Raw genomic sequence first — 115,343 nt, forward strand, 5'->3', positions numbered from 1 at the left:
CGCTGCCAGAGCACCCGACATTGCCTTGACGCGTGCGGTGCGGGCGGCAACAATCACGCGGCGGGGAAGGAGGGAGAACCCACCCCCACCCCGCCCAACCACCCCAAGACTCCCGACCCGAGGCACCCCACCACCCACCCCCACCCCCGGCGCAACTCAGCGACGTGGGGTGTTGACGATGCGGGCGCCCTCGCCATCCCTGGGATTGGACTGACCCCACAACACGAACCCCAGACTCACCACCAGCAACGCCACCACCCCGAGGCCGTACCCGGTGCCGATGAGCCCTTGGCCCATGATCACCCCGGTGTAGCCGACGGTGACCAGCAGGCCCAGTATGCCGAGGAGGATGCCGGTCCAGGCGCGGTCGGTGAACCGGCGCTGATGGCCACGGACCACCTCCACCATCGCGGCGACCGCCTCCTTGGCGACGGCGTCGGGTTCGCTCACCCGCACACGGGAATCGTGGCCCAGGATCACGGTGACGTGGGTCCGCCCTCGTCGCCCGGTGATGAAGAGTTCACGCAGCTTGCTCTTCTCGGAACGCCCGGCGAACTCAGCGCGCTCGGCGAACTCGGCGAAGGCCTCCGGGGTGTGCCCGACCTCGCCTCCGCCGTCGGTGAGGCCGATCGTCAGGTCGCCCGCGCAGGCGTCGCGAACGAGCTCGGCCAGCGCCACGAGTTCGTCCCGGCGCAGGGCTGGATGCCCGAGGTCGGTGGATTCGACCCGCTCGGCCCGAGGCTGTGGTTCAGGGGACATTCCCCCATTATCGGCCGCCTCAGGGGGTGCGTAGGGCGGTGCGGGTCAGGGCCTCGGCGACGACGGAGTCGGGGTTGGTCAGCGTGATGGGCCTGCCGGTGTAGATGTCGGCGAGGTAGGCGCCGCCGACCGGGGATCCGGTGATCTGGTCGATCTCACCGAGCTGTCGACGGTGGTCGAAGGCGTCGCCCTCGTGGTCCAGGTGCAGCATGGAGGTCATCCACCAGGAGAAGTGTTGGGCCTGCCACACGCGGTCGGAGACCGTGTCGCCGTAGGCGTCCAGCAGTTCCGCCGAACCCTGGTGGAAGTAGCGTTCGAGGGCCTGGCAGAGGACCACGACGTCGGCGACGGCGAGGTTCATGCCCTTCGCCCCGGTCGGCGGGACCGTGTGCGCGGCGTCACCGGCGAGGAACAGCCGCCCGTGGCGCATCGGGTCGATGACGTAGCTGCGCATGGGGATGACCCCGCGCTGGGTGATGGGCCCCTCTTGGAGCTCGAAGCCGTTGCCGTTGACGCGGGCGCGTAGCTCGTCCCAGATGCGTTCGTCGCTCCAGGTGGCGGCGTCCTCCTCCGGGGCGCACTGGAAGTACATGCGTTGCAGGGTGGGCGTACGCGAGCTGATGAGCGCGAACCCGTGCTCGGAATGGGCGTAGATCAGTTCGTCGGAGCTGGGCGGGGCCTCGGTGAGGATCCCGAACCAGCCGTGCGGGTAGGCGTGGAAGTAATCGGTGCGCGCGTCCTTGGGGATGACGCTCCGGCACACGCCCTGGGATCCGTCGCAGCCGGCGATGACGGCGCAGGAGAGTTCCACGCGGGTGCCGTCGGCCTCGGTGAAGCGCACCTTGGGGTCGTCGGTGGTGACGCCGTCGACCTCGACGTCGCGCACCCCGAAGCGCAGGTCTCCCCCGGCGGCCAGGCGCGCCCCGATGAGGTCCTTGAGTACCTCGTGCTGGGGGTAGAGGTAGACGGATCGGCCGGTGAGCGCGGCGAAGTCGATGCGTCGGGACTCCTTGCGGCTGCGCAGGTAGGTGCCGTCGTGGCGTTTGCCCTCGCCGAGGAGGCGGTCGCCCACCCCCGTGGCGGTCATGAGGTCGGCGGTCCCCTGTTCCAGGATCCCGGCCCGGATGGTCGCCTCGATGGTGTCGCGTTCGCGCACGTCGACGACGACGGAGTCGACGCCGGAGAGGGAGAGCAGGTGGGACAGCATGAGCCCGGCGGGGCCGGCCCCGATGATGGCGACCTGGGTCCGTCGGCTCTGGTTCGTCGCGTTCATGGGTGCGCTCGGCTCTCCGTGGCGTAGGGGGCGTGCTCCGGGACGGGAACGCGCACATGTTCGCATTAAGCACGCATGTGCGTTATGCGTACGATACGGCCGGATCTGCCCGTTGTCCATGGCCCCCGCACACGAAACGCCCGGGAGGATCGTTCCCCCCGGGCGCTCGATGAGAGTCGGTCAGCTGTGCTGCTTGCGGCCACCGGCGACGTGGTCCTCGGCCCCCTGGCCGGGACCGTCGGGGTTGGCCCGATAGAAGGCCTCCTGGGCCTGCTGCTCGCGCTCCCACACCACGAAGCGTTCGCTCTCGCCCAGGGCCATGGTGGTCAGCCACACCGCGACGGCGACGTCGTCGACCAGGCCCAGCACGGAGAACAGCAGTTCGGGGATGAAGTCGATCGGCGAGATCACGTACACGACCAGCGCCAGCATGGTGAACAGCTTGCCGCCGCCGAGCTCGGGGTAACGGCCGCGCAGCTTGGCGGTGATCATGCGCGGGAGCGCGCGGACGCGCTGCCACACGGAGACCTTGCCGTCGGTGTTCTGGATGACCTGCCAGGCGGCCGCCCCGGCCGCGGCCCGGTTTGTGTTGCGCATCGTTCGCTCTCCTCAGGGGGCAAGTGACTACTCAAGATATGACGCGATCTCGCCCCTGATCGTTCCCGCGGAGTGGCCGTGCAACCAGGATGGAGACGTAGATGACACCACGGAGGGTGGCCAGAGGGTGGCCGAAGGGGCACGTGGGGCCACTGTGACTGCTTTTACGCAGTTGGGAGGACTTTCGAGGGGAGTTGTCCACAGCATTGACGGGGACACTGGTGGTCCTGATCCGGAAAAGGCATCCTTGGGGAGTCGGCACACCCTTTGTCACGCGGGCCGGCACATCGGGAACATCGAAAACCAAAAAACGGACCAAACACCACAAATCACCCAGCATGGGGTGGCCGCATACGGCCAACGGCCCCCGTTCCCCGTTCTGAGAGGCCACAGCATGCCCCCACAGCAGGTCGCCCCCACCAGCAAGGCACCGGAAAGGCGTCTAGCGGAACGCACCCCGCCGCACCGTAACGAATACCGCCCCTCCCACCCCGAGCCACCCATTCGTTACGATGCGTCCGAGTGGTACCCCGTCACATGGGCCGCCGCTCCACATCTCGAATTCGCCGAACGCGCAGAACCGATGGAGCTTTCCCAGTGTCCAACGCCCAACCCAGGTCGGCGACGACCGTAGCCCTGTTGGCGGATATCCCCAGCACGGGGCACGTGGGTGAGGCCGGGGCCCACCGGTTCCCGCTCAACGGGGACACCGTGGGCGCGCGCAGTTCCGCCTTCGTCGCCTTCGCCATCGAACAGGTCCGGGCCGGCCGTAAGGTCGTCGCCCTCTACCCGGCCTGGCAGGCAACGGACGCCGAACGCGCGGTGAACTTCGCCCGCGGCGCCCTGCGCACCGACCGGATCGCCGGTATCGGCGTCGACCTGTCCCCACTGGCCCTGTCCCTGGTGGCCGACCAGCTCGCCTACCTGGCCCCCTACCTTCCACCGGGCATGGTCGCCGCGCTCAGTGGTGAACTGCCCAAACACCTGCTCGCCGGCGCCTGGCTCCGTACCGTCTCCGGCCTTTCCACCCTGCCCACCAGCATGCGCCAGCACATGGGCTCCTACGCGCCGTCGGTGTCCTTCCTGGCGTTCTGCGCGCCCACCGCGCGGGTGGGTCGGCTACGCCCGGCCGAACTCGCCGTCGGGCTGCCGTTCCGGCCCGTCCAACCCGTGCAGCTGCTGAGTTCCACCCCGGACCCGGCCATCACCAAGGTGTTCGACGACCACCTGCCACAGGCCATCCAACCCGTGGCCACCCGCAACCTGCCCGCACAGCCCCTGGGCAGCGCCTACTGGGGCACCTCCAAGTACGTCGAGTTCGTGGCGCTGAGCGCCCACCCACAGGCGTTGGCCTACGCGGCCGGCTCCATCCGGGCCTCCGCCTGCGCCTGGTGCGGCGAACCCATGGCCGCACGCCCCTGCCCGTTCTGCTCGGCCAACTCCGCCGGGCACCCCATCTACACGTCCGCCACCTCGCCGGTGCGTCCCCCGACCCCGGGGCCGCGATCGACCCCACCCGCGGGCCCACCGACGGGCCCACCGACGAACCCACCCCCACCAGGGGCCGGCGCTCCGGTACCGGGGCCGCCACCCAACGGAGAGGCCCGCGTGCGCCCCCCACAGCTCTCTCGACCCCCACAGTCCCCGCCCGCCCCCGCGGAGGAACCACCGCACCGCCGACTGGACCCACGGTCCTACTCACGGTGACAGCCCCTCCCGGCCGGGTCCCATCGCCATGTCCGCGACGGGATCCACGACGACACTGGAAACGGATAGAGCCCCCTTATGAACCCCCGTCAGCGACGAGGCGTCCTGCTCATGGTCGTGGCCGCGGTCGGCGCAGTGGCAGTATTCGCGTCCGTGTTCACCTACCTCGACAGCCAGCAGGAACGCCTGGGCCAGTTCGCCACGGTCCTGCGTTTGGTCGACGACGTGGAGGCCTACCAACCGATCACCCAGGAACAGGTCGAGTCGGTCGAGGTCCCCAGCATGTACTTCGACCCGGAGGTGTTCATCTCCGACCTCTCCGACGTGGACACTCCCGCCGATCAGCAGTTGGTCGCCGCCTCCCATCTGGAGAGCGGTGTTCTCCTGCAGCAGGGCATGGTGCAGCCGCAGCCGACCCTGACCGAGGGCGAACGCGAGATCGCCATCATGGTCAACGCCGAGACCGGCGTGGCCGGCAAGGTGCGACGCGGCTCGGTCGTGGACATCTACGGCACCTTCCAGCCGCGCGACCACGGCGAGGCCTGCGCCACCCGTGTCATCACCGAGGTCGAGGTCCTCGACATCGGTGAGCTGCGCAGTCAGGAGACCGATTCGGGGGTGACCGGTGTGGTTCCGGTGACGTTCCGGCTCGATCCGGACAGCGCGCTGCAGCTCGCCTACGCCGAGGAGTTCTCCACAAAACTGCGGCTGGCCCTGGTCAGCGCGGACGGTGGCGGTTCCGTGGGTGACGAACAGTTCTGCAGCGGGGACTTCGACGACCTGATCGATCAGGCCGCCGACCAGACCGACGAGCGGCGCGTGCCGCATGGGGGGTAGACAGCGGTGAACTTCCGCGTTCTGGCGGGGATGCCCACATCCGAGACCGAGATGGTGCTCGCCGCACGGTTCGAGGAACTGGGCACGTGCGACCTGGTGGCCATCCGCAACACCGGCACGGCACTGCACGACGCGGCCGGCGAGTTCCCCGAACTCGACGTCATCCTCATCCACGAGGACATGGGGCCCGCGCCGGTCCTGGAGACCGTGCGCGACCTGTCCCACCGCCATCCCCAACTGGCGATCCTGCTGGTGTCCTCGGCCATGGACCCGAACACCTTCACCGGAGCCATGGAGGCGGGCGCCCGCGGGGTGCTGTCCGCGGACGCCGGGATCGGCGAGCTGGAGACGCGGATCGCCAAGGCCGCCGAATGGTCACGCACCCTGCGCCGCCACCTGGAGTCCGCCTCCCACGAACTACCGGCCTCCGGGGTTCGTGGTCGGATACTGACGATCAGCGGCGCCAAGGGCGGGGTGGGCACCACCACCTGCGCGGTGCACCTGGCGATGGCCGCCGCCAGACGCGACCGGGTCGTGTGCCTGGTCGACCTCGACCTGCAGGCCGGTGACCTGCCCGCCTTCCTCGATCTCCAGCACCGTCGGTCGATCACCGACCTGGTGGAGAGCGCCGACGACATCAGCCCCGGCATGCTCGCCGAGACCCTGTACGTGGACCCGCGCGGCCCGCACGTTCTGCTCGCCCCCGAACACGGGGAACGCGGCGAGGACGTCAACGCCCGCGCCACCCGACGCATCCTCAGCGCCCTGCGCTCACGCTACGAACTGGTGATCGTGGACTGTGGGTCCACCATGAACGAGGCCACCGCGATGGCGGTGGAGCTGGCCGACAACGCCGTGGTGACGGTGACCCCGGACGTACCGGCGATGCGCGGGGCCCAACGCCTGATGGCGATGTGGGAACGGCTACAGATCCGCACCCAGGACAACGTGCACTCCCTGGTCACCCGGCACAGCCGCAAGAACGAGATCCAACCGGACTTCCTCCAGCAACTGCTGGGCACCAAGGTGCTGCGCACCCCGGTCCCGGCCGCCTACCGGGCGCTGGAGCCCGGCGAGAACAACGGCGACCCCACCAAGGTGACCGACGAGGGGCTGCGCAAGGCCTTCGCGCGGTTGGCCGCGGAGCTTGACCTGTTCACCGCGCCCACCGGGCCGGGCGGCAGCGGCAAGGGCGGGTTCACCCCCTCCGGCGGCGCCACCCCGGCGCCGGGGGTCTCCTCTGACGGACCACCCTCCACCCGGGACGTGTCCGGATTCCTCAACGCCAGCGGCCACAACGTGTTCAACGGGCACGCGGTGACCGGGGCGCGGGGCCCCGGCGGGTCGGGTGGCCCCGGGGGAACGGGCGGAACCGGTGGATCGGGCGGCTGGGATCCGGGGTCCACGGGGCGGGGGTTCGGTGGCTGAGCGACGCGGCGGCACCTCCTCGCGTCGCGACGACCGGGGCGCGATCATCGTGGAGTTCGCCGCCATGGTGCCCTTCATGATGCTGGCGTTGGCCCTGGTGTGGCAGGTGCTGCTCATCGGCCTCACCTCCATGTACGCCTCGCACGGCGCGGCCGAGGCCGCCCGGCAGGCCGCGGTCACCCCCGACGACATGGAGCGCATCGACGAGGAGGCCCGCAAGCGCGTGCTCTCGCCGTGGGACGCCCCCGACGTGCTCACCACCTCCGTCGTGGAGCGCGACGGCGCACGCTACGCCCAGGTGACCGTGGCGATGCCGGTGTTCCTGCCAGGTACGAGCGGACCCTGGGACATCACGGGTGAGGCGAGGGTCGTCACCGAGGTCGTCCCGCGTGACGGCGTCGTCGAGCCACCACCTGGCACGGAGCCATCGGAGCCGGGGGAGGACGACACGTGAGACGCGGCCTCTGCCCCCGAGCGCGCCGGGACGCCGACCGCGGCGGCCCCATCCTGGAATTCGCCGCGGTCCTGCCGATCCTGCTGCTCACCGTGGTGGTCGCCTTCGAGGCCTTCATCTCGTTCGTGGCGATCGAACGGCTGGAGTCCGCGGCGCGCGCCGGGGCCCGGGAGGGCACCGAGGAGGCCGCCCATCAGGCCTTGCCGAGCTGGTTGGACGAAGCGACCGTCACCAGCGGCACCAATGACAGTGACGGGTTCTACGTCGAGGTCTCGCACTCGCTGCCGATCGTGTTCTCGGTGGACCTGAACGTGACACTGACCCGTCGGGTGGACATGCCGAACATGTGACGCGTGGCCCGTCCACCAAGGAGGAAACGAGGAACATGGGGCTGAAGGACCGCCTGGAAGAGGACCGTTCCAACGAGGAACGGGCCGACCGGAGCAGTGTGACGCACTGGCGACGGCGACTCCTGGCCGAGATCAACCTGGAGGACCTGTCACGGCTCACCCTGGCCCAGCGCAGGGTCCGCCTGGAGAAGGTCGTCGGGCACATCCTTTCCCGCGAGGGGCCGGTGCTGTCGGACCGGGAACGTTCGATCCTCACCCGACGGGTCGTGGACGAGGCACTGGGCCTCGGTGTACTCGAACCCCTGCTCGCCGACGAGACCATCACCGAGATCATGGTGAACGGCCCCGACAACGTGTTCGTGGAACGCGCGGGCCGGATGGAGCGCATCGACGCGACCTTCAACGGCGAGGAGCAGCTCTACCAGACCATCGACCGGATCGTCTCGCTGGTGAACCGGCGCGTGGACGAGTCATCCCCGATGGTCGACGCCCGTCTGCCCAGCGGCGAGCGCGTCAACGTCATCATCCCGCCGCTGTCGTTGTCGGGTCCGGTGCTGACCATCCGACGCTTCCCCAAGCCCTACCCCATCGAAGACCTGGTGCGCATGGGCAGCCTGGACCAGGCCACGGGCGTGCTGCTGTCGGCGATGGTCCGGGCCCGGTTCAACATCGTGGTCTCGGGCGGTACCGGCACCGGTAAGACCACCTTCCTCAACGCCCTGTCGGCGTTCGTGCCCAGCACCGAACGCATCGTCACCATCGAGGACTCCGCCGAACTCCAGTTGATGCAGGACCACGTGGTGCGGTTGGAGTCGCGGCCCGCCAACATCGAGGGACGCGGCGAGATCGCCATCCGTGACCTGGTGCGCAACGCGCTGCGGATGCGCCCGGACCGCATCATCGTCGGTGAGGTGCGCGGGCCCGAGACCATCGACATGCTCCAGGCCATGAACACCGGCCACGACGGCTCCCTGGTGACGGTGCACGCCAACTCGGCCGAGGACGCCATCCACCGGATCCAGACCCTGGCCACCCTGGGCGACGGACGTGTCCCCTACAACGCGCTGCGCGACCAGATCAACAACGCGGTGGACGCGATCGTGCACCTGGGCCGGTGGCCCGACGGGTCGCGTCGGGTCTCCGAGGTGGCCGTGGTGTCCTCGCGCCGCAGCGAGGAGTTCCGGCTGGACTCGCTGTTGGAGTTCGCGTCGCTGCCCGCCGGAGCGGACCACGACGTGAAGGGCGAGTTCCGGCACCGCCCCCTGCCACGCCACGTCGCCGGTCGGATCTACCACGTCGGTGAGAGCATCCCCTCGGTGTTCGGCGTGGTCCCCGACGGCCCCGGCGGAGGACACCGGTGACCACTTTCCCCCGTACCCCCCGATCCTCGGCGTCACCGCCGGGCCCGACGCGATGGGAGTCAGCGTGACCTGGCAGTTCGCAGCGATCCTCGGTGGGGTCGCTCTGGTTCTGGCCGTGTTGCTGTGGGCGATCTGGGAGTTCGTGGCCAGTTCCGACCAGCGCCGTCTCATCGCGTCCCGCAGCGCCTTGGCCCAGGCCGAGTACGACGCCTCCACCCCGATGGCGCGCCTGGACGTGGCGCTGCACCGCACCCAGTGGGGTGCCCGGCTCAGCCGCCGCCTGGCCCGTTCGGGCACCGATACGCGACTGTCCACCTTCCTGGTCGCGTTGGTGGGCGGAGCACTGCTCGCCGTCATCGTGGTCTGGCAGATCCTCGCGCCGATGTTCGGGTTGCTGGCCGCGGTGGGGGTGGGGTTCCTGTTCTTCTCCTACCTGAGCCGGGCCGAGGCCAAGCGCCGCGAGGAGTTCACCGGTCAACTGCCCGACCTGGCGCGGGTGCTGGGCAACGCCACCTCCGCCGGGCTGGCCCTGCCCACCGCGGTGGCCATCGCCGCCGACGAACTCGACGGGCCCGCCGGCGAGGAGCTCGGACGCATGGCCGAGTCGATGAAGCTGGGCGCGAGCTTCGAGGAGTCCGTCGCCGAACTGCGCGAACGCATGCCCTCCCGAGAGCTCGGCGTGCTGCTCTCCACCCTGATCGTGGCGTCCAGGTCGGGTGGTTCGCTGGTCAGCGCGCTGCGCAACATCTCGGCCACCTTGGAGAACCGCAAGGAGACCCGGCGCGAGGTGCGCACCATCCTGTCCGAGACCACCAGCACCGTGTGGGCGTTGGGGTTCATGTCGGTGGGCGCCCTGTTCCTGCTCAACATGATCCAGCCGGGCATCATGCGCACCATGACCTCCCAACCGGCCGGGATCGGGCTGCTGCTGGTCGTGGCGACCCTGTTCGTCATCGGATTCGTGGCGGTGTCCCGGATCACCAAGTTCAAGATGTAGCCCCGAATCCCCCCGAAGGAACTCGGATGAACCTGCTCCCCCTGCTGGTGGCACTGGCGTCGGCACTGATCGTGGTACTCGCCTGTTATGGCCTGCACCTGAGCATGTCGAAGACGCGCGTGCCGGTGGACGAGCCGACCGCGCGTCCCGTCGTCAAGAGCGACGAGACGTTCTTCCTGCACCGGATCACCGAGGCGATCGGCCGCCCCTTCGCGGGTTCGGTCCTGGCCTCGCTCACCGAAAAGCGCCGCGGATCCATCCACGAACGGATCGAGGCGTCCGGCCGGGTCGACGGACTGACCGTGGAAAGGTACGTCCGGCGCAAGATCGGCGAGGTCGCGCTCTACGGCAGCCTGTCGGTGCTGCTGTTGCTGTCCGACAACGCCATGTTCGGCCTGGTGATGCTGGCCTTCGTGGGCCTGACCGACCTGAGCATGTACGTCAAGGCCCAGGAGCGGGCCGACCAGGTGCAGTCACAACTGCCGGACTTCCTGGACGTACTCGCGGTCACGGTGAGCGCGGGCATGTCGTTCCGCGCCGCCGTGGCCCGGGTCGCCGACTCCATGCCGGGTGTGCTCTCCGGCGAGTTCGTCATCGCGCTGCGCCAGATGGAGTTGGGCACCTCCCGCCGGGAGGCGTTCGACGCCCTGCGCCGCCGCAACCGCAACGAGTCACTCGGCAAGTTCGTGACCGCCATCCAGCAGGCCGAGGAACTGGGCGCCCCGCTCAGCGACACCCTGGTCAACATCAGCCAGGACATGCGTCGCGAGGACGCCCAGTACATGCGCCGCAAGGCTCAGCAGCTCAACCCGCGCGTGACCGTGGTGACCGCCACGACCCTGTTGCCGGGCCTGCTCATCCTCATCGTCGGGTCGATGATCCTGGGCAGCGACATCGACTTCGGCAGCCTCCTCGGCGGCTGACCCCGGCGGGTCACTCCGCGGGGGTGGGCGGCGGGAAGGGGATCTGGGACAGGACCGGGATCAGGCTCTCCTCCTCGAAGTCCAGGTGGGCGTTGAGCTCCCGGGACATCCGGTCGAGTTCGGCGCGGAAACGGTCCGGGTCGGCGGTGGCCAGGTCGGCCAACAGCCGCTCCAGCTCGCCGCGGATCCGGTCCACGACCCGGTGTTCGGCGATCAACCGCTCGATGGGTTCGCGCAGGTGAGGGTAGCCCTGCGCGAGACCCGGGAAGACACCGTCCTCTCCACTGTGGTGGAAATGCAGTGATTCGCAGAACGCCAGGCAGTGCTGGCGGATCTGCAGGTTGAGCCCCACCGGGGCGCCGCTGCCGGCGTGTTCGGCCAGGTACGCCTCGGCCTCCTCGCGCACCCGGTCGAGCTGGCCGCGCAGCCACCCGTGCACCTCGAACAGCTTCTCGGCGAGGTTGGTGACCTCCCCCGCGCTCTCCAGGGCGGCGGGTTGGAGTTCCACCACCGGCAGCCGGCGCCCGGACCGCGACTCGTAGTCGCCGAACCCCGGTTCGCGACGAACGACCTCCTCGAACAGGCGGTCCCGTTCGGCGCCCTCGGTGGGCACCGCGACCGCTTCGAAGCGTTCGGTGCCCAGCTCCACGACCACCATCGGATGCGCGAGCAGGTTGCGATACCAGTCGGGGTCGCGCGAGGACCCTCCCGCCGAGGCGACGACCAGCAGCCGGTCGTCGACCCTCAGGTACCCGAGCGGGTTGGTGTACTCGCGACCCGACCGCGCCCCGGTGGTGGTGAGCAGCAGCAGGTCACCGCCTTCGAACATGCCGCCGACGTGGCCTCCGTTGGCACGGAACTCCTCCACCACCGGCACGTTGAAGGGGCTCACCACCGGTTCGGGGCGGGCGTGCGGATGCGGCCTGTCGGACTGCGCGGTCTGAGCGGCCTGGTCGGATCGGTCGGACTGAGTGGTCTGGTCGGTCATGGAAGTACCTCCTGAGTGAGTGGAGGCGGCCGACCCCGAGCACACGAGGTATCGCCGTCGAAGGCACTGTCCGGCACAGCGTGGCCGAAACGACGCGGCCGAAGCGACGTGGACAGGCCTGGCGGGGCAAGGCGAAGGGAGCGCACGGAAGCGCCGAGGCGAATGGTGTTCGGGGAGGCCGCCGGTCAAGATGCCGGACGGTGCGGCGGCCCGGAGAGGGCCGCGAGCGGTTCAGCCGCTCAGATTCCGTACGCGAAGTAGTGGCTCACGATTGGCTCCCCGAAGAATTCAGGCGCCTCCATGTCGACCGACCGGCCCACTGCTCTTGGTTCGGGACACGCGACGCCCCACCACCTTAACCGGCCGTGCGGGTAGGGGGAACCCCACCGGAGGTCTCGCCTCAGCCCCATCGGTTCCCCTCGGGCCGATCCGTAGTTTCGAGGTCGTCCCCTCACGCACCTCACCCCTCGGAGAGAACCATGAGGCGTTCCCTCGCCCCGGATCTGGCCCGCGGCTTCATGCTGCTGTTCATCGCGCTGGTCAACGCGCAGTTCTTCCTCACCCACGCCGACACGGTCCGGGGCGTGGGCGACCAGGCGCTCACCTTCGTCCAATCCCTCCTGGTGAACGGCCGGGCGATCCCGCTGTTCTCATTGCTGTTCGGCTACGGCATGGTCTGGATCGCCCGTCGGGTCACCGAGTCGGGGGGCGGATGGGTGCACGTGCGGACGGTGCTGCACCGGCGCGGGCTGTGGATGCTGTTGATCGGCCTGGCGCACGGGGTGCTGCTGTTGCCGGTGGACATCATCGGCGCCTACGGGTTGTCGCTGGTGCTGTTCCTGTTCTTCCTGCGGGTCGGTGACCGGGCGCTGCTGTGGGCGGCCGGCCTGTTCGCGGGGGTCTCGGTGGCCCTGAACTCCCTGCTCACCTTCGTCCTGGGCGGCCAGGGCGAGGAGGAGGGCCCGGCCGCGTACGCCGCGGCGCCCTCCCTGGTGGAGTCGGACCTCGTGGCGGCGATGGGCGAACGCTTCGCCGAGTGGGTGCTGTACACGCCCGTGACCCTGGTGTTGGTGGTGATGCCCCCACTGCTGGTCGGTGTTTGGGCCGGACGCCACCGGATCCTGGAGCACCCCGAACAGCACCGGACCCTGCTGGTGCGCACCGTCGTCGTCGGTCTGGGGCTCGCGGTGGCGGGCGGCCTGCCCGACGCCCTGGTCAGCGCGTCCCTGGTGCCGAACCCGGGCCCGGAGGTCGAGCCGGCCCTGTGGATCCTGCACGATGCGGTCGGCTGGGCGGGTGGGGCCGGTTGGGCCGCCCTCATCGCCCTGGTCGCGCTCGGACTGTCCAACGCGAACGCGACCGAACACCCGTTGGTACTGGCGGTCGCCGCCGTGGGCGAGCGTTCCCTGAGCTGCTATCTGACGCAGGCGGTGGTGTTCACCCTGGTGTTCGCGCCCTACGGACTGGGTTGGGGCGCGACAGCGAGTGCCTCGGCCGCCGCCGGTGTGGCGGTGGCGACGTGGGCGGCGACGTTGGTGTGGGCCGACCTCTCCCGGCGTCGCGGCGGGCGCGGCCCCGCCGAGACGCTGCTGCGCCGACGCGTGTACGCCGGGATCCACCTGCCCGGTCGCACGGGTGAGTAGGGGTCAGCCCTCCTCGACGGGGCAGTCCATCATCGTGTTGGACTCCAGCGAGGTGTCCGGGACCGCGAAGAAGCCCGAGCCCATCGCCTCTTCCTCACGCCACTCCAGGGTGCCGTCCACGTCGTAGCAGTGTCCGCTCATCTCGTGCGTCAGCGGACCCGAGTGCGCGGCCGGCCGGTAGGCCACCCCTCCGCGCTCGGGGGCTCCCGGGATGTACACGGTCAGTGTCTCGGAGGGGTGGTCCGGACCCAACACGGTCAGGGGTGTCAGGGGTGCTTCCAGCTCGCTGCCGGTACCGCCTCGGTGGACCTCCTTGTCGACCCCGGCGTTCTCCGCGGGGTCGAGCGGGACGAGGGTCATGAAGTCCTCGGCGTACACGATGTGGCTGCCCACGTCGGGGTGGTAGCGCAGCTCCACCGAGAACTCGGCCCCGTCCGCGGCCGGAACCACCTGGGTCATGCACACGGACAGAACGGGGAACGCGCTCAGGCCCGGCGTGGCCAACCCGTAGTCGACGGTGTCGTGGTCGACCGGGTAGACGAACGGCCAGATCTCCGGGTCGACGATCGGGGTGCCCTCCGGCCCAGGGGTGAGCAGTTCGAGGTAGGTCTGGGCCGCGGCGGCCCCCGGGTCGAACGGACGCCACTGTGCCCGGGCGTCCTGCGCATCGACCCGTTCGGGGTCGTCACAGGCCATGGGCTCGGGCTCGGCCGGTTCGGGTTCCGATTCCGTTTCCTGGGCGGCACCGCCCGGGGAGCCCTGGTCGGGTTCCTCGGCCACGACGTTCTCGGGCTCGGCGTCGCCGAGCGTCTCGAACAGCAGGTAGCCGATACCCAACGCCAGGGCCATGCCGAGGGCGCCGACCACCAGCCACAGGCCCACGCGTGGCCCGCCGGCGGTCTCCTCGTCCTCTTCGAGCACCAGCTCCTGGGTGTGGTTCGCGGCGCCGGGTTCGCCCCGGGCCCCGAACAGGTAGGCGTTGGCGTCCGGTTCGGGCTCCGGGGCCGGGGACCGGGTCTGGGCCGGGACCGGAGTGCCGGCAGCGGCGGCGGGAGCGGGCTCCGGCTCGGTCGTGGTCTGGGCCAGGGCGGCGTTGGTCCAGGTCACCGGGTCGTGCGGGGGGATGTTCTGGGCGGACCAGTGCTCGGCGATGAGCGCGCGCAGCCGGTCGGGCCAGGTGTCCGCGGTGGCCCGTTCGTCGATACCGAGCAGCAGCAGGCATTCCAGGTACGCCTCGTCCGCGGAGGGACGCCGGGCGGGGTCCGGGGAGAACGCGCGTTCGAGCAGCGGGCGCAGTTCCTCGGGAAGGGCGCTCAGGTCCACGCGCGCCTCGCGGGCGCGGGCCGCCATCTCCCACACGATCTGTCCGGGGACCCGCCCGGGCACGTGGCCGGCGGGGTTGGGGCCGAACGGCGGGACGCCGGTGGCGGCGTACACGACCAGACCGGCCCACCCGTGCACGTCGGTTGCGGTGGACGTGGCGGCCCTCTCGTAGCGCTCGGGGGCCAACCAACCCAGGCTCTGGGCGCTCTGGGTGGGTGCGCTCGGGTCGATACGGCGGACGATGCCGTAGTCGAGGACCTTGGGACCGTCGGCGGCCACGACCACGTTGCCCGGGCGCATATCCCCGTGCACCAGGCCCAGGGAGTGGAAGCCGGCGAGGGCCTCGGCCATTCCGGCGGCGAGGACGAGGAGCTGGTTGCCGCTGAAGGGCCCCTGGCCGCGCATGCGTTGCCACAGCTCGAACCCGGGGATGTATCCGACGGCCGACCAGGGGCGTCCCTCGTGGACACCGCCGTCCCGGACCGGGACGGTGCACACACCACCCACCTGACGCATGAGCGCGTCCTCGTCGGCGGCATCGGCGCCATCGGTCCATTCGGCGTCGGCGATCTTCAGGGCCAACGTCTCGTGGTCCGGCGAGACGGCGGCGTAGAGGGTGCCCAGACCGTCGGCTCCGAGCCGCCCGATCAGGCGGTAAGGGCCGACCTGGAGCGGGTCGCCGTCGGTCAGGGGTGCGACGTTCGGCGGTAGGGCGGGAGAGGAGAAATCCATTGGGGGCAGCTTTCCACACATCAAGGGACGGTTGTGGTGGCCTGTGCCGGGATAGCACATTCGATCCCGTGGTCCTGAGAATCTACCCAATCGTCGGGGTACCCGTCGCCGGGTCTGCGGTATCGAAAAGCCCTACGGGGCCGCCCGGAAAGGGCTTTCGGCCGACCACCCGCCACCACACATGCGACCACCCCTGGACCGGGAAGCCGCTGCTCATCGTGGTTCCAGGTTCCACACGTTCCTTCGCGAATCGGCGAATGAGACCGGCGCCACAGCATCCAAAGGCCCCGTTTCGCGTCCTCGGCCGTTATCAGGTTGTTGGGCGGGAGGAGGGAATTCGTACTCAACCCGGAAAATCAGACAGGTGCCCGCGCAACTTCTTGAGCTGTTCCTCGCTTCCCACATCGCCCTCGTAGCCGTCGTCGTCCTCGACGACGGCGGGTGGTCGGGTGATCGTGCCGGGCCCCTCCTCCAGACGCCGCCGCAGCGCGTCGATCTCCCTGCCCTGGTCCCGTCCCAGGACCATTCCGATCGCGCCGAGGGCGACCCCGGCGAGGACCATCACCACCGCGAGCACGCCCAGGGAGGTCGTGTAGGCGACACCGAAGACCAGCCCCACCGCCGCAGTACCCGCGCCCAGGATCGACATGCCCCGGGGCAGGTGTCGGGAGACACCGCTCTCCAAGGCTTCCAGCCTCTCCTGGGACCGCTCCCGCTCGGCCTCACCGGTGCGCGACTTGGCGGGCAGGCCCTCGTCCCGGCCCTCCCCCACGGCCTTCGCCCGCCGTGCCCGCCGCGCCTCGGCACGGTCGCGCAGCCGCTTCCCCCGCTCCGCCACCGTCGACAGGTCCTCGCGCTGGGCCCGCAGCGCCACGGCCACCGGCCATGGGTCGTCGGCCCCCTCGATGGCGGCGCGCACCCGCTGGAGGACCTGCTGTTCGGGACCCTCCTGGAACCCCTGCGTCACCCACGCCACCAGCACACCCGCGTCCGCGTCGCGCTTGTCGTGGGTGGCGAGCATGTGGACCAGGTCGCCCTTGCGTACCGGCGAGATCTCCCTCGGGGTGAACGCCAGGGACTCGGCGACCCTGTTCATCCACTCCTGTCCCTTGCGCAGCCGATCGAACAGGACCGTGGCCTGGCGGGCGACCCTGCCGTACAGGACGCAAGGGGCGCCCCACACGCACGGCTCATGTTCGTTACGGAAGCAGTGGTGCTTGCCGAACGCCCCCAACAGGTCATAGCGCTCGATGAAGTGCATGAGCGAGTCGTACTCGCCGTCCCGATACGGCCAGGCGCGCCCGTCCCGGGTACTGAACAGGGCGCCCCAGGACATGTCGACGTCGCGGAAGAGCGCGCCCAGGTGAGGGTCGAGTTCGGCGATCAGGTGGGCGGCCTGGACGTCGGCGCCCCCGTAGTCCTCCGGCAGCGCTCCCACCACCCGGTGGGCCCCGCTGTCCTTCTCGGGCAGCCAACGCAGCAACGCGTGGCGTTCGCGCGGCTCACTCAGCATCTCGTGCGCCTCCGCCCACCGTTCCTGCATGCCGGCGGCGAGTTCGGTGGGGTCGGCGTAGTACACGCCGGCGATCTGGAAGGGCGCCCGTCTACTGCCGCTGACGCTGCGCCAGTAGGCCTGCACGCCCTCGTCCAGCAGGAGGGTGCCGCTCGCGTGGCCGGCTTCGAGGCGTTCGTGCTCGAGCGGGACCTCCTTGCCCAGGAGGATGGCCAGGAGTTGGTAGGAGGTGGGGCGCCGCTCCGGTTCCTTGTGCAGACAACTCGCCACGATCCTCGCCAGGTAGTCGGGCACTCCCCGCAGGTCGGGGGTGTCGTGTTTGATCCGTTCGAGGATGCGGTGGTCGTTGGGCGCGTCGAACACGTGCCCACCGGTCGCCGCGAAGGCCATCACCGCTCCCCAGGCGTGCACGTCGATGGCGGCGGTGACCTCGGAGCCGTTGGCCTGTTCGGGTGCCATGTACCGGGGGGTGCCGATGAGGCCGCTGGCCAGGGCGGTGCGGTTGTCCAGGGTGCGGGCGATCCCGAAGTCGATGACCCGGACGCCCTCGCTGGTGATGATGATGTTGGTGGGGGTGAAGTCGCGGTGGACGATGTTGGCGCCGTGCACGGCGCCCAGGGACGTGGCCGTGGCGAGCGCCAGCCGGTAGAGGGGGTCGCCGTACAGGGGGCCTTCCTCACCGACGAGTTCGCGCAGGGTCCGGCCCTCGACGTACTCCGTCACCACCCAGGGCGGGTCCTCCTCGGTCCCGGCGTCGAACACTTCGGCGATGAAGTACCGCTTGACCTGCTTGTTGTGCTCGACCTCCTTGCGGAAACGCTCCCGGTCGCGTTCGCGTTCGACCGGGGAGACGCCCGCCGGCTCGTGCAGGACCTTGATGGCGGCGACGTGGCCGTCGTCATGGCGCCCCAGGTAGACGGTGCCGAAACCGCCCACGCCCAGAACCTCGGTGAGCCGGTATCCACCGAAGGTCTCGCCGATCCGGTTCCCGACGTCGTCGGTCGGTCGATGGCCGTTGGTGGACTCTTCGCCGATGTTCACGAGTGACCCTTCTGCAAGCCGGGGGGAGCGAGGCACACTACCTGAGGGTGGGATGCCGTCAGCGGCCTCTTGGTGCTAGGACCTGCCCGCGCGGACGCGGTTCTCACCTCCATCGCCGGACCCATCGGCTGCAACCCCGTGCAACCATTGCGTTCGCGCGAGCCCGCTTTCCAGTCGAACTCCAGATATCGGGCCCTTCGTCCTGAACCCCGTTGGCCCTACACGATCGACCCGCAGTACCACCAAGCGGTTCCTTCGAGGCATATGAACCAACAAAAGACCGATGGCCGGATCCGGCCGAACCCCAAGATCAACTTCAACGATTAATCGCGAATGGCTGCGGACGACGCGCGCCCTCGGGCATACTCGTTGTCGTCGGACAGCCGACCGTGGTGGTCCTCGCATCGAGGACCGTGGCAGTCGTGGTGTCCACACGATGCACTCGACACTCCACGTCCGAGGGGTCGCGTCGGCCACGGCCCGGCCCCACGGCACGGGTCATGAATGGTCCGGCGAGGCGCTAGAGTACATCACGGGCCCGCTTTTCCACGTTAGTCACACGAGGTCGGGCGGACCGAAGAGAGGAATATCGGAAGTTCGTCATTCCCGGGTAGAACTTTCCGATAGTCCTATTTCCAAAGTGCGGCGGTGAGGTTTATCGGGGGAATCCACGTTCTTCACGCACGTGGATGCCTCACCACCGCCACAGGGCCTCTGGATCTACTGCCCTCCGACCGACGGGCACCGGGAGGGAGATGGGGACCAGAGGGTTCAGGGGCCCTTCCCGTAGGGGGGTGGAGGCCCGGCGATCTCTCGCATCAGGGGGGAAGAGATCGCCGGGTCTTCCGTACGTCCGGGGAACTCGACCGCGGCCACCTTCGTTGGTCCCATCGTGAACAAGCTGAGGATGACACCGGTCGCGGTGGGGTCAGCGGTCCCGGCAGTTGAGCACCGTCTCAAGCAGCCCCGGGAAGCGCCCCTCCAACTCCTGGTCGCGCAACGACACGAAGCACCGCGTGCCCTCGGTCCGATTCAGCAGCAGACCCGCGTTGCGCAGGATCTTCAGGTGATGGCTGAGCGTGGACTGCGCGATCGGCAGATCGATGTCCTTCCAGGCCCGCTCACCCTCCAGTGCCGCGAGCATGCACACGATCCGCAGCCGCGTGGGCTCGGCCAGCGCGGACAGGACCGTGACCAGTTCGACCTCGTCCAGCGCCGGATGCTCCGGCCCCTTGGACACACCCCGGGGCGCCAAGGCCCCACCTCCACTCACCCGTTCGGATTTGGTATGCGTTCAGGCGCGAGTGTACCGTCAATGTTCGATGATCGTCGATCATCGAACATTCGAGGTCAGTGGGGGTAACTGAGATGACCGAAGCCGAGAGCGCCAGAGTGAACCTTCCCGGATCGCCCGTACCCGGGGGTGGGCTCGCGCTGTCCGTCCTGGACCACGCGAGCATCGTCGAGGGTTCCGAGCCCGGTCAGGCCCTCCGTGACGCCCGCGAACTCGCCCAGAACCTGGAGAGCTGGGGCTACACCCGATTCTGGCTGTCCGAGCACCACAACATGCGCGCCATCGCCAGCGCCGCCACCTCCGTCGCCCTGGGCTTCATCGCCGAGGGCACCTCCACCATCCGCGTGGGTTCGGGGGGCGTCATGCTCCCCAACCACTCGCCCCTGGTGATCGCCGAACAGTTCGGCACCCTGGCCTCTCTCTACCCCGGCCGCGTCGACCTGGGGCTGGGCCGCGCGCCCGGCACCGACCCGCGCACCATGCGTGCGCTGCGCCGCGATCACTCCGCCTCCTCCACGTTCCCGCAGGACGTCCAGGAGTTGCAGGCCTTCTTCGAGCCGGCCGCCCCCGGCCAGCCGGTGCGCGCCGTGCCCGGCGAGGGGCTTCGCGTGCCGCTGTGGATCCTCGGGTCGAGCCTGTTCGGCGCCCAGTTGGCCGCCCACCTGGGGCTGCCGTACGCGTTCGCCTCACACTTCGCACCGCAGGCGCTGTACGAGGCCCTGGCCTCCTACCGGGAGAACTTCGCGCCCTCCGAGCAGTCGACGCGGCCCTACGTCATGGCGGGGGTCAACGTGTTCATCGCCCCCACCGACGACGAGGCGCGGAGGCTGTTCACGTCCATGCAGCAGTCGTTCCTGGGCACCCTGCGCAACGCCCGCGGGCTCCTGCCGCCGCCCATCGACCCCACGTCGTTGGACACCATGTGGCGGCCCGGGGAGAAGCAGCAGCTGGAGTCGATGCTGCGCTACTCGTTCGTTGGTTCGCCCGAGACCGTCAAGGCCAAGATCGACCAGTTCGTCGCCGACACCGGTGTGGACGAGCTGATGGTCTCGTCGATGATCTTCGATAAGAAGGCCCGCATGTACTCCTATGAGGCGCTCGCCGACCTGTACGGCCTGGGGGCGGTCAAAGAGGGCTGACGGGACACAAGACCCTGGTCGGGGGAACTGGGTCAAGGGTGGCGGAACCGGGTCAGGCAGGACCCGGACCGTCTCCCCCGGCCACCGGGGCGTGGGGCGAGGTCGCGAGGGCCTCGCCCCACGCTTATGTCCAAGGCTTGGGGCGGGCAGGCTTCCGCACGAACAGAGGTCGATCACGCAGAGGCCGCTCACGTGGGGAACTCGCCGTACCAGGACCTGCGCACGAGATGCTTGGGCAGATACCCGGATTCGACTTCGAGGCTGAAGTCAGGATCCACCTCCGCGGTGTCATAGGCCAGGCACGCGAGGGCGAGGAGACCCAGGTGGAAGACCCCATCGATCTCGTTGACGCGGTCCTCGGTCGTCCAGAACTCGGCATGCGACACCAACCCCTCGGCCAGCGCCTCGTTGAACCCGTCACTGTCCCGCTGCACCAAATAGCGGAAGGCGTTCAACTGGGGGAAGATCAGCTTGTCGAGGCTCTCCGCGGTACCGATCTCGGACTGCTCAGGCGCGGACAGCTCCATCGCCTTGAGCAGGTTCTCACCCAGATCCGGTCTGCCCAGAACAAAGTCTTGAAGAGCGGCGATCCAGTAGTAGACGTAGGGGTTGTAGCGGGTGCCCTCCGACTCCCCGTACTCACGAAGCGTCTCCACCGAGATCTCACAGAGCTCCCGGTAACGCTCCTGCTCACGACAGATCACGGCCAGGAAGAACGCGGTGGTCCAGTTACCCGCGTTGGCCGAGTAATCCGGACCGAAGCCCTTCGTCCTTCGCACCTTATGATGGATCACCAACTCCAAAGGCTCATCTTCAGGAGAGGTCATGATCTTAAAAAGCGCGTGATGCATTTGCATATCGATCACCCACGCTTCCCAGGTGTCCAACTCAGCCACCTCGGGATCCGCCAAAGTTTTATAAATAGTGGCGACGTGAAAAGACCCGACCATGACATCAATCCTGCCAGGGTACTCTTCAAGGACTGGCGGATATTTGTTTCGATTCCCACGCACCCTCTCCACCAGGCCAGGCTCTTCACGGTGCCTAAGGTCATGCGCAGGAATTGAATGCATATACCGTATCTCCTGACAGACATCGAAATATCACCCCAGCCACTGCAGGCTCACCAGCAAGATCAAGGGGGCGAGCACCATTCTCTAATTCCGGGGTCGATCATGAGCGCGGTCGATTAGAAGAACTCTAGCACCGAACTAACGCTGCGTTCCCACGGGACCAGCACAAGACCCCAACCTCTCGGGAAGTTGGAAAACCCCTGCGCATCAAGCCAGAGTGAGATCCCGAGCGATGCTCGAACTTTAAGCTCAGACTATTTCTTTTTCAGCTCTTTCTTCTTCAGTGAAAATTCGCCACACCTGAATTGATCCAGAATTCTTTCGGCAAATAGGGAAAAATGAAACCCGGAAGAAACCTGGGAAATATCGCAAGTCACCCAAAAAGGGACAAATAGTTCCAAAGGAACGAAGTCATTAAGGTTTCCCCTGCCTATCATCTACGGTGCACTAGGCGCGGAAAAAGCGCGTTCCTTGCTCTAGGGAACCGTCAAATTTTTCGGCATCCAGCTCAGCGATCTGAAGAAAGGTGTTGATCGCAGGGAAAACAAGGTATTCGAGGTTGTCCAAACTGCTGATGTCGACGTGTTCGGGTTATGACAGGCGCATGGTCTCATAGAGGCGTTCTCCAAATTCCGAGGGATTGAGGATGTAGTCCTGAATTGCATCGATCCACGGATAGATGCAATCTTCCTACCCTCCACCACGAACCTCTCCGCCTCTTTAAGGAAGGAATAGGAATCTGGCACAGGAAGCGCACTCGGGCTTCGTCTCTACAACGGACAGCCAGAGAGAAGGCAGTGATCTAGTTGCCCACATCGCTCTCCGGCCCGTGGGGACCGCACTGAGTGTCCATGTTCGATGGTCGATGTGCCGCTCGACAGCGGTCTCAGGGTCGGCTGTGCTCATCGCGAAGACGGATTCTGCGGCCTGCATCCAGGTGCTTCAGAATCGCCAGGTACGAACCTCGTGGACATCAGGGTCCACAGACAAGGCAACTTGGGCCTGGGACCTGATGTTGTTGAGATGGATCCCCACAATGAAAGGGGAAGTGACCATATCCTCTACCATCTCCCTCCGCTCCAGTTCGTGTGTATCCAAGTTTTTCTTGGTTCTGGCACTCTCTAATAATCAAGAAGTTGATCTACTCCCCACGATTGGCTTCATCGATTTTCTCCTGCAGCCAACCAGGGGTGAACTCTTCACTCCTAGGAAATATCCTCATCTCCTCAAGGAAATCATCTGGATCCGGGCCGAAAGTAAACGGGGGAAAATCCGTGTAATTGAACTTCGATTTGAATTTTCCCTCACTCCACAGCATAAGCTCCCACGAGAACCATGTCCCACGATTCTGCTTGTACATCCCAGAGCGGATTTCCATTGCTCTCATGATAAAGCTCGTGGGAAGACTGATTCGCGTCACCTCACCATCTTCCTTCTCTACTTCCATCCTTCGGATCGCGTATTCACCCATGAACATGATGAAAAATCTAGCCCATTTCCAATTTTCAGGAAGGTAGCCCGACAGGCTTGACGCCATCCCCGAAATTGCTTCCTGCTCCTCAATTGGAGATAGCTCATCATTACTAGACTCGTACATGGGGTCACCTACTTCAATTTGGGCCGATTCGGGAAGAGAATTTCATCCTGCAGCACTCCATTGATACTGAATTCAATAGAAATTGCTGCCGGCGGCGCGTTTAGCACTTTCGAAAGATTTCCGTTGCTTTTTCTGACTTCGAACGTCGGGAGCATTGGATCATACACCTGCCTCACCCTAGCTCGAATATCAGGCGGTGGCGGAGCCTTCCTATAAGCCTCCTTCCAGAGTTCGACCTCAGCCAGATAATCCGGGTTATTACTGCGCCCTTCAAGGTGCTCAAATTCCCCCTTGTTAACTCTTTCTAGCGCCATCTCAAAATTCCGGTAAGATTTTCCTACCCTCCATTCTGCGGCAGCGTGCTGATTTACACTCTTCCGCATCGCTACCTGATTCAATCGCTCTGGGATTCCCCCAAATTCACCAATCCCTACCACATGTCCACCATTCCATGTGGTTTTTTCGAATTGTGGCGCCTCTGTCAGCCCAGGGTATTTTTCCGGATTCCCAGCGAAGTCTTCCTTCAAAAATCTATTATAGGTATCGTAGTACTCCCTTGCCGCCTTGGTTACTGCGCGCTCTTCCCCACTGAAACGAGGGGACGAGGCCGGAGTGAAGCGGCCTTCAGACTCAAGGTTATCACCGTACGAATTTGTCTGATATGTGTAACGCGAATTTGGAGTTTTTACTCGATATTCTGCATTTGGTCTTGGGTCGACGAACTCGGGATGCTTACGGTCGAAGTTGCTGATATCGAGTTCAATTCTTCTTATTTCCCCACTGGCATCAGTGATATATGTCCCCCTGCGCGAGCCGGAGCGATCAAAAACCTCATAGCTTGTATCTGGGGAGAGTCCGCCTTTATCTCCAAACCGTTCGCCCGGCTCGGGAGAGAGTTCTTTGTTTTCCTTCTTGACCTCTTCTTTCTTTAGTTCATTTTCTGGAAGTACAGGCTTTGCTCCATCATTGACTCCCGATCCAGAGAGACCCACCTCCTCAACGGTTCCTGTTTTCCCCCATGGAATCTTTAGTGGATCTTGGGAATGGAAGGCGGATCCTCCAGAACTAGACCCATAATTGCTTCCGCCATTCACATTCGCACTAGAAGGTGTGAACGTTCCTTGGGACGTCGAGTCACTATTTTGACTATCCGAGTATCTGGTTGCTGAAGAACTGTCTTGGCCAGATGCTCCCCCACCACCTTGGTTGCGGGCGACGGGGTTGTTGTCGAGCAACTCGGCGCCGCGATTCCCAGGGTGATTGGAGATCTCGTTACCGAAGGAACCGCCACCGCCAGGAGTACCGATACCGGTGACGCCGAGCAGGGGACGGAATGGAGCAGGGGGGTCAGGGGTGACGTTCGCCTTCAGAGTGTCCTTGGGGACACTGCCGTCCGGCAAGACCGGTTGTCTGTCCGCTGCGCCCTCGGGACCCTGATCTGAATCGTCGCCGTCGGATCCGTCGTGGTTATTGTCGCCTCTGGGGTCGGCCGAGGACGGTGACGAAGCCCAGGAGGCCGCCCGCACCTCGTTCGAGACAGGAACTTTGGGCTGGGAGATCTTGCGATCCCAGTCGGTTCCGGCCAAGTCCCTTTGGGCTGCCGGGTCGGACTTGGTCTTGTTGTCGATCTCGGCGATGTCGGGATGGTTGAGAATGTCGTCACCGACCAACGCATCGCCCACTGTGGGGTCCTGGTTCGGGCTCTGGTCGACTCCCCCGGCCGTTCGTGCCGAGTGATCAACACCAGAGCGACCACTACCGGCTTCCCCTGTACCGCTCCCAGCGAAGACCCGTGTATCCGCCAGCGCAGACGTATCGGACTCACTCGGGTCGTCCATGGCGGAGTCCTGCGTCGGGCGCTGGATGGGGCGTTGATCGGTCTCCGTAGTCGCCTGCGTCGGGCGAGCACCACTGGGACGTCCACCCTCGGTTTCCCCTGCCGTCTGTGTCGAGGCGGAACCGGCCGGCTCGGCCCCGCTCTGGCCGGACGGCATCAAGCGGTTGACCATGGCCTTGAAATCGGCCAACTGGCTCGGGCCGAACCCGGTGGCGTCCAGCGCCCTGCCGGCCAGGTTGATCAGCGGCGAGCCCGAACCACCGAACTGCGGGAGGTGGGACACATCGGGCAGATCGATATCCACCCCACCGGCACCACCGCCACGACCCGAGCCGCCCATCCCATCCATGATGGACATCCCACGCCAGGCCATCAACGGCACACCCACCACCGCACCCACACCGGTGGCCGTCAGCGCCGCACCGCCCACCAGGCCGATGACGTTCAACGCCGCCGTCCCGATCACATAGCCGGGACGATCCCCCCACTCCTCCCACGGCACCACCGAATGCGCCAGGTCCTTCCACGCCTGGCCCACACCCTCCCCGCCGTTCCACCCAAGCGAGTCGGACTCGGCGTCATACATCCCCACCAACGAGGCCGCCGAGGTCAGGTTGTCCCAGTGGTACTCCTTGAGCGCGTCCCCCCACGAGGCCTGGAACCAGCCCTCGGAAGAGTGCGCGCCCACCATCGCGCCCACACCCTGTACCGCGTCCACACCGAAGTCCCACACCGCATGGCTGACATCGACCCACCACCCGTGGTCGGTCTGGGCATTCTCATGGCCCCAGGCCTCGGCCAACTCCGAGATGTCCTGGTCGAACCCGTGGTAGAACACGTTCGGGTCGAGCTCGGCATCCCCCTCGGGCTGCTTCTCGAAGTTGGTGCGCCCCGAAATCCCGGCGTTGATCGCGTTGGCGCAGGTGTTCTCCACCTCGGTGTAGTCGGTGATGATCTTTCCGCCCCGCTCGATCAGGGCATCGTTCTCCTCCTTCAACGGGCTGTCACCGAACCCGAGGAACCCACCGCCCTTGTCCCAGTCATCACCCTCGGCGGCGATGCGGGAACGCAGGTCATAGGCCTCCACCCGCAGGTTGGACCAGCGGGTCTTGATGTCGGCGACGTCCTCGGCGAAGTTCTCCAAAGCCCGGGCCGCCCGGTCCAACTCCTCACCCACGGTGTCGCCGTCGGTGGCCACCGGGTCCAGGACCGAGAACAGGGTCTCGGCCTCCGGGGCGGAGTAGGGCCCGTTCAACCCGGCCCAAGAGCCGGTGATGTCGTTGCCGGTGTCGGCGATCGAGGTGCCCAGCTCACGCAACCCCGAAGCCATGGCCTCGACATAGCCCACCGACACCGACGGTTCGGGGAAGGTCAACGGGCTGATGACGCCCTCAGCGTCTCTGAGACGGTCTTCCTGTTCCTTGACGCTCAGGGGGTCTGCGGGGGTGGCCGCGCCCGCACCCGGGTCCGCGATCGGCACAACGAACTCCAAAACAAGACAGGGGAAAAGGGGGGAAGGGGAAAACCAGGGATCAGCGGGTCAGACAGGCCGGCCCGCACCGGGACCGCCCACAGGACCGGACGGGGCGTTGGGGTCGGGGACATCGCCGGCCTGGGCCTGGGCTTCGGCGGCCATGTCCTGATCACCCTCGACATAGGCGGTGGTGGCCTCACCCGCGCCCTGGAGGGCCGAAGCGGTCAGCGAGAGCATGTCGCCCAACATGGCGAAGTTGTGCTCGGCGAACTCACCGATCGCGATACCGATGGGGGCGCTGTTGATGTGGGAGTTGACCGCGGTGATCCGCGTTTCCAACTGACTCATGTGCCCCAACAGCCCCGAGCCGCCACCCTCCTCACCCAGATGTTCGGCTGTTTCGGAGAGCACCGAACCGACCTGGACCGGGTCGATGGACCACTCACTCATGCCCATCCTCCCCGGGTCGGAGCACGGAACGCCTGGGGACGGAACATCTCGTCGGAGTCGACCTCATCGCTCGCCCAGTCGATCGCCTGCCCGGAAGCGTTGGGCGATGTGGAGTCGTGGACCGAGATGGTGTGCCACATCCGGTCCAGACAGGCCAGGGTCCGGTGGAAGTCGGTGGCGCCTCGGGTACGCACCCGTTCGGCGGCTACGGCGATGCGCACAGCGGAGTGCGGCGGCCGGTCCGATCGTTGTTCCTGCTGTTCCGGGGGTGGGGGTGTGTCCCCGGTCGGATGTGTGCTCCCCGTTTCGTCATAGACGAACGCGAACCTCACCGGCCTGCCTTCCCAAGAGTCGATATGCGCCTGTTGTCAGATCGGTTGCCTGAATCGTCGGTGTGGTTGCGATTCTGGTGATTTTTCCGCGTCGACGCACGCTTGGGGAGCCCTGGTGTGGCGTGGGGCGGGACCGGGCGGCTCGGGACAAAGGCTGAATCCGCCCCATCACTCCAGGTCACGACACGTGGGCGGCAGAGGAGCCCCGAGGGGACGAGGGGGTGGAGTGACGAAGGCCACTACGAGAGAGCGGCGGAGGCCAGGATGCCACTTCGGAAAGCGGCAGAGAAGGCGACAGGGGTAGAGGAGTCACCCCAGCGCCGCTGTCGGACGGCTCCCGTCGAAACCCTCCCGACGCCCACCATGATGAACCAGATGATCTTGCTCGCAGCGCCGGTTTCGGCGCCCAAAAGGGCGCTACGAGCAAGATCATCCAAGCTCAGGAACAGGGCAAGGGGCAGGGGTCCGGTTTCAGGTATCCGACGTCGGTGCGACGAACGTTCCCCGCTGGGGCAACGTCACCACCAGCCCTTCGTCACGAAGGAGTGCGATTGCGCGGCGGGCGGTCTCCCGAGCGATCCCGTAGTCAGCGACCATCGTCGCTTCCGAGGGCAGCGGGTCTCGTGGTTTCAGCTTGCCCGCTTGAATCTGTTCACGGAGTTGGTGCGCCACCTGCATGTACAGAGGCGTGGGATCGAATCGATCGACATGCATGATTGCGACGTTAGGTACATGGCATACAGCCTGCATATGGCAGACGTGCTAGACGACCTAGACAAGATAGACGTATAGTAAGGCCTTGACCTGCTCATGAAAGTGGCCCGGCGGTGCTGTCAACACCCCGGGCCCGGACAAGCGAACTTGGAGCGCTTGCCATGTCATACGTTACTGCCTTGCTGTCCCTACTCATCCGGCTGGCGCGGCCCACACGAGGGGCGCACACCACCGCCTTCGGATACCTGCGTGAGCTGGGTGGCGAGATGCGCCGTCGTCGCTCTCGCCGGATCCGCCGCTACGTGCTCGCCCCGGCCGACCACGCCGCCACGCACTCCCACAGTCCCGAACCGCTGCCGCCCGCTCCGCCCCCTCCCTCGGTTCCGGCTCCCCCGATCCCGGCACCTCGTCGACCGGTAGAGGCTGCTTCCCTGCGAGTCGAGATCGTTCGGGGCCCCTACCGGGCCTGGGAGAGCCGGCGAGCTCTCCTCCAGGGGGTGCCCGCATGATGCGCGCCACCGACGCCCTCGCCGACCGGCTCACCCGTCTCCTCAACGAACCCGACCTGCCCGCCGACGCCGTCACTCGACTCATCTCGGCGGACGCGGTTTTCGGACGCCTTGACCGACTCCTTCGTTCCGGCGACGCCCTTCCCGCACCCTGGGGTATCCGGCTCGGTAGTGGGGGCGTGGAGTGCATGGAGGTGACCGAGCACTACGACGCGCTCTCCGAAGCGCTCCGGGAGACCGGTGGAGACGCCGCCTGTTGGCGGGCGCTCTGCCGCGCCCGAGATCGCTGGGGGACGTTGCGCACCGCCATCGCCGGCGGCGCGCCGCTTCCCGAGCCCTGGGAGCGCGGCTGACAACACCTTGAGGGCCCGGCCGGAAGTGGCACCTCGGCCGGGCCCTCGTGGTTCCGCTTCATTCCGGCCCAGTGTCCGGAGATTCGGCTTCCAGCCGGGCGGCGCGCCGGTTCAGTTCCTCCGCCTGGTGGTCCCAGTCCGGCCCGTGGAGGTAGAGGTCCGACGCGGCCATCCGAAGCAGGTACGGGTCATCCGGCCGCTGTAGGCAGGCCAACCGGTAGGCCAGGTTGCGTGCCCATACCGGCAACCCCCAGCGCCTCTCGAAATCGGTGCGAAGCATCTCCAAGATGTCGTCCACGGTGGCGAAGGTCAGCTTCTCCACGAACTCCATGACGGCGACTTGCCGGTCCTGGTCATCACGGGAGCCCTCAGGGTCCGTCAGCAGCGCAGCCAACCTGGAGAGTTCGGACATGCGTTCCTCCATGCACGCGATCCATGGACACGTCTACCAGCCGACTTCTTCCGTTACGGCCCATACCAAGACCCGCTTCCCCTCGGGAAAGCTGAACACAGCACTGCGGTCGACGTTCTCGCCTTGCTTGACCGAGGTGCACCGACGAGGATCGACCAATTCCGTATCCCCGATGAAGTGCCGCTCGTGCTGCTCCTCAATCAACTCGCCGGCGGACACGGGGAGGTAGTTGCCGATGTCTCCGCTCCTACAAAAGGCTCCGGCCTCCTCTTCGTCAGGCAGGGTGAAGGTGGCGACATACGTCGCGAGTGGATCCACGTCGCCGACGGAGAAGACCTCGACGGACTCTGCGGAGTCCGGGATCTGGGCACCGGAGAGCTCCTCGAAGTCACTCACCTCGGCTTGCGCCGTGGACTCGGGCTCGGATGTGCCCTCTACCCCCGAACAACCGGCCAAGAGCACGGACAAGAGCGCCGCCGGCAACAGAACGGCACCTCGTGATGTCCTCATTCCCCACCCCTGAACGAACTCCCACGCCTCCACTCCCGCCGTGCACGGACGTAGCGCCAGGACAACGGGAAGCACAGCGGGATCGCGGTGAGCACGGTGAACGGGATCGCCTGCAACACCGGTGGCCCACCGAACTCGTGGGACCAGATGTTGAGCCCCACGATCACCACGCACAACCCCGCCACCACGTACAGGACCACTCCCCCACCACGTCCCAGCAGCAGAGCGCACACCAGTGCCACACCACCGGGCAGCAGGAGCCAGAGCATGAACAGCACGTCCACGACCCCGAACAGGTGGAAGTTCTCCCAGCGGATCATCCTGGGCACGGAGTACAGACTCCAGACCGGCATCAGCACCAACATCACCCGCAGGGCCCATAGCTGCCAGGGCATGACCGGAGCACTCCGCAAAGCCTGAGGGTGCGCCGGTCCGGGGTAACGGGGGTCGAACTGCGACATACCGAGACCGCCTTCGTCAGGGGGTGGGTCAGGTCCGGACCGGGACGACGGAGAAGTACCCCCGTGCCGTGGGCCGCAGTGCCAGCACCAGCCCGGTGATCGCGATGATCAGGCCGATCAGGCCGTACACGTCCCCGCCGAGCGTTCGCCCAAGTTGGATGACGATCAGGAAGGAGTGCAGCACGATGATCGAGGTCCGCACCCAGCGGCCCCGGGTCGCGACCTTCACCGTGAGCAGCGCCGACACGGCCGCCAAAGCCAGGTAGGGCATCGAGAACCCCACCCCGAACATCCCTCCGCCGGCCTCACCGATCGCCCAGATCGCGTTTCCGGCGAACATCACCGCGTAGATCCACAGCAGGACCCTCTGGGCGCGCACGGAGGCGGGCGGTCTGGTGTCGCGGAGGGCGGAGGCCATCGTGTCCTTTCGGGACTCGGACTCGGGACGCAGGACTCGGGACGTGGGGGCATGAGACGAGAAGGCCCCGATGGTCGAGCGGTCAGGGACCCATCTCGATGGGCCGGTGGCGCATGGCCAGCTCGGCCAACCGTTCCGGGCCGAGGTCGTTCGGGTCGTCGCCGGCCTCGACGTACTTGTCGGGCCAGAAGAGGAGATCGCTGACGTAGGGACAGGGGATGCCCTGCTCCAACAGCGTGATGTCGCGTTCGAGCACGTCCTCGTCGCCCGCGCCGATCCCGACGTCGATGATCTCGCGGAAGACGGCGACGACCTCTTCTCGTGTCAGTCTGCTCATCTGGTCAGCCTCCTCCGTAGTGGTAGTCCGGATCGAGGATGTCGCGGTGGTAACGGGGGGTCACCACCATGATGTTGTCCAGATCGTACACACCGCCCCCTCTACCGATCGGGGTGATGTGGTGCAGCACGTAACTGCGCTGGCCGCCCACCTGCTGATTCTGGACCGTGAAGGGCGCGTTGCCGTTGCGCATTCGGGTGACCTGGTGCGGGGCGAACTGGCCGGCCAGTTCGGGGGTGTCGGCGACCGCGTTCCAGTAGGCACTGCGGAACTGGCCGAAGTTCTCGAAACTCTGCCCCTCCAACCGCTCGGCGACCTGCCTGGGCGTTCGACCGGCGTTGCCCTCGGTGCCACGCAACCAGGGCCCGGTGACCTGGGGAAGATTCTGCCCGCCGGCGGCCGTGCCGGGTGAGTTGCGGCGCTCGGTGGCGGTGGGTCCCCGATCGTTCCCGCCCGGAGGACAGTTGTGCACCAGGAGCGAGGTGTTCCCGGCGAGCACGTGGTAGGTGCGCAGGTCGTCGACGCTGAGGTTGTGGACCGTCTGGCCGGTGACCGTGTAGGCGTCGACCGCGTCGACCCGTGCCCAGGTGCCGTTGCCAGTGCGCAGCCAGGTCCCGGGTTCAAGGTCGATCGCGTCCGTCCAGCCCTGTTCCGGAACCCAGAAGGGGTGGTCGTCGGTGGCGGTCACCGTCCCGACCTCACCGGCACCGTCGTCCACGGAGACCTCGACGAGGGTGCGTTCCTCCGTCTGCTCCGAAGGTGCGCTGCCGGAGGGGATCAGCGCGGTCACCTCACGTGCTCCGCGCTCCCCGGTCATCGGGTTCTCGGCCAGGACCAGATCACCGACCTCGACCTGTTCGATGGGCCGGGTGTCACCGTCGGCGAGCACCACGAGGGTGCCGGGCAGGAAGCTGTTGTCGCAGTCGGGATCACCACGACGGTTCTCCGAGTCGCCACCCCGGTCGTTCCCCGAACCACCATCAGGGCCCTTCCCGCTGAACAGCTTGAAGGGCTTGAGGAACCCACCGACCAGCATGGTCGCGCCATAGCCGAGGTTCTTGACGGTACCGTCGCCGCCGCCGAGGTTGTCGTAGTTCTCGTCGAAGGGATCGACGAAGCCGTTCCACATCTCCTTGGCGCTGCCCCAAGGGTCGTTCCATATGCTCTGCGCCATGTCCCCAGTGTTGGACCAGGTCTCCTTGAAGCTGTCGTGACTGCACAGGTGCAGGTGACAGCCGAGATCGAGGACCCCCTCCCCCATCTCCACGACCCCTTGGGTGAGACCGCCACCGACCACGCACAGGTAGTGGGCGACCCAACCACAGTCCCAGTCGTAATTGCCCTTGTCCTCCCAGGTGAAGGCGGGTCTGTCCTCGTCGGCTTCGGCTGTGTCGTCGGCGTCGTCGGAGTCCGCGCCTGATTCGGACTCCTGGTCCTCGGAGTCGGCGCCCTGGTCGTCGGAGGAGTCCTCGGAATCGGCGGAGTCGGTGCCTTCCGGGGAAAGCGGCACGTCGTCAGCCGTGGTGGGGTCCACCCGGTAGTTCTCAGTGCCGGTCTGCAGGAACCCCGGATCGAGGAACCCGGGAACGTCTGCTCCAGGGTCCGGGGCCGAGTCCGAGGCGCCGCCCGGAGCGGTGGAGTCGTCGGACTCGGCTCCCCCACTCTCGGGGTTTTCCGAAGTGGGGTTCTGTGGGTTCGCGCCTTCCGGGTCCTGCGGGTCCGCGCCCGGAGCCTGGGGGTCCGAGACACCGGGGTCAGCGTCATCAGGATCTGGGGCTCCCGGGGCATCGGGGTCGGGGCCCGAGCCATCGGGTTCCTGGCCTTCACCACCCGGTTCGGTGTCTGCTCCGGGTTCGTGCTCGCCCTCGCCGCTGAGCGCGCGTTCGGCGGCGGCACCGATTCCATCGCTGATGGTGCTGGGGATTCCGGAGATGAACAGCGCGGCGGCGATCGCGGCCACCAGCACGATGACGGCGGCGTACTCCAGCATCGTGGCGCCACGATCGGAATCATGGAGACGACGCAACACGGAACTCTCCGCTCTCCGGGGTCACCTGGGGGTCAGGGCGCGGAGGAAGGATAGGTCCGAAATGTCGGCCGGAGACATGGTGCAGGACTGGCCGCATGTGGCCACACGAGCAGCCATCGGCCGTGACCTGTGCCGACCTCCCAACGAAGAATGATCACGCTTAGGCCACATAGCGGGCCTGGGGCCTTATCCGAACCGGGCCCCGGCTCCGGGTCTGGGAGGTGCTGCGCGGTGAGTCCGGGAGCGGTGAACGGGTCACTCGGATCGCTCAGCGGCGGTGGACCGGGCGTGACGGATCCTCAACCTGTGCGACCGGGCAGGGAACCGAACGCGGGTCACCAGGGCACGGCCGGGCCGACGGACCCTCATCCCGATAACGGTCCCGGACATGGCCCGGACACCGCGAAGGCCCAGGCTCCGTCTCAGTCACCGCCTCCGCCACCTCCCCCGTCGCCGCCTCCGCCATCGGATCCCCCGGAATCACCGGAGCCGCCCTCGCCACCGAATCCGCCACTGGAACCGGTGCCCACACAGTCCGAGGCGAGATCGCAGGCCTCGGTCCAGGAGAAGACCTCGCCATCGAACGGTTCCGTCTGTGCGACCTCACCGCCACCGGCCACGACGGTGGAGTCCGATGCGCTTCCTCGTGTGTGCGGCGCCTTCGTCGCCAACGCCTTGCCCAGCGCGCTCATCCGAGTCGGTCCGTGCAGCGCACAGATCCTCAGCGCGGCGTTACGGTCCATCTCCTGTCCGACGATCCCTGCCAGCGGGTACCTCTCGGTCGCCTCCCGCAGCAACGACCAGCCCGCCTCGGTCCGGGAGATGAACTCGGTGTGCTTGTCCTCCAGAGGGTTGGAGGAGCGCGACGCCTGGGCCATGGCGAACGCGCCGGGCACGCTCAAAGCCACACCGAAGATCAGTCCGGTCATGGCCCACAAGTTCAGCCCTGAACCGAAGAACTGCATGAGCGCGCAGGCGGCGACCAGCAACCAGCCGATGATCTGACAGGCCTTCGACAGGTACTTCGCGCTGCTTCGTCGCTCGATCAACGCGGTGAGTTCATCGGAATCAGCCACGAGCCCACGGGAAACCGACCCACGGCGCACCTCGTCAACGGCGCCGCTATCGGCGACCTTCTCGACGATCTCCTTGGGGGTGACGGCCACCCGCCCTCTACAGGCGGCGATGGCGGCCCGTCGGATCGGGTCCTGCTCAACGGCGTAGGGCGTGACTCGTCCGGTCAGGGTGACGAGCCCACCGTGACGCTGGATCCGGGCCCTCTTGGTCAGGAGGAGGTCCATCAACGCGACCTGCCCCACTCGCCTGGCCCCACCGGCCAGATAGGCCAACTCCGTCGGGGGGAGGGAGTCCACGGCCGTGTAGTGGAGCGGTGGTGGGATCTGCTCGATGTGGCGGCGGATAGCGCGGTCTGACCTGATCAGGCGGAGGGCCGGCCATCCACCCAGTGACAACCCCAGGAGCAACGCACCGAGGGCCATCCCCACAAGGGTGAGGGGGAACGCGTAATCGTCCAAGGTTGAGGGCCTTTCAGGCTCGCAGGACCGGGTTCGACCGGAGTCTCCCCGTCCACAGGTTCCAAGGGTGAAGCCAGAGACAGAGGCGGGGACCGAGGGACTGTCCCTGGTTGAGAAGACCGAAGTCCCCGGGTGGTTCTCCACCCGCTGGTGCTCACGGTGAAGTTGTGACCTGCGGTGAGAAGGGGGTGCTGACCTGCTCGGCCATATGAGCGACCGGTTAGTTGGAACCAGGTACCAGAATACGAGCCGTGGAGATCGGCCATGTCGAACACCAACGCCCTGAACTGGGTGAATGCACCCACTCGTGACGTATCAGAGAAGTGCGTGCGATCATGGGGCCGAGGGAAGTCGAGCGGTCACACGAAGCGGCGGCCACGTGAACACAGAACTCAATGCGCACCGGCATTCACCTGGGATTTCACGGAAACCCCCAGAAATCTCGGGCCGGCTGCGCTGCAATGAACGTGACGTCAACGGGCCTGGCCACATCCGGTCAGAGGCCGGCGTAGTGCACCGCCTCCTATTCGATAGTGGAGTGATGAGGGGTCACAGAGCCCCCGTCACAAGCGCCGGCGGACCCAAGCCCCAGGTCCATCATCGGGTTGCCGCGCAGTAGCGGTAGTCCACGTAGCCCCACCCCCGGTAAGGAGTCACCCCCATGAACTTCACTCACAATCTTTGGGCCAAGGCCAGCACCATGGTCATGCCGCAGGAGAGCGAGCACAAGGACAAGGGCGCCGGTTTCGTCGAGTACGGAGCCATCATCGTGTTCGTCGGCATCGTGGCCGCCGTCCTTTACAGCAGCAACATCGGAACCCTCATCATCCAGGGGATCACGTCCGCCATCAGCAGGGTGTTCACCGTCGAATAGAAACTCTCCTGATTTAAGTATCGCCACACACAGAGGAACCATAGGAACGGGAAGACTGTGATCCCCACCAACCCAACTTCCCAAAGAAGTTACCAAAGAAGGATTTGGCCAGCTGCAGCTTCAACTGCACTTCTTCTTTTCGTCTCTGGATGCGTCACTAGTTCGGATCCTCAGGGAGATGAAGGGGACCACGACCCATCTGCCTCCCCTGAAGCATCCGCACCCCCGGAAGGTCAATCTGGGAACGAGGTCATTGCGAGCTCGATCACCACATCTTCTAGGGTCGGCTCCGAGCTCCAAATCGATGTCTACGCCTTAGAACGACTTGAAAGTGACCTACTACGCCTTCGGATTGGAATTACAAATAATTCCTCGGATCCCTTTGATCTTGGTTTCGGACTCTCCGAGGAGAACCATCTCACCGCTAGCGATATCAGCCTCATCGATGATGCTAACCAGAAACGCTACCTAAGCTACAACCAAAGCAGCGGACAGTGCTTCTGCAATCAACTTGATGGCTCCATTGGGAGCGGGAACACTGAGACACTTTGGGTCATTTATCCTGAACCTCCAGGCGATCTTGAATCAATGACTATACTAACTCCAATGTCTCCACCCATGATGGATATACCCATCACAGAAGCTTCGGAATCCATCGAAAATGCAAACCTGGAAGAACCCAGGATACTCGATCTTTCAATGATCTCAGATAGCCTTAAAGAGGACCAAACCGGACGCGCAGAAAGCGCTGAAGAGGTCAGCATCATATTGTCCTCTGATGTTCTTTTTGACACGAACAGTTCTGATTTGACTGATGATGCACAGGAGATCCTAGAGCAAGTTGCTCAGGAAATCGACGATGCAGGTTCATCAGTTGTTTCTGTCGACGGACACGCAGACGACACCGGAAATGACTCGATCAATCTCCCCCTGTCCAAGGAACGGGCGGAGAGCGTCGAATCCACCTTGGATGAACTAATCACCCGACAAGGAATTACCTTCGAGGTCGAAGGACATGGGTCAGCCAACCCAATCGCAGACAACGAAACCGAGGAGGGGCGCGAACGGAACCGTCGCGTCAGCGTCACTTTCGAGAAATAGGGGGATCAGTGACTAAGTGGTACCGAGCCTTTGGAGTCATGGCACTGGTAACAGTGCTACCACTGAGTACGGCCTCAAGCGTTCTAGCCGCTCAAGCCCCAAGAACAGAAACATTGGATTCCCTGGGCGTTGCGGAGTCAAATGAGGATCAAAGCACTGGGCTTTCCGTAGAAGCACATACGTCAGAAAGAAACGAATCCGGTTCCTTGCTTTCCGTCACTTGGAGTGTCAAAAACAACGGAAACCGTGAGGTCTTTGTCGATTGGCTCACTGGAAATTCCTACATGTACAGCATGACTGCCTATTTCTCAGGCGTCACTGCCATATCCTCGGATGGATCAAACAGATACCACCCTGTCATGGATGGCGAAAATGATTGCCTTTGTTCGGGGAAACTGTCAATCGACTTCAAGGAGAACATTGGTCCAGGAGAACAAGTCGCCTACTGGTCTATGTACTCCGTGCCTGAGGACGTGGACGCCATCACCCTGGAGATCCCTGGCTTCGAGCCGATCGAGGACATTCCGATCTCCTGACCGCTGACCCGACGACCACTCACTCCCCCACACCTGGATTCCGCTGGAGGCGGCGTTGACCACTCCCCACCGCCCCGAACTCGGGGATTCACGACGGGACTCTTCGACCAGGCCCTCAGGCCGGGTGAACCGCCGGCTCAACAAAGCCCTGTGCTGGTTCCGTCCTGCCCAACGGGAGAACGGTGACCGTGGGGCGGGTTTCGTAGAGATCGGTGTCGTCACCGTCTTCGCCGCCGCGATCATCACGCTCGTCTACCAGAGCGAGATCAGCTCCACCTTCAACAACGGGGTACGCCAGATGGTCTGTCTGGTCGGCGGACCCGAGTGTGGTGACGAGACCTGGGTGGATCACGACCGGCCCGAGGACCCCGAGGAATACGAGTGGGGTGGCGGCGGCGACAACAACCACGCGGACAACCAGAACATCGCCATGCAGTCCGCCACGGCCTACGGCTGGACCGACCAGGAGTGGACCTGTCTGGACAGCATGTGGAGCCAGATGTCCGGCTGGGACCCGAGCATCGTCGACCCGGAGTACGGCACGCACGGCATCGTCGGATTCAATCCCGCCGTGCACGGAGCCATGCCGGATGGCTTCCAGAACAGTGCCTCGGTGCAGATCGACTGGGGGCTGAGCTACATCGAGAGCACCTACGGCACCCCATGCCAGGCCTGGTCGTATTGGCAGAGCACCAAGTCCTACTGAGGCCGCCGCAGCTCCCCCACCGAAGCAGCCCCGGCGTCGCGCGCTCTGAGCTCGCTCACACGCGACCCCTCAGGCCATCCGTGAGTCGTCCCGGAGGCCCATTTCGCCGTTTCCTGGCCCCGGCCCCCGGCCTTCACCGCACCGGCCGCACCAACTCCCAGGGCAGCACAGCCGTATCGGTGTCACTCACCCTCTGCGACCTGCAAGTCCCCCATGGTGGCCGGATTCGGCCACGGAAAGTCACCTTCGGGCCACGACTTTTTCCCTCTCATCCGGCAGAGTGTCCATAGAAGGCAACGCAGCGTTGCCAAGCATGGAACATGAGACGTAGGTCTTCCACCACACGTTTGCTCGGTGGAAAAGGAAGTGGCCTACTTCTCCGCGTCCCGACGGACCCACGGGTGTTTCCCCCGCCATCCGCCCTCGGCCCGTCCGACAACGAGCCCCCGACTCGTCAGGAACCGTCTTGGACAGCACACCTGCCAACATGTCCGCAGTCCCCGGAACCTCCCCCACCACCGCGGCCTCCGGCGCCTCCGCCGCACCGGACGTCCCCCTCTCACCCGCCTCCCGGGGCGCGACATCGCCCCTGCCCAAACGGGTGGTTCGAGGCCCCAGGCCCCGGCACGCGGACACCCTGGCGCGAACGCTCCAGCGGTTGACCCTCCTGAGTCTGATCGCCGTCCGTAACCCTCCGACGCACGGTGATGCACCCCCACCCCTCACTCCCGGCGAGGCCGAAACCGGAGCGCGCCGATGGCCGCTCATCGTCGAGCCCGCGCGGCCGGCCATGGCGCCCTCCGAGGGCGTTCGGATCTCGCGGTCCCCGCTCGGCGGGTGACCCCGGACCAGGAGGCGGCGCCGGTGTGGGGGGCGGGCCCCACCCGGTAGGTACGGTTCCGCGGCCTGGGGGTTCCCGAACCCCGGAGGGTCGTTCGGGAACCGTTCCGGTCTCGTACCGGACGAGTCGGAATCCACCGTGTCGCCTCCGCCCCGCTCCCCTGCCTCTTCGAGCACCCCTTGCAAAGGCGGGGGAGCGGGTTCTCAGACCACGGGTATCTCTGCGGGTTCCCGTGCCGTGGTCGGGCGCACGACCGCGTGTCGTGTCCTCCTTGTCGTGCGCCCGCTCCACGATCTCGCCGGCTCTCGCCCACCCGCGTGGCACGCTGTCGGCCCCCACTTTCACGCTCCGGTTTCCGCTGTTCGGAATCGCCGCAAAACCCCCACAGATACCGGCAAATCTTCGGACAGTAGTGGACAGATCAGAACTTTTGCCCCCATTCCTCCTCATAATCTGATCGCTCACCCCCGCACCACCTCCCCTGGGAGGCGCGGCTCGGTGTGGGCGCAGGGAGACACGGGCGTCGCCTTCGTGGACGTGCGAAGGGTGGTGCCGGAGCATGGGGGCTCAATGAAGATCGCCTATCTGATCAACGACATGTACGGCATCGGCGGCACCGTGCGTACGGTCGCCAACCAGGCGGCGGCCCTGTCGGCGCGGCACGAGGTGGAGATCGTCTCGGTGTTCCGGCACCGCGCGGACCCCGTCCTTCCCGTCCCCGCCCAGGTCACCCTGCGCCCACTGGTCGACATCCGGCAAAAGGACGACCAGGCCACCGGGGTCGGCGGGCGTCCGCTGTACGAAGGTTCGGAACGTGCCGGTCTGCCACCGATCCTCTTTCCTCCGGAGGACGGCCGAGGCTCCACGCACAGCCGCCTCACCGACGACCGGTTGGAGGAGTACCTGGCCACCACCGACGCCGACGTGGTCGTGGGCACCCGCCCCGGGTTGAACGTGGTGATCGCTCGGGCGGCGCCCAATCGGATCGTCAAGGTCGGCCAGGAACACCTCACCTACGAGCAGCACTCCGACGAACTGCGCCAGGTCATGGCGGAGGAGTATCCGCACCTGGACGCCTTCGTCACGGTCACCGAGGCCGACGCGCGCACCTACTCCGAGCGGATGCCGTTGCCGGGTGTGCGGCTGCTGTCCATCCCCAACTCGGTGCCGGCGCCGCCGTTCACCGTCAACGGGCACAACACCCGCACGATCGTCGCGGCGGGCCGGCTCGCCCCCAGCAAACGCCACGATCTGCTGGTACAGGCGTTCTCCATGGTCAGCGACGAGTTCCCGGACTGGACCCTGCGCATCTACGGGCGCGGCAGCAGACGCGGGGCGATCGGCAGACTGGTGGGCAAGCTGGGGTTGCAGGATCGGGTGTGGCTGATGGGTCCGCATCCTCGGGTGGAGGAGGCGTGGGCCCAGGGCGCGTTCGCGGCGGTCACCTCCAGTGAGGAGCCGTTCGGGATGACCATCGTGGAGGCCATGCGTTCGGGGCTGCCCGTGGTGAGCACGGACTGCCCGCACGGGCCGGCGTCGATCATCCGACACCAGGAGGACGGCCTGCTCGTCCCCAACAAGTCCGCCCCGGGCATCGCGGAGGGGTTGGCGCACCTGATGGGCGATGACGGGTTGCGGCGGCGCATGTCGGCGGCGGCGTTGAGCGATTCGGAACGCTTCGACCCGGTGAACGTGGTGCGCCGGCACGAGGAGCTCTTCCACGAGCTGGCCGGGGCGAGCATGCCCGCGAACCCGGTCCCGCACCTGCCGATGCCGCGGGCGGAGATGCCGGCGTCGTGCCGGGTCCAGGTGGGTCCGGACGGGGTGACGGAGTTGGACTTCGGGCCGAGCACGGAGTCCGGGCAGGTGCAAGACCCGCTCGACTCGCGGGTGCCGGACGCGGTGGTGCTCACCACGGAGAAACGGCGGGTGGAGCTGATCCCGGAGCCCGATGGCCGGGTCCTGGTGGACGCCGCCGAACTGGACCTGACCACCGGGACCTGGCAGGTGAGCCGGGTCGATGGTTCCTCGGAGCGGACGGACGCCATGGACGCCTTGGACTCCGTGGACGCCCTGAACCAGGAGGTCGGGAAGGAGACGCCGGTGCGGGACGTGACCATCCACCAGCACGGGTTTCCGCTGTCCAGCGCGCACATGAGCGATCTGGCCCTGGTGATCCCCGCGCGTTCCCCGAAGGGTCGGTTGATCCTGCAGGTGCGGAGTTCGCGACACCACGCCGAGGTCGAACACGTGGAGGTCGCCGATGGTCTCATCACCGTGCAGGGACGGATGCTGGGCCGGTCACAGCCCGACGCCCGGGCTCGCATGGTGGTGCGGTTGCACGGCTCCCCGCAGCCCCGCCACGAGTTTCCGTCGGCGGTCGCGCACGGGGGCGAGTTCACGGCGGTGATCGACCCGGAAACGGTCGCACGCGGGCGGCACGGCGATTCCGACAAGTGGCAGTTGCGGCTGGTGTTGTCCGACGGGACCGAGTGCACCGTGGGCCGTCACCTGTCCGGTGTGGTGGGTTACAAGAAGATCATCGAGTACGCCGCCCAGCCGGTGAAACCCACCTATGGGCCCGGGACCAAGGTGCGTCCGTACTACACGATCAACGACCGGTTGGGGTTGAAGACGTCTCCGTTGGCGCCGACGATTCCGGTGGAGTCGGTCCGGGTCCGTCCGGGTGGGCGACGTGGGGAGGATCTGCGCCTGGAGGTGCTGCTGGGTTCGTCGTTGCCCGAGGGGGTGTCGTACGCGCTGGAGGTGGTGCGCGGCACCGACGCGGGCCGGCGTTTCCCGTTGGAGGCGGTGGCGGCGGCGTCCGGCCAGGAGGAGGCGCGGTTGGCGGGCCGGTTGCCGTTGCTGCGACATGGCGACCACCTGGGGACGAAGAACCTGCGGGCGCAGTGGCAGCTGCGGTTGTTGGCCGGGCCGCCTGGGGCGTTGGGACGGTTGGGTGCCAACGCGATCTTCCCGAGCACCAATCGCGCGTGGAGTCGCGGCGTGTACGTGCGGTCGGCGACGGTGGCGCCGTTGGACTCGGGGGACGTGCTGTTGACCGTCGCCGACGTGCACTTGGTGGATGGGCTGAATCGACGGTTCCGCTGACGAGGCCGGGGGCGAGTGGTCGGAGCACGGTCGACGGGGCGCGGGTGGTCGAACCCGCGCCCCGTGCGTGGCCCAGGGTGATTCCAGGGTCAGGGCGAGGGCCACCAGGGTTCGGGCAGGGGCGCCCCGAAGCGGAGCGCGGTGTCGAGCCTGCCCCACCGATCCCCCGCCCGGGTCAACGCCCGCCGGGAGAGGTTCGTGTCTCCGAGCGTGCGCAGTTCCTCGCTCACCTGGTCGTACAGGTCGGTGATGCGGGAGTGTTCGGTGTCCGAGGCGTAGGGGTCGATGTGCCAGGAGCTGGGCAGTGACCGACCCTGCCTGAGCATCCGATCCAGTCGGGAGAAGGTCATGTCCGCCCGGTCGAGGTCGGCTCGGGCGTGCACGGGACCGCCGGGGTGCCGCAGGAGGTGGGTGAGGTGGCGAACCAGTTCCTCGGTGTGGGCGCTGTCGTCATGGGTGAGGATGTCGAGGGCTGTCATGCGACCGCTTCCCCGAGGGTGGGCTCCCCGAGGGTGGGGAGTGACTCGACGTAACGACGTACGCGTCGGGCCCGGCGCACGCGACGTGCGCGGCCGACGCTGAATTCGGTGCGCAGGGCGCCCAGGTAGGTGTCGTAGGTGGTGTGCCAGCCACGGCTGGGCCGGGACAGTCGTACGAGGAGGGCGAGGATTGCCATTAGGGTCTTCATGTCGTCCTGTCTGTTCAGGTCGGCCACGGCCCCGGGACGTATTTGCGGTACGTCGCCGGGGTCCCGCCTTTCGCGGTCTTCCAACGATAAAGCACTTGTATCAACTTGTCACGTCTCGTTACGTCCCGCTACAGGCCGTTCCGACCCGTTTAGTGTCGAACTATGCACGAACTCGAAGGCCCCGAACCGATGTATCGGCAGATCGCCGACATCATCGCCGCGCAGATCGAGGACGGTACCTACCGACCTAATTCCCGGCTTCCCTCGGAAGCGGAGGTCTGCGCCCGATTCGATGTCTCCCGCCGCACCGCACGAGAGGCGTACGCGATCCTCATCGAACGCGACCTCGTCGTGACGTCCCAGGGCAAGGGCACCTACGTCAAACGCCAAGAAGCCTGACGGGCGCGGAATCATCGTGACGGTGCACGGGCGCGGCACCTTCGTTGCCGCCCGCCCCGACGCCACCCCCACGAGCGGGGACGACCACCCCTGACCGGTGCCGCTACCCGTCGCCGGGGACGACCGTGCGTTGCGGGCGGCTGAGGAGTCTGGGGTGGTCGACGGCCCAGGCGGCCAACGACAGACCCACCACCGGCAGCAGGTACACCCCGACCGGAGCGGACCACAGCAGCCACACCACCGCCAATGGTGCGAGCAGTCCGGCGGAGACCAGCGAGGCCAGGTGGCGGACGTCGGGTGGCATGAAAAGCGGGAACAGGGCCACCAGGAACACCACGTACCCCATGGGCAACACGGCACCGTTGGGCAGTTCGATCGCGAAGACGTCGAAGATCCGCGCCAATGGGCCGATCAACAGGGCCGCCACCGGTGGCGCCGCGCAGGCGGCCAGGGCCGCACGCGGGTAGGGCGTGGTCGGGAGCTGTTCCATGGGTTCTGGTGGACGGTTCACGGCCGCTGGACCCTCCGTGCGTTCGACCACGGCCGAGGGCGGCCATGGCCTGGCCAGCAGAATACGCCGCGGTCGGCTTCCCTAGATTCGGCCGAGCGCGACTTCCCACGACAAGGGGTTTCGGACAGCGCACGGCCGTTCACGGAGAGTTTCGGTCCTATGTGTCGAGGCTCGTTCCGGTGCCTTCGTACGCGGCGGTTCCGGCGCATTCCACTCAAAGCACCACCGGGCGAGCCACCGCTTTTACGGGCGCAACGACCGAGCGGGGAGTTTTCCACAGGTTCCGCGATCTCGCTTGTCCCACCCCTGGGAACAGCGCATGCTCTACCCATGTCCCCCGGTCCACCTGCGATGAGGTGAGTCGAATGTCCTGTGAGCCACTGTGCCCCGAACCGTCCACGGTCCCCGAGGCGTCCGTAGTGGAGCCACCGGCCGACGGGAAGGCCCTGCGCGCCGCGGTGCGTCGGGTGTCCCCCGACGCGCTGTCGACCTTCGACATCCAGCACCGCTACGTCCGCGACCTGTGTTCGCGTACCGGCGATCCGATCCCGGTGCGCATGTTCCTACGCCGGTGGGGTGTGTTCGTGGAGTTGCGCAACTGCCCACGGCGGGCGGCCCGGCTGGCCCGGCTCGAACTGGCCGCCGCGGAGGCCACCGACACCGAGACCGCCCGGGCCGCCGCCCAGGAGATCGCGCACATCCTCGACGACGCCACCCATCGGTCGCCGGCCCCTTGACCGAGTCCGCTCGACCGAGACCACGTGAGCGGCTCCGCGTGACGTGAGTGCCGTGGGTGGTCTCCCGAGGCGGTCACTGGCCGCCTGTGGTCACCCCACTCCGCGCGGCACCGCCACCACCTGCGGTGACGACCCCGCACCGGACGCTATGTCCCGGTCGACCCTGTACCGGTGGAACCGGCCGGGTTAAGCTGCCCGGCGCGGGGGTGTGCGCGATTCGTGTTCGGTCGCCTACGTCCCCGTGCCGCTCGTTGCCTTCGGCTCGTGCGGCCCCGCCCGAGCCCCCGCCCCGCTCCCCCGCGGGAACGACCCCCGGACCAGCATGCGACGTATCCTCCGCAGCCCCGAACGACCCCGAACGCGGCGTCGACGGCACCTCCAGGGACGCCGCGACGACGGCCAGGCCAACATCCTCCTGTTGTTCGGCATGACCATCGCCCTGTTGGCGCTCACCGTGCTGTTCATGCGGGTGGGGTTCGCCAACGACCAGCGTTCCCAGGCCCAGACGGCGGCGGACGCCGCCGCCCTGGCCGCGGTGAGCGCCCTACAGGACAGCGCGTCCGACCAACTCGCCGGTGGTTCCTATCCGATGCCCCGCTACGACGAGGAGATCGCCGAGTCTCGGGCGGAGGACTTCGCGCGGGAGAACGGGGCGGTGCTCACCGACATCCGGGCCAGCGACAACGTGATGGGACGTTCCGGCAACATCGTCCGGGTGGAGGTACGTGGCGCGCTCTGCCAGCGGGAGCTGGAGCCGGACGCCTCGCGGCACTGGAACGACATCGTCTGCGAGGGCGAGGAGGACATGAGCGAGACGTCCTTCGGCAGCGCCGCGGCGATCGCGATCATCGAGCTCGACGCGGACTGTGGTCGTGACGACGACGGGATCAACTGTGACGGTTCGCCGGTGGGCGACTCGGAGCAGGCCTCGGGGTTGTTCGACGTACACCTGGTCGACCAGGAGGGTCAGTACGAGTTCGATCCGAACTCGGTGTTCGGTGGAGGCGCGATCGTGGACTGCGCGAACCTCGGTAGCCTGCACCCGCAGATGTGCGCCGCCCACCAGGCGCTCAACGACCAGTTCCCGGGCTTCTACCTGTCCGCGGGCGGTTACCGTGACGAGCCCACCAGCGACCACGGGTACGGCGAGGCCGTGGACTACATGATGGCCGAGTTGGGCGCGACGCCGACGCCGGACATGCACGCCACCGCCATCCAGGTGATCGACTGGCTCATCCAGAACCACCAGGAGCTGAACGTCAAGGGGATCATCTACGATTACCACATCTGGAATCCGGCGCGGGACGCGGTGGGACCCTGGGAGAGCGTGAGGAGGTCCGCCGGGTACCGGGGAAGTCCGACGCAGGACCACGTGGACCACATCCACCTGTCCGCCGGGCCACCACCCTTCCGCTAGTCCTGTGGCCGGAAACGTTCGCCCGGGTCGGCTCATGAGTTCTCATCTCCCGTGATCTTGCTACCAGAAGCAAGGAAAGAGCTTTCCTTGCTTCTGGTAGCAAGATCACGGGGACAGGTCGAGCCGGTGAACCTTCTCGGTCACCGCACTAGGCCTGGGAACCACACCCGAGAACCCCCTCTGAGCAGGGGGTTCTCGGTTATCCACAGGTTCGGGATCGGGGCTTGCCGCGAAGACACGGGCCGCCGAACCTTGAGATATGACGCGAGAACACGTCGTACCTCACGGAAGCATCCCGCTCTTCCCCCGTCCTCACAGCACGCCTCCCCCGCCGCGGCCTCGTCACCCGGGGTGGCCCTCCGTGCCGTTGGGCACACCACCTCCCGACCGCGAGCTGCTGTCGGGCGTCCTGCGGCCGGTGTTGGCGGAGCTGTCGGGGGACGCGTTCGCCTTCGGTCGCACCGCCGCCTACCTGTGGGGCGTGGACCTGTATCCACGGGGCACCAGGGTGACCCGGACACGGCTGCACGTGGCGGTGCCGGCCGGGGTGGAGAAGGTGTCGCGGCACGCGGTGATCCCCCATCGCGAGCTGCTCGCCCCGGCCGATCGGGCCCTGCTGAGAGGGGTGCGGCTGACCACGCCGGCCCGCACCGCGCTGGACGTGGCCCACGGAGCCGAGAACCTGTACGACGCCACGGCGGCGCTGGATCGGTTCCTGGCCCTGGGACTGGTGGATCCGAAGGGGCTGGGTGCGGCGCTGTCGCGGCACCCACGCGGTGCGCGGCCCCGGCTACGGCGGGCGGTGTACCTCTCCGATCCGGGCGGTCGGTCCCCGGCGGAGAGTTGGACCCGGGTGATGGTGTGCGCATCGCGTCTGCCCCGGCCCAGGACCCAGTGTCCGGTGGAGACCGCGCAGGGGCTGTTCCACGCCGACCTGGGGTGGCCTGAGCACCGGGTGGCGGTGGAGTACGACAGCGCCGCCCACCATTCGGCCCGGCACGAGCGCGCCAGGGACCGCGTCCGCTACCGGGCGATGGCGGACGCGGGGTGGCTGGTGGTGTCGATCGGGGTGCACGACCTGCAACGTCGTCCGGCCCGGTTGATGCGTCGGCTGCGGGACGCACTGCTGGCGCGGGGTTGGAACCCGACCCGGGCCGAACGCGAGCGGATCCGCTGGGCCATTCGCCGGTTGGAGACCCGCCCGCCCCGGCCGGTCGGGGAGGTGGGCGCGTGAACCGGAGTCCGCACCACCGGGACGCGAAGGCACACGACCACCGCCCACCACACCCGGACCAGGGCGCGGGGGTGGTGGAGTACGCCGCGCTCCTGACCCTCATCGCGTCGCTCGCGGCCACGCTCACCGTGATCGCACCACGGGTGGCCGAACCGTGGGGAACTGCCGCGGAGCGAGCCCTGGACCCGGGATCGACCACGACCGACCACGAAGGCACACCGTTCGGTGACGGGGACCCGGACCCGGTGGAGATCGCGGAGACGGTCCTGCGCTGTCTGCCCACCCCGGACCCGGTGGGGAGGGTGGACTGCGCGCTCGCCCTGTTGGGGCTGTTGGACTCGGACCTGTTGGAGGCCACGCTGTTGCGACTCACCCCCGAGGAACTCCACGACCTGTTCGCCGGGGGCGGGTTCGACTCGACCGTGGCGGCGCGCACGGCGGTGCGGCTGGTGTGGGAACACGGCTCGCGACGCCTGCTGCGGGCGCTGGCGGAAACGGAGACCTTCGGCTTCCTCCAGGGGTACCTGGAGTCCCCTGAGATCCAGTACACCCTCCGTTTCGTCGGTGTCGGAAGGGATTATGTGCGGGTCGTGCTCGAACGGAGCGGTGAGTGACCGCGTCGTACTCCCCGTAGGCGGTACACCCCCACTTCGAACCGCAGAAACGAGGCGTTGTCAGTGTCGACATCGATGCCTTTCACCGACCCGGCGGACCAGGCTCCGACGCAGAGCCCGGACTGGCCGATGACCCTGCTCGTGGTCGCGGTCTGTCTCACGGTCATCGCGAGTGGTTGGGGGGTGTCCCGGCTGGTCCTCAACGGCGGTTCACAGGGGGTGTCCACCCCGGTGGAGGACCCGAGTCCACAGACCCATCCACCCGAGGAGCGGAGCGGGGAAGCCGACCCCGCGGACGCGGAGGCCGTCCTGGAGATGGCCGCGGAGGAGCTGAGATCCTCGCCCTCGGTACAGGTGAGCTACGCCCAGTACTCGCAGGGCACGGAGGCGGGCCGGGGTTGGGCGCGCGCGGGCGAGGACCTCGACGTCGAGTTCGAGCACTACCACCGGACCGGGGAGGGCGTGGAGGTGTTCCGGTACGAGCTGGCCGACGCGGGCCACCTGATGACCGCGGAGAAGGGCCTGGACGGGCTCACCCTGCTGGACCCTCCCACGGAGGCGGACCTGCGGTTGTGTTCGGTGGATTTCCTCCTGGCCACCATGGACGCGCTGGTGGAGTCCGCCGTGGGACTGGAACTGGTGGAGATCGAGGAGGTTCGTCTGCCAACGGGCCCGGAGGGGGTCCCGGCGAGCACGCACACCGCGCACCGGTACTCGGGGAACTTCCCCGCCTCGATGGGCGGCTACGACAGCGACACCGGCCGCAACACGCTGACGCCTCTACCGAACGCCGAGTTCGACCTGTGGGTCGACGAGGAAGGTCATCCCCGCCGGCTCAGCTACGAGACGGCCGACGGGGACGGGGAGACCTACGACTACCACGCGGTGACCGAATGAACGGTCGACCGGCTCAGAGCGCTCCGGCTCGCGCGGTGACCAGGTCGGGGACGCTGACGGTGTCGTCGAGTTCGTAGGCGTAGGGCGGGTCGGGGACCTCGCCGCGCAACTCGGGCTGTTCGGAGTCGACCAGCAGGTTGTCGCGGGTGACGACGTCGCCGGGTTCGTCGTCCTCGCTGGAGACCGACAGTGGGGTGCGTTCGAAGTAGTTGCCCTCGACCAGCACCTTGGAGCCCTGGGCAGAGCTGACCCCGTACTCGGGGTTGTCCCGGAAGTAGTTGTTGAACACGTGGACGTGCTCGGCGTTGCGGGCGCGCGGGTGCCGGGAGGTGGTGCCGTCGAAGAAGTTGTGGTGGACCGACACCCGCAGCGCGCCGGTGTCGTCTTCGGCGGAGCCGATGGTGACGGCGGCCTCGGCCTCGACGAAGTGGTTCCAGGACAGGGTGACGTGGTCGGCGCCGTCGGTCACCATGACGAGGGCGGCGTCGCCTTCACCGGTGAAGGTGGAGCCGTCCACCCACACGTGGTGGGCGTCGCCGTGGACGGCGATGGCGGTGCCGTCCACGTCCATGCCGACGTTGGCCACGATGACGTTCGTGGAGCCGTCGACGTCCAGTCGGCCATTGGTCAGTTCGGCGCCCTCGCCCACCCCCAGGACGGTCTTGTCGGAGCCGACCGCGATGGTGCCGTCGAGGTCGATGTCGCCCTCGACCTCCACCACGAGGGGTTCGTCGGAGGAGAGGTGTTCGGCGAGGTCGTCGGCGTCGGTGGCGGTGACGGTCTCCCCTTCGGCGCCACCGGTCACCCCGGGATGTTCGGCGTCCTGGCCCTCGGCGCCCTCCTCGGTCTCCTCGGCCTCCTCGGCCTCCGCACCGTCCCCGCCGCCTTCGCCGTCATCGGCGTCTTGGCCGTCTTGTCCGTCCTGGCCGTCCTGGCCGGGTACCGCCTCCACCGTTCCGGGCTCGGCCGCCCAACCCACCGGGGCGCCGTAGGGCCGTTCCTCCTCTGGCTCCTGCGGCGGTGGACTGCTCTCGTCGGCGTCCTCCGGGTCCGGATTCACCGCCGCGCCGGTGGGCGTCTCGGTGTTCTCGGCGGTTTCCTCGGAACGGGAGCAGGAGACCAGGGCCGCACACAGCAGGACCGCGAGACAGGACGCGGCGAGGGGGTGGATTCGCATCTGGAACTTTCCAACGAGCGGGGAGGGAGGGGGTCGAATCGTACCGATTCTCTCAGGCCCGGGGAGAGCGTGGGCAAGGCGGTCCCCGGCCGCGCACGAGCGAGGGCGCCGCCCCCTTGTTCGGGGGACGACGCCCTTTCGGTGGTGTTCGGGGCCGCCGGGACGCTCACCGCGCCCGGAGGTCGGAGGCGACCGTGGAGGTTACTCCGCGGCCCAGCCGATGTCCTCGTACACGAAGTCGGCGGCCAGACCGAACTCACCGAAGTTGTGCAGGTCGTCCTTCATGACCCAGAAACCGGGACGCTCGAACAGCGGGATGGTCAGGACCTCTTCCCACAGCAGGGCGTCGATCTCGTTGGCGATCCGGGCGTACTCGTCCGGGTCGGTCTCCACCGCCATCTCGTCGAACAGCTCGTCGACCTCCGGGACGGAGTAACGGCTGACGTTGGCGCCCCAGTTCTCGCCCTCCTCGTCCACGGGCATGCCGTAGTTGCCCTTGGAGTCGGAGGAGAAGGGGGAGGTGCCGGTGTAGACGAAGGTGGCCAACTCGTAGTTGCCGGGGGTCACGTACTCGGAGAAGAGCGCGTTGGCCGGCACCTGCTGGACGTCGACCTCGATGCCCACCTCGGCGAGCATCTGCTGGGTCATCTCGCCCTCGTCGACGGCCAGGTCCATGCCCTCGGAGGCCACGTAGGCCAGGGTCAGGCTGTCGCCGTCCTCGTTGGTGCGGACCTCCTCACCGTCCTCCAGGGTCCAGCCGGCCTCGTCCAGGAGCTCGGCGGCGCGGTCGAGGTCACGCTCGCCCAGGTCACCGCTGTTGTCCTGGTAACCGTTCTGGCTGGAGCGCAGGAGGCGGTTGACCTCACCGGTGATCGGCCAGTCCACGGCGCCGAGGGCGACCTCGGCCATGGTGTCGCGGTCCATGGCCAGGGCGACGGCCTGTCGGACCTTCTTGTCCTCCAGGCGCGGGCTGGAGCCGTTCAGCGCGGTGAAGCGGTGCCCGTGGTTGACGGCGCGGGTGAAGTAGGCACCCTCGCTCTCCATGTCCTTCACGCGCTCGTAGCCGGCGGCGTCGTAGCCGAGGTAGAAGGCGTCGACCTCACCGTTGGCGAAGGCACCGGACTGGGCGTTGGTGTCCAGGCCCGCGAAGATGATGCGGTCGAGCTTGGCCTCGTCGCCCCACCAGTCCTCGTTCTTGTGAACGGTGATGCGGGAGGCGACGTCGTCGAACTCCACGTCACCGAACGGACCTGCGGTGACGGGGATGTCCTTGTCGTAGCCCTCCAGGAAGAGTTCCTCGTCCTCCATGTACTCCTTGGGGTACAGGGGGGAGAACAGGGTGGGCCAGTCGCCGAAGGGCTCGCTCCACTTGATGGTGAAGGAGTACTCGTCCTCACCCTCGACGATCTCGTCGATCCGCTCGTAGCCGGTGCTGGAGAGGATCTCGAACTCGCTGCCGCGCTCACCCTTCATGGTGGTGGCGAGGGCTTCGTAGTCCTCCCAGGTGATGGGCTCACCGTCGGACCACACCGCGTCGGGGTTGAGCACGAAGTCGGTCTCCAGACCGTCGTCGCTCACCTCGTAGTCGAGGACGTAGTTCTCGTTGGCGGCGAACCCGCCCTCGGCGTCGAAGCGCATCGGGGACGGCATGACCGCCGCCATGACACGACGCACGTCGCCCTTGTTGCCCTGGACGTGGTGCATGTTGTGCTGCTCTTCGTACTCGCTCAGGGCCCAGATGAAGTCACCTCCGTCCTTGAGGTCGTCGCGGTCCGCGGGGTTGAGGTCGTCGGCCGGCAGGGACGCCTGCTCTGCCTGGGCGTCGCCCTCGTCTTGGCCGTCGTCGCTCGCGCAGGCACTGGCCAACAGCACCAGAGCGAAAGCGGGGGCGAGGTAACGCGCCTTCCCGATACGCATGGGGATTTCCCTCCTAGGGATGGTGTGACCGGTGCGCGGGGCGGCACCGGCCGTGCCTTCGAACCGTGGATCAGACAAGGTCGCTACGCCGTTCCGCGAAGTGGCAGGCGGATCCCTGGTCCCCACCGTTGGTGGGACGGATCGTCGGTTCGACGCTCATGCACTGCTCCTGGTCGGACTCCGAGAGAGTGATGAACTTCTGGCACCTCGTTCGGAAACTGCAACCCGAGGGCGGATTCGCGGGACTGGGGAGGTCCCCTTCCAGAACGATGTGCGTGCGTGCCCGTTCCCGTTCCGGGTCCGGAACGGGGATGGCGGACAGCAGGGCTTGGGTGTAGGGGTGACTGGGCCGGGTGTAGATCGACTTGGTGTCGCCGATCTCCACGATCTTGCCGAGGTACATGACCGCCACCCGGTCGGCGATGTGCCGGACCACGGACAGGTCGTGCGCCACGAACAGGTAGGCCAGACCGAGCTTGGCCTGGAGCTCCTCCAGCAGGTTGATCACACCCGCCTGGATGGACACGTCCAGTGCCGAGACCGGCTCGTCCAGGACCAGGAGCTTGGGTTCCAGGGCCAGGGCCCGGGCGATGCCGATGCGCTGACGCTGACCACCGGAGAACTCCGCGGGGAAGCGGGTGGCGTGCTCGATGTTCAGTCCGACGAGTCGGATGAGCTCGTAGACGCGCTCGGTGACCTCCCTCACCGGAACCTTGTGGGTGCGCAGCGGCTCGGCGATGATGTCGAAGACCGGCATACGCGGGTCCAGGGAGCTCATCGGGTCCTGGAACACGATCTGCATGTCGCGACGCAGCCCGAACCTCTCGCTTCGGGAGAGCGTGCCGACCTCACGGCCCATGACCTCGACGCCGCCGCGCTGTGGCCGGTCCAGGCTCATGACCTCCATGAGGGTGGAGGACTTGCCACAACCGGACTCCCCGACCAGGGCGAGGGTCTCCCCCTCCCGGATGTCGAAGTCGATACCGTCCACGGCGTACACCGTGCCGACGCGACGCTTGAAGACCGCGCCCTTCATCAGGGGGTGGTGCTTGATCAGGTCCTGGACCCGCAGCACCTCGGCGAGGTCCTCCCGGTCGCCCGTGGCGCGCACCGGCTCGGGGATCTCCGGCACCGGGTAGATGTCCTGGGCGGTCCACCCGCCGGCCTCGATCTCGGCGGATCGGACGCACGCCACACGCTGGGCGTCGGTGTCCTCGTCCTGGTCCACGTCGGTGTCGGAGGCGCGCGAGCCGATGGTGAGCAGCTCGGGCTCGGCCTCATCGCACTCGGGCCGGGCGATGGGGCAACGCGGAGCGAAGGGGCACCCCGGGGGCAGGTCGGACAGCGACGGCGGATTGCCCTTGATCGGCACCAGCGCGCCCTGGTCCTCCAGGTCCATCCGGGGGACCGCGCCGAGCAGGCCCATGGTGTAGGGCATGCGGCTGCCGTAGTAGATCTCGTCGACGCTGCCGATCTCCACGGGACGGCCCGCGTACATGACCAACAGTCGGTCCACGAACCCGGCGACGACGCCGAGGTCGTGCGTGATCATGACGATCGCGGCCCCGGTCTCGCGCTGGGCGGTACGGAGCAGGTCCAGGATCTGCGCCTGGATGGTGACGTCCAGGGCCGTGGTGGGCTCGTCGCAGATGATGACGTCGGGGTCGTTGGCCATGGCCATGGCGATCATGACGCGCTGGCGCATGCCGCCGGAGAACTCGTGCGGGAACGAGCGGTACCGCGCCTCGGGGTTGGGGATGCCCACGAGGGTCAGGAGTTCCACCGCGCGGTTCCGGGCCCTGGCCTTGCCAGCCTTGGGGTTGTGCACCAGGAAGGCCTCTGCCAGCTGGTCGCCCACGGTGTACACGGGTGTCAGGCCCGACAACGGGTCCTGGAAGACCATCGAGATGACCTTGCCGCGTTTGCGGGCCATCTCCCTGTCGTTCTTGCCGAGGAGCTCCTCACCGTGCAGGCGCACGGAACCGGTGATCTCGGCGTGCTCGGGCAGCAGCCCCATCGCGGCCATGGAGGAGACGGACTTGCCGGACCCGGACTCGCCGACGATGCCCAGGACCTCACCGGAGTGGACGGCGTAGCTGACGCCGCGCACCGCCTTGACGTCGGGGTTGTTGTTCATCCCGGGGAAGGTGACGGTGAGGTCGCTGACCTCCAGGACCGGGGTGCGGGCCGTGTCGTCGTTGTTCGTGGACTCGTTCTCCACGATGGTCTCGGTGCTCATTGGTGTGTCTTCCCCCTAGGACCGACGCGACTTGGCGGCGGGGTCGAGGGCGTCGCGCAGCCCGTCCCCGATCATGTTCACGGCCAGGACCAGCAGCACCAGCAGCACCGTCGGGAAGATGAAGACCCAGGGCGCCGTGGTGGCGAACGAGGCGCCGTCGGCGATGACCACGCCCAGGCTGATGTCGGGCGACTGAACGCCCAGACCGAAGTAGCTCAGCGCGGTCTCGCCGATGATCGCGGCGCTGACCATGATGGTGGCGTCCGCGATGAGCAGCGACGACATGTTCGGCAGGATGTGCCGGAAGATGATCTTGTGCGAGGGGACGCCCATGAAGCGGGCGGCATGGATGTACTCGCGTTCACGGAGCGAGATGGTCAGTCCCCTGACCATCTTGGAGGTGACCATCCAGCTGAACGCCGCCAGGAGGATGACCAGGATGAGCCAACCTCCGTTGCCGACGAAGTGCCGGGACAGGATGGCGAGGATGACGAAGTTGGGCAGCACCAGGGCCAGGTCGGCGATCCAGGTGAGGGCCTTGTCGGTGAACCCGCCGAAGTAGCCGGCGAAGGCACCGATGACGGCCGCCATCGCGGTGGAGATCAGCGCGACCAGCAGGCCGATGAGCATCGACTTCTGCAGACCGGCCGTGGTCTGGGTGAAGATGTCCTGGCCGGTTCGGTTGGTGCCGAACCAGTGATCGGGTGAGATCCCCTCCAGGAGCGCGGTGTAGTCCCGCTCTCCCACTCCCCAAGCGCTGATCAGCGGCCCGAGGAAGGCGAACAGGGTCAGCAGCACCAGGATCACGATGCCGACGATGACGCGTCGGGTCTCGATGAGCTGGCGGGCGATGTCCTTGAACCGGTTGGGTGCCGGTGGCGCGGTGGGCACGTCCGGTGTCGTCTCGGTGACGGTGGTCATGGCGTGGTCTCCAACAAAGCTGCTGCGGGGGCACCCTTGTGGGGCGCGAGGAGGCTGGTCGGTTCGGGGTCGCGGGACATCGTCACACCCTCACCCGGGGGTCGAGCCAGGCGTAGAGGATGTCCGAGAGGAACGACGCCGCCATGATGGTGACGGCCATGAACCAGGAGACCGCGGCGACCACGTGCACGTCCTGGCGGGAGATGGAGTCGATGAGCCAGGCGCCCATGCCGTGCCAGCCGTAGATCTTCTCGGTGAAGGTCGAACCCGAGACCAGGGCGCCGAAGGTGAACGTGAAGTAGGTGATGGTGGGGATCAGCGCGGTGCGCAGGGCGTGCTTGAACAGCGCCCGGCGTCGCGTGAGTCCCTTGGCCATGGCGGTGCGCACGAAGTCCGACCCGAGGACGTCCAGCATCATGTTGCGCTGGTAGCGGGCGAAGGCGGCGAACAGGGCCAGTGCCAGCACCAGGGTCGGCAGGATCGCGTGGTGGATCCGATTGAGGAGCAGCTCCCACGCGTTTCCTTGGAAGCCCGCCGAGTACTCGCCGACGTACTTGAGGAAGGTGAAGCCGAGCCCGTCGTTGATCGCGACCGCGATGACCTGGATGACGATCGCGATGACGACGGTGGGGATCGACAGCACGAAGAAGGAGGCGCCGGTGGCGGCCTTGTCGAAGGCACGGTACTGACGCACGGCGGCGTAGGCGCCGATGGCGATGCCCAGCGCGCTGCCCAGGACGGTGGCGACGGTGATGAGCCGCAGGGTGACCCCGGCCTTCATCCACATCTGGGCGGAGACGTCGCCGCCCTGGATGTTCTTGCCGAAGTCACCGGTGACGACGCCCTTGAGCCAGGTGACGTATCGCTCGGCGAGCGGGGTCTGGTCGTTGAGGTTGAGGGTGTCCAGCTGGGCGTTGACGACCTCGGGCGCCGGTGGCGGCTGCATCTGTTCGAAGTACACGCGCGGCTGCAGGTTGGTGGCCGCGAGAAGGTACGCGAAACTCGTCGCCAGAAAAATCAGGACGACGTAGTTCAGCAGCCGCCTGGCCAGGAACTTGCCCAAAACTATCTCCGAACCTCACACCGAGCCCGGCGCTTGATCTGTGCTTGTGAGTCACCACCACTGGGAGTGATCCGGGTCGGGCAGGGGTTCGCTCGCGCTCCAACCGTAAGGACGGCTAAGCGTTCGCGGTCTCCCGACCCCACGAGGGTCACTCCCAGTGATCGAAGAAACACACTGACATCCGATTCACGTTCCGTAACCGGAATGTCAAGAGTCTGCGCGACGTCTAGACACTTGCCGGTAACCGACGCATCAAGAAAGGACAACGGTGGCGATTTGGACCGCAAGCACTTGGTGAAATGTCGAATTCTACACAGACAGCACCCAGGCGAACACACTTCGTCATTATATACATCCTGAACTGGGGAGACTTCACCCACCAGGGGGCAATTCGGTAAACGGCGTTTACAAAAACCGGGCTCTCCGCGACCCTCGCCCACGGAAACGTCGGCGCTCACGCCACACGCGGAACAAGGCCCACCGGAGCGACGTCGCTCCCCCGAAGACGAGGCCGAATATCACGCAGGGTCACGAGAACCGGCATCGGGGACCCCGAAGCCCGGCCGCCGAACACTCGAATATTTTCACCGTGTGTGACACGAGTTAATGCTCGCTAACGATGGAGGTTGACCCGGACTTGCGCAAGGGGATCGAAGGACCCCCTCCCACCTGCCGGGATACCAAGGACGTGGTCGACACCGGCGGTCGGGGACGTGGTACCAGCGGGGCCACCGAACCGGAACGCAGTACCCCCCACCAGGTACCGAACGCACACGCCGCGTCCCCGGCGACGGACAACCCCGTCCACGCCAGGGGACCCACCAGCGCGGCACCGTGTCGGCGTCGCCAGGAGGCCAGATGCGGCACGGTCAGCAACGCGCCCGCCACCAAGGCCCGACGACCCGCCCTTCGACCCGCGCCGGCCCCACCGCTCCGAGAGCGACCACGCGCCCAGGCCAACGCACCGCCCACGGCCACCCCCGCCGACACCGGCCACCAGGTCGTCCGCACCTCCCGCGCGAGCGCCCGCACCGTGTGCGCGGACTCCACCAACCCGGGACGCACCGCGTCCACCGGCGACAAGGCCACCCCCGAGCGCAGGGCCCCGGCCGTGGCCACAACCCCCGCGGCGGCCACGGTGAGCCCGATCAGGGGGTGTCCGGCCGCGGCCGGCGCCACGGCGGCCAGGGCGGTCGGGCAGACCCGCGGACCGGTCGCACGCAGGCCATGACGTCGGGCCAACGCGGCTCCGGCCGCCCCGAACTCCCAACGCGCGCGCAGGTAGGCGCCGAGTCCGGCGGTCATGGGCATCCGCACCCGGGAGCGGGGTTCGTACCGCACCGACCAGCCGCGCCCGGCCAGTGCCCAGACCAGGTCGGCCTCGGCGACCGCGCCCAGGGCCGGGTCCGACCGGGTGGGTTCGCGGCGCACCACCAGCGCACGGAACGGTTCCAAGGGGGTCGAGGCGAGCACCGGCCCGGGGTCCGTGCCACGGTCGGAGCCCGACGCCCGCAGGGCCGCGATGGTCATGCCCAGGTTCCCGTGGGGTTCCCGAGCGGCCAGGACACGCGGCACGACCGCCGCGACGTCGGGGTCGGCGAAGTGGCCGAGCGCGGCGCGGAGCCAACCGGGTCCGGGTTCGGAACCGATGTCCAGGAAGGCCACGAACTCGGCGTCGCAGGCCCACAGCCCGACCGTCCGGGCGGCGGCGCCCTCCGTGGGCCCCCGGACCACGCGCGCACCGTGTCGAAGGGCCACCTCTTCGGCCGCTCCGGTCACGCCGACCACGAGCACGCGCACGTGGGGGTGCTCGGCGTGGAGGAGGGTCAGGGTCGCGTCCAACGCGCCGGAGTCGATGTCGACGCCGTGCCCGACCAGGACGACCTGGGTGTCGGCTCCGGGTTCGGTGGGTTCGGGGCGTGGGTGGGCCAGTCCGGCGTCCACGAGGATCCGGGCCAGCACGCGTTCATGGTGATGGTCGGGCCGAGCCCCGCTGAGCCGGCGGATCACCGAGCTCACGCCCTCGGCCGGTAACCGCAGGGCGTGGGGTGGGGACCCACCGACGAGGACGTGGCCCTCGTCGGTGAACCGGACGGCGCGATCGATCTCGACACCGAGACCCATGGGCAGTGGTTCGGGGGTTGGCACGGCCATGACCCATACCTTGGCCCGTGATGATGGACACACGCAAGAGTGGACGAAGTGGCAAAATTCGACCCAGTGTCATCTAATTGTTATCTTGTTACGAGAGTCCGCCGGAGCGCCGTTCCCCGCTTCGATCCAACGGTCGAGGACCGTCCCGGACCACTTCATCCCCCCTTTATCCAGTTCAGGCAGGGTTACCCTGTCCGAACCAGGTCGACTGGGTTTCCAGGGAGGCACGGAGCGTATGCTGAGCGCGAGTAGGCCCTTCAGTGTCGTAGGGCACACCGAACACCGGACATGACCATCGCCCATGGGCTGCCCGCAGGCCCCACCACCACACGGCGTGAAGCCCCGCGGCTTCGCCGCCGACACATGTCGCCGCCCTCGTACCGCACTCCCGGCGATACCGAGACGCTTCCCTCCCTGACCCAGGGGGCTTCGCCCCGTGTGTCCACGCGCCGTGACCCACAAAGGGCATGGACGCTCCGAGGGCCAGGCTTCCCATCAGCCCTGCCCGCGCACACACATCCCCGGGGAGTGAACCCACATGTGTGAGACCGCCACCCCTCGTTCCGCGCCCTCGGACCACGACCACTCGACTTCGGCCCCTCTCCACCGTTCCCAACGCCCGGCGAGACCCATGGCAGAGTCCAGAAGCACCCAGAACGCCACCACCCGACAGGACGGCGGCGATCGACGCTCCGCCCGTACGGGGTCCATTCCCAGACCGGCCCGCAGACGCTTTCCCGGTCTGCCGAGCCAGATCTCCTACGCTCGCAGATTCGTGGCCAGGCAACTGGCCGAGTCACCGGAACTGACCACGGCGACGCTGTTGACCAGTGAGCTCGCCACCAACGCCATCAGGCACAGCGCTTCGGGGTGCGACACCGGCAAGTTCGAGGTGTGCGTGCGGCTGGCGCCGGGTTGGGCCCGCGTGGAGGTGCGCGACCTGGGCAGCACGACGGAAGCGCCCCTGCCCCAGCATCGGGACCCCTACGACACGGCCGAGCACGGCCGGGGGCTCGACCTGGTGGAGGCGCTCGCCAGCAAATGGGGCACCGAGCCACGACTTGACGGCCGAGGCCGCCAGGTGTGGTTCGAACTCGAATGGGACGGCGACGACCGTCCCTGTCCCTAGGGGTGTTCGGGCGCCCTAGGTCGGCAATGGGTTACGGGAGACACCTTGGCGCCCGAACGGTGGCCCCGTGGTCTCCGTGACGGTACCGAGGGCGTCGGGCACTCAGCCCTCCGAGCCGGAGGCGGGTTCGGTCGGGGCCGCGGGGGCGGCCGGGGCCGGGTTCGCGGTGGCGGGGTCGGTGGCGGGGAGCTTGAAGCGCTCGTACAGCTCGCGGGCGTAGTCCTTGGCCTCCTGCGAGGGCTCGTCTCCGAGCTCGTCGCGCAGCAGGTCTTCGAGGTTCTTCTTCGCGTCATCCATGGGGGGAAGCCTGCCTGGAGTGCGCGGATAGCACAAATCGACATACCGGTGACACAGAGGAAGCGTCCGAGATCCCCTGATTCACAGGGGTTTCCGGACTTTGGTCCACCCCCGCTTCCGGGCGTGTCGCGACGATGTCACCGCTACGGGCACGGACGACGAAGGGGGCGCCCCGCACGTGGTGTGCGGGACGCCCCCTTCTCGTCGGTCGCGCTCGGGTCAGCGACCGTGGCCGGAGTCCTCTGAGGAGGTCTCCTCAGGCACCCGGTCGGCCTCACCCGTGGCGGTGTCGACCCCCGCCTTGGCACGGGCCTTGGCGCGGCGACGCTCGTAGCGGGCCTGCCCCCTGGCCTCACGCTTCATCCGGCGCACCTCGACCAGCTGGTAGAGGACGGGCACCAGGATCAGGGTGAGCAGCGTCGAGGTGATCAGACCACCGATCACCACGAGGGCGACGGGTGCGGACACGAACGCTCCGCCACCGGCCAGGCCCGTGGCCATCGGGATGAGCGCGGCGATGGTGCCGACCGCGGTCATCAGGATGGGCCGCAGGCGGTGGCGCGAACCCTCGACGATGGCCTCGCCCAGTTCCATGCCCTTGTTGCGGTTCTGGTTGATCAGGTCCATCAACACGATGGCGTTGGTGATGACGATGCCGATGAGCATGAGCATGCCGATCAGGGCGGCGGCGCCGATCGGGGTTCCGGTCAGCCACAGCAGACCCAGCGAACCGGTGGCGGCGAACGGGACCGAGATCAGCAGCATGAGCGGCTGCATCAGGCTCTTGAACGTCGCGACCATGATCAGGTAACAGATGACGATCGCGGCGAGCAGGGCCAGACCCAGCTGGGCGAAGCCCTCGGTCTGGTCCTGGCTGACACCGCCCAGGTCGGCGGTGGCGCCGGAGGGCAGGCTGAGCCCGTCCAGGGCCTGGGTGATCTCGGCGCTGACCGCGCCCAGGTCGGAGGCGCTCGGGTTGGCCGACACCGTGGTGCTGGTGACACCGTCGATGCGGGTGAGCTCCGGCGGCTGCTGGACCTCGACGACCTCGGCCACGTCGGTGAGCTCGATCAGTTGCCCGGTGGGCGTGGCGATCGGCAGTTCTTCGAGCTCGGCCACGGTCTGCGGTGCGTCCTGGACCAGGACGACCACGTCGCGGCGGATGTCGTCGATGGTGGCGGTGCCGACGTTTTGACCGTTGAAGGCGGCGGCGACGGTCTGGCCGACCGCGGCCTCGCTCAGCCCCTGCTCGGCGGCCTCCTCACCGTCGACGTGCACCTCCAGGGAGGGCTGCGACTCGGAGACACCACTGGTGACGTCGTCGGCGCCGTCGATGGCGCGCAGCTCGTCCTCCACCAGCTCGGCGGCCTCGGCCAGGGTCGTCTGGTCCTCGGCGGTGACCCGCACCTCGATGCCGGAGCCGCCCATACCGCCCGTGGAGTCCAGGCGCGGTTCGTGCTCGGTGTCCAGGTCGGCGAAGGTGTCGCGCAGGACCTCGCGGTTGCGCAACTGGTCGGTGTCGGGGTCGGCGGTGATCGTGTAGTCGATCTGGTCGGCGGCCCCACCGCCCATCATCGGGTTGCCACCCACGTTGACCTGGTAGGTGTCGATCCAGGCCATTCCGGCGAGTGCTTCCTCGACCTTGGCGGCCTCGGCGTCGGCGGCCTCCAGGGAGGTGCCCGGTTCGAGCTCCTGGATGGCGGTGTAGCTGTTCTCCTCGGCCTGGCCGAGCCAGTCGGTCTCGGAGGTGGCGGCCAGGGCGACGGTGCCGACCAGGATCGCGACACTGGCCGCGAGGGTGACCGCGGTGGCGGTCTTGCGCTTGGTGGTGATCCAGCGGATGACCGGCAGGTAGGCGCGCTGCAGCGGGGTGTGCATCTCGCGCTCGTGCGCCTTGCGCTCGATCTCCTCGCTCGGGACGTCCCCGACCTCGGCGGGCCGCAGGAACCAGTAGCACAGCACCGGCGTGATGGTCAGCGCGACCAGGAGCGAACCGGCCAAAGCCAGGCTGCTGGTGACCGCGAACGGCATGAAGATCTCGCCGACCATGCCGCCGACGAAGGCCAGGGGCAGGAACACGGCGATGGTGGCGAAGGAGGAGGAGGCCACGGCCGTGGCGACCTCGCGGACGCCGTCCTTGACGGCCGACATCCGTTCCTTGCCGTAGTCCATGTGTCTACGGATGTTCTCCAGGACGACGATGGAGTCGTCCACCACCCGGCCGATCGCGATGGTGATCGCGGCCAGGGTGAGCATGTTCAGGGTGAAGCCGAAGGCCTGCATGCCGACGAAGGCCGCCAGGACCGACACCGGAATGGACACCGCCACCACCAGGGTGGAGCGGATGGACAGCATGAAGACCAGGATCACGATGACCGAGGCGACGAGACCGTAACCGCCGGCCTCGAACATGTCGGTGATCGAGTCGTTGATGAAGGGTGCCTGGTCGAAGACGACGGCGAGTTCGACGTCGTCACCGAGAAGGTCGGACTGCTCATCGAGCACGTTCTGGACGCCGTCGGAGACCTCGACGGTGTTGCCGTCGGGGGTCGCCATGACCATGAGGGCGATGCTGGGGTTGCCGTCGAGTCGAGCGATGGAGGAGGCATCCTCGGTGACCATCTCGACGTCGGCGACCTCGGAGAGCCGCACCGCGGAGGGTGCCGCGGCCGGCGGGGCGCCGGGAATCGCGGCCGACTCGTCGGCGGCGCCCGCGGAGGGCTGCACCCACAGGTCCTCGATCGCTTCGAGGTCGGTGTGCTGGTCGCCGGTGGTGACGCTGAGGCTGCGACCGTCCTCGTCGATGGAGCCGCCGGCCATGAGCAGGCCGCTGGACTCCAGCGCGTTGGACAGGTCCTGGACGCTCACGCCCGCGTCGACGAGTTCGTCCTCGTCGGGGGTGATCTCGACGCGCTCCTCCGGCAGACCGGTCAGGTCGGCCGAACGGACGCCGGGCACCGACTCCAGTTCGGGGATGAGCACGTTCTCGATGGTGGACGCCATCGCCTGCTCGTCGCCGTTGTCGGAGGCGGCGGCCAACAGCATCACCGGCATCATGTCCATGCTCATGGACATGACTGAGGGATCGACGTCCTCGGGGAGCATGCCGGCGATCTGGTCGACGGCGACCTGGGCCTCGCGGACCAGTGCGTCCTGGTCGCGGCCGTAGTCGAACTCCGCCATGATCTGCGCCGAACCGGTGCTGGAGGTGGAGGTGATCGTGTCGATGCCCTCCACGCCCTGCAGCGCCTGTTCGAGGGGTTCGGTGACCTGTCCTTCGACGACCTGGGGGGTCGCGCCCTGGTACTGGGCGGAGACCATCACCATCGGCAGGGTCATCTCGGGGAAGAGTTCGCGCTTGGCCGAGAGCGCGGCGAAGGTGCCGAAGAGCAGCACGGCCAGCGTGATGAGGAGGACCAGCGCCCGGTTGCCGAGCGATATGACCGAAAGGCGGTTCACGCGCGCATCCCTTCCGCGTGGGGGGCGGTGGGTCCGTCCGGGTACCGCTCGCCGTGTGCCGTGATGGCCGGTCTGGACATGAGAGGTGCTCGCTCCTAGCTCGCCGGGTGATGGGACGGTTCCCGGACCGGGGGTGCGCCCGTTCGTGGTCGAACGGGCGACCTTGGGCACGGGCCGATCCGCGAGTCGTGTGATGGGGGATGCGGGTGTTCGTTTCGTCCGGGGCGGGACGCCCGCTCGGGTAGACCCGTCGTCGGGCCCCGCATCCGCCGGGCGCACGCTCACCTTACGTCGCGTTATATCGGAAGTTGCGCCGACTCCGGAGAGTTCAGGGAACTATCAGGGAGATGTCAGTCTTCCGTCAGGGTCGGTATCGACCAAAGTTAGGGACACTCGCCGGGTGAGGGGGACCCACTGGCCCGAAGTGGATCTTCACGCCGACAGGGGCGACTGCCGAAGGTGTAACGGACATCACGATGACCGATTCCGGTCATCCGGAAGCGAGCACGGGGGGTACACGCGATGCGCACCCGTACGCATGCGTCGGGTGAGCGGCGACGGCGCGGCGGGGTGGTTCAGACGGCTCGGGGCTGTTCCTCTGAGGGGGCGAGCGTCTCGTGGGGCTGGGTGGTGCCCCAGACCACGTGGAGGAGGTCGTCCAGGGCATGGACGAGGGATTCGTCGACCAGTTCGTAGCTGACCTGCCGACCCTGGGCGTGCGTGCGCACGAGTCCGCAGTCGCGCAGGCAGGCCAGGTGGTTCGAGACGTTCTGCCGGGTGAGCCCGAGCCGGTCGGCGAGCCCGGCCGGGTAGTCGGGCCCCTCCAGGAGGGCCAACAGCAGACGGCACCGGGTGGGATCGGACAGTGCGCGTCCGAGGCGCTGGATCGCGGAGAGGCGTTGCTCTGAGGTCAACATGAAAACCATTGTACATTTTTTGCTGTATAGACAGTGCAGGCTGTATAAACAGTCTTGAGTGTACTAATGGATCTGAGGACGGGGGAACGATGGGCGTGGGACACGACCACGGGCCGATCACGGCCGGGGCCGCCAACAAGCGCAGGCTCGCCGTGGTTCTGGTACTGATGCTCACCGTGGCGGTGGTCCAGGTCACCGGGGCCGCGTTCAGCGGCAGTCTCGCCCTGCTCGCCGACGCCGGACACACCGTCACCGACTCCTTCGGGGTGGCCTTGGCACTGGTGGCCGTGTGGATCGCCGGTCGGCCGGCCACGGGCAGGCGCACCTTCGGACTCCAACGCGCCGAGATCCTCGCCGCGGCCGTCAACGCGATCGTGCTGTTCGTCCTGTGCGGGTTCATCGTGCTGGAGGCGGTCGACCGGTTCCGCGAACCCGCCCAGGTGTCCGGGCTCGGCATGATCGTGGTCGCCGGGTTCGGCCTGGTGATGAACATCGTGGCGATGTTCGTGCTGAGGTCGGGCGCGAAGGAGAGCCTCAACGTCAAGGGCGCCTACCTGGAGGTGATGAGTGACGCGCTCGCCTCCGTGGGCGTGATCATCGGCGGTCTCATCGTGCTCTTCACCGGGTGGCAGCAGGCCGACACCCTGGTCTCGCTCGCCATCGCCGCGATCATCGTGCCCCGCGCGTGGTCGCTGCTGAAGGAGGCCGTGCACATCCTGCTGGAGGCCGCGCCCAAGGGCATGGACCTGGCCGACCTTCGCTCGCACCTGATGGGGCACCCCGCCGTCATCGACGTGCACGACCTGCACGTGTGGACCATCACCTCCGGGGTCCCGGTGATGTCCGCGCACGTGGTGGTGGCCGAGGAGGACCTGCACGACACCGGACGGATGCTCGACGAACTGCACGAGTGTCTGAGCGGACACTTCGACGTGGACCATTCGACACTGCAACTGGAGCCGCCGGGCCACGCCGACCACGAGGGCGCCCGCCACGACTGAACCCCGCCACCACCGATGACACCGTTCACCTTCTCGTCTCGCGCCACTTCCACGTACCACCTCGCCCCTGGCCCGTGGCACCATCGGACGGGTTCACGAATGAGAAGGTAGAAGCAGCGGTGGGTCGAAAAGACGGTATGAGTAAGGTCGCTCCATGAGCAGGAAGAACCCGGGCTCCGTGCGACTTTGGTGGAGACGTCTTCCCTGGACGATACGTAGACACAGTTCGGGTATCGCCACCCAGGCGCCCGAGGTCACCCATCGGGAGATCGGCGCTTGGCGCAAGCCCGCCAGGGCCTTCCTCACCATGTTCCTGTCGGTGAACCTGGTGGGCACGTTCCTGCTCATGCTCCCCTTCACCACCACGGACGGCCAAGGGCTGGACCTGGTCCCGGCGTTGTTCACCTCCACCACCTCCCTGGCCGTGTGCGGCCTGAGCGTGATCTCCATCGGTCAGGACCTGAGTACCTACGGTCAAGTGATCGTCATGCTGCTGATGCAGGTCGGCGGGATGGGCATCATGACCTTGGCGGCCCTGCTCGGAAGCGCCCTGGCCCACCGCTTCGGCCTGCGCATGCGCCTGAACGTGCAAGCGGAGACCCGAAGCCTGGAGGTCGGCGAGGTCTCCGGAGTGGTACGCCGTGTCGTCGTCATCTTCTTGGTGGTACAGAGCACGATCTTCGTTCTCATCACTCCTCGTCTGTGGCTCGGCTACGGCATGACCTGGTGGGAGGCGGCCTACTCCGGGCTCTTCCACTCGGTCTCGTCGTTCAACAACGCCGGGCTTTCCCTGTACGACGACAGCATGACCCGGTTCTCCGGCGACGCCATGATCCTCCTGCCCATCAGTGCGGCCGTGATTTTGGGAGGCATCGGTTTCCCGGTGATCCTCGAGGTATGGCGGAGTCTGCGAAAGGGCGACCGCTGGTCCCTGCACACCAAACTCACGATCACCACGAGCCTCGTGCTCCTGCTGGGCGGCACCCTCCTCATCACTCTCATGGAGTGGAACAACCCGCTCACGTTGGGCGAGCTTCATTGGACGGCCAGGCTCACCGACGGTGTGTTCCACGGCGTGATGCCGCGCAGTGGTGGACTCAACGTCGTCCCCGTGAGCGAGATGACGGACTCCAGTTTGCTGTTCACTATCATGTTGATGTTCGTTGGCGGCGGCAGCGCCGGAACCGCCGGAGGCATCAAGGTGGCGACCTTGGCCGTCCTCTTCCTCGTCGTACTGTCCGAGGTCCGCGGACACACCCGGGTGCACACCTTCGACCGTGCCCTTCCCCCGGACGTGATCCGTCAGGCTCTGAGCCTGGTCTTCCTTTCAGCCACCCTCGTGGCGTTCAGCATCCTGCTCGTGCTGCGCACGACCACGTTCGAGTTCCTCCACGTCCTGTTCGAGATGGTCTCCGCGTTCGGCGTTGTCGGATTGTCCACCGGAATCACCCCGGACCTTCCGGCATGGACCCAGGTGCTGTTGACCGTGCTCATGGTCGCCGGGCGCATCGGTCCCATCACGTTCGTAGCGGCACTCGCGTTCCGTGACCGACACCGTCACTACACCTTCGCCGAGGCCAGGCCCATCATCGGCTGAGACAGCACACCGCGCAGTCCAACCCACGCAAGGAGGGGTCTTGCCCCAGATCGACCGACGCAACGATGACAAGCGCATCCTCATCATCGGCCTGGGCCGATTCGGTAGTTCACTGGCCCTGGAACTGGTCCGGCGCGGTTGGGAGGTCCTGGGTATGGACTCCAACCCGCGCCTGGTCCAGTCCTACGCCGACGTGCTCACCCACACCGTGATCGCGGACTCCACCGACGAAGACGCCCTACGCCAGGTGGGGGCCCACCAGTTCAACCTGGCGGTCGTGGCCATCGGCTCCCATCTGGAGGAGAGCATCCTGACCGCTTCGCTCCTGGTGGACCTGGGAGTGAAGAGCATCTGGGCGAAGGCGACCAGCCGTAGGCACAGTCGGATCCTGGAACAGGTCGGCGCGCACCACGTGGTACTGCCCGAACATGACATCGGCGAGCGAGTCGCGCACCTGGTCTCGGGCCGGATGCTGGACTACGTCGAACTGGAGGAGGGGTTCGCATTGGGCAAGACCAAGGCACCCAAGGAGATGTTCGGCAAGACCCTGCGAGAGACCCAGGTTCGGCAACGGTTCGGCATCACCGTGGTTTCGGTGAAGCGGGTGGGGGCCTCCTTCACCTACGCCACCCAGGACACCGTGTTGCACAAGGGAGATCTGATCGTGGTGGCCGGCAGGACCGACGACGTGGAACGGTTCGCCGAGAGTCAACGTCCCTGAACCCTCCCGGAGGACCGGACCGTGATCGAGGCGCCAAAGCGGACAAATTGACAACCGTTTTCATTTTCCCGAAAATGGTCCCATGAGAACCAGGACCTCCGTGCGCACCGCCGCCCTCGGCGCCGCCCTCGCCATGATCATCACCGGCTGTGGAAGTGAGGGCGGTGACACCGGTGGCGACGGGGTCTCCCCCGCCGACGCCGACCTCACCGTCGTCACGGGGGTCTACCCGCTCGAATGGCTGGCCCAGGAGATCGGTGGGGACACCACCGCCGTCGTCCAGCTGACCGAACCCGGCGCCGAACCGCACGACCTGGAGCTCACCGGCCGCCAGATCGCCGAGGTCAGCGAGGCCGACATCGTGTTCCACGTGGGCGGCCTCCAACCCGCCGTGGACGAGGCCGTCGCCCAGGAGGGCGAGGACGCCTCTCTCGACGTCGCCGACCTCGTATCGCTGCGCCCCGCCGACGGTGGCGAGGACGACGACCACGGTCACGACCATGACCATGAGGGCGAGGACGGGCACGACCACGAGGACGGGCACGACCACGAGGGCGAGGACGGGCACGACCACGGCGAGCACGACCCCCACTTCTGGCTGGACGTGGACCTGATGGCCCAGACCGCCGAGGCGTTGGCCGAACGCATGGGAGAGGCGAACCCCGAGGGCGCCGACACCTACCGGCAGGAGGCCGAGCGGGTCGCCGACGAATTGGCCGCCATCGGCGATGAGTACGAGGAGGGGCTGTCCTCCTGCGAGCACCGTGAGGTCGTGGTCGGACACACCGCCTTCAGCTACCTGACCGACCGGTACGACCTGGAGCAGATCGGCGTCAGCGGGGTCGACCCGGACAGCGAGCCCTCCCCCGCGCAGATCGCCGACATCGCCGACATCGTCAACGAGCGCGACATCTCCACGATCTTCACCGAACCGCTCATGCCCGCCGAGACCGCGGACACCATCGCGGCCGAGACCGACGCTCAGGTGGAGGTGCTCGACCCCCTGGAAGGCGTGACCGATCAGTCGCCCGGCGACGACTACCCCTCGATCATGCGCGGGAACCTGGAAGCGCTGACCACGGCGCTCTCCTGCGAATAGCCACCGGCCCCGCAAGGCCCCGTCGATACTTCGGCGGGGCCTTCGCGCGTTACCGAGCGTTCATCCGCGTCACTTTCAGACCAAGGTCCCAAAGCAACTCACAGACTCCTGACCAGCAACGAAGCCATGATTGGGCGTCTTGCCGACGAGGACACGATTACATAGCGCTTACATCCGACCAAACCCACGGACAAGTGGCGAGCATCACGCTATGCTCGTGAGAGTGATGGTGCTGATGCACGTGCATTCGTTAATGCATTAGCACGCACGCATTCCCTCAGTCGAAGACGCAAGGAGCGACAGGAACATGACCGCACACAACGGCATCCGCGCGACCGACCTGACCGAGGCCTCCTGGCAGAAGGCCAAGCGCAGCAACTCACAGGGGGCCTGCGTCGAGATGGCGCGTCTCCACGACGGATCCATCGCGGTTCGCAACTCGCGCTTCCCCAGCGGTCCGGCCCTGGTCTACACGCAGGAGGAGATCGACTGCCTGATCCTGGGCGCCAAGGACGGCGACTTCGACAACCTGCTCGGTTAGGGCGGCCCGCTTCGCGCGGAACGGAGGGGCCCACCCGTATCTCGTGGCACGACGGTGCGACACACCGTGGGGCGGTGTACGTGCCGATCCGGTAAGCCACCCCCCTTGCTCTCTCCCGGGTCACCCGAGCTACGGGCTCCAGCGAGAAGAGGGGGCTCCGTCGCAGACGGAGCCTTCTCTTGCCCCACCCACCGGGGCGAAGAGGTTCTTCAGCAAAGGGTGTGGGGGCTGGAAGGGACTCAGGCCTCGTCGAGGTCCTTGAGCATGTCCTTGAGCATCGAGACCGTCTCGTCAGGGGTGGCGGCCGAGACGCTGAGCTTGGTCATCGCCTTGGTGTAGGCCTCGACCGTGGACCGCTTGTCCACGATGTCGCCGTCGGTCAGGTGCTCCAGGTACAGGACGTCGGACAGTTCGAAGTCGGAGAAGCGCAGCAGCGTGAAGGACCCGGCCTCGGCGGCGTGCGCACCCACCTCGAACGGGATGATCTGCAGGGTGATGTTGTCCCGGTTCTCACAGATGTCGATCAGGTGGCGCAGCTGACCGCACATGATCTCCTTGCCGCGCTCGCGGCCCCCGATGGGCCGACGTACCGCCGCCTCGTCGAGGATGATCCACATCTTCTTGCCGCTGTTGAGGTGTTCCTGTCTCTTGAGTCTGGCCTGGATGCGCTGCTCGGAGAGGGTGTCGGTGTCGACACCACCGGAGATGACCTCGCGGGCGTAGTCCTCGGTCTGCAACAACCCCGGCACGAACTGGGACTCGTAGACACGGATCTGGTCGGCCGCCTCCTCGAAGCCCACATAGCGGGTGAACCACTTGTGGAGGGCGTCGCCGTACTCCTTCCACCAACCCGGTTTGTTGGATTCGAGGGCCAGTTCCTTGAATTCCCTCAGGAGCTTACGGTCGGTGACCCCGTACATCTTGAGGAGGTCCTCGATATCCCGAGGCTTGAATCCGACCCGCCCCAGTTCCATACGGCTGATCTTGGAAGCGGAGGCTCGAATCCTCTCGCCCGCTTCCTCACGGGAGATGCCACGTAGTTGCCGGTACCGTCGAAGCTGCTCTCCCAGGAGCATGCGGCGCACGGTGGGGCCACTCCCCTGACGCAAATGAGCGATATCCACGTTCGCCGCCTCTCTTCTTTCTCCGAACAAGAGTATCGGTTCGCCCGGTCCCCTTTGTCGTGCGACCGGGACACTACACCTCCACGGTATCGACGGCGTCCCGTTCCACCCTCGCCCGCCCCTCCCCGGGGCGGCCCACCCGGCCGACGGCCCCGCCTCGCACGGCGGGACGCCCGGCAACGAGCCCCGAGTCATCGACTCACACGAATTGTGCCCAAACGAACTTTCCACCGGGCGGCGTGGGAATCACTCCCCACTCTCGCGCGAAAGCACTCACCAGGGCAAGCCCTCTGCCTCCCTCGACCCCGGAGATCGCTTCCCTTCTGCGCGGCAAGTGATCTCCACCGTCACGAACCGCGCAGATGAATTCACTACCGCTGCGCATGAGGGAGAGCTGAATACCCGATCGGCCCCGTTCGGTCAAGGCGATCGGGCCTCCATGACGTACCGCATTGGTGACCAATTCCGAAACGACGACCGAGACATCGCTCGACAAGTGCTCCATGCCCCATTCGAGGAGCAGGGCGTCGGAAATCTCCCTGGCCGCGCCGACCGTCCGTGGGCGGGGCTCGAAAGTCCACGTGACGGCGTCGTGCCGATCACCGCACACCGGTGTGTTCCAGCGTGGGGACCCGTGGGTCAGGACCCTGAGCCACCATGCGTCGGCAGGCTCCGCCACCGCCTCCGCACACTCCATGCCCTTCAACTCCTCACTGACGCACCGCACCGCAGACCACAGAATGGGTGTGAAGCTCGTGCTGCTGCACGGGCCGAATGCACGTGCATCTCAGTCTTGGATGACATCGTAAGCCACGGCCCGATCACGCGCAGGCAAACGGCGGCACCAACCGAAAAGCTTTGCGGCGGCGCAGGTCAACACCATTACGGACGACTGAAGAAGTCATGGAACGCCGGTTTCCCGCAGAACTGAAAGGCGTACCCGGGTACGTACCGACCAGTAGGCATGCGGATATGATTCCTCCGCGCCCACCACGTGATCAATGGAGGTAACACCATGTCCCCAACGCCTCGTGTGGCGATCGTGACCGGCGCGGCCCGCGGCATCGGCGCCGGCACCGCCGAGCGCCTCGCCCGTGAAGGTCGCTCCGTCGCCGTTCTGGACCTGAAGGAGTCCGACGCCCAAGAGGTCGTGGACCGGATCACCGCCGACGGTGGCCAGGCCATCGCGGTGGGCTGCGACGTCTCCGACGCCGACCAGGTGACCGCCGCCGTCGACACCGTCGCCGAGCGGCTCGGCCCTCCCGCGATCCTGGTCAACAACGCCGGGGTGCTCCGCGACAACCTGCTGTTCAAGATGTCCCCCGACGACTGGGACACCGTCATGAACGTGCACCTGCGGGGTTCGTTCCTGATGAGCAAGGCCGCCCAGGCCCACATGACCGCCCAGAAGTGGGGCCGGATCGTGAACCTGTCCAGCTCCTCGGCGCTGGGCAACCGCGGCCAGGCCAACTACGCGGCGGCCAAGGCGGGGTTGCAGGGCTTCACCAAGACCCTCGCCATCGAGCTGGGCAAGTTCGGTGTCACCTGCAACGCGGTGGCCCCCGGTTTCATCGAGACCGCGATGACCCGCGCCACCGCCGAGCGGATCGGGATCAAGTACGACGACATGAAGGCCTTCAAGCAGGCCGAGATCCCCGTGCAACGCGTGGGCCTGCCGGAGGACATCGCCAACGCGGTGGCGTTCTTCACCGGTGAGGACGCGGGCTTCGTGTCCGGCCAGGTCCTCTACGTCGCCGGCGGCCCCCTGGACTGACCGCTGGGAGAACATGTGCCCCACCGGCGATGATGTCCGGTGGGGCACTGTCGTTTCGGACGAACACTCAGGCGGAGTGGCCGGCGCGCTCGGGGAAGGGGGTCGCCTCGGCGGCGGATTCGCCCGTGTTCTCCTGGGCGGCCAGCGGGTCCCAGTAGTCGCGGTACTCGATGATCTCCCCGTCGCGTGCGATCACGACCGCGATGTAGCGCATCCGGTAGTCACTTCCGGTCTCCTTGGCCACACCCTCCACTTCGAGCTCGGCGATGGCCACGTTCGGGTCGGTGGTGACGTGCACCGCGTTCCGGTGGACCGCCCGCACGTCCAAGTGGTCGGTGTAGTGGCGCAGGTACTCCCGCACCGCCGCGCGCCCCTCGAACCACCGGGGCGCGCCGGGTGGCGCGAACGGCAGCTCCATGGTCCCCTCCTCCGCCCACAGGTCGGCGAAACCGAGCATGTCCTTGGCCAGAATCAGCCTCAGGCCCTCGTCGATGAGGTCGGAGGCGTTCTTGAGCGGTGCGCCCATGACGCGACCACCTTTCCTTCCATTGGGACGATACGGTACCGTCCCGACGAACTCTAACGGAACGGTACCGTATCGTCCACACGTATGATGGCGACATGAACGACCACACCCGGCGCACACCCACCGGAGCCGCCGTCCTGCGTCCCCAAGTCACCTCGGCCATCGCCGAGGCCGTACTGGACGAACTCGCCGAGCGCGGATACGGGCGCCTGTCCATGGAGGGCGTGGCCAAGCGCGCCGGTACCGGCAAGAGTTCCCTGTACCGCCGCTGGCCCTCCAAACAAGAGATGGTGATCGCGGCACTGACCGAATTCAGCGTGCCGCCGGCCGAGATCACCGACACCGGATCCTTGGAGGGCGACCTGCGCGCCACGTTGGAAGCGGTGCGCGCCTGGCTCACCCATCCGCGTTTCGCGGCGATCCTGCCCGACCTGACCGCCGAGGCCGGACGCGACCCGAACCTGGCCCGGGCGATCGAGAGCGCGATCGGCGGACCACGCCGCGCGCTCGGGGAAGCCACCCTGCGTCGGGCCATCGAGCGCGGGGAACTCCCCGAGGACACCCATCTGCCCCTGGCCCTGGACCTGCTGGCCGCGCCCTTGTACTGGCGCTTGAACATACTCCGTGCCGAGGTCGATCCCGACTACCTGAACGCCCTGGTCACATACCTCCTTCGGGCCCTGAACGCCCGCTGATGACGAGGGCCGGACCCGAACGCTCGCGCACCCACCGGCCGTGGTCGGCGGGTGCGCGAGCGTCGAGGGCAACGAGTTCTGTGTGCTCTCCTCCCTGGAGGAGTGACCGTTCCTCAGTAGAGCGTGGTGCCGACGGCGACGTGGTCGTCGTGGGCGCCGGGCCCCTCGATGGCCTCGACCACCTCGGTGACCAGGTCCTCCAGGAGGGTGATCCCGGTGGCGTAGTCGGTGTTGTGGTCCGACATCACCGCGATCAGGTACTCGTGCTCGGGCCCGGCCACGTAGCCGACGCTGTTCATGATCCACAGTCCCCCGTTGGACTCGCGTGGGGTCCACCCGTTCTTGAGTCCGACGGTGTCGCCGCCGGTGGCGACGGCCGACACACCCCACGCCTGGTCGGGACCGACCGACTCCATGAGCTCCCGGACGTGCGCTCGGTCCTCCTCGGTGAGCGGCCCTTCGTCGGTGTACAGGGCCCGCAGCAGGCGGATCTGGTCGGAGGGGGTGGTCATGGTGGCGCCCCAGGAGCCGCCCGGATGGGGTTCGGTGCCGGTGAACCCCAGGGATTCGGCGTGGCGCAGGAACCCGTCGGTGAACCCCAGGCGCAGATAGAGACCGTCGGTGACCTCGTTGTCGCTGAAGCGGATCATCTGTTCGACCTGGGCGAGCTCGGTCGCGGTGAGGTCCCGCCCCTCCTCGTCGGCGCTCAGGTGCAGCATGGTCAGCACGGTCAGCTTCGCCACGCTCGCCGAGGGGAAGCGGTCTTGTCCGTTGTGGCTGTAGGTCGTCCCGGTGCGCAGGTCCTGGACGGCGATGCCGAAGTCGACGCCCTCGCCCAGGGCCGCGACACGGTCGTCGAGGGCGGCGCGGGTCTCGGGGGGCAGGGCGGAGCCGCCGATGGCCTGGGCGGGCAGGGGCGCGAAGGGTACGAGCGGCACCCGGGAGTCCACGACCAGTGGGGCCAGCACCGCGTTCGCGGGGAGCGCGGGGACGGCTCCGGCCGGGGTCGCGGCGGGCAGGAGCAGGGCGATGCAGAGGGCGAGCGGGACGGACGCGGCCAGGGGCCGGGTTCGTCTTTCGGCGAGGAGACGCCGGAGCACGCGATCACCGGTTCGTTGCGCCTAGGGGATGGGGGAGGCATCGACCCGGCGGGACGGGCCGTTCGGATTATTATCCACAGCCACCGAGGAGAAATCACCCACCCGATATTGAATCGGTACGGAGTCCCCTCAGGGGCGTCCGGTTCGGGCGTCCTCGTCGATCCCCCGCGCCACCAGCGCCTCTCCCGTGGCCTCGGCCATCCGCAGCAGGTGCACGATCACCGGCACCACCAGGAGGTAGGGCCGCCCTCGCAGGCCACGTGCGCGGTAACCGTCCCCGGCCGCGGCCCAGGCGGTCGCGACCATGGGGATGGACCGGATCGTCAACGCCAGCACCAACGCCACCCGGTCCGGGTCCACCCCGACGTGGCGCAGCGGCCGGGACAGACGTTCGAACAGGTCGAGCATCTCCTTGACCCGGGTGGACAGGGTGATCGCGTTGGCGAGCAGGACGAGTCCGGCGAGCTGAGCGCACAACCGCACACCTTCGGTCCACTCGCCCACGAACAACGCCTGGAACACACCGATGGCCAGCAGGAACGGCCACAGTGCGCGCAGCACGGCCAGTGCCCGGCGCAAACCCAGCCGGGCGGCCGGGTAGAGCAACAGGGCCAGGAGCAGGGTGGCCAGGGCCGCCCACAGGTTCGCGGCGACGATGAGCACCACACCGAGCACGAGCAGGGCGAGCAGCTTCGGGCCGGCCGGAATCCGGTGCAGCGGACCACCGCCGGGGACGTACAGCCCGACCACGCTCACGAGGTCCGTCCCGATGTCGGCCCGTCGTCCATGAGCTTGGTGTAGAAGGCGATGGCGTCCGCCGGCACACCGTCGAAGACCACCCGTCCCTCGTCCATGACCAAGACCCGATCGAAGTCGGCGAGCAGGTCGAGGTCGTGCGTGAACAGGACGACCTGCTGCTGGAGACCGTCCAGGGTGTGGTGCACCATACGGGTGTTGCGCAGGTCCAACAGGGTGGTGGGCTCGTCGCACACCAGCACGTCCGGCTCGGTGACCAGCACCGACGCCAACGCCAACAGCTGCTTCTGACCACCGGAGAGCAGGTGTCCGGGGTGGTCGCGGTGGCCGTCGAGGCCGTGTCGCACGAGGATCTCGTCGACCCGGCGCGCGGTCTCCGCACGACCCAGGCGCAGGGGCCGCAGCCCGATCTCCACGTCCTCCACGACCGTCGGCATGATGATCTGGTTGGCGGCGTCGGAGAACACGAAGCCGACGCGGCGTCGGATGTGCTTGGCGTGCCGGCGGGTGTCCCACTCCCCCAGCGACACACGGCCCTCGTCGGGCAGGACGAGTCCGTTGAGGGTGCGGGCGAGCGTGGACTTGCCCGATCCGTTGGCCCCGATCACACCGATGCGGTGCTGCGCCAGGTCCAGGGTGATCGCGCGCAGGACCGCGCGGTCGTCGTAGGAGTGGGAGACCCCCTCGATGCGGATCATCAGGTGTTCTTCCCCGTCTCCGTACCGGAGGTGACCGGGCGACCGGCCGGCGGGATGGGGTAGGCGCGGAACACGGTGGCGGCGATGAGCGCGGTCACCACGGCCTTGACGACGTCACCGGGCAGGAACGCGACCATGGCCGTGGCGGTGGCCAGGACGCCGTCGCCCAGGACGACCCCCATCCACGGGACTCCGATGGCGTAGATGACGATGATGCCGCCCAGGGCGTTGATCAGCAGCCCCTGCCAGAAGCGGTACTTGCCGCCGCGGACCATGAGGTCGGTGAGCAGGCCGATGACCAGGGCCGCGAACACCCAGCTCACGATGAACCCGGCGGAGGGTCCGGCCAGGACCGCGAGTCCGCCGCGACCACCCGCGAACAGGGGCAGACCGGCCAGGCCCAGGGCGAGGAAGGCGACCACGGCGAGGGTTCCGCGCTTCCAGCCCAGGAGACTCGGGGCGAGCATGATGCCCAGGGTCTGGAGGGTGATCGGCACCGGGGAGAACGGCAATGGGATGGCGACGGTGACGCTCATCGCGGCGATGAGCGCCGCGAAGATCGCGATGAGCGCCAGGTCACGGGCGGTCAGACCGCGGTGACGGACGTGCTTCCTGGTCCCGGTGTCGGGCATGGGTGGATCCTCTCGGGGAGGTGGTGGGAGGTGGTCGTCCCCCATTGTCCGATACCGGGGCCTTCGAGGCAGTGGCCGGGGCGTACAGAAGCCGGGCGGAGGTGTTGTGGACTTCCGTCAACGTCGCGGGGCGACCCGGGGCCGGCCCGGAGAACATGACGAGGGCCCCGGGCGCGCGACGGTGTGAACCGCCCCGCGCCCGGGGCCCGGGTGAGAGCTCCCGTGGGAGCGTTTCTCAGGGAAGGTAGGTGGCCGCCCCGGAGAACTCCGCGAGGGATCCACCGGCCGAGATCGACTCCCGCGCCGGGATCTCGGCGTCCTCCTTGGCCTTCAACAGGTCGCCCAGGCCCACCGCCTCCTCAGGTGTGAGGAAGGCGGCGCCGTCGGAGTCCGCGAAGACGACGTCACCCGGGTGCACGACCGCGCCCGCGATGGTGACCGGCACGTTGATCGCGCCCTCGATCCCGCCGATGCGGGTGGTCAGCGGGCTGAATCCACGCGAGACCACCGGGAAGTCGTAGGCCAGGGTCTCGTCGTGGTCGTTGATCGACCCGTCGATCACCGCTCCCACCGCACCTCGGGCCTTGGCCGTGTAGGAGACCAGTCCGCCGAAGCACGAGCGCTGTCGGTCACCGGACTGGTCCACGACCAGCACGTCGCCGGGGCGCAGCATGTCGACCGCCATGTGGACGGCGGTGGAGTCCAGGTGCGGGATGCGCACCGTGACCGCCGTACCGACGAACTTGAGCGGGCGCCTGTTCGGCTGCAGACCGAGCGCGAAGCCGTGGTCCCGAAGATGACCGAGCGTCGAGACGCACGTCTTCTCCAGTTCGGTGACGATCCGACCATCGATCTGTTCGGGCATGTCGTTGACGACGAACACGACTGTTCCTTTCTCAGGGTGCTTGTTTCAAGGATTTCGAGGAGCGGTGGCTCACTTCGCGCTCGAAAGCTCGGGGATGAAGGTGACGATGTCGGGCACCATGATGAGGATGGCCACGACCACCAGGTCGGCGATGATGAACGGCACGATGCCGCGGAAGATCCGTCCCAGACCCGCTTCGGGGACCGCGCCCGAGTAGACGAACGCGTTCATCCCGACCGGAGGCGTGATCAGCGCCATCTCGGCGACCTTCACGATGAGGACGCCCAGCCAGAGGCCCTCGAAGCCGTATCCGCTCAGGATCGGGTGCAGCAGGGGCGCCGCGACGAGGATCATCGAGATCCCGTCGAGGAACATGCCGAGCGGCAGCAACAACAGCAGGCACAGCACCAGCACGACGTAGGGTTCCAGGTCGGCGGCCAGGACCGCGTCCACCACCGCCGTGCTCGCCCCGGACAGGGCGAGGAAGTAGGTGAACACCCCGGCGCCGGCCATGAGCAGGAACGTCATGGCGGTCAGTCCGACTGCCTCGGTGACCGACTCCTTGATCGCGCTCATCCAGCGGGGCGGCCTGGTGCGGATGAGCAGGATGACGAACGCGGACACCGCACCGAAGGAGGCCGCCTCGGTGGCGGTGGCCAGACCGAGGTAGATCGTGCCGATGGAGACCATGAAGATGACCACCAGGAGCATGAACCCGAACAGGTCGAGTTTGGGCTCCGGGGTGCCCTCACCTGTGGCCTCCCCCTCGGCGGCCACGGTGGTCTCCGAAGTGGTCGTGGCCGACGCCGACGACCCACCGGCCATCGCCGGTTCCCTCTCCATCGACGCGTTGGCCCGGTCCCGCTTGCGGCGGGCGGCCAGGACCATCAGCACGATGGTGATCCCGTAGAGGAGGATCGTCAGTAGGCCTGGGCCGATGCCCGCCAGGAGCAACTCCCCGATACTCTCCCCGGTGACGACGCCGTACAGGACGAGCACGATGGACGGCGGGATGAGCACACCCAGGGTGCCGCCGGCACAGACGACTCCGGCCGCCAGACGGATCCCGTGGCCGGCCTTGACGATCGCGTCGGTGGACACCCGGGCCATGGTCGCCACGGTCGCGACACTGGATCCGGTGACCGCGGCGAACAGACCCGATCCGGACAGCGACGCGAGCGCGGCGCCTCCCGGGAACCGGCGCAGCACCCGTGAGGCGAGGTCGAACCCCGCCTGGGCCAGCCGGGCGTGGACGGCGAACACACCCATGAGGATGAACAGCGGGATGATCGTCAGGGAGTAGTCGGCCGAGGTCGAGAACGGCTGGTTGGCCGCCGTGCTGACCGCGGCGTCGGTCCCACGCATGAGGACGATGCCGACCAGGCCCGCCACCATGAGGGAGAGTCCCACGTGGAACCGGATCGCGAGCAGTCCGAGGAAGAGCGCCAGGACCGCGATGACGATGAAGAGTGTCGCAGCGGTCATGGGGTGCCCTCGCTGTCTTTGTGTTGTGCGGCGGAGTGGGCCTGTTCGATGGCGGCGTCCACCTCGTTGCTCTCCAGCACCTCACCGGAACGGAACGCGCGGAACTCGAGGACTTCCTTCCAGACCGCCATGACGAAGAACAGGAGGAAGGAGAGGAAGAGCACGAGCTTGGCCGGCCACGTGGCCAACCGCAGGATGTCGTTGGTCGTCTCCCCACGCTCATAGGCGCTGATCAGGACCTCGCCCATCCCCCAGACGATGAGGACGCCCAGGACCAGCATCAGGACCAACCTGATCCCGGAGAGGACCATGCGCGTCCTGAAACCGAGGCGCGCCTCGACGAGGGTGACGGAGACGTGCTTTCCGTCGATCTCGGCGGAGGCCAACCCGAGGAAGGCGATGGTCACCAGGAGCAGTGTCGAGATGTCCACCGTGCCCAGGACCGACTGACCGAACACACCGCGCCCGACCACGTCGGCGACGGTCAGGAACATCAGGGCCAGGAGCAGGAGTCCGGCGACGATGTTGAACGCGGTGGAGGTCCCTCTCACCGGCCGTGGAAAGCTGATGCGGCTCACTCTTGCCGTCCTTCCATGCAAGCGGCGAGCGGGCTGACGTAGTCGGAGACCCGGGTCTCCTCCTCGATGATCCGCCGGTAGTCGTCGAGCACGGACTGCGCGTCGTAACCGCGGTCCTCGTAACGCGACACCCAACTCTCCGCGACGCCCGACTCCTCCTTCCACCGGGAGGTCTCCTCCTCCGGAAGGGAGAGGAACTCCGTCCCGCTCTCGGTCATCTCCTGGCAGGAGACCTCACCGAGTGCGTCCATCTCCTCCAAGCCGATGGAGATGCCCTGGGCGGAGGCCTCCAACAGCGCCTCCTGGTATTCCTCGGGCATGCCTTGGAACAGCTCCTCGTTGATGACCGCGATCGAGGATGCGTACGCACCGATGCCGGGGTCCATGAGGTAGGGCGTGGTCTGCGACAGCCCGAAGGTGGGCAGATTCGCCAGGGCCAGCGAGGTGTAGCCGTCCACGACACCACGGCTCATCGACTCGTAGATGTCGTTGGCCGTCATGCCGATGGGGTTGGCGCCCGCGGTGAGCATCACGTCCGAGGTCAGGCCGCCGGCCCGGATGCTCCTTCCCCTCAGGTCGTCGAGGCTCTCGGCCTCCTCCTTCAACCCGATAGCCGCGATACCGAGCGGAATCGGAAAGAGCGGCCGGACGCCCTGACGGTCGAAGTCCTCCCGGTAGGTCTCGTTCTCCTCGTACAACCGCTCGATCGCGGTCATCTGTACCTCGGGGTTGTCGGTCTCGAACGGCAGTTCGATGACCGTGTACATGGACAGGTCCGAAGCCGCGTAGATGGACCCGACCTGAGCCATGTCCGCGCGGCCGTCCAGGGTCGCCTGGGCCGATTCCTCCGCGCCGACGAGGCTCTCCGAGTAGTGGAGCCGAACGGTGACACCACCGTCGGTGAGTTCCTCGACCTGTTCCGCCCATCGCTGCGCCGTACGCGACTGGTCCGACGTGGCGTTGGAATAGGTCGTGTAGTGCAACACGTAGGTGTCGTCGCCCAGAGCGGTACCGCTACACGCGGTCAGTACCGCCAGGGCCGCGCCCGAGGCCAGGAGTCCGGTGGCACGGGATACCGAACCACCGGCTCGGGCACGTCTTGCGCCTGCGTTCATGTCTCACGCTCCTGTTGGGGCCACGCCGTAGCGACGAAGGGTCAGGGCGGGGTTGACCTTGCGGACGTGGTCGAGCCGGTCACGTTCGACGACGGCCTTGCCGATGCCCGGGGCCTCACCGACGGTGGCGATGGCGATCCCCATCGGGTCCACGACGGCGCTGTTGCCGGCGCCGGTCGGGGCGCTCTGGTCGGCGGCGAGAACGTAGACGGTGTTCTCGATCGCCCGGGCCCGCACCAGGGTGTTCCAGTGGTACTCCTTCAAAGGACCGGGAACCCATTCGGCGGGCAGGGCGATGATGTCCGCGCCGGCGTCCACGAGGATCCGCGAGACCTCCGGGAAGCGCAGGTCGTAGCAGGTCTGCATGCCCACCTTGAAACCGTCGACCTCCAGGATCTGCGGCTCCTGCGGGTCGGCGGCCAGGACACGGTCGGACTCCTTGTAGCCGAACGCGTCGTAGAGGTGGACCTTGCGGTAGACCGTCTTGACCTCGCCGTCCTGGATACCGACGAGGGTGTTGTGGATACGGCCACCGGTGGCCGTCTCGTTCACGCCGGCGATGATGGAGAGGTCGAGTTCGGCGCTGAGGGCGCGCAGGCGCGAGACCGCCGGACCGTCGAGCGGCTCGGCGCTGTCGACGAACCGATCGTCCATCGCGGGGGCGGTGAACACCGCGTACTCCGGCAGCACGGCCAGGCGCACGCCACCGGTGGCGGCCTCACGCAGCATCCGCTCGATCTCGGCCAGGTTCTCGGCCTTGTCCTCGGCGGGCGCGAACTGCACGACTGCAACGTTCAGGGACATCAACGGCTCCTCAGCTCGTTCTCGATGTTTCGCAGGGTGTCGAGCGCTCCGGTGAACCCGGACAGCAGCGCTCCGTACTGCATGGTGGTCACGATGGTCTCGGCATTCTCCTCGACCGCGAGACGTTTTTCCGCGTCGCTCCAGGCGGGCAGGACCCACGGCTTGCCGGCGGCCTGGGCCGCGCGGGCCAGGTGGCGCAGGTCCGCCAGGTCCTCCTCGCCGGCGGTGTAGGCGCCACGGTCACGACGCAGCGACAGGTCCGAGGGACCGATGAAGATGCCGTCGACCATGGGCAGGGCGAGGATCTCATCGATCTCCTCCAGCGCGGAGGCGTCCTCGATCATGGGGTAGCAGCGTGTCCCGGTGTCCTGCCGGGTGACCCACTCGTCGGTGAAGCCCCGGAAGTCGGAGGTCCGGCCGCCCGCGAAGGACCGGTCGCCCAGCGGGGGGAACTTCGCGAATCCGCAGACCTCCTTGGCGTGGGCGGCCGACTCCACGTGCGGGATGGCCACGATGTTGGCTCCCAGGTCCAGGGCCTGCTGGATCGGGCCCCGCTCCGGTCCCAACACCTTCGCGATGACGTCCATGCCCTTGGAACGGATGAGCGGCATGATCCAGTCCAGGGCCGCCAGGTCGAACGTCCCGTGCTCGATGTCGAGTACGACCGTGCCGTATCCGGCGAGGTTCGCCATCTCCACCGCCGCCGCGGAGGGCTCGGAGAGCCAGACCGCATGCCGCTTGTCCATTTGCGCGCTCAAGGTGCTTCCCTTCAAAGGATGTGACGCACACCGCTAAATATCTGGTGTGGACACCTTGTATACACGGAGCATCCAGGCTGTGTAAAGGTAGGGTGGGCTCTGTGTCACATCAAAACAGCATCGCAACCGGGGGTAGCAAACCTCGACAGTCCGCACGGGAGCGCGCATACGAGATGATCGGGGCCGCCATCCTGGCCGGCACGTTCGCCGAGGGCGAATTCCTTGACGAGGCGGTCCTGGCCAGGGAGGTCGGCACCTCCCGAACACCGGTGCGTGAAGCGCTCCACCGTCTCCAGGCCGAGCGCTTCGTCGACCTCGTGCCTCGACGTGGCGCGCAGGTCCGGGTCGTCACCGCCACGGAGATGCGCCAGATCTATCAGGCCCGTTTCGTCATCGAGGCCAACGCCATCGGCAAGATCTGCGATCGCCGTCTGGGCGCTCCCCCCGAAACCCCGGAGCTCATCGAAGCACTGGAGACCGCCGGCCGGAACCAGGACTGGAACGAGTTCGCCCAACTCGACCAGCGATTCCACTCCTGCATCGTTCAACATCAGGGCAACGCGGTCCTGGCCCAGATGTACGACTCCCTACGACCACGACAGGTGCGTCTGGCGGTACGCACCATCACGCAGGGCCCCGAACGCTTCCCCATCATCGAGCGCGAACACCGTGAACTGGAGGCCGCGCTCAACGCACACGATGCCGCCCTAAGCACGAGGATCCTCAACGTGCACCTCCAGGAGGTGCCCGAACTCGTCCGAGCCTTCTCGGAGTGACCCGGCTCGATCGACGCTCGATCGGCATGGTTCGCCCGAACCCTGGAACGCCGGGTCCCCCACCCCCCATGGGCGAGCGGCCCGGCGCTCGGCGACCCGGTCGACCCCCGGCATGCCCCGATCAGTCCTCGTTGGGGTCCTTCTCCGCGTCCTTGTGCGCCGGATGCACGGTGCCGGGCTCGTGGTCCGGCGGACCGTAGAGCGCATAGAGCTTCAACGGCCGGTCACCGGTGTTGACGACGTTGTGCCAGGTCCCCGCCGGGACCATGATGACGTCGTCGTCCTCGACCTCCCGGACGAAGTTCAGATCGTCCTCGGCCGGCCCCATCTCGGTGCGTCCACTCCCCTGCTCCACCCGGAGGAACTGATCGTTGTCCGGATGGACCTCCAAGCCGACGTCGTCGCCCACGGCGATGCTCATCACGGTGAGCTGTAGGTGCTCGCCGGTCCACAGCGTGCGTCGATAGTGGCTGTTCTCGACGCTCGCCTCCTCGATGTCGACGACGAACGGTCTCCCGCCCCGGTCCTTCCCGGTGGTGTAGTCATCGCTCACGGCCGTACCTCCTGGGGTCACGCGTGGAACAGTTCCCGACCTGCCTCACCCTAGGCACCAGCGTGTGAAGCACCCAAGAAGGCACGGCCGGGGTCCACCGGGTTCACCCGTCCGAGAATCCCCACCGCCTCCGCAGGTCCGCGCTCACCGTTTCGGTGTCCCGATTCCGGGTCTCGGGGACGAACCTGGCCACGAAGACCAACCCCACCAGACAGATGGCCGCGAAGATCCAGAACGTGGGGCCCTGCCCGATGAGTTCGATGACCGGCAGGAACAGCAGGCTCACCAGGAAGTTGGCCAGCCAGTTCACCGTCGCGCCCACGCTGGACCCGGTCGCCTGGTGGTCGGTCGGGAAGAGCTCCCCGAGCAGGATCCAGAAGATCGGGCCCATGCCGACACCGAACGACAGGATGTAGGCCATCATGAACACGAGCATGAAGAGCGGGGCCATGCCCACGCTGAATGCCAGTCCCAGCAGGCCGATGGAGACGAACATACCGGTCAGGGAGATGAGCAGCAGCGGGCGACGGCCGATCCGGTCCACGAGGCTGAGCGCGACCAGCGTGATGACGACGTTGACCACACCGATGAAGACCGAGTAGTAGATCGCGTTCGACGCCGACAGCCCGGCCTGACCCATGATCGTCGGCGCGTAGTAGAGGATCGTGTTGATCCCCACGAACTGCTGGAGCGCGGCCAGGGCCACGGCGACCAGGAGCGCCGCCAGGGCCGTGCCCTTGAACAGACTCGACGACCCCCTACGGGCCCTCTCCTCCTCTTCGCGATGTTCCTCGGTGACCCGGGCGACCACCTTGTCCGACCCACCCGGTTCGGCGACGCTGTCCACGACCTCCCGCGCCCGCTGTGTCCTGCCGTTGCGGATCAGCCACGTGGGCGATTCGGGCAACCACACGGCCGCGATGAACAGGAGCGCGGCGGGGATGGCACCGACCCCGAACATCAGGCGCCACATTCCGGCGTCGGCCAGGGCCCAGTTCACCAGGTAGGAGACGAGCAGGCCCACGGAGATGAACAGCTGGTTCAGGCCGAGGATGCGCCCTCGGATCTGCGCCGGCGCCATCTCGCCGAGATAGGTCGGCACCGTGGCCGACACCCCGCCCACGGCCAGGCCCATGACGAACCGGCCGGCCACCAGCGTCCAGTATCCGGGGGCCAGGGCCGCGGCCATGATCCCGACGAAGAAGACGACGCCGATGGCGCCCATGACAGGACGGCGCCCGTAGCGGTCGGCGATACGCCCGCAGCCGAGCGCGCCGATGACGGCACCGAGCAACAGGATGCTCACGGCCGAGCTCTGTTGGAAGGACGTGAGCTCGAAGTCCTCCTGGATGAACAGCAGCGCGCCGGAGATGATGCCGGTGTCGAAGCCGAACAGGAAGCTACCGAGGGTGATCCCGATCGCCCATCTACGGACGGTCCTGAGTCCCTTGGGCGTGAGCTCGACGAAATGGCTCTGCTGCCTGGGACGGGTGTTCAACGGTTGGCTGCTCATGGCTCCCGGTTCTCCATGATCTCCGCGCCGGTACTTCCGGCCCGGTAGTGGTGGAGGGGGACCCGGCCGGCGTTCCACGCCCGCAGCACCGGCTCGACGATGCGCCACGACTCCACCGACATGTCACCGCGCACCGACAGGGGCATCTCGTCGGAGAGCACTCCTCGGAGCACCTCGCCGTATTCGAGCAGTTCACCGGGGTCGTAATCGGTGGCCAACGTGACCGGTGAGACGTCGTAGGGGTCTCCCGGGCCGTTCACGTTGAGGTCCATCCCGATGTGGCGAGAGCCCAGACCGATACGCAACCGGTTCTCGACGAGGTCGCCGACGAGGCCGGTGGGGACGTGTTGTGGGGCCTTGAAGCGAAAGACGATCTCCTGGCGGGGCGAACCGATCGCCTTTCCGGTGCGAATCCGGAACGGCACACCGTGCCATCGCCAGGTGTGGACCGCGAACACGACCTCGCACAGGGTCTCGGTGCCGCGTTCGGGGTCGATACCGTCCTCGTCCACGTAGGCGGGCATCGAACGGCCCTCGACGGTGCCGGCGGTGTAGCGGGCGCGGTGGCTGAACCGTTCCGGATCGTCCCGCCACACGCGAGTGGCCCGCAGGATCCGGGCCTTGGCGTCACGTTCGTCGCGCGCGTCCAGGGTGCCGGGTGGTTCCATGGCCACCATCGCCAGGACCTGGAGCAGGTGGCTTTGGACCATGTCGCGCAGGGCTCCGGTGACGTCGTAGAAACCGGCCCGACCCTCCAGTCCCAGGGACTCCTCGAAGAGAATGTCGACGGACTCCACGTGCTCGGAGGAGAGCAGTGGTTCGATCACCCGGTTGGCGAACCGGATGCCGAGGATGTTGAGCACCGTCGTCATACCGAGAAAGTGGTCGACCCGGTGGACCTGTTCCTCCGGCACCAGGGCGTGGAGCAGCTCGTTGAGCGCGATGGCGTCGGCCATGTCGGTACCGAAGGGTTTCTCCAGCACCAGGCGCGTGCCCTCGGGGACGCCGATGCGTTCCAGGATCCGGCAGCTCCCGACCACGACCGCGGGCGGCAACGCGAAGTAGAGGGTGACGCGGCCTCGGGCTCGGGCGAGGAGTCGACGCAGGTCGGATTCGTCGGTGGCGTCGGCCTGGACGTAGCGCGTGTTGCGTACGACGGTGTCGACGTCGGGCCCGCTCACACCCCCGTCCGCGAACGCGCGGGCCACCGTCTCCTGCCACTGCCCGTCGGTGCCCTCACCCTGGCCGCTGCCGATGAGGAGGAGGTCGCCCAGTGCGTCGGCGGCGACCAGGGTGCCCAACCCGGGCAGGAGCAGACGTTGGGTCAGGTCGCCTTGCGCACCCAGGATGATCAGGGTCTGGACCGATTCTTCCACCGAGTCTTGCATGGGTCTCCCGTTCACCCGGCGAACCCCGGACCGGCCGGCCCCGGACGCCCGGTGATCGGGCGAACGGCGTGCCCGTCTCCGGTCCGGCACCGAGGTCGGGGTGTTCGCGCGAGATAGTGATGAAGAGGCGATCCAGACGGACCGCCGAAGGTGTACGCCGTGACCTTGGCGACCGGGGGACGCGCGACCTCGTCGAGCGCGCCCTCCGGTGTGCGCCTGTGCGCCGAGCCGCCGGCTCCGCGCCGTGTGCTCACACGGGCGTCGGCGTCACAGGCGCAGGACCGGCTTCAGGACGCGGCCCTCGGCGGCGTCGGTGGCGGCCTCGTTGATCCGGTCCGGCTCGTAGAGGCGGACCATCTTGTCGAAGGGCAACCGTCCGGCCCGGTACAGCCCGACCAGTTCCGGGATGAAGTCGAAGACGTCGCTGTCTCCCTCGGTCACACCACGAATGGTGCGTCCGTTGAGCAGGAAGTTGACGTCGAAGGTGCCGTCGGTGCCCACGGGAGGCGCGCCGACCACGGCCGCCATACCGTCGCCCACCGCCAGGGAGTCGACCGCCTGGCGAAGCAGCGCGGGTACCCCGCTGCTCTCCAGGGCGTGGGTGAGTCCCCGGCCGCCGGTGATCTCGGCGACGCGCGTGACGGTGTCCTCCTCCTTGCCGTTGATGGTGTGGGTGGCGCCCAGTTCACGGGCCAGTTCCAGACGGGAGGGCACGATGTCGATGGCGATGATCTTCGCGGCCGGGGTGAGCGCGGCCCCCATGACCGCGGACAGGCCCACCGCTCCGGCTCCGAAGATCGCGACCGTGTCCCCGCTGCTCGGGTCGAGTTCGTGGAGCACGGCCCCCACACCGGTCTGGATCCCGCAACCCACCGGCGCCAACATCGCGAGTTCGTCCTCGTCGGCAGCCTCCACCGGGACGACGCTGCGCGCGTGGGCCACGCAGTACGTGGCGAAGGAGGACTGTCCGAAGAAACGGCCACCGATCGCCTCACCCGTGGTGGAACCGATCGGGGTGGTGCCGTCGGGGCGCCTGCCGTCGAAGTTGAGGGAGAGGAAGTCGACGCAGTAGGCGGGGTGTCCGTGCCGGCAGGATCGGCACTTCCCGCAGGAGCTGAAGGAGAGCAGGACCTTGTCGCCGGCCGAGACGTGGGTGACGCCCTCGCCCACCGCCTCCACCACGCCGGAACCCTCGTGGCCGAGCACGGCGGGCAGGGGGGTGTGCAGGTGCTCGTCGCGGGTGGCCAGGTCGGTGTGGCAGATCCCGACACCCACCACGCGGACCAGGACCTCGTCGCTACGGGGTTCCTCCAGGCGGACGTCCTCCCAGGTGAAGGTGCCACTACCGGGATGGACCACCGCGGCCCTGGCTTCGGACATGACCGAGTCCTCTCTTGCGTCCGTCCCCCGAGAAGGGGAGATCGGGCACATTCTCCGTCAGGGGGAACGCGGTGGCCGCAGGACGCGCCGAGTGATCCGATGTGGTCTAGCCTGGTCACCATGCCCGCGACCCTGAACACCCACCCTCCCGAACGGCTGCACCTGGAGGAGCTGGTCTTCTCCGTGCGGGTCTCCTCACGGCGCAAGACGGCGGGGATCACCGTGGATCGGGACGGATCCCTGATCCCGCACGTCCCCGAGGACATCGAGTGCGCACGAGTCCAGGAGTGGGTGCGACGCAAACGGCACTGGGTCCGGGACAAGTTGGCGGACAAGGACGTGCTGATCTCACGCCGACCTCGGCGCGAGTTCGTCTCGGGTGAGGGCTTCGACTACCTGGGCCGCCGCTACCGGTTGAAGGTCACCGACCAGGTCCCCGGCGTGCACTTCAACGGCGCTCGACAGCGCTCTCCAACCGGGCGTATCTTCGGTGTAGACCCCGTCGAGTGAGGGTGGAGCACAGCATCATGACAGCTGAACCGATCGAACCGGATGCAATGGCGGCGGCATTGGCGGGAGCCCTCGCCGACCGTGGGCTCGTCTTGGTCTCCGCCGAGTACCTGGAGAACCTGGAAGACGCTGCGGACAGTGCCGCGGTGGAAAACCTCGCGGGCGAGGAGACATCGCCCTTCCGGCTCGAGGACTATGTGTGAGCCGATATCAGGTGGAAATCACGTCCACTGCCCGGAAGACACTTCGTAAAATCGATCAGCCTTCGCGCAAGCGGATCGCCGTGGCGATCTCTGAACTGGCGGATGAACCTCGTCCTTCTGGATGCAAGAAACTCAAAGCCAGAGATGGCTATCGCATCCGTATCGGAGATCATCGGGTGATCTACACGATCGATGATGGCCAGGTCACCGTGGTGGTCGTCAAGATCGGTTCTCGCGGCGACGTATACGGGCACTGAAATACCAGGTGAAGGACACTGCCGGCGGAGTGGATGAGGGCTGAAAGCCCTCGCATCGGAAACGCTGATCGGTGGTCGAGGTCGGCCGTTGCTCCTCGGTGACGTTCTGAGCGTGGTCTAGCCTGGTCACCATGCCCGCGACCCTGAACACCCACCCTCCCGAACGGCTGCACCTGGAGGAGTTGGTCTTCTCGGTGCGGATCTCCTCACGGCGCAAGACGGCGGGTATCACTGTGGATCGGGACGGATCCCTGATCCTGCACGTCCCCGAGGACATCGAGTGGGCACGGGTCCAGGAGTGGGTGCGACGCAAACGGCACTGGGTCCGGGACAAGTTGGCGGACAAGGACGTGCTGATCTCACGCCAACCTCGGCGCGAGTTCGTCTCGGGTGAGGGCTTCGACTACCTGGGCCGCCGCTACCGGTTGAAGGTCACCGACCAGGTCCCCGGCCGGCCCCCGTATCCTCGTCCCGCATGGTCGTGACGATCAGGTCGCAGAAGGGCGCTTCGGTGTTGGGGTCCAGGCCGGTGTCGTCGGCCTGCCTGCCGGCCCTCCTTCACATCGGCGTGCAGGTCCGGGAACGCCTCGTACATCGCGGCCCGGTTGCCGTCCAGCCGGGTGAGGATCTCGTCGAAGCGTTCGGAGAGCCTGCCATAGTGCTCGGGGTCCTGGTCCAGGTTCTGGCTGATGTGGTGGCGTAGCGCGTGTTCCCTCTCCGGGGCCTTGGCCCGGTCCGAGGACAACGCCTCGATCTTGCTCTCGAAGTCGCTCGCGGTGATGGCCGTGAGCGGGATCTTGGTCCGGATGTCGTGCACGCGGATGTACTGGTCGATGAGGTCAGGGACCTTGGCGCCGTACAGGGAGGGGAAGAGCGCACGTCACCTTCCCCCGAGGGTCCATCCCATGGTGGTGAGCTGGTCGATGAGGGGTTTCTCGGTCAGCTCCCATTCGGGTCCGGTTGGTTGCTTGCCGCCGGTGGCTTGCCTGCCAGCGGACCGGTTTCCGGGCTGATACGGAACGGAGGAGTGTGGGGATGGGCCCTCAGGGGTGTGCATCGGGCACCTTTCGTCACAGGCGTCTCAGCGTGCGGGCGACATGTCCATGTTGCCCAGATTCTGCCGGACGGTGACGACAAACGCCCGCCGTTTCGGGCCTTCGGAGCCCGAAATTGATAGCCAGAGACTACTGGGTGACTGAGCCTTCACGCAGGGCACTCAGGAGGGTGGTCCAGGTGGATGGGGTGAAGGTGAGATGCCCGAGGGAGCGGTTCTGCGTGTCCCGGACGTGGACATGGTGCGAGGTGTCCGCGACCTCGACACAGTCCCCACCCTGGTTACCGCTGTAGCTGGACTTGCGCCAGTTGGACGGCACAGTGCCTGCGACCTCTACGCAGTCACCCCGGTTACCGCTGTAGCTAGACTTGTACCAGCTAAAAGGAGTCGATCTCACGACTGTGTGCCTCCTTGTATCGGGATATGAAGTCCACGGACTCACTCGGCGAGAGCGCCTGCGACTGAAGCGCCCCAAACCACAAGGAATATTGTTCCACGTCTTCCACATCAGAGATCACGCGACCGCTGCTAGGGATCTCTGCGTATGCCAGGCGAGCCCCGTCGTTCATGGCCAACACTTTGAATGATCCGTTCATCGCTGCGTGCGCCCCAGCGCAAAAGGGCAATACCTGAATCCGGATTTTCATGTCTTGCGACAGGCGAATCAGGTGCTCCATCTGGTCTTGCATGATCTGCTTGGAACCAACTGATCGACGCAGCACAGATTCATCGATGATGGCAGAGATGAGTAGAGCCGAACCCCGCTCAAGCACACTCTGTCGCGTCATCCGAGCGGTGAGCTCAGCCTCGATCTGCTTCGTATCGATCGGCGGCCATCCAGCACTCAACACCGTCCGGGCATAGCCTTCGATCTGGAACAAGCCTGGTATGGCGTCAGCCTGAAAATCGTGAATAAGCTTCGCCTCTCGCTCCAGATCTACGTAGCGACGAAACCATCGATGGTAGCTCTCACGTTCCCCTGGACGCAGGCGAATCAACGCTCCTTGAGCCCCCAACTCCCTGTCGGCAAGCTCGACAAACTGCTTACGCGGAGCACGCTCGGCACGCTCTATAGCGCCAAGCATCTGGTAGGAGATCAAGGTCCTCGCAGCCAACTCACGCTGTGAGATGTCTGCAGCCTTGCGCAACCGATGCAACTCTTGTCCGAATTGAACCAATTCAGTCTTTAGTGCAGCCTTCTCACTATCCACCATGACTACAGTTAACCACAACCCACTGCAACATACTGCAGGGTTCCACAAACTCCTTAATTATCAGACTAGGGCTGGAAACATCTCTGAGTCGCATGTCAATGTGACCTTTGTGAAGGCAGGCCATCTCCATGACTGCACCACACGTAGCAAGTCCTGAACCCAGCAAAACGGCCCCGATCCGGTGCGCTAACACCGAACCAGGGCCTTAGCCCACAACCTGAGTAGACAGGTGAGGACTCATGGTCAACCGTATCGTTCCCATCGCGACGAAGCGTCAGCGGATTCCGCTGCGCCGCTGCTCCTTCCGGTTCTCCGGCGAGCACTCAAGCGTCAGCCAGGCCCGTGACTGGCTCGGACGTCGCCTGAAGATCGTCGGTCTTCCCGAGGAGATCGGCGACACCGCGCTGCTCCTGCTCTCGGAGCCGGCGACCAACCAGGTGTTGCACGCCCTGGGATCAGAGCGCGACAGCACCAGCGGAGACTACTTCGTCCGGGTGTTCTTCTCCCCCGAACGCCTGCGAGTGGAAGTCCGTGACGCCCAGGGCCGATCCCCCGAGTTCCACCTTGCGGATCCAGACCCCGACGCCGAACACGGACGCGGGCTGTTCCTGGTGAACGCCCTCGCCTCCCGGTGGGGACGCTTCGAGTCCGGCCGTGGACCCGGCATGTTCTTCGAGCTCCGTTGGGACCGGTGATCACCTTGACCGGCTATCATCTGCGGCCCAGCGAAACCGTCCTGCGCCTGCGCACAGAGTTCCCCGACTTCCTCATCTGCGAGCTGAGCGGGGAACCCGGAAAGCCCTGCTTCACCGCGACCAGCACCCGGACCAACGCCAACGGTCGACCCGAACTGGTCGTGACGGCCTGCCCGGAGGAGTTGAGGCGAACGCTCACCATCCTCGCCACGGACGAGACCCACATGGGCGAGGAAGGGGGTCGCAAATGACGCTGGACACTCTGGATGTTCCCGTGGCGGACCACCTGTGCCGGCTGCGCGCCACCTTCCGAAAGCGGGGATGGACCATCTGGCACGGAGACTCGACCGGCCAGTACTGGGCGGCGCACACGGGCCTGATGGTGCTGGTCAGTGGCGACAGCGCGCAGGCGCTGACCAAGGAGATCGAACGAATCCAGCCGAGCAGGTACCCGGCCAAGGTTCCCACCCCTCGACGCTTCTCCCCCTGGCGGCGGCCTGACCGCGCCCACCGAGTGAACCCGTTCCGCTAACCACACACCCACTGTGGCCCGGGAACCCCTACCCGGGCCACACCCCTGTGTTCTGGCCACGGAGGCTTCAGCCACGGGTAGTTGACAACCGGACAGCTTCGTCACGGCCAGTGCGGCCAACCCAATCGCGACGAGGACGGGTCTGTCCCGGGATTCCGGGGTTTTGAACGGTGGATCATCGGGATCGGTTCCCAAGGAACCCATCGCGACCAACGGAGTGGAGCCTGTGCCGGGAACGCGGGGGCCGAGCCTCCTGGCAGGCCCCACCAGGGTCACCCCGTGGTGATCCGCTCCCCCATGCCCAGGCTCGCCGCGTCCGCTGCGGCCCGACCCGCCCGCCACCCGCTCGGGTTGGTCGTCCGGGAGACCCTGGCCATCTCCAGTTCGGGGAAGGACTCCGCCAGCGCCTCGCGTACCTGCCGCTCACGCGACGCCAACACGGGCAGCAGGTCGGTGCCCGCGCGAGCGTACTCGTCCAGGGCCGCGCTCTCCTCCCCGTCCGCCGACTCGGCCAGGCGTTCCCCGATCCGCTGGGCGAAGGAGCTCAGGAAGGAACTGCGGAAGGACCGCGTCGTGGAACGGCCACGGGCGTCACGGGTGGAACCGGCCCGCCGCATCGCGGTGGTGGCCTGGACCAAAAGGGAGGTGAACAGCAACTCCACCATGTCGATCTGGTCGGGGAAACCCATCACCGTGCACATGCCCATGTTCTTGTGCCAGACCGACCGACAGTGGTTGGCCTGCGCCACGACCTCCAACAGCACCACCTTGAGGTCCTCGTAGGGGGCGTCCAGGGGCATGCGCCGCGCACCGACCTCCGATACGCGGCCCGATTCCGCCATCAGGGCGGCGTGGTCGATGCTGTGCCTGGCCATCAACCGTTGGGCCCGTTCGGAGAGCGCCTCGGCCTCCTCCGGGAACTCGGTGGCCTCCGCCTTGGCCAACAGCGCACGGATCCGGGCGAGCTTGCTCGGGTCCACCTGGTCCCGGAGCCGGCGGGAGGTGGCTCTGGCCGTTCCCGGCGGGGGCGTGAGGACCTGGATCTGCGGGAGGTGGTCCAAGAACTCGATGAGTTCCAGGGCCGTCGTGACGTGGCCCAGACGGGTGACCCCGTGCCGTTCGATGAACCGGGCCGTGTGGTCGATGTCGGTCCCCCACCACGGCTCGCCCAGCCCGCGCACCTGGTCGGCCCACTCGGGCGCCACCCGGGCAGCGGCGTGGTGACGGTTCTCGGCCATGACCACGTCCGTGACCAGGTCGGCGGCCTGACGTGAGTTCTCCCGACGCACGATCCGGACGAGTTCGGCGGGCTGCCACCCTCGGGGCCACACCTGGGCGACCGCGTCGACGAGTACGCCGAACAGGGCCCTGTCCACGATCCGGTGCCACTCGCTGCCCTCCTCCGCGAGTATCGCGGCGACCTCCTCGCGAGGCCGGCCGGGGCACCGACCACAGTCGCAGGAGGACGCCCCCGAGTCGATCAGGGCCGTGATGATCTCCTGATCGGTCATCGTGTCGAAGATCGACCCTTCGAAAGGCGCTTGGCTCTGGGTGGGGCCACTGCGACGGCGTTGCCGCTCCCGCGACTTCTTCTGCTTCGCCCGACGGCGTTCGCGATTGGACTTTCCCACGTGGTCCTCACCATGGTCTGGGATGTTCGTTACGAGCGTCCCACATCGACGTCTTCGCCGTTGACGGTTGTGGACAACGCGCGAACGATCCCTCGATCAGGTGGTCGGGTTCGTCGCGATGGCCGCGTACCACGGTGAAGTGGCGGGGCCGGGCGCCCACGGGGGCGCCCGCGAGGTGGTCCAGGTGGGCGCTCCCGTCGTTCCCTTCAAAGGGTCCGGGCAAGGCGGGTCTGTCGCACTCCTCCGCTACGCTCCGCGTGACCCTCCGACCATCACCGTTGGGCTTCCCGTCCCCATCCCCTCCCATCCCCCTTCTCGGGAAGCTCCGCGGCCTCCTCCAGGAGTCCCCATGGAACCGACCTACGCCGACCTGACCGCCAGCCCTGCCCGGGTGGCCAACGCCCAGGTGGACCGCGAGAACGCCCGGTTCGGCGGAAGCAGGATAGAGCTGGATTCGGGAGGCTCCGTCGATCTCACCTTCTACCTGGACAAAGTGATCGTGGAAGGCGTCCTGCGGGTGACCGCGCTCGTCTCCAAGAGCGGAGGCTCCCCGGGGCATGCCCCGCTGACCGTGCTGGTCAACGGCGAACCGGTGGCCTCGCGCCTGACCATCCCCGGCGGCGGCGACCTGCCCCAGGACCTCGACTTCGCGGTTCCCGGCGGGTGGCTGCGAACGGATGGCCCCAACGTGGTGACCGTGCACAACGGCGCGGACGCCCGAACGATGCTGTGGCTGTACCGGATCAGCGTCGACTCCATCGACGAACGAGACCGCTCGGTATGCGCGATGCTCGCCGCCGCCGACCGGCGTTCGGTGCTTCGCTACACCACCCGCAAGCGGGTCCATTCCACGCAGGGGCCACAGCAACAGTGGGAAACCGCCGAGCGGCTGCTGGTGTACGTCGACCGGGGTGAGAAGGCACCGATCGCTCAGCTCTCCTGGCGCGACGCCGACGGAGCCGAGGCGGCGATCAGCTTCCAGTCGGCACTGGGTGACTTCCACGGCTACCACCGCTCGGCCGATGGCCTGCTGAGCGAGTACCGGGGTGACCTGGAACAGCGCCTGGCCTACCCGGAGGGGACGGAGGAGGCCACCGTGCACCGCTTCCGCACCGAAGAGCACTGGGGCGAGCGTTGGCACACCTCGGGGGAGCTGCGGCTGATGGTCGAGGATGGTGACGCCCCGGTGGAGCGGATCACCTGGCGCGACCAGCGGGAGAACTCCGGTTCGGTCGCCTTCGAGGAGGATCGGACAGGCTTCCTCGGCTATTACCAGCGGGTCGGCGAGGGCCCCATCGGTTACCGAGGCAGGGCCGTCAACGAGGTGTGAGCGGTCGCGCTGCTCAAGGCGGCGCGACACGGCGCCCCCATGCCCTGGTCCACGGAACGGACCCCGGCCACCGAGTGACACGGTGCCCGGCGAGGGTCATGGGGGCGCGGGGCCGTGTTCTCAGGCCTGGCCGGCCTCGGCACGGCGGATGCGCTTGAGGGGGATGGGCAGGACGCAGACGGGGGCCGAGATCGCCAGGCGGTGGCCGGTGTCCTGGGGAACGCCGGTGTCGGGGTCGATGAGCAACGACATCAGCTCATCGCCGTTCTGGGCGGCGGCGACCAGGTGGTCGGGCTCGTCGCGATGGCCTCTGACCACGGTGAAGTGGCGGGGCCAGGCCCCCACGAGGGTGTCCGCGAGGTGCTCCAGACGGGCACCTCCGTCCCGGACCGCGAACGTGGAGATGGCGTCTGCGCCCCGGTTGGAAACGTACACACGCCCCTCGTAGGTGCTGGTCGGGGGCAACGCGTCGCCCTCGGCGATCTCGCGGCCCTCGACCTTGAGCCGGTGCAGGGCGATCTCGGCGGGGAAGTTCTTCCCGGCCGCCTCGTGGGCGGTGGCGGTGACCGAGCCCAGGTGTTCGCCGCTGCCGGACACCCCGTCCCAGCGGACGACGTGCACGCGGGAGTCGAGCTCACCGGCGACGTACACGTGGTCGCCGTTGACCACCATGTGGCGGGGTCCGGTGCCGGGTGGCAGGGGCACGCCGGGGAAGGCGTTCTCGCGAGGCTCGGGGGCCTCCTCGGTGAGCTGTTCGGGGACCGGGCTGTAGTGGTAGACGCGCAGTTCGTCCGTGCCGAGGTCCGCGGCGAGCAGGTAGCGGTTGCCGGGTTCGAAGGAGTCCAGGGCCACGGCGCTGCTGTGCGCGTGCGGCCCTTCCTGGCGTTCGGTGACGGGGCCGGTGCCCTGATGGGTGAATTCGAGGGTGTCGCCGGTGGGCGTGCCGTCCTCCGCGGTGGTGATGAGGGTGACCACGCCGTTGGCGTAGTTGGTGACGGCGACCTGGTGCGGGCCCAGGTAGCGCACGTGGCAGGGGGAGCCGCCGCCGGTGGGCACCGATCCGATCTCGGTGAGGGAGGCGTCGCCGTGCGGCCGGAACGCGGTGAGGGTGCCTTCGGCGCGCTCGTTGACCGCGTACACCGTGGGCGGTTCGGGCCGGTAGGCGAGGAAGGAGGGGCCGGTCGTGCGGACGGCGATCCCGTCGTCGGTCATCTCACCGGTCCGGGGGTCGAACCAGACCCGGTGCACGCCCTGTCCCTCCCCCGGCGGTTCGGAGTCGGGGGTGTAGGTCCCCACGAGCAGAAGCCGTCGGGGTGTGTCCACAGGGTGCCTCGTTTCCGTCGCTTGGGGCAGGGATGTGGTCCATACCACCGGCGGCATGGTATCGCCCCTGGGCACGGTCGGAGAAGGCCGAACCGAGCGGTGCACCGAACCCGTGTGAACGCCCCGGGGTCCGGACCTCACGCGAGGCGTCCAGGTCGCGCGCACCTGAGTCCCGAAAGTATTCACTGTTCACAAAAAAGAGGCCTCTGCCCTGTGTAGCGCATCTGTTACAGTTCCTCCTCGAAAGACCGATCCGGGGAGGACGGAACCGCTCTCGATAACCCATGTCCTCTGCGTTTTCGGCGGATTCAGTCTCTCGGATTCCGCGAGACCATAGAAGATGAGGACACTTCGGGACCTTTGTCGCGAAAAGCACACGAAGGTCTAGGTCAGAGACTTTTTCATCCTCGGTTCGGAGGGTGCGCCCGGCCCGGCGTACTCACCACCCGTGACCCCGCACCCGAACAACAGGACCCCCATTGGCCCTCCGTCCCATATCCGAAGTACCGCTGCCCGATCCGACGACCATCGAACAGGTCCGTCTATCGTGCGCCGATATCCCCGAGGGGTCGACCCGCCTATCGAGGGCCTTCTACGACCACCTCTTCGCCATGGTCCCCGAGGTGCGGGTGATGTTCTCCACCGACCTCAAACCGCAGCAGCAACGCATGGCCGACGCCCTACTGTCCGTGGTCCACCACCTGGACACCCCCGAGGAACTCGCGGGATACCTGCGGAACCTGGGGCTGCAACACCACCGCGAGCTGGGCGTGCGACCCGAGCACTACCCCCACGTGGGACGTGCCCTGATCCGCGCCGTCAGCGAGGTCTCGCCCACCTGGTCCTCCTCGATGAGCTCGTCATGGGTGCTGGTCTACCAGTGGATCACCGCGCACATGATGGCCGGGGCCGAGAGCGCCATGTCCCACTCCGCGTCCCACAGGGCACGCTGACGGCATCGGACGTCACACCCGCGCGTCGCCGTCCCCGTACACCGCACACCGTCGAAGGTCCTCGTTGATGACACAGAGCAGTAGCAACCACGTGCCCGGATCCGAGGGGGAACACTACGTACAGGCGGTCATGGGAAGCACCGAACGCGCCGAACGCTTCTACCGCGACCAGATGCTGGACCACCTCAACCCGATGATGAGGGAGTTCATCGCCCGCCAGGAGATGCTGTTCATCGCGACGGCCGACGCCCGTGGTGAGTGCGACTCCAGTTTCCGGGCCGGGCCACCCGGTTTCGTGCACGTCATCGACGAGTGGACCCTGGTCTATCCGGAGTATCGCGGCAACGGTGTGTTCGCCAGCGCGGGCAACGTGATCGAGAACCCGCACATCGGGCTGATGTTCATGGACTTCCAACGCGACCGGATCGGCCTGCACGTCAACGGCCGCGTGAAGATCATGGAGGACGAGCGTCTGCGACCCCACGTCCCGAACCTGCCCCTACCGCAGACCCCGGGCCAACGGGCGCAGATGTGGATGATGGTGCAGGTCGAGGAGGCCTACATCCATTGCCGTAAGCACATCCCCCACCTGCGCAAGGTCGGCGCCGACGAGTCCTGGGGCACGGACGACACGCTGCGCAAGGGCGGTGACTTCTTCGCCGCCAAGGAGGAACGTGAGACCCGCCTGCGCGCACCCTCCGGGGTCGGCCACCCGTAGGCGCTCACCGGGTGCCCCCTTAGGGGGTACACCCGGTGACCACTACTTCTTGTCGGCGGCCTTGACCGCCTCGATCGCCTTCATGATGCGTTTGTCCGAGACCGGGTAGGCGGTCCGCAGCTCCTGGGCGAACAGGCTGACCCGGTACTCCTCCAGCATCCAGCGCAGTTCGACCACGTCCGGGTCGTCTGCGCGGCCGGCCTTGAGCACACCCCGGATCCGCCGCACGGCCTGGCGCATCTGTTCGACCTTGGACATGTTGACCTGGTCGCGGCGCGGGTTCTCGGGCAGCTTGTTCAGCCGGTACTCGATACCGCGCAGGTACCGGTGCACGTCGTCCAGACGGGACAGGCCGGCGTTGGTGAGGAAGCCATCGCCCACCAGGTCGCCCAGCTGACCCTGGACGTCGTTGAGCGAGGGCAGCACGGCCAGGGACGTGGAGCCCTTGACCTTCTTGGACACCTTGCGCCACAGCACGAGGACACGGGCGGCCTTGTCCAGGACCTCGGCGAGGGTGTCACCCAGGTCGGCGCGCACGCGATCGCGCAGCTTCGCGAAGTCGTCGCCGTTCCACACCGGGCCGCCCTCGCGGACCAGCAGGTGGTCGACGGCGGCGGACTCGGCGTCGGCGAGGATCTTCTTGATCGAACCGTGTGGGTTGTCGGCCAGGGCGAGCTTGTCCGGGTTGTTCAGGCCCTTGCTCACCGCCGTCGCCGGGGACGGGATCGTCAGCAACAGGAGCCGGCGCACACCCGCGCGCATGGCGGAGCGCTGTTCGGCGTCGGTGTCGAAGATGCGGATGGCGACGCTGTCGCCCTCGTCCACCAGCGCCGGGTAGCCCTTCACCTTGGGGCCCAGCGCCTTGCGTTCCAGGGTCTGCTCCAGCGGGCCGAAGTCCCAGGAGGTGATGCCCTTCTTCTCCACGCCCTTGGCCTCGGTGGCGATCGCCTCGCGCAGCCGCGGCTTGAGCTTGGCGCGCAACTGTTCGAGGTCCTTGGACTCGGCCAGTGTGCGCTTGCGGTCGTCCACGGCACGGAAGGTGATGCGCAGGTGGTCGGGGACCCGATCGAGCTGGAAGTCCTCGGGCCGGACGCGTTCGCCGTAGGCCATGACGGTGAGCTCCGCGGCCAGGGCCTCGGTGAGCGAACCCTCATAGGGGTTCAGGGCGCCGCGGGCCCGGGCCGCGTTGTCGGGCACCGGCACGAAGTGGCGACGCAGCGGTTTGGGCAGCGAACGGATCAACGCCGTGACGAGCTCGTCGCGCAGTCCGGGGATCTGCCAGTCGAACCCGTTGTTCTCCACCTGGTTGAGGAACTTGACGGGGATGTGCGCGGTGACGCCGTCGGAGTCGCTGCCCGGCTCGAACTGGTAGGTGAGCGGGAAGACGAAGGGCCCCTGACGCCAGATGTCGGGGTAGTCGTCCTCGCTGACCACGTCCACGCCGTCGTTGATGAGCTCATCGCGGGTGAAGTCGAGGAGCGTGGGTTCGGTGCGGCGGGCCTTCTTCCACCAGGAGTCGAAGTGGGCGGCCGACACGGCGGAGGAGTCCACGCGACGGTCGTAGAAGTCGAACAGGGTGTCGTCGTCCACGACGATGTCGCGGCGGCGGGCCCGGTGTTCGAGGTCCTCGACCTCGTCCAGGAGTTTGCGGTTGTCGTGGAAGAACTGGTGGCGGGTCTCCCAGTCGCCCTCGACCAGGGCGCGGCGGATGAACAGCTCCCGGGACATCTCCGGGTCGATCCGACCGTAGGACACCTTGCGCTGCACGACGATGGGCACCCCGTACAGGGTGACCCGCTCATAGGCCATGACGGCGCCGCGCTTGCGTTCCCAGTGCGGTTCGCTGTAGCTGCGCTTGACGATGTCGCCGGCCAGTTCCTCGGCCCACTCGGGTTCGATCCTGGCGACCATGCGACCCCACAGTTTGGAGGTCTCGACCAGTTCGGCGGCCATGACGAAGCGCGGTTGCTTCTTGAACAGGGCCGAACCGGGGAAGATCGCGAAGCGCGCCCCACGACCGCCCAGGTACTCGTGTTTGTCGGGGTCCTTGAGGCCCACGTGGGAGAGCAGACCGGACAACAGCGACATGTGGACGGCGCGGGTGTCGGCGGTCTCCTCGCGCAGCGGCGGCACCTCGATGTCCATCTGCCGCAGGACCTGCTTGAGCTGGCCGTGGATGTCCTGCCACTCGCGTACCCGCAGATAGTTGAGGAACTCCTCGCGGCACATCTTGCGGAACCGGTTGCCGGACAGTTCCCTCTGCTGCTCGCGCAGGTGGTTCCACAGGTTGAGGAAGGCCAGGAAGTCCGATTCCTTGTCGGCGAACCGGGCGTGCGCCTGCTGGGCCTGTTGCTGTTTCTCCGTGGGGCGTTCGCGCGGGTCCTGGATGGACAGCGCGGAGGTGATCACCATGACCTCGGGCAGGCAGTCGCGTTCCTGGGCCTCCAGGACCATGCGCCCCAGGCGGGGGTCGATGGGCAGCTGGGCCAGGCGGCGGCCGGTCGGGGTCAGGCGACGCCGGCTCTCCTTGGCGTCCTTGGGCTCGGGGTGCAGGGCGCCCAGCTCGGTGAGGAGGTTGACGCCGTCCTTGATCTGGCGGTGGTCGGGGCCGTCCACGAACGGGAACGCGGCGACGTCGCCCAGTCCCAGGGCGGCCATCTGCAGGATGACCGAGGCCAGGTTGGTGCGCAGGATCTCGGGGTCGGTGTACTCGGGGCGGGACAGGAAGTCCTCTTCGGAGTACAGCCGGATACAGATGCCCTCCGAGACACGGCCACAACGACCCTTGCGCTGGTTGGCGGAGGCCTGCGAGACCGCCTCGATGGGCAGGCGTTGCACCTTGGTGCGGTGCGAGTAGCGGGAGATGCGGGCGGTGCCGGGGTCGATCACGTACTTGATGCCGGGCACCGTCAGGGACGTCTCGGCGACGTTGGTGGCGAGCACGATGCGGCGGCCACCATGCCGGGACCACACACGTTTCTGTTCGGCCACCGACAGGCGGGCGTAGAGCGGAAGGACCTCGGTGCCGCGGAGTTTCTTCTTCTCCAGGGCCTCGGCGGTGTCGCGGATCTCGCGTTCGCCGCTGAGGAAGACGAGGACGTCGCCGGGGTCCTCGCGGGAGAGCTCGTCGACGGCCTCCAGGATGGCCTGGGTCTGGTCCTTGTCGGTGCCCCCGCCCGGGTTCTTCTCCTCCGGGTCGAGGATCTCGTCGGTGATGGGCCGGTAGCGCACCTCCACCGGGTAGGTGCGTCCGGACACCTCGATGATGGGGGCGTCGTCGAAGTGACGGGAGAAACGCTCGGGGTCGATGGTGGCCGAGGTGATGATGACCTTCAGGTCGGGCCGCTTGGGCAGCAGCTGCCTGAGGTATCCGAGCAGGAAGTCGACGTTGAGGCTGCGTTCGTGCGCCTCGTCGATGATGAGCGTGTCGTACTGGCGCAGCATCCGGTCGTGCTGGATCTCGGCCAGCAGGATACCGTCGGTCATCAGCTTGACCAGGGTGTTGTCACCGGAGGAATCGGTGAAACGGACCTTGTAGCCGACCGTCTCCCCCAGGGGGGTGCCGATCTCGTCGGCGACGCGCTCGGCGACCGTGCGAGCGGCGAGCCGGCGCGGCTGGGTGTGGCCGATGGTGCCCATGACGCCGCGACCCAGCTCCATGCAGATCTTGGGCAGCTGGGTGGTCTTACCCGAACCCGTCTCACCGGCGACGATGACGACCTGGTTGTCGCGGATGGCCGCGGAGATGTCGTCGCGCTTGGCGCTGACCGGGAGTTCTTCGGGATAGGAGAGTTCGGGGACGGCCTCACGGCGCAGTTCCACGCGCGTCTCGGCGCGTTCGACGTCCTTGACGACCTGGTCGCGCACCGAGGCGCGGCGACGCTCGTCACCGATCTTGGCGAGGCCGTCGATGCGGCGGCGGAGCCGATGGCGGTCGGCGGGCATGAGGCCGCGCAACCGGGCGCGGAGCGGATCCGCGTCGGAGGAGGGCTTGCGCGCGTGCGCGGGCGTGGTGGTGCTCATCAGTACTCAAGGTTAGAAGGGCCCGCAACCGGTTTTACCGGGCGTGGCCGGCCGGGTCGGTGCGGGGTGCGGGCGGCTGCCGGGTCGGGGTCCCGGGCGCACCACACTCGCCAACGCCCCGACGAGACGGATTGTTCCGCCGCCGATCAGAGAGGACGAGTCAGCCATTGGTGGAGAATGCGATTCCACTGCCGAGGGTCGTTCAAGTGAGGGTCGTGAAATGTGTCCTCCATCTCTACGAGGCGGGTGGTGGGACGACGGTCGAGCAGACTCCGCTGCTGAGCGTCGCTGAACATGCCGAGGTCGCCGAAGACGGCGAGGGTCGGGACCTGCAGGTTCTCCCATTCGGACCATCGCGGTCGGCGGAGGCCGACCATGATCGCTTCCAGGACCGCGGGGTCGAAGCGGGGCACGAATCCCTCGGGGGTCTCCTCCAGATCGGCGACCCAGACCTCGGTGAGATCGTGGCGGCCGAGGTGGGCGCGGGCCGCGTCCCGGTCGGGGAACGGGGTGGGCCAGGAGGCGAAGTACGCGCCGATGCGGGGCGCGGTCTCGGGGCCGTCTCCCCCGGGGTGTCCCTCCAGCATGGTGAGCCGGTCCACGAGGTCGGGGCGGGCGCTCGCGGTCAGCATCGCGGTGTGGGCGCCCATGGATTGGCCCACCAGGTGCACGGGCCCCTCGGCGAGTTCCTCGATGACGGTGACGATGTCCGCGACGAACGCTTCCCGGGAGGTGTCCTCGGGCAGGCGGGTGCTACGGCCGTGGCCGCGTTGATCCACCATGAGGACCCGGAAGTCAGGTGCGAGGGCGTGAGCGGTCGGGAGGAACTCTCGGGCGTTGCCGGCCAGGCCGTGGAGCAGCACGACCGGTGGTCCCTCGGTACCGGTGTCCAGGACGTGGAGGGTAACGCGGTCGCGGTGGATCCACCGCGACCGCGTCGACGAAGAGATCACTCGGCGATGCTCCGGTCCACCGCTTCGGCGGTCCGGGGGGCGTGTTCCTCCATCATGGTGAAGTGGTCCCCCGGCACCTCGAACCGGTCGTGCGCGGTGGGCCAACTCCAGTCCAGGCCGAGTTTGGCGCCGCCGGCGGTGACCACCGCTTCGATCGGACGCACCTGCACCGTCGGGCCCCGCCACGACGAGGGCCGCCACGAGGAGAACAGGTCGAGGTAGGCGCCCATCGCGGTCAGTCGGGCGGTGTCCATCAGCTCGAACTCGTTGGCGCGCTCGGTGACGAACTCCGTCACCATGGGCAGGAGTTCGTCGTCGCCGGGCACCACCGTGTCGAGTAGGACGGCCTTCGCGGGCGGGGTCCCCCTGGCGGCGAGTTCCTCGGCGACGGCGTGTGCCGTCCAACCACCCGAGGAACGACCGACCAGGACGAACGGACGACCGGCGGCCACGGCGAGCGCCTGGTCGGCCTGGGAGCGCACGAAGGTGTCCAGGTCCGCGGGTAGTTCCTCGCCCTCCAGGTACCCCGGAGCGGAGAGCACGTGGACTCCACGGCGTCCCTGCCACCGGCCGGCGAATCGGGCGAACTCGTGCGGGCCGGAGGTCATGACCAGGGACGGGTGGCAGATCAGGACGGGTTCCTCGGGTCCCGTGGCCAGGGTGGTGGCGGCAGAGGGTGAGGCCCCGGTGAAGACCGCGCGTGTGCGCGAGGCGGCCAGGGCCAGGTCGACGGCCTCCTTGGGGCGGTTCGCGACGCAGGCGTCCAGGAAGAGTCCGACCAGGCTGTCGGGGGTCCCCCCGGTCGTGCCCGTTCCCGGGGTGGACCCGCCCATCTCCCGGTCGAGGTGCTCGGCCAGGGCCACCGGGGTGGAGTGCTGGAACACCAGGGTGGCGGGCAGGCGCAGATCGGTGAGCGCCTGGAGGTGGTTGCGCAGCTCCACGGCGGTCAGCGAGTCGAACCCGGACTCGGGGAACTCCTGGTGGGCGCCGTACTCCGCGTAGCCCAGGATCTCGGCCGCACGTTCACGGACCAGTCGGGTGATCAGCCCCCTGCGCTCGGCCCCGGACGGCACGGAGATCACCCGGTCGGTGTCGCCGGCCGCGCGTTCGGGGGCGCGCACCAGCCCGCGCATCAGCGCCGGCACGGACCCTTGGGTGACCGCTCGGGTGCGCAGGCCCACCAGGTCGATCGGTGAGGGCACGAGTTCGGCGCGGCCGGCGGCCATGGCCGCGTCCAACAGCGCGCACCCCTCGTCGTCGCCGATCCCCTGGACGCCCCAGGTGCGGGCCATCCGGTTCGCGGAAACGTCGTCCATCTCGGCGAACTCGCGGGTCTCCACCAGCCAGCGCCCCCAGGCCAGCGACTGGGCCGGCAGTCCCTGTTCCCGACGGTGCCGGGCGAGTGCGTCCAGGTAGGCGTTGGCGGCCGAGTAGGCGGCCTGACCGGCGCTACCGAAGACCCCCGCCGCCGAGGAGAACAGGACGAACGCGTCCAGGTCGAGGTGGGCGGTGAGACGGTGCAGGTTCCACGCGCCGACGGCCTTGGGAGCCATCACCTTGTCCAGGCGTGCGGTGGTCAGCCCGGTGAAGGTGGAGTCGTCGATCAGGCCGGCCGAGTGCACGACCGCCGAGACCGGAACCTCGGTGAGGAGGTCCCGCAGACGGTCGGTGTCGGTGACGTCGCACGCCTCGATCCGGACGCGGGCCCCGAGCTCGGTGAGTTCGGCGACGAGTTCGGTCGCGCCGGGGGCGCGGGGCCCCTGGCGACCGATGAGGAGGAGGTCCTCCACGCCATGCCGGACGACCAGGTGGCGGGCGACCAGGCTGCCCAGGCGGCCGGTGGCCCCGGTGATCAGGACCGTTCCACCGGGGCGCAAGCGAGTGGACAGCTCCAGTACGGCCTTGCCGACGTTGTGGCCGCGCTGCATGATCTGGAACGCCTCGGGCGCCTCCTCGATCGGGTACCGACTGAGGGGGCCACGGGGCAGGGTGCCGTCCGCGAGGAGCGGCAGGAGTGCGGCGAAGGCGCGCCGGATCGGCTCCGGCCCCGATTCCAGGACGTTGAAGGCCCGGTAGGTGACGCCTTCGGGGACGTCGCCCGTTCCGAGCAGTTCGTTACGGCCCAGTTCCATGAACCGGCCGCCCTCGCCGAGTAGCCGCAGGGACGCTGTGATCGCGTCCCCGGTGAGGGAGTTGAGGACCACGTCCACGGTGCCGGCGCTCGCGCGGAAGCACTCCTCGAACCCGAGTTCACGCGAGTGCGCGATCTCGTCCTCGCCCAGACCGGACCCTCGGAGCAGGTCCCATTTCTCGGGGCTTGCCGTGGCGAGCACGCGGGCACCGAGGTGCCGGGCCAGGCCGAGTGCCGCCTGACCCACCCCGCCCGCGGCGGAGTGGATGAGGACGGTCTCACCGGCGCGCAGGCCGGCCTCCTCCACCAGGGCGAGGTAGGCGGTGAGGTAGACGGCGGGGATGGCGGCCGCCTCCGCGTGGTCCCACCCTTGGGGGACCTTGGCCAGGTACCGGTGGTCGGCCACCGCGACCGGGCCGAAGGCGCCGGGGAAGAGCCCCATCACCCGATCGCCCGGCTTCAGGCCTTCGGTGGCCTCTCCGACCTCCAGCACCACGCCGGAGCCCTCGTTGCCGATGTCGCCCGGTTCGGGGTACATGCCCACGGTCATCAGGACGTCGCGGAAGTTCAGCCCCGCGGCGCGGACGGCGACACGCACCTCATGGGGTGCGAGCGGGCGTTGGGCCACGGGCACGTAGGTAAGTCCGTCGAGGATGCCGTGACCGTCGGTGTCCAGACGCCAGCCCGGGCCGCGGGCGGGCGGAACGGTACCGATGTCGGCCTCGGAGCGGGTGCGGGCCAGGCGCGGGGCGTGGAGCCGACCGCCCCTGGCGGCCACTCGCGGTTCCGCCGTGCGCAGCGCGGCGGCGACCAGTTCCGGGTCGGCGTGGTCGGCGTCCAGCAGCAGGAAGCGGCCGGGGTTCTCGGTCTCGGCGGAGGCGATGAGTCCCCACAGCGCCGCGGCGGACGGGTCGACGGGCAGGTCGGTGTCCCCCGGCAGGCTCACGGCTCCCCGGGTGAGCACCACGAAACGGGTGGCGGCGTAGCGGTCGGCCTCCACCCGGTCGCGGATCGGGCCCAGTACGGCGGACAACCGTTCGAGGGCGTGTTCGGGGTCGGCGCCCGCGGGTCCCTCGGGCGCGAGCACGATCACGGCGGGCGCCTCGTCGCCCTCCTGGGGACGACGATCGATCCCGGGCACGGTGCCCACCGCGGCCCAGGTCGTCGGGTCGGGCACGGCGCCCTCGCCCGGTTCTGTGAGTTCCTCCCACTCCTGGTGGAAGAGCGCGTCCTGGTCCGCTCCGGTCATCGGTGCGGCCTCCCGGACGGAGAGGGCGGCGATGCTCAGGACGGGCGCGTCCTCGGGGTCGGTGAGCAGGACCTCGTAGGTGTCGTCCCCGGTCCGGGTGAGCCGCACCCGGACCCGTTCGGGGGTGTCGGACCGATGCAGTCGTACCCCGCTCCAGCCGAAGGGCATCAGCAGTCGGGGCGCCTCGTCGGTGTCCGTCTCACGCAGGAGCAGGGACTGGAGTCCGGCGTCGAGCAGGACCGGGTGCGGGCCGGTCATCGCCTCGGCGTCAGTGGGCAGGGTGTCCGGTCCGGCCTCGGCCCAGGTGCGGGTTCCGTCGGCGCGGACCGCGCGCAGGCCCTGGAAGGCGGGACCGTACTCGATGCCGCGGGCCTCGAACAGGGCATAGGTGTCGGCCATCGCGAGTTCGGTGGTGCCGGGGGCGAACGGCACGGGGGCCGGCGCGGGGGTCCGTGCGGCCGGGACCAGCCGTCCCTCGGCGTGCTCGGTCCAGTGTTCTCCGTCGGGGGAGGACGAGAGCAGCCGGAAGTCGCGCGCCCCGCGCAGGTCGGGGGCCTCCACGATGACCTGGAAGGGCGTCCCGGGACCGTCGGGGTCGATCTCCAGTGGTGCGCTCAGGGTCAGCTCGGCGATCTCGGGACGGTCGCAGACCCGTCCGACGGTCAGGAGCAGTTCCAACGTGGCGGTTCCGGGCAGGATCACCCGACCGGACACCGCGTGTTCGGTCAGCCAGGGCGCCCGCGCGGTGTCGAGTCGGCCGGTGAAGAGAGTCTGTCCGCTCGCACCGATCGGCGTCCAGGCGCCGATCAGCGGGTGGTCGGCGGGGGTGAGGCCGACCGATGAGGGATCACCGGCGAGCTCGGGCTCCTCCAGCCAGTATCGGCGTCGTTGGAAGGGGTAGGTCGGCAGTTCGACGTCGTTCGCGCCGGCGCCCAGGACCCGTTCCCAGTCGACGGTGATTCCTTGGCAGTGCGCCTCGGCCAGCGCCGTGAGGAAGCGGTCGCCGGTGTCCTCGTCCCGGCGCAGGGTGTGCACCACGGGGCGGTCGGCGACACCGGCGGCCTCCAGGGTCCGCCGCAACGGCATCGACAACACCGGGTGCGCTCCGACCTCGACGAACGCGTGCCCGGCGGTGGCCAGTCGACGGATCACCGGTTCGAGGAGCACCCCGTGGCGCAGGTTCCGGTACCAGTGGTCGGCGTCGAGCGTGCTCCCGTCCACGGGCTCCGTCGGCGGCTCGTCCCCCGGTCGCCAGGTGGGCGAGGGGGCCACGGTGGAGTGGAACGGTACGGTGCCCGGGCGGGGGCGCAGGTCGACCAGACCGGCCCGGAACTCCTCCTCGACCCGGTCCATGAGGAAGCAGTGCGAGGTGTAGTCGACCGGGATCCTTCGCACGAAGGTCCCGTCCCTCTCACGGGCCGCCACGAACACGTCGATGACCTCGGCGGCACCGGCGACCGTGCTGGTATCCGGTCCGTTGGCGCCCGCGAGGACGATCCGGTCACCTTGGCCTTCGATCAGACCGGCGACCTCGGCCGCGCCGAGCCCGACCACGGCGATGCCGCCCTCCCCCGCGACCTTGCCCAGCACACGGCTGCGGGTGACCACCACCCGCGCACCGTCCTCCAGGGAGAGGATCCCGGCCACACAGGCGGCGGCCACCTCTCCTTGGGATTGACCGACCACGGCGGAGGGTTCGACCCCCGCGGCGCGCCACAGCCGGGCCAGGGACACCAGGACCGCCCAGAGGGCCGGTTGCACGACGTCCGCCGGCGCGTCCTGCCCCATGAAGGGCGGAGCGTGGGGTTCCTGTCGCAGGACCGCCGACAGCGACCAGTCCACGAGAGGGGCCAGGGCCCGTTCGCACTCGGCCACGGACTCGGCGAAGACCGGGGAGTGCGCCATGAGGCCCTTGGCCATGCCCGCCCACTGACCGCCTTGACCGGGGAAGACGAAGACCGGCTTCTCCGAGCGTCCGGGCCGGTGGACCTCACCGGTGACCAGACCTTCGGTGTCCTCGCCTCGCGCCAGGGACCGCAGCCGGTCGGTGAGGACCTCGGTGTCGGCGCCGACAACGGCCGCGCGCCGGGCGAAACGGCCGCGGGTGGTGGCCAGCGAGCGGGCGACGTCGCCGGCGGAGGGGGCACCACCGGGGTGGTCGGTCAGCCGATCGGCGAGACGGTCGGCCTGGGCCGTGAGCGCGGCCCGGTCGCGGGCGGACAGCGACCAGACGGTGCGCCCCTCGACCAGTGGCCCGGCGGTTTCCGGGGCCTGCGAGGCCTCGGCGGCGGGTTCGGGGGCCTCCTCCAGCACGAGGTGGACGTTGGTCCCGCTGATGCCGAAGGAGGACACACCCGCGCGGCGCGGTCGTTCGCCGCGCGGCCAGTCCCGCGCCTCGGACAACGGCCGCACACCGCCCGATTCCCAGTCGACCAGGGTCGAGGGGCGATCGGCGTGCAGCGTCCTGGGAAGTCGTTCGTGACCCAGGGCCAGCACCATCTTGATGATCCCGACTGCGCCGGCCGCCGCCTGGGTGTGGCCCAGGTTCGACTTGACCGACCCCAGCCAGAGGGGATCCCCGCCCGACCTACCGCCGAACACGTCCAAGAGGGCGTCGGCCTCGATCGGGTCACCGAGTTCGGTGCCGGTTCCGTGCGCCTCCACGGCGTCGATGTCGTCGGGGGTCAGCCCGGCGTCGGTCAGCGCCGCCCGGAGCACCCGGGTCTGCGCGGGGCCGTTGGGGGCGGTCAGTCCGCTGGAGGCGCCATCCTGGTTGACCGCGCCGCCCCGAACCACCGCCAGGACGCGGTGGCCGTTGCGTTCGGCGTCGGAGAGCCGCTCCAGGACCAGGGCCGCGGCGCCCTCACCGAACCCGGTGCCGTCCGCCCCGGCACCGAAGGCCTTGCAGCGACCGTCCTGGGAGAGCACGCCCTGTTTGGCGGACTCCGCGAAGAGCGAGGGACTCGACATCACGGTGGCGCCGCCCGCCAGCGCCAGTGAGCACTCGCCCTGGCGCAGGGACCGCACGGCGAGTTGGACGGCCGTCAGGGAGGAGGAGCACGCGGTGTCGACGGTCAGCGCGGGGCCCCGCAACCCCAGGGTGTAGGCGATCCTCCCCGAGGCCACGCTGGCGGCGACGCCGGTCATCAGGTAGCCCACGGCCCCTTCAGGCATGGGCACCCTGCCGGAGGTGGTGGTGCGGGCGTAGTCGGTCGTGCTGATCCCGGTGAAGACCCCGGTGGACGTCTCGGCCAGGGCCGCGGGGTCGATCCCGGCGCGTTCGAGGGACTCCCAGGTGACCTCCAGCATGAGCCGCTGTTGGGGATCCATCGCCTCGGCCTCGCGCGGGGAGATCCCGAAGAACCCGGCGTCGAACCCGGCCACGTCGTCGAGGAACCCGCCGCCCGCGGACATGCCCGGGCGGCCTCGCATGTCCTCGACGTCCCATCCCCGGTCCTCGGGCAGGTCGCCGATGGCGTCGGCCCCCTGTGCCAACAGGTTCCAGAGTCCTTCCGGGCCGTCCACCCCTCCGGGCAGACGGCAGCCCATGCCCACGATCGCGATGGGCTCGCTGTCGCGTTCACGCAACCGCGCGAGTTCGGCGCGGGTGCGTCGCAGATCGGTGGTGACCCGTTTGAGGTAGTCGAGAACCTGTGCGTCGTCGGTCATGGGCGTGCCTCACCGCTTCACTTCGCGGCACCGCGCACGGTGCCGAGGTCTTGGCTGTGGTCGTTCGGTTCTTGGTCCTCGGCGTCGGCCGGGATCAGTCGCCCAGGGTCTCGTCGATGAGCGCGAAGAGCTCTTCCTTGGAGGCCGTGGCCAGGTCGGAGCCCTCGGGTCCGGACTCCGGCCGGTTCGACGCCCCCGGATCCAGTCGGCCCAACAGGGCTCGGAGTCGCTCGGCGACCAGGGCTCCCCGTTCGCCCTCGTACTCGTCGAGGGCGGCGGTGAGACCGTCGAGACGTTCCAGGACGATCTGTTCCGCGCTGCCGAACACGCGTTCCTCGACGTGCCGGGCCAGCGCCTCACAGGTGGGGTGGTCGAAGGCGACGGCGGAGGGCAGGCGGACTCCGGTGAGCGCGGAGAGCCGGTTGCGCAGTTCCACCGCCGTGACCGAGTCCATCCCGAGGTCCTTCAGGCCCCGGTCGGACGGGACGTCGTCCGCCGACCGGTACCCGAGGATGGCCGCCACGTGTTCGCACACGTGCTCGGTGAGCGCGCGGACCCGTTCGCCGCGCCCCGCTCCGGAGAGTCGGTCCCGCAGGGTCGCTCCCTCCGTGGGCGGGGTGGTGGACGCGGTGGTCCCCATGACCCCGGCCGGGTGGAGGTCGCCGATCAGTGGGCTGGGCCGGTTGGCGGTGAAGGCCACCCGGAAGCGCGGCCAGTCGACGTCGGCGACGGCCAACGCCGTCTGGTCGTGGTCCAGGGCGCGCCGCAACCCCTCCAGCGCCGGTTCCGGTTTCATGGTCGGCAGGCCGTGTCGGCGCAACAGCCCGGCCACGGCCTCGCGACCGGCCATCCCCGCACCCTCCCAGGCACCCCACGCGATCGACGTGGCGGGTAGTCCCAGGGAGCGGCGGTAGTGGGCGAAGGATTCACAGAAGACGTTGCCGGGGGCGTAGTTGCCCTGGCCGGTCACACCGAACACGGCGCCCACCGACGAGAACAACACGAACGCCGAAAGGTCCAGCCCTCTGGTGAGCGCGTGCAGATGCACGGCTCCGTCCGCCTTGGCCCGCAGGACCCGGGCGATGTCGACCGGGTCGAGGTCGGCCACGGCGCCGTCGTCCAACTCGGCGGCGGTGTGGAACACGGCCGTGAGCGGGAGGTCCTCGGGAACATCGGCGAGGGCTTGGGCGAGTTCGGCGCGATCCCCGACGTCGCAGGCCACGAGCGTGACCCGGGCCCCGGCCGCACGGAGGTCGGCCGTCAGTTCCTCGGCCCCGGGGGCCCGGGGTCCGCGGCGGCTGAGCAGGAGGAGGTGCTCGGCCCCCAGTTCGGCGAGCCGGCGCGCGGTGTGCGCCCCGAGCCCTCCGGTGCCGCCGGTGACCAGAACCGTGCCCGACGGCTTCCAGTCCCGGACCCCGTCCCCTCCGAGCGGTGCTCTGGCGAGTCGTCGCGCCAGCACGGCGGGTCCGCGCACCGCGAGTTGGTCCTCACCCGCCGCGACCCGGCCGGTCAGGATCGCGGCCAGGACGGTTCCGCTCTCCGGGTCGTCGGGGTCGGGGAGGTCGACCAGACCGCCCCAATGGTCGGTGTGCTCCTGGGCCGCGACACGGCCCAGGCCCCACAGCAGCGCGGCGGCGGGATCGTTCACGCCGGTTCCGCTGTCGACCGCGCCACTGGTCAGGCACCACAGCGGGGCGTCGATCCCCGTGTCGAGCATGGCCTGGAGGGTGAGAAGGGCGTCCTTGTGGGCGGGGTCGGTGGACGGGGGCCGGACCTCGTCGGGGGCGGTGTCCAGGGCGGTGGTCAGCAGGACGCCGGCGATGTTCCCCGCCCCGTCCCGGGCGGTGTCGAGCAGTGCGGACACCGAATCCCGCCCGGCGTCGTGGGGGAGGTCGACGACGCGGATGCCGTGACCGTCCGCCTCCAGGGCCGCGACGCAGCCCTGGATCGCCGGCCCGCTCCGGGAGCCGACCAACAGCCAGGTGCCCCGGTCGGTGGCCGTGGCCGATGGGTTCGCCGAAGCGATGGCGGGCACCGGAACGGTCACCCACTCCTCGCGGTAGGTCCAGCCGCCGGCGGGACCGCCCTCGACGTCGCCGACGGCGTTCTCGAAGGAGCGCCCCTCGGCCCGCGTCTCCGGTCCCGGCCGCCAATACCGCTGTCTTTGGAAGGCGTAGGTGGGCAGGTCCACCGGGACGGCGTCCACATCGAACAGTGGGGACCAGTCGAGGTCGACCCCGTGGCCGTGGGCCTGTCCCAGGGCCGTCAGGAAGCGGACCGGGCCACCCTCGTCACGGCGCAGGGTTCCCAGCGCGACCGTGTCGTCGGCCCCGACGACCTCCGCTGTCTCCTGAACGGCCGGGGTGAGCACCGGGTGCGGTCCGACCTCGACGAACACGTCGTGTCCGGCGGTGATCAGGGCCTCGGTGGCCTCGGCGAAACGCACGGGTTCGCGCAGGCCCTGGAACCAGTGGGCGGCGTCCAACGGTCGTCCGTCCAGGAGTTCACCGGTCAGGGTGGAGTACAGGGGGATCTGCGGTCTGGTCGGAACGATCCCGGACAGTTCACCCTGGATCCGATCCCGCAGGACGTCCACGAACGGTGTGTGCGACGCGTAGTCGACGGCGATCATCCGGGCCCGGACGCCTTCGGCCTCACACCCCTGGACCACCTGGGCCACCGCGTCGGGTTCACCGGCGATGACGGTGCTCGAAGGACTGTTGACCGTGGCCACGTGGACCCGCCCCGCCCAGGGGCCGAGGCGGTCGAGCACGGCCTTGGCGGGGCTCGCCACCGAGGCCATCGCCCCGGTGCCGGCGAGTTCGAGCACGGCCCGGCTGCGCAGGGACACCACCTTCGCGGCGTCCTCCAGGCCGAGGGCACCCGCGATGTGCGCGGCGGCGACCTCCCCCTGTGAGTGGCCCACCACGGCGGCCGGGACCAGGCCGTGCGCCATCCACAGGCGGGCCAGGGAGACCATGACCGCCCACAGCGCGGGCTGCACCACGTCCACGCGGTCCAGTGCGGGTGCGCCCCGCACGCCTCGAAGGACGTCGGTGAGCCGCCAACCGACGTGGGGTTCCAGCGCCCGTTCACAGGCGTCGACGTGCCGGGCGAACTCGGCGGAGGCGTCCAGAAGCTCGACGGCCATGCCTTCCCACTGGCCGCCCTGGCCGGGGAAGACCAGTACGGGGCGGCGGTCCGGGCGGGCCCGGCCGGTGGCCACGGTGGCCCCCGGCGTTCCCGCCTCCAGGGAGGTCAGCGCGGTCAGGAGTTCGTCACGGTCGCGTCCCACGACCACGGCCCGGTGTTCGAGGGCCGAGCGCGTGGTGGCCAGGGCGTGCCCGACATCGGACGGAAGGAGGTCGGGGTGGTCCTGGACGTGTTCGCGCAGGCGCGCGGCCTGGGCGGTGAGCGCCTCGGGGGTGCGTGCGGACAGGGGCCATGCGGCGGCCCCCGCCACCGAGACCGGCCGCGCGGGGACGTCCCGTGGGTCGGCGTCCGGAGCCTGTTCCAGGATCAGGTGGGCGTTGGTCCCGCTCATCCCGAACGAGGAGACCGCCGCCCTGCGCGGCCGGCCGGTGTCCGCCCAGGGACGGGTCTCCTGGAGCAGCCGGACACCTCCGTCCCAGTCCACGTAGGTGCTGGGTTCGTCCGCGTGCAGGGTGGGCGGCATGATCCCGTGCCGCAGGGCCTCTACGGTCTTGACGACCCCGGCCACCCCGGCGGCGGCCTGCGGGTGCCCGATGTTGGACTTGAGCGAACCCAACCAGAGCGGATGGTCCTCGGAACGTCCCCGGCCGTAGGCGTCGATCAACGCCTGAGCCTCGATGGGGTCGCCCAGGGTGGTCCCGGTGCCGTGGGCCTCCACCAGGTCGACGTCGGCGGGGGTCAGCCCGGCGTCGGCGAGCGCCCGGCCGATCACCCGGGTCTGGGAGGGGCCGTTGGGGGCGGTGAGCCCGTTGGAGGCCCCGTCCTGGTTGACCGCGCCGCCCCGAACGACCGCCAGGACGCGGTGACCGTTGCGTCGGGCGTCGGACAGGCGTTCCAGCACCACCATCCCCGCCCCCTCCGAGAAGGCGGCTCCGTCGGCGTCCCGACCGAAGGCCTTGGAGCGCCCGTCGGGGGCCACCCCGCGCAGGCGGGTGAACTCGGTGAGGGTTCCGGGGGTCGACATGACCGTGGCGCCACCGGCCAGGGCCAGTGAGCACTCGCCCCCACGAAGGGCGCGCACGGCCAGGAGCATGGAGACCAACGAGGAGGAACAGGCGGTGTCCACCGTCAGCGCGGGGCCGGTCAGTCCCAGGCAGTAGGAGATACGGCCGGAGGCGACGCTCGACGACACCCCCGTGAGGGTGACGCCGTCCGCCGTGCTCCGGTGCACCGGCGGCCCGTACTCCTGTTGGACGAGCCCGACGTAGACACCGGTCTCACTGCCGGCCAGGGAGGTCGGGGCGATCCCCGCCCGTTCGAGCGTCTCCCAGGCCAGTTCGAGCAGGAGGCGCTGTTGGGGTTCCATCGCCTCGGCCTCACGGGGCGAGATACCGAAGAAGGCCGGGTCGAAGTCGAAGACGTCCCGTAGGAAGGATCCCCGGTCCATGTCGACGAGTCGGCCGTTCTCCCCCTGGGCCAGGAGTCCCGTCAGGTCCCATCCACGGTCGTCGGGGAGGGGACCGACCGCCTCCCGTCCCTCGAAGACCATCTCCCACAACTGTTCGGGGGTGTCCACACCACCCGGCAGCCGGCATCCCGTTCCCACGATCGCGATCGGTTCGGGTTCACTCTCCAGCTCGGCGCGGAGCCGGGAGTTCTCCTTCATCGTGTTCCGGAGCGCCGCGACCAGGCGTTCGCTTTCGCTGCTCAACTCAAGCTCCTCGTCAAACGCTCGGGCCCCGCAGGGCGAGGTCCACCAGTTCGTCGACGCCCATCTCGTCGATGTCGTCCTCGTCGCCGGTCTCCGTACGAGGTGTGTCGGTCCGGTGTCGGCCCACGCGCTCGGTCGCGGCCTCGGGTTCCCGAGCCAGGAGACCGTCGAGCAACCGTGCCAGCGCCCGGGGGGTGGGGTGGTCGAAGACGGCGGTGGCCGGGATCCGCACCCCGATGGCGCTGCTGAGCCGGTTGCGCAGCTCCACGCTGGTCAGCGAGTCCGTGCCCTGTTCGGTGAAGGGGCGGTCGGGGTCCACCTTGGACGCCGAACCGGCCCGGTGTCCCAGGACCACGGCGGTGTGCGCGCGGACCTCCGCCAACAGGGCACGGGACCGCTCGTCCTCGTCCATGGCGGCGAAGCGCGCGGCCGGATCACCCGTGTCCCCCGCGCCACCGGTGGAACCGGAGGCGGTGGGTGTGGCGGGCAAGGCACGCTCCGCGCCGGGTTCGGGCAGGAGCCCTCGGAGCACACTGACTCCGGTGGCCGGGGTGAGCCACGCGGGGACCGCGTGGACCGGGTTCCGGGAGAGCACGGTGTCGAACAGGTCGAGCGCCGCGTCGGGCCGCATCGGCAACAGACCGCTCCGGCCGAGCACGTCCAGGTCGGACTCCTCCAGGTGGCCGGTCATACCACCGCCACCGGCCCACAGCCCCCACGACAGCGAGACGGCGGGAAGGCCGTCCCCGCGCCGCAGGTGTGCCAACGCGTCACAGAAGGAGTTGGCCGCCGCGTAGTTCGCCTGCCCGGGGTTGCCCAGGACACCCACCGCCGAGGAGAACAGGACGAAGGACGACAGGTCGTCGGTGAGTTCGTGCAGGTTCCACGCGGCGTCGACCTTGGGGCGAAGGACGGTGTGCAATTGCTCCGGGGTCAGGGAGGCGACGGTGGCGTCGTCGAGGGTTCCCGCGGCGTGGACCACCGCGCGCAGCGGACGGTCCTGCGGCACCGCCGCCAGGACACTCCGCAGTTCCTCGCGGTCGGCCGCGTCACAGGCGACGACCTCCACCTGGGCGCCGAACGCCTCCAGCTGGGCGGTCCGCTCCGCCTGTCCGGGGGTGTCCGCGCCGCGACGGCCGAGCAGCAACAGGTTCCGAACGCCGTAGGCGGTGACCAGGTGGTGCGCCAGACGGTGGCCGAGCCCGCCGGTGCCACC

General features: G+C 67.9%; 102 protein-coding genes (1 of these 102 running past the window's edge). 43 read left to right on the forward strand and 59 right to left on the reverse strand.

The window, feature by feature from the left end:
* Positions 1-156: 156 nt before the first annotated feature.
* From ABZ717_RS01930 to ABZ717_RS01940, 3 genes are all read right to left on the reverse strand, one after another.
* Entirely contained in the window at positions 157-759 is a 603-nt protein-coding gene (locus ABZ717_RS01930) for a hypothetical protein (RefSeq protein WP_358504088.1), read from the reverse strand.
* A 19-nt stretch (positions 760-778) separates the two neighbouring features.
* On the reverse strand, positions 779-2,032 hold the full coding sequence (locus ABZ717_RS01935; protein ID WP_358504091.1) for a 4-hydroxybenzoate 3-monooxygenase: 1,254 nt from the start codon (positions 2,030-2,032) through the stop codon (positions 779-781).
* 180 nt (positions 2,033-2,212) lie between these two features.
* The gene (locus tag ABZ717_RS01940) at positions 2,213-2,629 is read right to left on the reverse strand and encodes a DUF1232 domain-containing protein (RefSeq protein ID WP_358504094.1); all 417 of its coding nucleotides are present in this window, start codon (positions 2,627-2,629) and stop codon (positions 2,213-2,215) included.
* Positions 2,630-3,268: 639 nt separating this feature from the next.
* Here ABZ717_RS01940 and ABZ717_RS01945 point away from each other — a divergent pair.
* From ABZ717_RS01945 to ABZ717_RS01980, 8 genes are all read left to right on the forward strand, one after another.
* Entirely contained in the window at positions 3,269-4,336 is a 1,068-nt protein-coding gene (locus ABZ717_RS01945; protein WP_358504544.1) for a hypothetical protein, read from the forward strand.
* Positions 4,337-4,414: 78 nt separating this feature from the next.
* Positions 4,415-5,173 (forward strand): Flp pilus assembly protein CpaB, encoded by a 759-nt coding sequence (gene cpaB / locus ABZ717_RS01950; protein WP_358504096.1) that lies wholly within the window; start codon positions 4,415-4,417, stop codon positions 5,171-5,173.
* Between the two features lie 6 nt (positions 5,174-5,179).
* Complete coding sequence (locus ABZ717_RS01955) at positions 5,180-6,601, forward strand: AAA family ATPase (RefSeq protein WP_358504099.1); 1,422 nt, start codon at positions 5,180-5,182, stop codon at positions 6,599-6,601.
* A 49-nt stretch (positions 6,602-6,650) separates the two neighbouring features.
* Positions 6,651-7,055: a pilus assembly protein gene (locus ABZ717_RS01960; protein WP_358504547.1), complete on the forward strand. Its 405-nt coding sequence runs from the start codon at positions 6,651-6,653 to the stop codon at positions 7,053-7,055.
* Positions 7,052-7,405 carry a TadE/TadG family type IV pilus assembly protein gene (locus ABZ717_RS01965; RefSeq protein WP_358504102.1) on the forward strand — a complete coding sequence of 118 codons (354 nt, stop codon included), beginning with the start codon at positions 7,052-7,054 and terminating at the stop codon, positions 7,403-7,405. Before ABZ717_RS01960 ends, ABZ717_RS01965 begins: the two co-directional genes overlap by 4 nt.
* Positions 7,406-7,440: 35 nt before the next feature.
* A complete protein-coding gene (locus tag ABZ717_RS01970) occupies positions 7,441-8,766 on the forward strand; it encodes a CpaF family protein (RefSeq protein ID WP_358504106.1) in 1,326 nt (441 codons plus the stop codon).
* 64 nt (positions 8,767-8,830) lie between these two features.
* The gene (locus ABZ717_RS01975) at positions 8,831-9,763 is read left to right on the forward strand and encodes a type II secretion system F family protein (protein ID WP_358504109.1); all 933 of its coding nucleotides are present in this window, start codon (positions 8,831-8,833) and stop codon (positions 9,761-9,763) included.
* Positions 9,764-9,789: 26 nt separating this feature from the next.
* A complete protein-coding gene (locus ABZ717_RS01980) occupies positions 9,790-10,686 on the forward strand; it encodes a type II secretion system F family protein (RefSeq protein WP_358504111.1) in 897 nt (298 codons plus the stop codon).
* A 10-nt stretch (positions 10,687-10,696) separates the two neighbouring features.
* On the opposite strand, the gene ABZ717_RS01985 is transcribed toward ABZ717_RS01980, so the two are convergent.
* Complete coding sequence (locus ABZ717_RS01985; RefSeq protein ID WP_358504115.1) at positions 10,697-11,674, reverse strand: nitroreductase/quinone reductase family protein; 978 nt, start codon at positions 11,672-11,674, stop codon at positions 10,697-10,699.
* A gap of 479 nt (positions 11,675-12,153) precedes the next feature.
* Between ABZ717_RS01985 and ABZ717_RS01990 the strand changes: the two genes are divergently transcribed.
* Entirely contained in the window at positions 12,154-13,317 is a 1,164-nt protein-coding gene (locus ABZ717_RS01990) for a DUF418 domain-containing protein (protein ID WP_358504117.1), read from the forward strand.
* A gap of 3 nt (positions 13,318-13,320) precedes the next feature.
* On the opposite strand, the gene ABZ717_RS01995 is transcribed toward ABZ717_RS01990, so the two are convergent.
* The 3 genes from ABZ717_RS01995 to ABZ717_RS02005 all read right to left on the reverse strand — a co-directional run bounded on the left by ABZ717_RS01995 (position 13,321) and on the right by ABZ717_RS02005 (position 19,181).
* Entirely contained in the window at positions 13,321-15,372 is a 2,052-nt protein-coding gene (locus ABZ717_RS01995) for a serine/threonine-protein kinase (RefSeq protein WP_358504120.1), read from the reverse strand.
* A gap of 343 nt (positions 15,373-15,715) precedes the next feature.
* Positions 15,716-17,926, reverse strand: coding sequence for a serine/threonine-protein kinase (locus ABZ717_RS02000; protein WP_358504123.1), 2,211 nt, complete (start codon positions 17,924-17,926; stop codon positions 15,716-15,718).
* Between the two features lie 928 nt (positions 17,927-18,854).
* Positions 18,855-19,181, reverse strand: coding sequence for a metalloregulator ArsR/SmtB family transcription factor (locus ABZ717_RS02005; RefSeq protein WP_067597387.1), 327 nt, complete (start codon positions 19,179-19,181; stop codon positions 18,855-18,857).
* A gap of 113 nt (positions 19,182-19,294) precedes the next feature.
* On the opposite strand from ABZ717_RS02005, the gene ABZ717_RS02010 reads away from it, so the two are divergent.
* Positions 19,295-20,359 carry an LLM class flavin-dependent oxidoreductase gene (locus ABZ717_RS02010; protein WP_358504127.1) on the forward strand — a complete coding sequence of 355 codons (1,065 nt, stop codon included), beginning with the start codon at positions 19,295-19,297 and terminating at the stop codon, positions 20,357-20,359.
* A gap of 188 nt (positions 20,360-20,547) precedes the next feature.
* Here the strand turns inward: ABZ717_RS02010 and ABZ717_RS02015 are convergent, their stop codons facing one another.
* The 6 genes from ABZ717_RS02015 to ABZ717_RS02040 form a co-directional block, all read right to left on the reverse strand.
* Entirely contained in the window at positions 20,548-21,432 is an 885-nt protein-coding gene (locus ABZ717_RS02015) for an immunity 49 family protein (RefSeq protein ID WP_358504129.1), read from the reverse strand.
* 1,141 nt (positions 21,433-22,573) lie between these two features.
* Positions 22,574-23,029 (reverse strand): hypothetical protein, encoded by a 456-nt coding sequence (locus tag ABZ717_RS02020; RefSeq protein ID WP_358504132.1) that lies wholly within the window; start codon positions 23,027-23,029, stop codon positions 22,574-22,576.
* Positions 23,030-23,037: 8 nt separating this feature from the next.
* The gene (locus ABZ717_RS02025; protein WP_358504135.1) at positions 23,038-26,358 is read right to left on the reverse strand and encodes a hypothetical protein; all 3,321 of its coding nucleotides are present in this window, start codon (positions 26,356-26,358) and stop codon (positions 23,038-23,040) included.
* A 48-nt stretch (positions 26,359-26,406) separates the two neighbouring features.
* Positions 26,407-26,790: a DUF6507 family protein gene (locus ABZ717_RS02030; RefSeq protein WP_358504138.1), complete on the reverse strand. Its 384-nt coding sequence runs from the start codon at positions 26,788-26,790 to the stop codon at positions 26,407-26,409.
* Positions 26,787-27,011: a hypothetical protein gene (locus ABZ717_RS02035; protein ID WP_358504141.1), complete on the reverse strand. Its 225-nt coding sequence runs from the start codon at positions 27,009-27,011 to the stop codon at positions 26,787-26,789. The genes ABZ717_RS02030 and ABZ717_RS02035 overlap by 4 nt, the downstream gene beginning before the upstream one ends.
* Before the next feature lie 582 nt (positions 27,012-27,593).
* Positions 27,594-27,836: a winged helix-turn-helix domain-containing protein gene (locus ABZ717_RS02040; RefSeq protein WP_358504144.1), complete on the reverse strand. Its 243-nt coding sequence runs from the start codon at positions 27,834-27,836 to the stop codon at positions 27,594-27,596.
* 161 nt (positions 27,837-27,997) lie between these two features.
* Between ABZ717_RS02040 and ABZ717_RS02045 the strand changes: the two genes are divergently transcribed.
* Positions 27,998-28,345 (forward strand): hypothetical protein, encoded by a 348-nt coding sequence (locus ABZ717_RS02045; protein ID WP_358504147.1) that lies wholly within the window; start codon positions 27,998-28,000, stop codon positions 28,343-28,345.
* The gene (locus ABZ717_RS02050) at positions 28,342-28,698 is read left to right on the forward strand and encodes a hypothetical protein (RefSeq protein WP_358504150.1); all 357 of its coding nucleotides are present in this window, start codon (positions 28,342-28,344) and stop codon (positions 28,696-28,698) included. The genes ABZ717_RS02045 and ABZ717_RS02050 overlap by 4 nt, the downstream gene beginning before the upstream one ends.
* 58 nt (positions 28,699-28,756) lie before the next feature.
* Here ABZ717_RS02050 and ABZ717_RS02055 read toward each other — a convergent pair whose 3' ends face one another.
* The 7 genes from ABZ717_RS02055 to ABZ717_RS02085 all read right to left on the reverse strand — a co-directional run bounded on the left by ABZ717_RS02055 (position 28,757) and on the right by ABZ717_RS02085 (position 34,400).
* Complete coding sequence (locus ABZ717_RS02055; protein WP_358504153.1) at positions 28,757-29,110, reverse strand: hypothetical protein; 354 nt, start codon at positions 29,108-29,110, stop codon at positions 28,757-28,759.
* A gap of 33 nt (positions 29,111-29,143) precedes the next feature.
* On the reverse strand, positions 29,144-29,506 hold the full coding sequence (locus ABZ717_RS02060; protein WP_358504156.1) for a hypothetical protein: 363 nt from the start codon (positions 29,504-29,506) through the stop codon (positions 29,144-29,146).
* Between the two features lie 110 nt (positions 29,507-29,616).
* A complete protein-coding gene (locus ABZ717_RS02065; RefSeq protein ID WP_358504158.1) occupies positions 29,617-30,015 on the reverse strand; it encodes a hypothetical protein in 399 nt (132 codons plus the stop codon).
* Positions 30,016-30,109: 94 nt separating this feature from the next.
* Complete coding sequence (locus ABZ717_RS02070; RefSeq protein WP_358504161.1) at positions 30,110-30,499, reverse strand: hypothetical protein; 390 nt, start codon at positions 30,497-30,499, stop codon at positions 30,110-30,112.
* An 82-nt stretch (positions 30,500-30,581) separates the two neighbouring features.
* Positions 30,582-30,836: a hypothetical protein gene (locus tag ABZ717_RS02075; RefSeq protein WP_358504163.1), complete on the reverse strand. Its 255-nt coding sequence runs from the start codon at positions 30,834-30,836 to the stop codon at positions 30,582-30,584.
* Positions 30,837-30,840: 4 nt separating this feature from the next.
* Positions 30,841-32,865 (reverse strand): polymorphic toxin-type HINT domain-containing protein, encoded by a 2,025-nt coding sequence (locus tag ABZ717_RS02080; RefSeq protein WP_358504166.1) that lies wholly within the window; start codon positions 32,863-32,865, stop codon positions 30,841-30,843.
* A gap of 422 nt (positions 32,866-33,287) precedes the next feature.
* Positions 33,288-34,400 carry a TIGR04222 domain-containing membrane protein gene (locus ABZ717_RS02085; protein WP_358504169.1) on the reverse strand — a complete coding sequence of 371 codons (1,113 nt, stop codon included), beginning with the start codon at positions 34,398-34,400 and terminating at the stop codon, positions 33,288-33,290.
* Between the two features lie 661 nt (positions 34,401-35,061).
* On the opposite strand from ABZ717_RS02085, the gene ABZ717_RS02090 reads away from it, so the two are divergent.
* The 6 genes from ABZ717_RS02090 (at position 35,062) to ABZ717_RS02115 (ending at position 41,569) form a co-directional block, all read left to right on the forward strand.
* Positions 35,062-35,274: a hypothetical protein gene (locus ABZ717_RS02090; RefSeq protein ID WP_358504172.1), complete on the forward strand. Its 213-nt coding sequence runs from the start codon at positions 35,062-35,064 to the stop codon at positions 35,272-35,274.
* Between the two features lie 57 nt (positions 35,275-35,331).
* On the forward strand, positions 35,332-36,375 hold the full coding sequence (locus tag ABZ717_RS02095) for an OmpA family protein (RefSeq protein ID WP_358504175.1): 1,044 nt from the start codon (positions 35,332-35,334) through the stop codon (positions 36,373-36,375).
* A gap of 38 nt (positions 36,376-36,413) precedes the next feature.
* Positions 36,414-36,911: a hypothetical protein gene (locus ABZ717_RS02100; RefSeq protein ID WP_358504178.1), complete on the forward strand. Its 498-nt coding sequence runs from the start codon at positions 36,414-36,416 to the stop codon at positions 36,909-36,911.
* Between the two features lie 55 nt (positions 36,912-36,966).
* Positions 36,967-37,617, forward strand: a complete 651-nt coding sequence (locus tag ABZ717_RS02105; RefSeq protein ID WP_358504180.1) for a hypothetical protein — start codon at positions 36,967-36,969, stop codon at positions 37,615-37,617.
* Positions 37,618-38,083: 466 nt separating this feature from the next.
* Positions 38,084-38,458: a hypothetical protein gene (locus ABZ717_RS02110; RefSeq protein WP_358504183.1), complete on the forward strand. Its 375-nt coding sequence runs from the start codon at positions 38,084-38,086 to the stop codon at positions 38,456-38,458.
* A 570-nt stretch (positions 38,459-39,028) separates the two neighbouring features.
* Positions 39,029-41,569 (forward strand): glycosyltransferase family 4 protein, encoded by a 2,541-nt coding sequence (locus ABZ717_RS02115; RefSeq protein ID WP_358504186.1) that lies wholly within the window; start codon positions 39,029-39,031, stop codon positions 41,567-41,569.
* Between the two features lie 89 nt (positions 41,570-41,658).
* Here ABZ717_RS02115 and ABZ717_RS02120 read toward each other — a convergent pair whose 3' ends face one another.
* Positions 41,659-42,048, reverse strand: a complete 390-nt coding sequence (locus tag ABZ717_RS02120) for a hypothetical protein (protein ID WP_358504189.1) — start codon at positions 42,046-42,048, stop codon at positions 41,659-41,661.
* Entirely contained in the window at positions 42,045-42,245 is a 201-nt protein-coding gene (locus ABZ717_RS02125) for a hypothetical protein (RefSeq protein WP_358504191.1), read from the reverse strand. The genes ABZ717_RS02120 and ABZ717_RS02125 overlap by 4 nt, the downstream gene beginning before the upstream one ends.
* Before the next feature lie 174 nt (positions 42,246-42,419).
* On the opposite strand from ABZ717_RS02125, the gene ABZ717_RS02130 reads away from it, so the two are divergent.
* Complete coding sequence (locus ABZ717_RS02130; RefSeq protein ID WP_358504194.1) at positions 42,420-42,656, forward strand: GntR family transcriptional regulator; 237 nt, start codon at positions 42,420-42,422, stop codon at positions 42,654-42,656.
* A 103-nt stretch (positions 42,657-42,759) separates the two neighbouring features.
* Here ABZ717_RS02130 and ABZ717_RS02135 read toward each other — a convergent pair whose 3' ends face one another.
* A complete protein-coding gene (locus ABZ717_RS02135) occupies positions 42,760-43,146 on the reverse strand; it encodes a hypothetical protein (protein WP_358504196.1) in 387 nt (128 codons plus the stop codon).
* 386 nt (positions 43,147-43,532) lie between these two features.
* Here ABZ717_RS02135 and ABZ717_RS02140 point away from each other — a divergent pair, with 386 nt between their 5' ends.
* From ABZ717_RS02140 to ABZ717_RS02160, 5 genes are all read left to right on the forward strand, one after another.
* Entirely contained in the window at positions 43,533-43,904 is a 372-nt protein-coding gene (locus ABZ717_RS02140; RefSeq protein ID WP_358504199.1) for a hypothetical protein, read from the forward strand.
* A 322-nt stretch (positions 43,905-44,226) separates the two neighbouring features.
* A complete protein-coding gene (locus ABZ717_RS02145) occupies positions 44,227-45,321 on the forward strand; it encodes a pilus assembly protein TadG-related protein (RefSeq protein ID WP_358504202.1) in 1,095 nt (364 codons plus the stop codon).
* 361 nt (positions 45,322-45,682) lie between these two features.
* Positions 45,683-46,555 (forward strand): hypothetical protein, encoded by an 873-nt coding sequence (locus ABZ717_RS02150; protein ID WP_358504205.1) that lies wholly within the window; start codon positions 45,683-45,685, stop codon positions 46,553-46,555.
* Positions 46,552-47,169, forward strand: a complete 618-nt coding sequence (locus ABZ717_RS02155) for a hypothetical protein (protein WP_358504208.1) — start codon at positions 46,552-46,554, stop codon at positions 47,167-47,169. The genes ABZ717_RS02150 and ABZ717_RS02155 overlap by 4 nt, the downstream gene beginning before the upstream one ends.
* Positions 47,170-47,244: 75 nt before the next feature.
* Complete coding sequence (locus tag ABZ717_RS02160; protein ID WP_358504211.1) at positions 47,245-48,066, forward strand: hypothetical protein; 822 nt, start codon at positions 47,245-47,247, stop codon at positions 48,064-48,066.
* 13 nt (positions 48,067-48,079) lie between these two features.
* On the opposite strand, the gene ABZ717_RS02165 is transcribed toward ABZ717_RS02160, so the two are convergent.
* From ABZ717_RS02165 to ABZ717_RS02190, 6 genes are all read right to left on the reverse strand, one after another.
* Entirely contained in the window at positions 48,080-49,243 is a 1,164-nt protein-coding gene (locus ABZ717_RS02165) for a pectate lyase (protein WP_358504213.1), read from the reverse strand.
* 201 nt (positions 49,244-49,444) lie between these two features.
* Positions 49,445-51,160, reverse strand: a complete 1,716-nt coding sequence (locus tag ABZ717_RS02170) for an ABC transporter family substrate-binding protein (protein ID WP_358504216.1) — start codon at positions 51,158-51,160, stop codon at positions 49,445-49,447.
* A gap of 70 nt (positions 51,161-51,230) precedes the next feature.
* A complete protein-coding gene (locus ABZ717_RS02175; RefSeq protein WP_358504219.1) occupies positions 51,231-53,399 on the reverse strand; it encodes an ABC transporter ATP-binding protein in 2,169 nt (722 codons plus the stop codon).
* A gap of 15 nt (positions 53,400-53,414) precedes the next feature.
* A complete protein-coding gene (locus ABZ717_RS02180) occupies positions 53,415-54,320 on the reverse strand; it encodes an ABC transporter permease (RefSeq protein WP_358504222.1) in 906 nt (301 codons plus the stop codon).
* A gap of 82 nt (positions 54,321-54,402) precedes the next feature.
* A complete protein-coding gene (locus ABZ717_RS02185) occupies positions 54,403-55,383 on the reverse strand; it encodes an ABC transporter permease (RefSeq protein ID WP_358504225.1) in 981 nt (326 codons plus the stop codon).
* Positions 55,384-55,986: 603 nt separating this feature from the next.
* Entirely contained in the window at positions 55,987-57,537 is a 1,551-nt protein-coding gene (locus tag ABZ717_RS02190) for a family 2 glycosyl transferase (protein ID WP_358504228.1), read from the reverse strand.
* Positions 57,538-58,168: 631 nt separating this feature from the next.
* On the opposite strand from ABZ717_RS02190, the gene ABZ717_RS02195 reads away from it, so the two are divergent.
* Complete coding sequence (locus tag ABZ717_RS02195) at positions 58,169-58,666, forward strand: ATP-binding protein (RefSeq protein WP_358504231.1); 498 nt, start codon at positions 58,169-58,171, stop codon at positions 58,664-58,666.
* 102 nt (positions 58,667-58,768) lie between these two features.
* Here the strand turns inward: ABZ717_RS02195 and ABZ717_RS02200 are convergent, their stop codons facing one another.
* The 3 genes from ABZ717_RS02200 to ABZ717_RS02210 all read right to left on the reverse strand — a co-directional run bounded on the left by ABZ717_RS02200 (position 58,769) and on the right by ABZ717_RS02210 (position 63,339).
* Positions 58,769-58,963, reverse strand: a complete 195-nt coding sequence (locus tag ABZ717_RS02200) for a hypothetical protein (RefSeq protein WP_358504234.1) — start codon at positions 58,961-58,963, stop codon at positions 58,769-58,771.
* Positions 58,964-59,182: 219 nt separating this feature from the next.
* Positions 59,183-62,422: an efflux RND transporter permease subunit gene (locus ABZ717_RS02205; RefSeq protein ID WP_358504237.1), complete on the reverse strand. Its 3,240-nt coding sequence runs from the start codon at positions 62,420-62,422 to the stop codon at positions 59,183-59,185.
* Between the two features lie 575 nt (positions 62,423-62,997).
* Positions 62,998-63,339 carry a metalloregulator ArsR/SmtB family transcription factor gene (locus ABZ717_RS02210; protein WP_358504240.1) on the reverse strand — a complete coding sequence of 114 codons (342 nt, stop codon included), beginning with the start codon at positions 63,337-63,339 and terminating at the stop codon, positions 62,998-63,000.
* Positions 63,340-63,428: 89 nt separating this feature from the next.
* On the opposite strand from ABZ717_RS02210, the gene ABZ717_RS02215 reads away from it, so the two are divergent.
* The 5 genes from ABZ717_RS02215 (at position 63,429) to ABZ717_RS02235 (ending at position 68,298) form a co-directional block, all read left to right on the forward strand.
* Positions 63,429-64,340, forward strand: a complete 912-nt coding sequence (locus ABZ717_RS02215; RefSeq protein ID WP_358504243.1) for a cation diffusion facilitator family transporter — start codon at positions 63,429-63,431, stop codon at positions 64,338-64,340.
* A gap of 154 nt (positions 64,341-64,494) precedes the next feature.
* Entirely contained in the window at positions 64,495-65,937 is a 1,443-nt protein-coding gene (locus ABZ717_RS02220) for a potassium transporter TrkG (RefSeq protein WP_358504245.1), read from the forward strand.
* A gap of 40 nt (positions 65,938-65,977) precedes the next feature.
* Positions 65,978-66,658 carry a TrkA family potassium uptake protein gene (locus ABZ717_RS02225; protein WP_358504248.1) on the forward strand — a complete coding sequence of 227 codons (681 nt, stop codon included), beginning with the start codon at positions 65,978-65,980 and terminating at the stop codon, positions 66,656-66,658.
* Positions 66,659-66,740: 82 nt separating this feature from the next.
* The gene (locus ABZ717_RS02230; protein WP_358504251.1) at positions 66,741-67,757 is read left to right on the forward strand and encodes a metal ABC transporter substrate-binding protein; all 1,017 of its coding nucleotides are present in this window, start codon (positions 66,741-66,743) and stop codon (positions 67,755-67,757) included.
* A gap of 307 nt (positions 67,758-68,064) precedes the next feature.
* Complete coding sequence (locus ABZ717_RS02235) at positions 68,065-68,298, forward strand: DUF397 domain-containing protein (protein ID WP_304074560.1); 234 nt, start codon at positions 68,065-68,067, stop codon at positions 68,296-68,298.
* A gap of 239 nt (positions 68,299-68,537) precedes the next feature.
* Here ABZ717_RS02235 and ABZ717_RS02240 read toward each other — a convergent pair whose 3' ends face one another.
* Positions 68,538-69,374, reverse strand: a complete 837-nt coding sequence (locus tag ABZ717_RS02240) for a helix-turn-helix transcriptional regulator (protein WP_067597277.1) — start codon at positions 69,372-69,374, stop codon at positions 68,538-68,540.
* Between the two features lie 247 nt (positions 69,375-69,621).
* Positions 69,622-70,119: an ATP-binding protein gene (locus ABZ717_RS02245; RefSeq protein WP_358504256.1), complete on the reverse strand. Its 498-nt coding sequence runs from the start codon at positions 70,117-70,119 to the stop codon at positions 69,622-69,624.
* Between the two features lie 318 nt (positions 70,120-70,437).
* On the opposite strand from ABZ717_RS02245, the gene fabG reads away from it, so the two are divergent.
* The gene (fabG, locus tag ABZ717_RS02250; protein WP_358504258.1) at positions 70,438-71,196 is read left to right on the forward strand and encodes a 3-oxoacyl-ACP reductase FabG; all 759 of its coding nucleotides are present in this window, start codon (positions 70,438-70,440) and stop codon (positions 71,194-71,196) included.
* A gap of 67 nt (positions 71,197-71,263) precedes the next feature.
* On the opposite strand, the gene ABZ717_RS02255 is transcribed toward fabG, so the two are convergent.
* Positions 71,264-71,722, reverse strand: coding sequence for a nuclear transport factor 2 family protein (locus ABZ717_RS02255; RefSeq protein WP_358504261.1), 459 nt, complete (start codon positions 71,720-71,722; stop codon positions 71,264-71,266).
* 95 nt (positions 71,723-71,817) lie between these two features.
* Here ABZ717_RS02255 and ABZ717_RS02260 point away from each other — a divergent pair, with 95 nt between their 5' ends.
* Entirely contained in the window at positions 71,818-72,417 is a 600-nt protein-coding gene (locus tag ABZ717_RS02260) for a TetR/AcrR family transcriptional regulator (protein ID WP_358504264.1), read from the forward strand.
* A 113-nt stretch (positions 72,418-72,530) separates the two neighbouring features.
* Here ABZ717_RS02260 and ABZ717_RS02265 read toward each other — a convergent pair whose 3' ends face one another.
* From ABZ717_RS02265 to ABZ717_RS02310, 10 genes are all read right to left on the reverse strand, one after another.
* On the reverse strand, positions 72,531-73,517 hold the full coding sequence (locus ABZ717_RS02265) for a serine hydrolase (RefSeq protein WP_358504267.1): 987 nt from the start codon (positions 73,515-73,517) through the stop codon (positions 72,531-72,533).
* Positions 73,518-73,646: 129 nt separating this feature from the next.
* Positions 73,647-74,273 (reverse strand): energy-coupling factor transporter transmembrane protein EcfT, encoded by a 627-nt coding sequence (locus tag ABZ717_RS02270; RefSeq protein WP_358504270.1) that lies wholly within the window; start codon positions 74,271-74,273, stop codon positions 73,647-73,649.
* On the reverse strand, positions 74,270-74,971 hold the full coding sequence (locus ABZ717_RS02275) for an ABC transporter ATP-binding protein (RefSeq protein ID WP_358504273.1): 702 nt from the start codon (positions 74,969-74,971) through the stop codon (positions 74,270-74,272). The genes ABZ717_RS02270 and ABZ717_RS02275 overlap by 4 nt, the downstream gene beginning before the upstream one ends.
* Complete coding sequence (locus ABZ717_RS02280; protein ID WP_358504276.1) at positions 74,971-75,603, reverse strand: biotin transporter BioY; 633 nt, start codon at positions 75,601-75,603, stop codon at positions 74,971-74,973. The genes ABZ717_RS02275 and ABZ717_RS02280 overlap by 1 nt, the downstream gene beginning before the upstream one ends.
* 235 nt (positions 75,604-75,838) lie before the next feature.
* Positions 75,839-76,486 (reverse strand): RraA family protein, encoded by a 648-nt coding sequence (locus ABZ717_RS02285; protein ID WP_358504279.1) that lies wholly within the window; start codon positions 76,484-76,486, stop codon positions 75,839-75,841.
* Positions 76,487-76,537: 51 nt separating this feature from the next.
* Entirely contained in the window at positions 76,538-77,953 is a 1,416-nt protein-coding gene (locus ABZ717_RS02290; RefSeq protein ID WP_358504282.1) for a TRAP transporter large permease, read from the reverse strand.
* Complete coding sequence (locus ABZ717_RS02295) at positions 77,950-78,531, reverse strand: TRAP transporter small permease (protein ID WP_358504285.1); 582 nt, start codon at positions 78,529-78,531, stop codon at positions 77,950-77,952. Before ABZ717_RS02295 ends, ABZ717_RS02290 begins: the two co-directional genes overlap by 4 nt.
* Positions 78,528-79,646, reverse strand: a complete 1,119-nt coding sequence (locus tag ABZ717_RS02300; RefSeq protein WP_358504288.1) for a C4-dicarboxylate TRAP transporter substrate-binding protein — start codon at positions 79,644-79,646, stop codon at positions 78,528-78,530. The genes ABZ717_RS02295 and ABZ717_RS02300 overlap by 4 nt, the downstream gene beginning before the upstream one ends.
* 3 nt (positions 79,647-79,649) lie before the next feature.
* On the reverse strand, positions 79,650-80,450 hold the full coding sequence (locus ABZ717_RS02305) for a carbon-nitrogen hydrolase family protein (RefSeq protein WP_358504291.1): 801 nt from the start codon (positions 80,448-80,450) through the stop codon (positions 79,650-79,652).
* Complete coding sequence (locus ABZ717_RS02310; protein ID WP_358504294.1) at positions 80,450-81,208, reverse strand: aldolase/citrate lyase family protein; 759 nt, start codon at positions 81,206-81,208, stop codon at positions 80,450-80,452. The genes ABZ717_RS02305 and ABZ717_RS02310 overlap by 1 nt, the downstream gene beginning before the upstream one ends.
* 119 nt (positions 81,209-81,327) lie before the next feature.
* Here ABZ717_RS02310 and ABZ717_RS02315 point away from each other — a divergent pair, with 119 nt between their 5' ends.
* Positions 81,328-81,984, forward strand: a complete 657-nt coding sequence (locus ABZ717_RS02315; protein ID WP_358504550.1) for a GntR family transcriptional regulator — start codon at positions 81,328-81,330, stop codon at positions 81,982-81,984.
* A gap of 121 nt (positions 81,985-82,105) precedes the next feature.
* Here ABZ717_RS02315 and ABZ717_RS02320 read toward each other — a convergent pair whose 3' ends face one another.
* The 4 genes from ABZ717_RS02320 to ABZ717_RS02335 form a co-directional block, all read right to left on the reverse strand.
* Positions 82,106-82,537 (reverse strand): cupin domain-containing protein, encoded by a 432-nt coding sequence (locus ABZ717_RS02320; protein ID WP_067597214.1) that lies wholly within the window; start codon positions 82,535-82,537, stop codon positions 82,106-82,108.
* 103 nt (positions 82,538-82,640) lie between these two features.
* On the reverse strand, positions 82,641-84,050 hold the full coding sequence (locus ABZ717_RS02325) for a sugar porter family MFS transporter (protein WP_358504297.1): 1,410 nt from the start codon (positions 84,048-84,050) through the stop codon (positions 82,641-82,643).
* Positions 84,047-85,438 carry a glucose-6-phosphate dehydrogenase gene (locus ABZ717_RS02330; protein WP_358504300.1) on the reverse strand — a complete coding sequence of 464 codons (1,392 nt, stop codon included), beginning with the start codon at positions 85,436-85,438 and terminating at the stop codon, positions 84,047-84,049. Before ABZ717_RS02330 ends, ABZ717_RS02325 begins: the two co-directional genes overlap by 4 nt.
* Before the next feature lie 267 nt (positions 85,439-85,705).
* On the reverse strand, positions 85,706-86,818 hold the full coding sequence (locus ABZ717_RS02335) for an NAD(P)-dependent alcohol dehydrogenase (RefSeq protein ID WP_358504303.1): 1,113 nt from the start codon (positions 86,816-86,818) through the stop codon (positions 85,706-85,708).
* A gap of 120 nt (positions 86,819-86,938) precedes the next feature.
* Here ABZ717_RS02335 and ABZ717_RS02340 point away from each other — a divergent pair, with 120 nt between their 5' ends.
* From ABZ717_RS02340 to ABZ717_RS02355, 4 genes are all read left to right on the forward strand, one after another.
* Positions 86,939-87,328, forward strand: coding sequence for a YgjP-like metallopeptidase domain-containing protein (locus ABZ717_RS02340; protein WP_358504306.1), 390 nt, complete (start codon positions 86,939-86,941; stop codon positions 87,326-87,328).
* 17 nt (positions 87,329-87,345) lie between these two features.
* The gene (locus tag ABZ717_RS02345) at positions 87,346-87,531 is read left to right on the forward strand and encodes a hypothetical protein (protein WP_358504309.1); all 186 of its coding nucleotides are present in this window, start codon (positions 87,346-87,348) and stop codon (positions 87,529-87,531) included.
* Entirely contained in the window at positions 87,528-87,788 is a 261-nt protein-coding gene (locus ABZ717_RS02350; RefSeq protein WP_358504311.1) for a type II toxin-antitoxin system RelE/ParE family toxin, read from the forward strand. Before ABZ717_RS02345 ends, ABZ717_RS02350 begins: the two co-directional genes overlap by 4 nt.
* A 131-nt stretch (positions 87,789-87,919) precedes the next feature.
* Complete coding sequence (locus ABZ717_RS02355) at positions 87,920-88,273, forward strand: YgjP-like metallopeptidase domain-containing protein (RefSeq protein WP_358504314.1); 354 nt, start codon at positions 87,920-87,922, stop codon at positions 88,271-88,273.
* Here the strand turns inward: ABZ717_RS02355 and ABZ717_RS02360 are convergent.
* The 3 genes from ABZ717_RS02360 to ABZ717_RS02370 all read right to left on the reverse strand — a co-directional run bounded on the left by ABZ717_RS02360 (position 88,207) and on the right by ABZ717_RS02370 (position 90,056).
* Positions 88,207-88,605: a hypothetical protein gene (locus ABZ717_RS02360; RefSeq protein ID WP_358504317.1), complete on the reverse strand. Its 399-nt coding sequence runs from the start codon at positions 88,603-88,605 to the stop codon at positions 88,207-88,209. The two genes, ABZ717_RS02355 and ABZ717_RS02360, sit on opposite strands and share 67 nt — an antisense overlap.
* Before the next feature lie 367 nt (positions 88,606-88,972).
* Positions 88,973-89,284 carry a DUF397 domain-containing protein gene (locus ABZ717_RS02365; protein WP_358504320.1) on the reverse strand — a complete coding sequence of 104 codons (312 nt, stop codon included), beginning with the start codon at positions 89,282-89,284 and terminating at the stop codon, positions 88,973-88,975.
* Positions 89,220-90,056: a helix-turn-helix transcriptional regulator gene (locus ABZ717_RS02370; protein ID WP_358504323.1), complete on the reverse strand. Its 837-nt coding sequence runs from the start codon at positions 90,054-90,056 to the stop codon at positions 89,220-89,222. The genes ABZ717_RS02365 and ABZ717_RS02370 overlap by 65 nt, the downstream gene beginning before the upstream one ends.
* A gap of 239 nt (positions 90,057-90,295) precedes the next feature.
* On the opposite strand from ABZ717_RS02370, the gene ABZ717_RS02375 reads away from it, so the two are divergent.
* The 3 genes from ABZ717_RS02375 to ABZ717_RS02385 are packed head-to-tail and all read left to right on the forward strand — an operon-like array spanning position 90,296 to position 91,283.
* Positions 90,296-90,751 (forward strand): ATP-binding protein, encoded by a 456-nt coding sequence (locus tag ABZ717_RS02375; protein WP_358504326.1) that lies wholly within the window; start codon positions 90,296-90,298, stop codon positions 90,749-90,751.
* The gene (locus tag ABZ717_RS02380) at positions 90,748-91,002 is read left to right on the forward strand and encodes a hypothetical protein (protein WP_358504329.1); all 255 of its coding nucleotides are present in this window, start codon (positions 90,748-90,750) and stop codon (positions 91,000-91,002) included. The genes ABZ717_RS02375 and ABZ717_RS02380 overlap by 4 nt, the downstream gene beginning before the upstream one ends.
* Entirely contained in the window at positions 90,999-91,283 is a 285-nt protein-coding gene (locus tag ABZ717_RS02385; RefSeq protein ID WP_358504332.1) for a hypothetical protein, read from the forward strand. The genes ABZ717_RS02380 and ABZ717_RS02385 overlap by 4 nt, the downstream gene beginning before the upstream one ends.
* Before the next feature lie 272 nt (positions 91,284-91,555).
* On the opposite strand, the gene ABZ717_RS02390 is transcribed toward ABZ717_RS02385, so the two are convergent.
* Positions 91,556-92,794, reverse strand: coding sequence for a DUF2786 domain-containing protein (locus ABZ717_RS02390; RefSeq protein ID WP_358504335.1), 1,239 nt, complete (start codon positions 92,792-92,794; stop codon positions 91,556-91,558).
* Between the two features lie 469 nt (positions 92,795-93,263).
* Here ABZ717_RS02390 and ABZ717_RS02395 point away from each other — a divergent pair, with 469 nt between their 5' ends.
* Positions 93,264-94,244, forward strand: coding sequence for a hypothetical protein (locus ABZ717_RS02395; RefSeq protein ID WP_358504338.1), 981 nt, complete (start codon positions 93,264-93,266; stop codon positions 94,242-94,244).
* 120 nt (positions 94,245-94,364) lie between these two features.
* Here ABZ717_RS02395 and ABZ717_RS02400 read toward each other — a convergent pair whose 3' ends face one another.
* A complete protein-coding gene (locus ABZ717_RS02400) occupies positions 94,365-95,567 on the reverse strand; it encodes a lactonase family protein (RefSeq protein WP_358504341.1) in 1,203 nt (400 codons plus the stop codon).
* Positions 95,568-96,046: 479 nt separating this feature from the next.
* On the opposite strand from ABZ717_RS02400, the gene ABZ717_RS02405 reads away from it, so the two are divergent.
* Both ABZ717_RS02405 and ABZ717_RS02410 read left to right on the forward strand, forming a co-directional pair.
* Positions 96,047-96,520 (forward strand): globin domain-containing protein, encoded by a 474-nt coding sequence (locus ABZ717_RS02405; RefSeq protein ID WP_358504344.1) that lies wholly within the window; start codon positions 96,047-96,049, stop codon positions 96,518-96,520.
* 67 nt (positions 96,521-96,587) lie between these two features.
* Positions 96,588-97,238, forward strand: a complete 651-nt coding sequence (locus ABZ717_RS02410) for a pyridoxamine 5'-phosphate oxidase family protein (RefSeq protein WP_358504346.1) — start codon at positions 96,588-96,590, stop codon at positions 97,236-97,238.
* A 42-nt stretch (positions 97,239-97,280) separates the two neighbouring features.
* Here the strand turns inward: ABZ717_RS02410 and hrpA are convergent, their stop codons facing one another.
* From hrpA to ABZ717_RS02435, 5 genes are all read right to left on the reverse strand, one after another.
* Positions 97,281-101,261: an ATP-dependent RNA helicase HrpA gene (gene hrpA / locus ABZ717_RS02415; protein ID WP_358504349.1), complete on the reverse strand. Its 3,981-nt coding sequence runs from the start codon at positions 101,259-101,261 to the stop codon at positions 97,281-97,283.
* Positions 101,262-101,407: 146 nt separating this feature from the next.
* Positions 101,408-102,214 (reverse strand): alpha/beta hydrolase, encoded by an 807-nt coding sequence (locus ABZ717_RS02420; protein WP_358504352.1) that lies wholly within the window; start codon positions 102,212-102,214, stop codon positions 101,408-101,410.
* Positions 102,211-109,263, reverse strand: a complete 7,053-nt coding sequence (locus ABZ717_RS02425; protein WP_358504355.1) for an SDR family NAD(P)-dependent oxidoreductase — start codon at positions 109,261-109,263, stop codon at positions 102,211-102,213. Before ABZ717_RS02425 ends, ABZ717_RS02420 begins: the two co-directional genes overlap by 4 nt.
* A 94-nt stretch (positions 109,264-109,357) precedes the next feature.
* Positions 109,358-114,082, reverse strand: coding sequence for a type I polyketide synthase (locus ABZ717_RS02430; protein WP_358504553.1), 4,725 nt, complete (start codon positions 114,080-114,082; stop codon positions 109,358-109,360).
* A 58-nt stretch (positions 114,083-114,140) separates the two neighbouring features.
* Positions 114,141-115,343 carry the final stretch of an SDR family NAD(P)-dependent oxidoreductase gene (locus ABZ717_RS02435; protein WP_358504358.1) on the reverse strand. Its footprint extends 6,825 nt past the window's final position, so only the last 1,203 of its 8,028 coding nucleotides appear in the window; its start codon lies off the right edge, out of view; the stop codon is at positions 114,141-114,143.

The organism is Nocardiopsis sp. NPDC006832, assembly GCF_040635885.1.
Taxonomy (GTDB): Bacteria; Actinomycetota; Actinomycetes; order Streptosporangiales; family Streptosporangiaceae; genus Nocardiopsis.

Bases quoted from the DNA above. Each gene is read 5' to 3' on its own strand.
- ABZ717_RS01930 (WP_358504088.1), bottom strand. From the start codon at position 759: ATGTCCCCTGAACCACAGCCTCGGGCCGAGCGGGTCGAATCCACCGAC.
- ABZ717_RS01935 (WP_358504091.1), bottom strand. From the start codon at position 2,032: ATGAACGCGACGAACCAGAGCCGACGGACCCAGGTCGCCATCATCGGG.
- ABZ717_RS01940 (WP_358504094.1), bottom strand. From the start codon at position 2,629: ATGCGCAACACAAACCGGGCCGCGGCCGGGGCGGCCGCCTGGCAGGTC.
- cpaB (WP_358504096.1), top strand. From the start codon at position 4,415: ATGAACCCCCGTCAGCGACGAGGCGTCCTGCTCATGGTCGTGGCCGCG.
- ABZ717_RS01970 (WP_358504106.1), top strand. From the start codon at position 7,441: ATGGGGCTGAAGGACCGCCTGGAAGAGGACCGTTCCAACGAGGAACGG.
- ABZ717_RS01980 (WP_358504111.1), top strand. From the start codon at position 9,790: ATGAACCTGCTCCCCCTGCTGGTGGCACTGGCGTCGGCACTGATCGTG.
- ABZ717_RS01985 (WP_358504115.1), bottom strand. From the start codon at position 11,674: ATGACCGACCAGACCACTCAGTCCGACCGATCCGACCAGGCCGCTCAG.
- ABZ717_RS01990 (WP_358504117.1), top strand. From the start codon at position 12,154: ATGAGGCGTTCCCTCGCCCCGGATCTGGCCCGCGGCTTCATGCTGCTG.
- ABZ717_RS01995 (WP_358504120.1), bottom strand. From the start codon at position 15,372: ATGGATTTCTCCTCTCCCGCCCTACCGCCGAACGTCGCACCCCTGACC.
- ABZ717_RS02010 (WP_358504127.1), top strand. From the start codon at position 19,295: ATGACCGAAGCCGAGAGCGCCAGAGTGAACCTTCCCGGATCGCCCGTA.
- ABZ717_RS02015 (WP_358504129.1), bottom strand. From the start codon at position 21,432: ATGCATTCAATTCCTGCGCATGACCTTAGGCACCGTGAAGAGCCTGGC.
- ABZ717_RS02020 (WP_358504132.1), bottom strand. From the start codon at position 23,029: ATGTACGAGTCTAGTAATGATGAGCTATCTCCAATTGAGGAGCAGGAA.
- ABZ717_RS02030 (WP_358504138.1), bottom strand. From the start codon at position 26,790: ATGAGTGAGTGGTCCATCGACCCGGTCCAGGTCGGTTCGGTGCTCTCC.
- ABZ717_RS02040 (WP_358504144.1), bottom strand. From the start codon at position 27,836: ATGCATGTCGATCGATTCGATCCCACGCCTCTGTACATGCAGGTGGCG.
- ABZ717_RS02045 (WP_358504147.1), top strand. From the start codon at position 27,998: ATGTCATACGTTACTGCCTTGCTGTCCCTACTCATCCGGCTGGCGCGG.
- ABZ717_RS02050 (WP_358504150.1), top strand. From the start codon at position 28,342: ATGATGCGCGCCACCGACGCCCTCGCCGACCGGCTCACCCGTCTCCTC.
- ABZ717_RS02055 (WP_358504153.1), bottom strand. From the start codon at position 29,110: ATGTCCGAACTCTCCAGGTTGGCTGCGCTGCTGACGGACCCTGAGGGC.
- ABZ717_RS02065 (WP_358504158.1), bottom strand. From the start codon at position 30,015: ATGCCCTGGCAGCTATGGGCCCTGCGGGTGATGTTGGTGCTGATGCCG.
- ABZ717_RS02070 (WP_358504161.1), bottom strand. From the start codon at position 30,499: ATGGCCTCCGCCCTCCGCGACACCAGACCGCCCGCCTCCGTGCGCGCC.
- ABZ717_RS02075 (WP_358504163.1), bottom strand. From the start codon at position 30,836: ATGAGCAGACTGACACGAGAAGAGGTCGTCGCCGTCTTCCGCGAGATC.
- ABZ717_RS02090 (WP_358504172.1), top strand. From the start codon at position 35,062: ATGAACTTCACTCACAATCTTTGGGCCAAGGCCAGCACCATGGTCATG.
- ABZ717_RS02100 (WP_358504178.1), top strand. From the start codon at position 36,414: ATGGCACTGGTAACAGTGCTACCACTGAGTACGGCCTCAAGCGTTCTA.
- ABZ717_RS02115 (WP_358504186.1), top strand. From the start codon at position 39,029: ATGAAGATCGCCTATCTGATCAACGACATGTACGGCATCGGCGGCACC.
- ABZ717_RS02120 (WP_358504189.1), bottom strand. From the start codon at position 42,048: ATGACAGCCCTCGACATCCTCACCCATGACGACAGCGCCCACACCGAG.
- ABZ717_RS02125 (WP_358504191.1), bottom strand. From the start codon at position 42,245: ATGGCAATCCTCGCCCTCCTCGTACGACTGTCCCGGCCCAGCCGTGGC.
- ABZ717_RS02130 (WP_358504194.1), top strand. From the start codon at position 42,420: ATGCACGAACTCGAAGGCCCCGAACCGATGTATCGGCAGATCGCCGAC.
- ABZ717_RS02135 (WP_358504196.1), bottom strand. From the start codon at position 43,146: ATGGAACAGCTCCCGACCACGCCCTACCCGCGTGCGGCCCTGGCCGCC.
- ABZ717_RS02140 (WP_358504199.1), top strand. From the start codon at position 43,533: ATGTCCTGTGAGCCACTGTGCCCCGAACCGTCCACGGTCCCCGAGGCG.
- ABZ717_RS02145 (WP_358504202.1), top strand. From the start codon at position 44,227: ATGCGACGTATCCTCCGCAGCCCCGAACGACCCCGAACGCGGCGTCGA.
- ABZ717_RS02160 (WP_358504211.1), top strand. From the start codon at position 47,245: ATGCCTTTCACCGACCCGGCGGACCAGGCTCCGACGCAGAGCCCGGAC.
- ABZ717_RS02165 (WP_358504213.1), bottom strand. From the start codon at position 49,243: ATGCGAATCCACCCCCTCGCCGCGTCCTGTCTCGCGGTCCTGCTGTGT.
- ABZ717_RS02170 (WP_358504216.1), bottom strand. From the start codon at position 51,160: ATGCGTATCGGGAAGGCGCGTTACCTCGCCCCCGCTTTCGCTCTGGTG.
- ABZ717_RS02175 (WP_358504219.1), bottom strand. From the start codon at position 53,399: ATGAGCACCGAGACCATCGTGGAGAACGAGTCCACGAACAACGACGAC.
- ABZ717_RS02180 (WP_358504222.1), bottom strand. From the start codon at position 54,320: ATGACCACCGTCACCGAGACGACACCGGACGTGCCCACCGCGCCACCG.
- ABZ717_RS02190 (WP_358504228.1), bottom strand. From the start codon at position 57,537: ATGGCCGTGCCAACCCCCGAACCACTGCCCATGGGTCTCGGTGTCGAG.
- ABZ717_RS02195 (WP_358504231.1), top strand. From the start codon at position 58,169: ATGGCAGAGTCCAGAAGCACCCAGAACGCCACCACCCGACAGGACGGC.
- ABZ717_RS02200 (WP_358504234.1), bottom strand. From the start codon at position 58,963: ATGGATGACGCGAAGAAGAACCTCGAAGACCTGCTGCGCGACGAGCTC.
- ABZ717_RS02210 (WP_358504240.1), bottom strand. From the start codon at position 63,339: ATGTTGACCTCAGAGCAACGCCTCTCCGCGATCCAGCGCCTCGGACGC.
- ABZ717_RS02215 (WP_358504243.1), top strand. From the start codon at position 63,429: ATGGGCGTGGGACACGACCACGGGCCGATCACGGCCGGGGCCGCCAAC.
- ABZ717_RS02220 (WP_358504245.1), top strand. From the start codon at position 64,495: ATGAGCAGGAAGAACCCGGGCTCCGTGCGACTTTGGTGGAGACGTCTT.
- ABZ717_RS02230 (WP_358504251.1), top strand. From the start codon at position 66,741: ATGAGAACCAGGACCTCCGTGCGCACCGCCGCCCTCGGCGCCGCCCTC.
- ABZ717_RS02235 (WP_304074560.1), top strand. From the start codon at position 68,065: ATGACCGCACACAACGGCATCCGCGCGACCGACCTGACCGAGGCCTCC.
- ABZ717_RS02240 (WP_067597277.1), bottom strand. From the start codon at position 69,374: ATGCTCCTGGGAGAGCAGCTTCGACGGTACCGGCAACTACGTGGCATC.
- ABZ717_RS02245 (WP_358504256.1), bottom strand. From the start codon at position 70,119: ATGGAGTGTGCGGAGGCGGTGGCGGAGCCTGCCGACGCATGGTGGCTC.
- fabG (WP_358504258.1), top strand. From the start codon at position 70,438: ATGTCCCCAACGCCTCGTGTGGCGATCGTGACCGGCGCGGCCCGCGGC.
- ABZ717_RS02255 (WP_358504261.1), bottom strand. From the start codon at position 71,722: ATGGGCGCACCGCTCAAGAACGCCTCCGACCTCATCGACGAGGGCCTG.
- ABZ717_RS02260 (WP_358504264.1), top strand. From the start codon at position 71,818: ATGAACGACCACACCCGGCGCACACCCACCGGAGCCGCCGTCCTGCGT.
- ABZ717_RS02275 (WP_358504273.1), bottom strand. From the start codon at position 74,971: ATGATCCGCATCGAGGGGGTCTCCCACTCCTACGACGACCGCGCGGTC.
- ABZ717_RS02280 (WP_358504276.1), bottom strand. From the start codon at position 75,603: ATGCCCGACACCGGGACCAGGAAGCACGTCCGTCACCGCGGTCTGACC.
- ABZ717_RS02290 (WP_358504282.1), bottom strand. From the start codon at position 77,953: ATGACCGCTGCGACACTCTTCATCGTCATCGCGGTCCTGGCGCTCTTC.
- ABZ717_RS02300 (WP_358504288.1), bottom strand. From the start codon at position 79,646: ATGAACGCAGGCGCAAGACGTGCCCGAGCCGGTGGTTCGGTATCCCGT.
- ABZ717_RS02305 (WP_358504291.1), bottom strand. From the start codon at position 80,450: ATGTCCCTGAACGTTGCAGTCGTGCAGTTCGCGCCCGCCGAGGACAAG.
- ABZ717_RS02325 (WP_358504297.1), bottom strand. From the start codon at position 84,050: ATGAGCAGCCAACCGTTGAACACCCGTCCCAGGCAGCAGAGCCATTTC.
- ABZ717_RS02330 (WP_358504300.1), bottom strand. From the start codon at position 85,438: ATGCAAGACTCGGTGGAAGAATCGGTCCAGACCCTGATCATCCTGGGT.
- ABZ717_RS02335 (WP_358504303.1), bottom strand. From the start codon at position 86,818: ATGTCCGAAGCCAGGGCCGCGGTGGTCCATCCCGGTAGTGGCACCTTC.
- ABZ717_RS02340 (WP_358504306.1), top strand. From the start codon at position 86,939: ATGCCCGCGACCCTGAACACCCACCCTCCCGAACGGCTGCACCTGGAG.
- ABZ717_RS02345 (WP_358504309.1), top strand. From the start codon at position 87,346: ATGACAGCTGAACCGATCGAACCGGATGCAATGGCGGCGGCATTGGCG.
- ABZ717_RS02355 (WP_358504314.1), top strand. From the start codon at position 87,920: ATGCCCGCGACCCTGAACACCCACCCTCCCGAACGGCTGCACCTGGAG.
- ABZ717_RS02370 (WP_358504323.1), bottom strand. From the start codon at position 90,056: ATGGTGGATAGTGAGAAGGCTGCACTAAAGACTGAATTGGTTCAATTC.
- ABZ717_RS02375 (WP_358504326.1), top strand. From the start codon at position 90,296: ATGGTCAACCGTATCGTTCCCATCGCGACGAAGCGTCAGCGGATTCCG.
- ABZ717_RS02385 (WP_358504332.1), top strand. From the start codon at position 90,999: ATGACGCTGGACACTCTGGATGTTCCCGTGGCGGACCACCTGTGCCGG.
- ABZ717_RS02390 (WP_358504335.1), bottom strand. From the start codon at position 92,794: ATGACCGATCAGGAGATCATCACGGCCCTGATCGACTCGGGGGCGTCC.
- ABZ717_RS02395 (WP_358504338.1), top strand. From the start codon at position 93,264: ATGGAACCGACCTACGCCGACCTGACCGCCAGCCCTGCCCGGGTGGCC.
- ABZ717_RS02410 (WP_358504346.1), top strand. From the start codon at position 96,588: ATGACACAGAGCAGTAGCAACCACGTGCCCGGATCCGAGGGGGAACAC.
- hrpA (WP_358504349.1), bottom strand. From the start codon at position 101,261: ATGAGCACCACCACGCCCGCGCACGCGCGCAAGCCCTCCTCCGACGCG.
- ABZ717_RS02425 (WP_358504355.1), bottom strand. From the start codon at position 109,263: ATGACCGACGACGCACAGGTTCTCGACTACCTCAAACGGGTCACCACC.
- ABZ717_RS02430 (WP_358504553.1), bottom strand. From the start codon at position 114,082: ATGAAGGAGAACTCCCGGCTCCGCGCCGAGCTGGAGAGTGAACCCGAA.